At 70.2% G+C, this 111,711-nt stretch carries 101 protein-coding genes and 1 other RNA gene (1 of these 102 only partly in view); 53 read left to right on the forward strand and 49 right to left on the reverse strand.

What is annotated here, in order from left to right; genetic code table 11:
* The 3 genes from ACSQ4M_RS11035 to rnk form a co-directional block, all read left to right on the forward strand.
* Positions 1-656, forward strand: the 3' portion of a protein-coding gene (locus ACSQ4M_RS11035; RefSeq protein ID WP_436189579.1) for an amino acid ABC transporter permease. Its footprint begins 10 nt before the window's first position; 656 of the gene's 666 nt are visible here — the last part of the coding sequence; its start codon lies beyond the left edge, outside the window; it ends in the stop codon at positions 654-656.
* Positions 657-695: 39 nt separating this feature from the next.
* Positions 696-1,433: an amino acid ABC transporter ATP-binding protein gene (locus ACSQ4M_RS11040; RefSeq protein ID WP_056662844.1), complete on the forward strand. Its 738-nt coding sequence runs from the start codon at positions 696-698 to the stop codon at positions 1,431-1,433.
* 212 nt (positions 1,434-1,645) lie between these two features.
* On the forward strand, positions 1,646-2,059 hold the full coding sequence (gene rnk / locus ACSQ4M_RS11045) for a nucleoside diphosphate kinase regulator (protein ID WP_436189580.1): 414 nt from the start codon (positions 1,646-1,648) through the stop codon (positions 2,057-2,059).
* A gap of 58 nt (positions 2,060-2,117) precedes the next feature.
* Here the strand turns inward: rnk and ACSQ4M_RS11050 are convergent, their stop codons facing one another.
* Genes ACSQ4M_RS11050 through ACSQ4M_RS11060 form a run of 3 tightly spaced genes read right to left on the reverse strand, consistent with a single transcriptional unit; the run spans position 2,118 to position 4,994 of the window.
* On the reverse strand, positions 2,118-3,152 hold the full coding sequence (locus ACSQ4M_RS11050; protein ID WP_436189581.1) for a DctP family TRAP transporter solute-binding subunit: 1,035 nt from the start codon (positions 3,150-3,152) through the stop codon (positions 2,118-2,120).
* Positions 3,153-3,177: 25 nt separating this feature from the next.
* Positions 3,178-4,476, reverse strand: coding sequence for a TRAP transporter large permease (locus tag ACSQ4M_RS11055; protein ID WP_436189582.1), 1,299 nt, complete (start codon positions 4,474-4,476; stop codon positions 3,178-3,180).
* Positions 4,473-4,994 (reverse strand): TRAP transporter small permease, encoded by a 522-nt coding sequence (locus ACSQ4M_RS11060; protein WP_436193991.1) that lies wholly within the window; start codon positions 4,992-4,994, stop codon positions 4,473-4,475. Before ACSQ4M_RS11060 ends, ACSQ4M_RS11055 begins: the two co-directional genes overlap by 4 nt.
* 116 nt (positions 4,995-5,110) lie before the next feature.
* On the opposite strand from ACSQ4M_RS11060, the gene ACSQ4M_RS11065 reads away from it, so the two are divergent.
* A complete protein-coding gene (locus ACSQ4M_RS11065; RefSeq protein ID WP_436189583.1) occupies positions 5,111-5,611 on the forward strand; it encodes an ureidoglycolate lyase in 501 nt (166 codons plus the stop codon).
* Here ACSQ4M_RS11065 and ACSQ4M_RS11070 read toward each other — a convergent pair.
* Genes ACSQ4M_RS11070 through ACSQ4M_RS11080 form a run of 3 tightly spaced genes read right to left on the reverse strand, consistent with a single transcriptional unit; the run spans position 5,598 to position 8,289 of the window.
* Entirely contained in the window at positions 5,598-6,581 is a 984-nt protein-coding gene (locus ACSQ4M_RS11070; protein WP_436189584.1) for a tripartite tricarboxylate transporter substrate binding protein, read from the reverse strand. The two genes, ACSQ4M_RS11065 and ACSQ4M_RS11070, sit on opposite strands and share 14 nt — an antisense overlap.
* A 29-nt stretch (positions 6,582-6,610) precedes the next feature.
* Positions 6,611-7,090: a MaoC family dehydratase gene (locus ACSQ4M_RS11075; protein WP_436189585.1), complete on the reverse strand. Its 480-nt coding sequence runs from the start codon at positions 7,088-7,090 to the stop codon at positions 6,611-6,613.
* Complete coding sequence (locus tag ACSQ4M_RS11080) at positions 7,087-8,289, reverse strand: CaiB/BaiF CoA transferase family protein (RefSeq protein ID WP_436189586.1); 1,203 nt, start codon at positions 8,287-8,289, stop codon at positions 7,087-7,089. The genes ACSQ4M_RS11075 and ACSQ4M_RS11080 overlap by 4 nt, the downstream gene beginning before the upstream one ends.
* Before the next feature lie 98 nt (positions 8,290-8,387).
* Between ACSQ4M_RS11080 and ACSQ4M_RS11085 the strand changes: the two genes are divergently transcribed.
* Positions 8,388-9,281, forward strand: coding sequence for a LysR substrate-binding domain-containing protein (locus ACSQ4M_RS11085; RefSeq protein ID WP_436189587.1), 894 nt, complete (start codon positions 8,388-8,390; stop codon positions 9,279-9,281).
* Positions 9,282-9,298: 17 nt separating this feature from the next.
* Here the strand turns inward: ACSQ4M_RS11085 and ACSQ4M_RS11090 are convergent, their stop codons facing one another.
* The 5 genes from ACSQ4M_RS11090 to ACSQ4M_RS11110 form a co-directional block, all read right to left on the reverse strand.
* Entirely contained in the window at positions 9,299-10,864 is a 1,566-nt protein-coding gene (locus tag ACSQ4M_RS11090) for a PepSY-associated TM helix domain-containing protein (protein ID WP_436189588.1), read from the reverse strand.
* Complete coding sequence (locus ACSQ4M_RS11095; protein ID WP_436189589.1) at positions 10,861-11,139, reverse strand: hypothetical protein; 279 nt, start codon at positions 11,137-11,139, stop codon at positions 10,861-10,863. Before ACSQ4M_RS11095 ends, ACSQ4M_RS11090 begins: the two co-directional genes overlap by 4 nt.
* Before the next feature lie 4 nt (positions 11,140-11,143).
* On the reverse strand, positions 11,144-13,510 hold the full coding sequence (locus ACSQ4M_RS11100; protein ID WP_436189590.1) for a TonB-dependent siderophore receptor: 2,367 nt from the start codon (positions 13,508-13,510) through the stop codon (positions 11,144-11,146).
* A 133-nt stretch (positions 13,511-13,643) separates the two neighbouring features.
* Entirely contained in the window at positions 13,644-14,783 is a 1,140-nt protein-coding gene (locus ACSQ4M_RS11105) for a FecR family protein (protein ID WP_436189591.1), read from the reverse strand.
* A 48-nt stretch (positions 14,784-14,831) separates the two neighbouring features.
* Positions 14,832-15,338 (reverse strand): sigma-70 family RNA polymerase sigma factor, encoded by a 507-nt coding sequence (locus tag ACSQ4M_RS11110; protein WP_436189592.1) that lies wholly within the window; start codon positions 15,336-15,338, stop codon positions 14,832-14,834.
* A gap of 173 nt (positions 15,339-15,511) precedes the next feature.
* Here ACSQ4M_RS11110 and ACSQ4M_RS11115 point away from each other — a divergent pair, with 173 nt between their 5' ends.
* From ACSQ4M_RS11115 to ACSQ4M_RS11125, 3 genes are all read left to right on the forward strand, one after another.
* The gene (locus ACSQ4M_RS11115; protein ID WP_436189593.1) at positions 15,512-16,024 is read left to right on the forward strand and encodes a sigma-70 family RNA polymerase sigma factor; all 513 of its coding nucleotides are present in this window, start codon (positions 15,512-15,514) and stop codon (positions 16,022-16,024) included.
* Positions 16,025-16,026: 2 nt separating this feature from the next.
* Positions 16,027-17,007, forward strand: coding sequence for a FecR family protein (locus ACSQ4M_RS11120; RefSeq protein ID WP_436189594.1), 981 nt, complete (start codon positions 16,027-16,029; stop codon positions 17,005-17,007).
* Positions 17,008-17,087: 80 nt separating this feature from the next.
* Positions 17,088-19,601: a TonB-dependent siderophore receptor gene (locus ACSQ4M_RS11125; protein ID WP_436189595.1), complete on the forward strand. Its 2,514-nt coding sequence runs from the start codon at positions 17,088-17,090 to the stop codon at positions 19,599-19,601.
* Positions 19,602-19,603: 2 nt separating this feature from the next.
* Here ACSQ4M_RS11125 and ACSQ4M_RS11130 read toward each other — a convergent pair whose 3' ends face one another.
* The 6 genes from ACSQ4M_RS11130 to ACSQ4M_RS11155 all read right to left on the reverse strand — a co-directional run bounded on the left by ACSQ4M_RS11130 (position 19,604) and on the right by ACSQ4M_RS11155 (position 26,481).
* Positions 19,604-20,782, reverse strand: a complete 1,179-nt coding sequence (locus ACSQ4M_RS11130; protein WP_436189596.1) for an amidase — start codon at positions 20,780-20,782, stop codon at positions 19,604-19,606.
* A gap of 27 nt (positions 20,783-20,809) precedes the next feature.
* Positions 20,810-21,820: an ABC transporter ATP-binding protein gene (locus ACSQ4M_RS11135; protein ID WP_436189597.1), complete on the reverse strand. Its 1,011-nt coding sequence runs from the start codon at positions 21,818-21,820 to the stop codon at positions 20,810-20,812.
* Positions 21,817-22,875 carry an ABC transporter ATP-binding protein gene (locus ACSQ4M_RS11140; RefSeq protein WP_436189598.1) on the reverse strand — a complete coding sequence of 353 codons (1,059 nt, stop codon included), beginning with the start codon at positions 22,873-22,875 and terminating at the stop codon, positions 21,817-21,819. Before ACSQ4M_RS11140 ends, ACSQ4M_RS11135 begins: the two co-directional genes overlap by 4 nt.
* A gap of 3 nt (positions 22,876-22,878) precedes the next feature.
* Positions 22,879-23,775, reverse strand: a complete 897-nt coding sequence (locus tag ACSQ4M_RS11145) for an ABC transporter permease (RefSeq protein ID WP_436189599.1) — start codon at positions 23,773-23,775, stop codon at positions 22,879-22,881.
* A gap of 14 nt (positions 23,776-23,789) precedes the next feature.
* Positions 23,790-24,743 (reverse strand): ABC transporter permease, encoded by a 954-nt coding sequence (locus tag ACSQ4M_RS11150; RefSeq protein ID WP_436189600.1) that lies wholly within the window; start codon positions 24,741-24,743, stop codon positions 23,790-23,792.
* A gap of 187 nt (positions 24,744-24,930) precedes the next feature.
* The gene (locus ACSQ4M_RS11155; RefSeq protein ID WP_436193992.1) at positions 24,931-26,481 is read right to left on the reverse strand and encodes an ABC transporter substrate-binding protein; all 1,551 of its coding nucleotides are present in this window, start codon (positions 26,479-26,481) and stop codon (positions 24,931-24,933) included.
* 356 nt (positions 26,482-26,837) lie between these two features.
* Here ACSQ4M_RS11155 and ACSQ4M_RS11160 point away from each other — a divergent pair, with 356 nt between their 5' ends.
* Entirely contained in the window at positions 26,838-28,118 is a 1,281-nt protein-coding gene (locus ACSQ4M_RS11160; RefSeq protein ID WP_436189601.1) for a Zn-dependent hydrolase, read from the forward strand.
* Positions 28,119-28,140: 22 nt separating this feature from the next.
* On the opposite strand, the gene ACSQ4M_RS11165 is transcribed toward ACSQ4M_RS11160, so the two are convergent.
* Complete coding sequence (locus ACSQ4M_RS11165; protein ID WP_436189602.1) at positions 28,141-29,091, reverse strand: GlxA family transcriptional regulator; 951 nt, start codon at positions 29,089-29,091, stop codon at positions 28,141-28,143.
* Between ACSQ4M_RS11165 and ACSQ4M_RS11170 the strand changes: the two genes are divergently transcribed.
* Positions 29,090-29,773 carry a DJ-1/PfpI family protein gene (locus ACSQ4M_RS11170; protein ID WP_436189603.1) on the forward strand — a complete coding sequence of 228 codons (684 nt, stop codon included), beginning with the start codon at positions 29,090-29,092 and terminating at the stop codon, positions 29,771-29,773. The two genes, ACSQ4M_RS11165 and ACSQ4M_RS11170, sit on opposite strands and share 2 nt — an antisense overlap.
* Positions 29,774-29,889: 116 nt before the next feature.
* Positions 29,890-30,744, forward strand: a complete 855-nt coding sequence (locus ACSQ4M_RS11175) for a tripartite tricarboxylate transporter substrate-binding protein (RefSeq protein WP_436189604.1) — start codon at positions 29,890-29,892, stop codon at positions 30,742-30,744.
* A 129-nt stretch (positions 30,745-30,873) separates the two neighbouring features.
* Here the strand turns inward: ACSQ4M_RS11175 and ACSQ4M_RS11180 are convergent, their stop codons facing one another.
* Complete coding sequence (locus ACSQ4M_RS11180) at positions 30,874-32,118, reverse strand: NAD(P)/FAD-dependent oxidoreductase (protein WP_436189605.1); 1,245 nt, start codon at positions 32,116-32,118, stop codon at positions 30,874-30,876.
* 219 nt (positions 32,119-32,337) lie between these two features.
* Positions 32,338-33,291: a LysR family transcriptional regulator gene (locus ACSQ4M_RS11185; RefSeq protein WP_436189606.1), complete on the reverse strand. Its 954-nt coding sequence runs from the start codon at positions 33,289-33,291 to the stop codon at positions 32,338-32,340.
* Positions 33,292-33,408: 117 nt separating this feature from the next.
* Between ACSQ4M_RS11185 and ACSQ4M_RS11190 the strand changes: the two genes are divergently transcribed.
* Together ACSQ4M_RS11190 and ACSQ4M_RS11195 are read left to right on the forward strand one after the other, a co-directional pair.
* Positions 33,409-34,398, forward strand: a complete 990-nt coding sequence (locus ACSQ4M_RS11190; protein ID WP_436189607.1) for a Bug family tripartite tricarboxylate transporter substrate binding protein — start codon at positions 33,409-33,411, stop codon at positions 34,396-34,398.
* Between the two features lie 4 nt (positions 34,399-34,402).
* Positions 34,403-35,920: an amidase gene (locus ACSQ4M_RS11195; RefSeq protein WP_436189608.1), complete on the forward strand. Its 1,518-nt coding sequence runs from the start codon at positions 34,403-34,405 to the stop codon at positions 35,918-35,920.
* 56 nt (positions 35,921-35,976) lie between these two features.
* Here the strand turns inward: ACSQ4M_RS11195 and ACSQ4M_RS11200 are convergent, their stop codons facing one another.
* The 5 genes from ACSQ4M_RS11200 to ACSQ4M_RS11220 all read right to left on the reverse strand — a co-directional run bounded on the left by ACSQ4M_RS11200 (position 35,977) and on the right by ACSQ4M_RS11220 (position 42,532).
* Positions 35,977-37,023, reverse strand: coding sequence for a YeiH family protein (locus tag ACSQ4M_RS11200; RefSeq protein WP_436189609.1), 1,047 nt, complete (start codon positions 37,021-37,023; stop codon positions 35,977-35,979).
* 69 nt (positions 37,024-37,092) lie between these two features.
* Entirely contained in the window at positions 37,093-39,420 is a 2,328-nt protein-coding gene (locus tag ACSQ4M_RS11205) for a molybdopterin-dependent oxidoreductase (RefSeq protein WP_436193993.1), read from the reverse strand.
* Positions 39,378-40,403, reverse strand: a complete 1,026-nt coding sequence (locus ACSQ4M_RS11210) for a Bug family tripartite tricarboxylate transporter substrate binding protein (protein ID WP_436189610.1) — start codon at positions 40,401-40,403, stop codon at positions 39,378-39,380. The genes ACSQ4M_RS11205 and ACSQ4M_RS11210 overlap by 43 nt, the downstream gene beginning before the upstream one ends.
* A 41-nt stretch (positions 40,404-40,444) precedes the next feature.
* Positions 40,445-41,461, reverse strand: coding sequence for a M14 family metallopeptidase (locus ACSQ4M_RS11215; RefSeq protein WP_436189611.1), 1,017 nt, complete (start codon positions 41,459-41,461; stop codon positions 40,445-40,447).
* Between the two features lie 198 nt (positions 41,462-41,659).
* On the reverse strand, positions 41,660-42,532 hold the full coding sequence (locus ACSQ4M_RS11220) for a LysR substrate-binding domain-containing protein (RefSeq protein ID WP_436189612.1): 873 nt from the start codon (positions 42,530-42,532) through the stop codon (positions 41,660-41,662).
* 121 nt (positions 42,533-42,653) lie between these two features.
* On the opposite strand from ACSQ4M_RS11220, the gene ACSQ4M_RS11225 reads away from it, so the two are divergent.
* The 3 genes from ACSQ4M_RS11225 (at position 42,654) to metC (ending at position 46,102) form a co-directional block, all read left to right on the forward strand.
* A complete protein-coding gene (locus ACSQ4M_RS11225) occupies positions 42,654-43,244 on the forward strand; it encodes a hypothetical protein (protein ID WP_436189613.1) in 591 nt (196 codons plus the stop codon).
* A gap of 69 nt (positions 43,245-43,313) precedes the next feature.
* Positions 43,314-44,894 carry a rhodanese-like domain-containing protein gene (locus ACSQ4M_RS11230; protein ID WP_436189614.1) on the forward strand — a complete coding sequence of 527 codons (1,581 nt, stop codon included), beginning with the start codon at positions 43,314-43,316 and terminating at the stop codon, positions 44,892-44,894.
* 35 nt (positions 44,895-44,929) lie between these two features.
* Positions 44,930-46,102, forward strand: a complete 1,173-nt coding sequence (metC, locus tag ACSQ4M_RS11235) for a cystathionine beta-lyase (protein WP_436189615.1) — start codon at positions 44,930-44,932, stop codon at positions 46,100-46,102.
* A 105-nt stretch (positions 46,103-46,207) separates the two neighbouring features.
* On the opposite strand, the gene ACSQ4M_RS11240 is transcribed toward metC, so the two are convergent.
* Positions 46,208-47,029 (reverse strand): IclR family transcriptional regulator, encoded by an 822-nt coding sequence (locus ACSQ4M_RS11240; RefSeq protein ID WP_436189616.1) that lies wholly within the window; start codon positions 47,027-47,029, stop codon positions 46,208-46,210.
* Positions 47,030-47,164: 135 nt separating this feature from the next.
* On the opposite strand from ACSQ4M_RS11240, the gene pyrC reads away from it, so the two are divergent.
* From pyrC to ACSQ4M_RS11265, 5 genes are all read left to right on the forward strand, one after another.
* The gene (pyrC, locus tag ACSQ4M_RS11245) at positions 47,165-48,208 is read left to right on the forward strand and encodes a dihydroorotase (protein ID WP_436189617.1); all 1,044 of its coding nucleotides are present in this window, start codon (positions 47,165-47,167) and stop codon (positions 48,206-48,208) included.
* A 103-nt stretch (positions 48,209-48,311) separates the two neighbouring features.
* Complete coding sequence (locus tag ACSQ4M_RS11250) at positions 48,312-49,475, forward strand: NYN domain-containing protein (RefSeq protein ID WP_436189618.1); 1,164 nt, start codon at positions 48,312-48,314, stop codon at positions 49,473-49,475.
* Complete coding sequence (locus ACSQ4M_RS11255) at positions 49,405-50,001, forward strand: DUF3025 domain-containing protein (RefSeq protein WP_436189619.1); 597 nt, start codon at positions 49,405-49,407, stop codon at positions 49,999-50,001. Before ACSQ4M_RS11250 ends, ACSQ4M_RS11255 begins: the two co-directional genes overlap by 71 nt.
* Before the next feature lie 66 nt (positions 50,002-50,067).
* Positions 50,068-50,940: a protease HtpX gene (gene htpX / locus ACSQ4M_RS11260; RefSeq protein ID WP_056662915.1), complete on the forward strand. Its 873-nt coding sequence runs from the start codon at positions 50,068-50,070 to the stop codon at positions 50,938-50,940.
* A 230-nt stretch (positions 50,941-51,170) separates the two neighbouring features.
* Positions 51,171-51,482: a DUF4148 domain-containing protein gene (locus ACSQ4M_RS11265; protein WP_056662919.1), complete on the forward strand. Its 312-nt coding sequence runs from the start codon at positions 51,171-51,173 to the stop codon at positions 51,480-51,482.
* Between the two features lie 61 nt (positions 51,483-51,543).
* On the opposite strand, the gene ACSQ4M_RS11270 is transcribed toward ACSQ4M_RS11265, so the two are convergent.
* The 8 genes from ACSQ4M_RS11270 to ACSQ4M_RS11305 all read right to left on the reverse strand — a co-directional run bounded on the left by ACSQ4M_RS11270 (position 51,544) and on the right by ACSQ4M_RS11305 (position 62,085).
* Positions 51,544-52,161, reverse strand: coding sequence for a flavin reductase family protein (locus tag ACSQ4M_RS11270; RefSeq protein WP_436189620.1), 618 nt, complete (start codon positions 52,159-52,161; stop codon positions 51,544-51,546).
* The gene (locus ACSQ4M_RS11275) at positions 52,158-53,183 is read right to left on the reverse strand and encodes an MBL fold metallo-hydrolase (protein ID WP_436189621.1); all 1,026 of its coding nucleotides are present in this window, start codon (positions 53,181-53,183) and stop codon (positions 52,158-52,160) included. Before ACSQ4M_RS11275 ends, ACSQ4M_RS11270 begins: the two co-directional genes overlap by 4 nt.
* A gap of 73 nt (positions 53,184-53,256) precedes the next feature.
* Entirely contained in the window at positions 53,257-54,942 is a 1,686-nt protein-coding gene (locus ACSQ4M_RS11280) for an NAD(P)/FAD-dependent oxidoreductase (RefSeq protein WP_436189622.1), read from the reverse strand.
* Between the two features lie 123 nt (positions 54,943-55,065).
* Positions 55,066-56,097 (reverse strand): J domain-containing protein, encoded by a 1,032-nt coding sequence (locus ACSQ4M_RS11285; protein WP_436189623.1) that lies wholly within the window; start codon positions 56,095-56,097, stop codon positions 55,066-55,068.
* 14 nt (positions 56,098-56,111) lie between these two features.
* Positions 56,112-57,323, reverse strand: a complete 1,212-nt coding sequence (locus ACSQ4M_RS11290; RefSeq protein ID WP_436189624.1) for a J domain-containing protein — start codon at positions 57,321-57,323, stop codon at positions 56,112-56,114.
* On the reverse strand, positions 57,320-58,237 hold the full coding sequence (cysK, locus tag ACSQ4M_RS11295; RefSeq protein ID WP_436189625.1) for a cysteine synthase A: 918 nt from the start codon (positions 58,235-58,237) through the stop codon (positions 57,320-57,322). The genes ACSQ4M_RS11290 and cysK overlap by 4 nt, the downstream gene beginning before the upstream one ends.
* A gap of 72 nt (positions 58,238-58,309) precedes the next feature.
* Positions 58,310-60,694 carry a TonB-dependent siderophore receptor gene (locus tag ACSQ4M_RS11300; protein WP_436189626.1) on the reverse strand — a complete coding sequence of 795 codons (2,385 nt, stop codon included), beginning with the start codon at positions 60,692-60,694 and terminating at the stop codon, positions 58,310-58,312.
* A gap of 116 nt (positions 60,695-60,810) precedes the next feature.
* Positions 60,811-62,085 carry a sigma-70 family RNA polymerase sigma factor gene (locus ACSQ4M_RS11305; protein WP_436189627.1) on the reverse strand — a complete coding sequence of 425 codons (1,275 nt, stop codon included), beginning with the start codon at positions 62,083-62,085 and terminating at the stop codon, positions 60,811-60,813.
* A 74-nt stretch (positions 62,086-62,159) separates the two neighbouring features.
* Between ACSQ4M_RS11305 and rnpB the strand changes: the two genes are divergently transcribed.
* Positions 62,160-62,498, forward strand: an RNA gene (gene rnpB / locus ACSQ4M_RS11310) — RNase P RNA component class A.
* A 31-nt stretch (positions 62,499-62,529) separates the two neighbouring features.
* Here rnpB and ACSQ4M_RS11315 read toward each other — a convergent pair.
* Genes ACSQ4M_RS11315 through ACSQ4M_RS11330 form a run of 4 tightly spaced genes read right to left on the reverse strand, consistent with a single transcriptional unit; the run spans position 62,530 to position 65,554 of the window.
* Positions 62,530-63,249 carry an RNA pseudouridine synthase gene (locus ACSQ4M_RS11315; RefSeq protein WP_436189628.1) on the reverse strand — a complete coding sequence of 240 codons (720 nt, stop codon included), beginning with the start codon at positions 63,247-63,249 and terminating at the stop codon, positions 62,530-62,532.
* Positions 63,239-63,874, reverse strand: coding sequence for a flavin reductase family protein (locus ACSQ4M_RS11320; RefSeq protein WP_436189629.1), 636 nt, complete (start codon positions 63,872-63,874; stop codon positions 63,239-63,241). The genes ACSQ4M_RS11315 and ACSQ4M_RS11320 overlap by 11 nt, the downstream gene beginning before the upstream one ends.
* An 8-nt stretch (positions 63,875-63,882) precedes the next feature.
* A complete protein-coding gene (locus ACSQ4M_RS11325) occupies positions 63,883-64,614 on the reverse strand; it encodes a GntR family transcriptional regulator (protein WP_436189630.1) in 732 nt (243 codons plus the stop codon).
* Positions 64,601-65,554: a polysaccharide deacetylase family protein gene (locus tag ACSQ4M_RS11330; RefSeq protein WP_436189631.1), complete on the reverse strand. Its 954-nt coding sequence runs from the start codon at positions 65,552-65,554 to the stop codon at positions 64,601-64,603. The genes ACSQ4M_RS11325 and ACSQ4M_RS11330 overlap by 14 nt, the downstream gene beginning before the upstream one ends.
* A 178-nt stretch (positions 65,555-65,732) precedes the next feature.
* Here ACSQ4M_RS11330 and ACSQ4M_RS11335 point away from each other — a divergent pair, with 178 nt between their 5' ends.
* The 3 genes from ACSQ4M_RS11335 to ACSQ4M_RS11345 all read left to right on the forward strand — a co-directional run bounded on the left by ACSQ4M_RS11335 (position 65,733) and on the right by ACSQ4M_RS11345 (position 70,442).
* Complete coding sequence (locus ACSQ4M_RS11335) at positions 65,733-66,908, forward strand: ABC transporter substrate-binding protein (protein ID WP_436189632.1); 1,176 nt, start codon at positions 65,733-65,735, stop codon at positions 66,906-66,908.
* A 25-nt stretch (positions 66,909-66,933) separates the two neighbouring features.
* Positions 66,934-67,812: a branched-chain amino acid ABC transporter permease gene (locus ACSQ4M_RS11340; RefSeq protein ID WP_436189633.1), complete on the forward strand. Its 879-nt coding sequence runs from the start codon at positions 66,934-66,936 to the stop codon at positions 67,810-67,812.
* Positions 67,813-67,943: 131 nt separating this feature from the next.
* Positions 67,944-70,442, forward strand: coding sequence for a branched-chain amino acid ABC transporter ATP-binding protein/permease (locus tag ACSQ4M_RS11345; RefSeq protein WP_436193994.1), 2,499 nt, complete (start codon positions 67,944-67,946; stop codon positions 70,440-70,442).
* A gap of 3 nt (positions 70,443-70,445) precedes the next feature.
* Here ACSQ4M_RS11345 and ACSQ4M_RS11350 read toward each other — a convergent pair whose 3' ends face one another.
* A complete protein-coding gene (locus ACSQ4M_RS11350; RefSeq protein ID WP_436189634.1) occupies positions 70,446-72,089 on the reverse strand; it encodes an MBL fold metallo-hydrolase in 1,644 nt (547 codons plus the stop codon).
* Between the two features lie 91 nt (positions 72,090-72,180).
* On the opposite strand from ACSQ4M_RS11350, the gene dapF reads away from it, so the two are divergent.
* The 3 genes from dapF to ACSQ4M_RS11365 all read left to right on the forward strand — a co-directional run bounded on the left by dapF (position 72,181) and on the right by ACSQ4M_RS11365 (position 74,859).
* Positions 72,181-73,050 carry a diaminopimelate epimerase gene (dapF, locus tag ACSQ4M_RS11355; RefSeq protein WP_436189635.1) on the forward strand — a complete coding sequence of 290 codons (870 nt, stop codon included), beginning with the start codon at positions 72,181-72,183 and terminating at the stop codon, positions 73,048-73,050.
* Between the two features lie 184 nt (positions 73,051-73,234).
* The gene (locus ACSQ4M_RS11360; RefSeq protein WP_436189636.1) at positions 73,235-73,921 is read left to right on the forward strand and encodes a DUF484 family protein; all 687 of its coding nucleotides are present in this window, start codon (positions 73,235-73,237) and stop codon (positions 73,919-73,921) included.
* A gap of 11 nt (positions 73,922-73,932) precedes the next feature.
* Positions 73,933-74,859, forward strand: a complete 927-nt coding sequence (locus ACSQ4M_RS11365) for a tyrosine recombinase XerC (RefSeq protein ID WP_436189637.1) — start codon at positions 73,933-73,935, stop codon at positions 74,857-74,859.
* Between the two features lie 3 nt (positions 74,860-74,862).
* Here ACSQ4M_RS11365 and ACSQ4M_RS11370 read toward each other — a convergent pair whose 3' ends face one another.
* Positions 74,863-75,393, reverse strand: a complete 531-nt coding sequence (locus tag ACSQ4M_RS11370) for a hypothetical protein (RefSeq protein WP_436189638.1) — start codon at positions 75,391-75,393, stop codon at positions 74,863-74,865.
* A 41-nt stretch (positions 75,394-75,434) separates the two neighbouring features.
* Between ACSQ4M_RS11370 and ACSQ4M_RS11375 the strand changes: the two genes are divergently transcribed.
* From ACSQ4M_RS11375 to ACSQ4M_RS11485, 23 genes are all read left to right on the forward strand, one after another.
* Entirely contained in the window at positions 75,435-76,631 is a 1,197-nt protein-coding gene (locus tag ACSQ4M_RS11375) for a class I SAM-dependent rRNA methyltransferase (protein WP_436189639.1), read from the forward strand.
* A gap of 59 nt (positions 76,632-76,690) precedes the next feature.
* Complete coding sequence (locus tag ACSQ4M_RS11380; RefSeq protein ID WP_436189640.1) at positions 76,691-77,746, forward strand: CobW family GTP-binding protein; 1,056 nt, start codon at positions 76,691-76,693, stop codon at positions 77,744-77,746.
* Between the two features lie 273 nt (positions 77,747-78,019).
* A complete protein-coding gene (gene dksA / locus ACSQ4M_RS11385) occupies positions 78,020-78,622 on the forward strand; it encodes an RNA polymerase-binding protein DksA (protein WP_436193995.1) in 603 nt (200 codons plus the stop codon).
* A 32-nt stretch (positions 78,623-78,654) separates the two neighbouring features.
* Positions 78,655-80,220, forward strand: coding sequence for an STAS domain-containing protein (locus ACSQ4M_RS11390; protein ID WP_436189641.1), 1,566 nt, complete (start codon positions 78,655-78,657; stop codon positions 80,218-80,220).
* 70 nt (positions 80,221-80,290) lie between these two features.
* Entirely contained in the window at positions 80,291-80,836 is a 546-nt protein-coding gene (gene hslV, locus ACSQ4M_RS11395; RefSeq protein ID WP_436189642.1) for an ATP-dependent protease subunit HslV, read from the forward strand.
* A 4-nt stretch (positions 80,837-80,840) separates the two neighbouring features.
* Complete coding sequence (hslU, locus tag ACSQ4M_RS11400) at positions 80,841-82,199, forward strand: ATP-dependent protease ATPase subunit HslU (RefSeq protein ID WP_436189643.1); 1,359 nt, start codon at positions 80,841-80,843, stop codon at positions 82,197-82,199.
* 282 nt (positions 82,200-82,481) lie between these two features.
* Positions 82,482-82,916 (forward strand): division/cell wall cluster transcriptional repressor MraZ, encoded by a 435-nt coding sequence (gene mraZ / locus ACSQ4M_RS11405; RefSeq protein ID WP_056662994.1) that lies wholly within the window; start codon positions 82,482-82,484, stop codon positions 82,914-82,916.
* 9 nt (positions 82,917-82,925) lie between these two features.
* A complete protein-coding gene (rsmH, locus tag ACSQ4M_RS11410; RefSeq protein WP_436189644.1) occupies positions 82,926-83,867 on the forward strand; it encodes a 16S rRNA (cytosine(1402)-N(4))-methyltransferase RsmH in 942 nt (313 codons plus the stop codon).
* A complete protein-coding gene (gene ftsL, locus ACSQ4M_RS11415; RefSeq protein WP_436189645.1) occupies positions 83,864-84,205 on the forward strand; it encodes a cell division protein FtsL in 342 nt (113 codons plus the stop codon). Before rsmH ends, ftsL begins: the two co-directional genes overlap by 4 nt.
* Positions 84,202-85,944 carry a peptidoglycan D,D-transpeptidase FtsI family protein gene (locus ACSQ4M_RS11420; RefSeq protein WP_436189646.1) on the forward strand — a complete coding sequence of 581 codons (1,743 nt, stop codon included), beginning with the start codon at positions 84,202-84,204 and terminating at the stop codon, positions 85,942-85,944. The genes ftsL and ACSQ4M_RS11420 overlap by 4 nt, the downstream gene beginning before the upstream one ends.
* On the forward strand, positions 85,944-87,455 hold the full coding sequence (locus ACSQ4M_RS11425; RefSeq protein ID WP_436189647.1) for a UDP-N-acetylmuramoyl-L-alanyl-D-glutamate--2,6-diaminopimelate ligase: 1,512 nt from the start codon (positions 85,944-85,946) through the stop codon (positions 87,453-87,455). Before ACSQ4M_RS11420 ends, ACSQ4M_RS11425 begins: the two co-directional genes overlap by 1 nt.
* Complete coding sequence (locus ACSQ4M_RS11430; protein ID WP_436189648.1) at positions 87,449-88,831, forward strand: UDP-N-acetylmuramoyl-tripeptide--D-alanyl-D-alanine ligase; 1,383 nt, start codon at positions 87,449-87,451, stop codon at positions 88,829-88,831. Before ACSQ4M_RS11425 ends, ACSQ4M_RS11430 begins: the two co-directional genes overlap by 7 nt.
* On the forward strand, positions 88,821-89,999 hold the full coding sequence (gene mraY, locus ACSQ4M_RS11435) for a phospho-N-acetylmuramoyl-pentapeptide-transferase (RefSeq protein WP_436189649.1): 1,179 nt from the start codon (positions 88,821-88,823) through the stop codon (positions 89,997-89,999). The genes ACSQ4M_RS11430 and mraY overlap by 11 nt, the downstream gene beginning before the upstream one ends.
* 10 nt (positions 90,000-90,009) lie before the next feature.
* Positions 90,010-91,722, forward strand: coding sequence for a UDP-N-acetylmuramoyl-L-alanine--D-glutamate ligase (murD, locus tag ACSQ4M_RS11440; RefSeq protein WP_436189650.1), 1,713 nt, complete (start codon positions 90,010-90,012; stop codon positions 91,720-91,722).
* The gene (gene ftsW / locus ACSQ4M_RS11445) at positions 91,719-92,978 is read left to right on the forward strand and encodes a putative lipid II flippase FtsW (RefSeq protein ID WP_436189651.1); all 1,260 of its coding nucleotides are present in this window, start codon (positions 91,719-91,721) and stop codon (positions 92,976-92,978) included. The genes murD and ftsW overlap by 4 nt, the downstream gene beginning before the upstream one ends.
* Positions 92,975-94,048 (forward strand): undecaprenyldiphospho-muramoylpentapeptide beta-N-acetylglucosaminyltransferase, encoded by a 1,074-nt coding sequence (murG, locus tag ACSQ4M_RS11450; RefSeq protein ID WP_436189652.1) that lies wholly within the window; start codon positions 92,975-92,977, stop codon positions 94,046-94,048. Before ftsW ends, murG begins: the two co-directional genes overlap by 4 nt.
* Positions 94,045-95,451: a UDP-N-acetylmuramate--L-alanine ligase gene (gene murC / locus ACSQ4M_RS11455; protein WP_436189653.1), complete on the forward strand. Its 1,407-nt coding sequence runs from the start codon at positions 94,045-94,047 to the stop codon at positions 95,449-95,451. Before murG ends, murC begins: the two co-directional genes overlap by 4 nt.
* Entirely contained in the window at positions 95,448-96,422 is a 975-nt protein-coding gene (locus ACSQ4M_RS11460; RefSeq protein ID WP_436189654.1) for a D-alanine--D-alanine ligase, read from the forward strand. Before murC ends, ACSQ4M_RS11460 begins: the two co-directional genes overlap by 4 nt.
* A complete protein-coding gene (locus ACSQ4M_RS11465) occupies positions 96,419-97,207 on the forward strand; it encodes a cell division protein FtsQ/DivIB (protein ID WP_436189655.1) in 789 nt (262 codons plus the stop codon). The genes ACSQ4M_RS11460 and ACSQ4M_RS11465 overlap by 4 nt, the downstream gene beginning before the upstream one ends.
* A 21-nt stretch (positions 97,208-97,228) precedes the next feature.
* Positions 97,229-98,458 carry a cell division protein FtsA gene (gene ftsA / locus ACSQ4M_RS11470; protein WP_056901155.1) on the forward strand — a complete coding sequence of 410 codons (1,230 nt, stop codon included), beginning with the start codon at positions 97,229-97,231 and terminating at the stop codon, positions 98,456-98,458.
* Between the two features lie 193 nt (positions 98,459-98,651).
* The gene (gene ftsZ, locus ACSQ4M_RS11475) at positions 98,652-99,869 is read left to right on the forward strand and encodes a cell division protein FtsZ (protein WP_436189656.1); all 1,218 of its coding nucleotides are present in this window, start codon (positions 98,652-98,654) and stop codon (positions 99,867-99,869) included.
* A gap of 236 nt (positions 99,870-100,105) precedes the next feature.
* Entirely contained in the window at positions 100,106-101,029 is a 924-nt protein-coding gene (gene lpxC, locus ACSQ4M_RS11480; RefSeq protein WP_436189657.1) for a UDP-3-O-acyl-N-acetylglucosamine deacetylase, read from the forward strand.
* Between the two features lie 12 nt (positions 101,030-101,041).
* Positions 101,042-101,218 carry a hypothetical protein gene (locus ACSQ4M_RS11485; RefSeq protein WP_170168133.1) on the forward strand — a complete coding sequence of 59 codons (177 nt, stop codon included), beginning with the start codon at positions 101,042-101,044 and terminating at the stop codon, positions 101,216-101,218.
* 9 nt (positions 101,219-101,227) lie between these two features.
* On the opposite strand, the gene ruvC is transcribed toward ACSQ4M_RS11485, so the two are convergent.
* The 8 genes from ruvC to ACSQ4M_RS11525 are packed head-to-tail and all read right to left on the reverse strand — an operon-like array spanning position 101,228 to position 108,549.
* Entirely contained in the window at positions 101,228-101,779 is a 552-nt protein-coding gene (ruvC, locus tag ACSQ4M_RS11490; RefSeq protein ID WP_436189658.1) for a crossover junction endodeoxyribonuclease RuvC, read from the reverse strand.
* An 18-nt stretch (positions 101,780-101,797) separates the two neighbouring features.
* Positions 101,798-102,781 carry a phosphatidate cytidylyltransferase gene (locus ACSQ4M_RS11495; RefSeq protein ID WP_436189659.1) on the reverse strand — a complete coding sequence of 328 codons (984 nt, stop codon included), beginning with the start codon at positions 102,779-102,781 and terminating at the stop codon, positions 101,798-101,800.
* Between the two features lie 49 nt (positions 102,782-102,830).
* Positions 102,831-103,454, reverse strand: coding sequence for a lysophospholipid acyltransferase family protein (locus tag ACSQ4M_RS11500; RefSeq protein WP_436189660.1), 624 nt, complete (start codon positions 103,452-103,454; stop codon positions 102,831-102,833).
* Positions 103,454-104,170, reverse strand: a complete 717-nt coding sequence (mtgA, locus tag ACSQ4M_RS11505; RefSeq protein ID WP_436189661.1) for a monofunctional biosynthetic peptidoglycan transglycosylase — start codon at positions 104,168-104,170, stop codon at positions 103,454-103,456. Before mtgA ends, ACSQ4M_RS11500 begins: the two co-directional genes overlap by 1 nt.
* Before the next feature lie 4 nt (positions 104,171-104,174).
* Complete coding sequence (aroE, locus tag ACSQ4M_RS11510; RefSeq protein WP_436189662.1) at positions 104,175-105,008, reverse strand: shikimate dehydrogenase; 834 nt, start codon at positions 105,006-105,008, stop codon at positions 104,175-104,177.
* A complete protein-coding gene (locus tag ACSQ4M_RS11515; protein WP_436189663.1) occupies positions 105,005-105,874 on the reverse strand; it encodes an energy transducer TonB in 870 nt (289 codons plus the stop codon). The genes aroE and ACSQ4M_RS11515 overlap by 4 nt, the downstream gene beginning before the upstream one ends.
* Positions 105,871-107,931, reverse strand: a complete 2,061-nt coding sequence (locus tag ACSQ4M_RS11520) for a ribonuclease catalytic domain-containing protein (protein ID WP_436189664.1) — start codon at positions 107,929-107,931, stop codon at positions 105,871-105,873. Before ACSQ4M_RS11520 ends, ACSQ4M_RS11515 begins: the two co-directional genes overlap by 4 nt.
* 30 nt (positions 107,932-107,961) lie before the next feature.
* Positions 107,962-108,549 (reverse strand): YqiA/YcfP family alpha/beta fold hydrolase, encoded by a 588-nt coding sequence (locus tag ACSQ4M_RS11525; protein WP_436189665.1) that lies wholly within the window; start codon positions 108,547-108,549, stop codon positions 107,962-107,964.
* Positions 108,550-108,636: 87 nt separating this feature from the next.
* Between ACSQ4M_RS11525 and ACSQ4M_RS11530 the strand changes: the two genes are divergently transcribed.
* Positions 108,637-109,560 (forward strand): LysR family transcriptional regulator, encoded by a 924-nt coding sequence (locus tag ACSQ4M_RS11530; RefSeq protein ID WP_436189666.1) that lies wholly within the window; start codon positions 108,637-108,639, stop codon positions 109,558-109,560.
* Here ACSQ4M_RS11530 and ACSQ4M_RS11535 read toward each other — a convergent pair whose 3' ends face one another.
* Positions 109,561-110,376, reverse strand: a complete 816-nt coding sequence (locus ACSQ4M_RS11535; RefSeq protein ID WP_436189667.1) for an acyl-CoA dehydrogenase — start codon at positions 110,374-110,376, stop codon at positions 109,561-109,563. It abuts the gene before it with no gap.
* 229 nt (positions 110,377-110,605) lie between these two features.
* Here ACSQ4M_RS11535 and ACSQ4M_RS11540 point away from each other — a divergent pair, with 229 nt between their 5' ends.
* Positions 110,606-111,565, forward strand: coding sequence for a cyclase family protein (locus ACSQ4M_RS11540; RefSeq protein ID WP_436189668.1), 960 nt, complete (start codon positions 110,606-110,608; stop codon positions 111,563-111,565).
* The last annotated feature ends 146 nt before the right edge of the window (positions 111,566-111,711 follow it).

The following is a 111,711-nucleotide window of genomic DNA, read 5'->3' on the forward strand; positions in this document are numbered from 1 at the left end:
ATTTCGGCTTCTACAACTGGAGCGTCATCACCGACTTCGTGCTGAAGGGCTTTTACTTCAGCGTGTTCCTGACGGTCGTGGCCACGCTGGGTGGCATCTTCTTCGGCACCCTGCTGGCGCTGATGCGCCTGTCGGGCAAGAAGTGGCTGGACACACCGGCCGCCATCTACGTCAACGGCATGCGCAGCATCCCGCTGGTGATGGTGATCTTGTGGTTCTTCCTGATCGTCCCGTTCATCATCGGGCGGCCCATCGGCGCGGAGATGTCGGCCATCATCACCTTCATCGCGTTCGAGGCGGCGTACTTCTCGGAGATCATGCGCGCTGGCATCCAGTCCATTCCGCGTGGTCAGGTTTTCGCGGGCATGGCGGTGGGCATGAGCTACAGGCAGAACATGACCCTGGTGATCCTGCCGCAGGCCTTCCGCAACATGCTGCCCGTGCTGCTGACGCAGACCATCATCCTGTTCCAGGACACTTCGCTGGTCTACGCCATCGGCGCCTACGACATGCTCAAGGGCTTCGAAACGGCCGGCAAGAATTTCGGCCGCCCGATCGAGTCCTACCTGCTCGCTGCGGTTGTCTACTTCGTGCTGTGCTACGCGCTGTCCTGGCTGGTCAAGCGCCTGCACAAGAAAATCGCCATCATCCGCTGAACAAGCACCTGTCTGGAAAGAAATCAAATGGCTGAACAAATGATCCAAATCAAGGACGTGTCCAAGTGGTACGGCCCGGTGCAGGTGCTGAACAACTGCAACGTCAGCATCAACAAGGGCGACGTGGTCGTGGTCTGCGGCCCCTCGGGCTCGGGCAAGTCCACGCTGATCAAGACCGTCAATGCGCTGGAGCCGATCCAGAAGGGCGAGATCATCGTCAACGGCGTCAAGGTCAGCGATCCCAAGACCGACCTGCCCAAGTTGCGTTCCAAGGTCGGCATGGTGTTCCAGCACTTCGAGCTGTTCCCGCACCTGTCGGTGACCGAGAACCTCACGATCGCGCAGATCAAGGTGCTGGGCCGCAGCGCTGACGAGGCCAAGACGCGCGGCCTCAAGATGCTGGACCGCGTGGGCCTGATGGCGCACAAGGACAAGTTCCCGGGCCAGCTGTCGGGCGGCCAGCAGCAGCGCGTGGCGATCGCGCGCGCGTTGTCGATGGACCCCATCGTGATGCTGTTCGACGAACCCACCTCGGCGCTGGACCCCGAGATGGTCGGCGAGGTGCTGGACGTGATGGTCAGCCTGGCCAAGGAAGGCATGACCATGATGTGCGTGACCCACGAGATGGGCTTCGCGCGCAAGGTGGCCAGCCGTGTGATCTTCATCGACGTCGGTGGGCGTATCCTTGAGGACTGTTCCAAGGAAGACTTCTTCGGAAACCCCGAGGCCCGCCAGCCGCGGACCAAGGACTTCCTGAACAAGATCCTGCAGCACTGAGCACGCCATGCTGACTGCACTGCGCCCCCTGTACCGCTGCTGCGCAGCGCGTACGGGCGCGTGCGCGTGCCAGGAGCCGGCCGCCCGCCCGCTGGTGGTGGGCCGAAAGCCCACCGCACCCTCCTGAGCCCGGCGAACTTCTTCCTCCTCTTCGCCACATCGGATCGCCGGGCTCGCACCCGGCGTTTCTTTTTCTGCGACAGGAGTGTGCAATGAATGTTCCGATCCCCACCGCCACGGTCCGTACCCTGAACGAGCTCGACCATGTGCGCATCGCCAAGCTCGTCGATGCCGGCAACCCCGCCCATGCCCACGTGCAGGCCCTGCTTGACAACGCCGACCTCGTCGCACCGTCCGACATGGCGCCCGACGTGGTGACCATGCGTTCGCGCGTGCGTGTGGCCGACGAGGCCGGTGCAACGGCGCGCGAGCTGACGCTGGCCTACCCGTCCGAGGCCGATGCCGCGCAAGGCCAGGTCTCGGTGCTCTCGCCGATCGGCACGGCGCTGTTGGGTGCCAGGGTGGGTGAGGTCGCGCACTGGGCGCTGCCCGACGGGCGGGCCGCGGCGCTGCGGGTGGAAGCCCTGCTGTTCCAGCCCGAGGCCAGCGGCGAATACCTGCGCTGAAGGCGCGCAGGGCGGCGGCAGGCTCTGCGTCGGAGCACTGCCGCCAAGGGGCGGCGAACTACTTCGGCCGCGCCGCGATCGCCTTCTCGGCCTTGTCGACGAGCCCGCTGCCGATCTGCGCCTTCCACTTGGTGTAGACCGGCCGCGTGGCCTTGACGAAGGCGTCGCGCTCGGCCGCGCTGAGCTGCGTCACTGTCACGCCGAAGCCGGCGATGTCCTTGAGCAGCGGCTTGTCGGCCTCGACCAGACCCTTTCGTGCCAGCACGATCTCTTCCTTGCCGGCGTCCAGCGCGGCCTTGCGCACGATCTCGCGGTCGGCCGGCGTCCAGGACTCCCAGATCTCCTTGTTGACCACGAACACCAGCGGATCGGCCATGTAGCCCCAGGTGGTCACGAACTTCTGGCCCATGTTGTGCAGCTTGAGCACGGGGAACATGAACAGCGGGTTCTCCTGGCCGTCCACGGCGCCGCTGGCCAGCGCGGGCTGGGCGTCGGCCCAGCTCATCTGCGTGGGGTTGGCGCCCAGCGCCGTGAAGGTGTCGGCGAACAGCGGCGAACCGACCACGCGCAGCTTCATGCCCTTCAAATCTTCCGGCGACTTGATCGGCCGCTTGGAGTTGGTGATCTCGCGGTAGCCGTTCTCGCCCCAGGCCAGCGGCACCACGCCGGCTTTCTCCAGCCGCGCGAACAGGTCCTTGCCGACCTCGCCCTGGGTCAGCGCGTCCACGGCTGCGTAGTCGGGCATCAGGAAGGGCAGCGAGAACAGGTTCAGCTCCTTGACCTGCGGCGACCAGTTGATCGTGGAGCCCACGGCCATGTCGATCACGCCCTGGCGCAGCGCGCTGAACTCGCGCGTCTGGTCGCCCTGGATCAGCGAGACGCCGGGGTACAGCTTGATGTTGATGCGGCCCTGGGTGCGCTCCTTGACCATGTCGGCCCAGATCTTGCCGGCCATGCCCCAGGGCGTAGGCGGGCCCAGCACCAGCGACAGCTTGTACTCGGCCTTGTAGTTCTGCGCGGTGGCGGACACCGAGAAGGTGCCGAGGGCGGTGGCGACGGCGGCCAGCGCGAGCAGCGAGCGGCGCAATTTCATGGACAGACTCCTTTCGTTGGGAATATCAATAGCCGAGCTTGGCCGGCAGCCACAGCGCGAGTTGCGGCCAGGCGATCACCGCCACCATGACCAGGAACATGGCAAACAGCATCCACCCGACCCAGCGCACGGTCTCTTCCATGCGCACCTTGGCGATGCGGCAGGACACCATCAGATTGACCGCCAGCGGCGGCGTGAACTGGCCCAGTGCGACCTTGAGCGTGAGGATCACGCCGAACCACACCGGGTCCCAGTGGTAGTGCTGCACGATGGGCCACAGCAGCGGCACGAAGATCAGGAAGATCGAGACACCGTCCAGGAACATGCCCACGGTGATCAGCAGCAGGATCAAGAGCGCCAGCACGCCGTATTCGCCCAGGCCCGAGTTCACGATGGCCTGGGCCACCGGGTCGATCACGCCCAGCGTGGACAGCGAGTAGGCAAAGATGCCGGCCAGCGAGACCACGAGCAGGATCACCGCCGAGAGCTCGCCCGACTCGCGCAGGATGGGGAACAGGTCGCGCACAGTGATCGTGCGGTGCACCACCATGCCCACGAACAGGCCGTAGAACACCGCCACCACGGCCGCTTCGGTCGGTGTGAACCAGCCCATGCGCATGCCGCCCAGGATCAGCACGGGTGCAGCCAGACCCCAGATGGCCTCGCGCAGGCTCTGCCAGAAGGCCGGGCGCGGCAGGCTGGATTCGAGCTGGCCCATGTTGTGGCGCCGTGCCATCCACACCGCCGGCACGATCAGCGCGATGCCGGCCAGCAGGCCCGGGATCATGCCGGCCGCGAACAGCGCCGGCACCGAAGCGCCCGGCACCAGCACCGAGTAGACGATGAAGGCCACCGAGGGCGGGATCAGGATGTCGGTGGCCGCAGCGGCGCCGACCACGCTGGCCGAGAACGCCGGCGGGTAGCCGGCGCGCGACATGGCCGCGATCATCACCGCGCCCACGGCCGCCGCGTTGGCAGGCCCCGAGCCGGAGATGCCGCCCAGGAACATCGCGACCACGATGGCCACCAGCGGCAACATGCCCGATCCACGGCCGACCATGGCGATGGCGAAATTCACCAGCCGCAGCGCCACGCCGGAACGATCGAAGATCGAGCCGACCAGCACGAACATCGGGATCGCGAGCAGCGGGTACTTGCCCAGACCCGCGTAGAAGTTCTGCGGCACGGCCAGGAGGCCGAACCATTGCGCGTCGGCATTGGCCAGTGCGATGCAGGCCGCACCGGCCAGGCCCAGGGCCGCGCCGATGGGCACGCCCGCGAGCATCATGAGCACGAAGCCCGTGAACAGCAGCGTGGCGATCATGGCTTGTCGGCCCGGCCGCGGCGGACGAGGAGGCCGACGGCGCGCAGCCCGATCGCCGTGCAGACGATGGGGAGCCAGACCGAATACCACCATTGCGGCACGCCGATGCCGGGCGAGGTTTCCTCGAAGCGGAAGTCGTCCCAGACCACGCGCACCGACAGCGCCGCGATCAGGAAGAACAGCAGCGCCACCATCAGCGCGCCGAACTGCGCCAGGCGCTTGCGCCGCGCCATCGAGCCAGCCTCGCTGAAGTACTCGATGCGGATGTGCCGGTCGCGCGCCACGGCGGCCGAGCCGGCCACCATGGCCAGGAGAATCATGAGGAAGACCGAGAACTCCTCGGTCCAGGCGAAGGACTGGTCGGTGAAGTAGCGCACCAGCACGTTGGCGAAGGTGATCAGTGCCAGCGCGGCCATGATCAGCACGGTCAGCCAATCCTCGATCTTCAGGGGCACACGGGTCGGTTCGTCGGCAGGGGATTGACCGTCGGGCAGGCCCGGGTCGTTCTCAGGAGGCATGGCGGCGAAGAAGGTCGAAAAACAAAAGCCGCCGGCCACGAGGCCCGGCGGCATGGGCGCGGATCATAGCTGCGCGTGTTGCACCGCCGCACGGGGACTTTCCTTAGGATCGGCGCATGCACAACACCCTGTCCGTCCAGCCGCTGACCGCGGCCGCCTTCGCCCCCTTCGGCACCGTCATCGCCGTGCCGGCCGGCACCGCGGGACGCCCCATCAACGGTGGCACCTCGCAACGCTTTGACCTGCTGGCCGACATGGCGCTGTCGGCCGAGGGCGGGCGCCCCATGCTGGCGCTGTTCCGCGCGCAGGCGCGCCGCTTTCCGCATGCCGTGGGCGAGCTCGAGCGCCACGCGCTGGGCAGCCAGACCTTCGTGCCGCTGGGGCAGCGGCGCTTCGTGCTGGTCGTGGCACCGGCGGCACCCGAACCCGACCTGGGCGCGCTGGCGGCCTTCATGACCGATGGCGCGCAGGGGGTGGTGCTCGCGCCGGGCACCTGGCACCACGCGCTGCTGGCCGTGGACGCGGGCGACTTCGTCGTCGTCGAGCGCGCCGCTCAGGCGGTGGACTGCGATGTGGTGCGCTGGGAGCAGGGCGTTTCCGTCGTCATTCCAGCGTGACGCCCGTGGCCTTGACCACCCCGGCCCAGCGCTCCGTTTCCTTGCGCAGGTAGGCGCCGTACTCCTCGGGACTGGAACCCAGCGGCTCGGCGCCCTGCAGGGCCAGCTTCTCGCGCACGTCGGCGCTCCTGAGCGCCTTGGCCACCTCGGCGTTGAGCCGCTGCACCACGGCGGCCGGCGTGCCGGCCGGCACCATCAGGCCCTGCCAGGCGCCGGCTTCGAAGCCCGGCATCACGCTCTCGGCCAGTGTGGGCACCTCGGGGAACAGCGACATGCGCTTGGCCGTGGTCACGGCCAGCAGCTTGATGCGCTTGTCCTTCACGAAGGACATGACCGAGTTGATGGTGTCGGTCATGAACTGGATCTGCCCGGCCGCCAGGTCCACGTCGGCCGGTGCGCTGCCCTTGTAGGGCACGTGCGTAGCCACGATGCCCTGGGCGCGCACGAACTGGTAGGCCGCCAGGTGCGTCACGTTGCCGTTGCCTGCCGAGCCGTAGGACAGCTTGTCGGGGTTGGCCTTGGCGTAGGCCACGAACTCGGCCACGGTGTTGGCCGGCACGCTGGGGTGCACGACCAGCGCCAGCGGCACCACCGCCGTGAGCGCCACGGGCGCCAGGTCGCGCTGCGCGTCGTAGGGCAGGCTCTTGTACAGCGAGGGGCTCAGCGTGATGGATGAGGTGTTGTAGAGCAGCGTGTAGCCGTCGGCCGCGGCCTTGGTGACCGCCACCGCGCCGATGTTGCCGTTGGCGCCACCGCGGTTGTCGACCACGATGGCCTGGCCCATCTGCTCGGACAGTTTCTGCGCGAGCACGCGCGCCACCAGGTCGGTCGGCCCGCCGGGCGGGAAGGGCACGACCATGGTGATGGGCTTGGCCGGGTAGGCGGCCTGGGCTTGCGTGGCGCCCCAGGGCGCCAGCGTGGCGGCGAGGGCGAGGGCGAGCGCCGCGCGGCGGGTGGATGGCAGGTTCATGGTGTCTCCTTCGATGGTGGTGTGTTGTCTCAGGGGCGGCCGGCCAGCAGCCGCGTGGCGGTGTAGGTCATGACCAGCACGCCGCGCTGGTTGAACACGTCGATGCGCGAGTCGACGACGGCACGGCCGCTCTTGGACGTGGGCTTGATGCCGGTGACCTCGATCTGCGCCTCGATGGTGTCGCCCACGAGCACGGGCGCGAGGATCTTCTGGTGCAGCTCCAGCATGGCCAGGCCCGTGCCCTGGATCATGGTCTGCAGGATGAAGCCCTCGATCAGCGCATAGGTCAGCGCGCCCGGCACGGGCCGCCCGGCCATGGCGGCGCCTTCGTAGCCGTCCTCGATGAAGATGGCCTCCAGCATGCCGGTCACGCCGATGAAGTTCACGAGGTCGGTCTCGGTCACGGTGCGCGCGAAGGTGCGCAGGCGCTGGCCGACGGTGAGGTCCTGCCAGACATAGCCCTGGCCGAGGCGGGGCAGGCTGCGGTCGATGGCGGCGGGGCTGTTCATGCGGTGTCTCCGGTGGGGTGGCTGCGGGCGGCGCCCTGGTCGATCAGGGCCTGGATGTGCTGTGGCGCGAGACCGGCGGCGGCCAGCTGCGTGCGCGTGTGCTGGCCCAGCCGCGGCGGCATCGCCACGGGCTGGCGCTGGCTGTCGAAGCGCACGGGCGTGCCCGGAAAGCGCAGCATGCCGCGCGCGCCATCGTCCAAGGTCTCGAAGAAGCCGGTGGCGACCAGGTGCGGGTCCTGCGGCAGGTCTTCCAGGCGCGCGACCGGCGCGGCCGGGATCTCCAGCCGTTCGCAGGTGGCAAGCCAGTGCGCGGTGCTCTCGCGCGCCACGTAGGCCCCGGCCAGCTCCAGCAGCTCGGCGATGTGCTGCGTGCGGTTGGCGATGCCGGTGAAGCGCGGATCGGCCGCGTGCTGCGGCGCGCCGACCTCGGCGAAGAAGCGCTGCCAGTGCAGATCGGTGTACGGCATCATGGCCACGTGCCCGTCCGCCGTGCGGTAGGGCCGGCGCCAGGGCGCCAGCACGCGTGGGTACCCAGGGGCAGACAGGGGCGGCTCGAAATGCTGGCCGTAGAAGTGCTCGACCAGGTTGAAGCCCACCATGGACTCGAACATCGGCACCTCCACATGCGCGCCTTCGCCCGTGCGCTCGCGCTGCCACAGCGCGGCCAGGATGGCATGGGCCGCCACATGGGCACAGGTCTTGTCCGCGGCGATGGTCGGCAGGTAGCGCACCTCGCCGTTCTGGCGCGCCATGAGGTCGGCCAGGCCCGACATGCCCTGGATCACGTCGTCATAGGCCGGGCGGCCTGCATACGGCCCGGGCAGGAAGCCGAGCAGGCTGGCGTAGACCAGGCGCGGAAAGCGCTGGCGCAGCGTCTCCGGGTCCACGCCCAGCGCGGCGAGCTTCTGCGGCCGCATGCTGTGCATGAACACATCGGCCGTCGCCAGCAGGGCCTGCAGGGCCTCTTGCGCGGCCGGCTGCTTCAGGTCCAGCACCACGCTCTGCTTGCTGCGGTTGGCGCCCAGGAACATCGCGGCCATGCCGTCCTCGCGCGCGGGCCCGGTGTGGCGCGTGGAGTCGCCCTCGGGCGGCTCGATCTTCACGACCTCGGCGCCGTAGTCGGCCAGCAGCTGGCTGGCCAGCGGGCCGAAGATCACGCTGGACAGGTCCAGCACGCGCAGGCCCTTGAGCGGTGCCATCGTCTCGTCTCCATGGATGGAATGGGGGCGCATTGTTCGGCGCGAGCTGCTTCGCGTCTAATATTTCTTTCCCTGCCTGTGATAGCCCCCCTATATCAATGGACTCCCGACAACTGCGCCACTTCGTCGCCGTGGCCGAAACCCTGAATTACCACCGCGCGGCGGAGCAGCTGCACATGTCGCAGCCGCCGCTGTCGGCCTCGATCCGCAAGCTGGAGGAGCAGCTCGGCGTGCAGCTGTTCGAGCGCACGCGCCGCGGCACGGCGCTGACAGCGGCCGGCACGGCCGCGCTGGAAGACGCACGGCGCGCGCTGTTCCACACCGATCAGTTCGGCCGCGTGGCCGCCGCCACCGCACGCGGCGAGGCCGGCAGTCTGCGCATCGGCTTCGTCGGCTCGGCCACCTACGCGCTGATGCCGCAGGTGATGCCGGTGTTCCGCGCGCGCTATCCAGAGGTGCAGCTGGTGCTGGCCGAGTCGACCACGCGCCGCTTGCTGGACGACGTGCAGCAAGGCCTGCTGGACGCTGCGTTGCTGCGCTTTCCGCTGGTGCGTGCCCATGGTGCGCAGCTGTTGCCGGTCGAGCGCGACCGCTTCGTCGCCGCCCTGCCGGTGACGCACCGCCTGGCCCGGCGGCGGCGCATCGCGCTGGAGGAACTGCGCGACGAACCCTTCGTGATCTTCGGCGCCGAAGCCGTGCCGGGCCTGCACGCCATGGCGCTGCTGGCCTGCCAGCGGGCTGGCTTCGTGCCGCGCGTGCAGCAGGAGGCCGTGCAGGTCCAGACCGTGGTCAGCCTGGTCGAGAGCGGGCTGGGCGTGGCACTGGTGCCTTCGGTGGCCGCGCGGCACGCCACGCGCAGCCTGGCGTTCCGGCCGTTGCACGGCCCGGGGGCAGACACCGAGATCGGCATCGCGCTGGCCTGGCGCGAGGAGCGCGAAACGCCGGCGGCGCGGCGTTTCCGCGAAACCTTGCAGGGGCTTGCGGTCGCTTGAAACCTTGCCGACCCGGGTCAACGCCCGGTGCAGCGGCGCCGACGCGAGAGCCGCATGGCCACGCCGAGGAAGGCGAGGCCCAGGGCCAGCACCGTGAGGTCGAAGCCGGCGAGTGCCCAGTCGCCCTGCGGCAGCGAAACACCCAGGTGCCGCGGCGTCGTCAGCGCATTGAGCACGGGCAGCAGCGCAAACGCCCCTGCGGCCAGCCAGGACTGTTCCTGCCAGCCCCTGGCGGTGGCGCGCAGCGCCGCATGCAGCAGCAGTGCGGCCCAGGCGATGAACAGCGCGTGCATCTCCCAATCGCCGCGCCGGGCCAGGTCGGTCGGTAGCAGGCGGTTGGCCCAGAAGCAGGTGGCGATGGCGATGGGCAATCCGACGATGGTGCCCACGTTCAGACGCTCGATCAGGCGCAGGCCAGGGTGCGCCCGCGCGCTTTCCTGCTCGACGCGTTGGCGGCGCTTCACCGTCCACAGCACCAGGCCCGTCGCGACCATCGCGGTGCCGAGCAGGGCGGCCACGAGGTACAGCGCGCGCAGCGCCGGGCCGGCGAACAGGCCTTCGTGCAAACCGAGCAGGAGATCGCGCAATGCCTTGGGGCCGGACGTCCACCGCGGGCGCGACGCCAGCAGCACACCGCTGGCAGCGTCGTAGGTGAACAGGTCGGCGGCACGCAGCGGGCCAGCCGCGAAGTCGCCCACCACCGTGATGCGCGCGGCCGCGTCTCCGGGGTGGTCGAATTCCAGCAGTGTGACGGCCGCACCCGCGAGCCGGGGACGCGCGTCGGCAAGCAAGCCGTCCAGCGCCACCATCGGGACGGGCCGGCCCACAGCACCCGTGCTTGCCGGCGAAGGGAACACCTCTTCGAGGAAAGCCTGACTGCCTTGCGCACCAGGCCCGTACCAGCCGACGACGGCCAGCGGCATGAACGAGAACATCAGGAAGACCAGGCCCGAGTACGTGATCATGAGCTGGTAGGGCAGTGAGACGACGCTGGCGAGGTTGTGCGCGTCCAGCCACGACCGCTGGCCCCTGCCCGGGCGGAAGGTGAAGAAGTCCGCGAAGATGCGCCGGTGCACCACCACGCCGGTGACGATGGCCACGAGCATGCACATCGTCGCGATGCCGACGGTCCATTCCGCGGCTGCGATCGGCAGGTAGTGCAGCGCCCAATGCATCTGGTACAGCGCCTGGCCGCCGCCGGTCTGGCGCGCCGCGAACGCCGCGCCGGTGGCCGGGTCGAGGAAGGCCGCCCCGGCCGGGGCGCCGGACCCCTGTGCGCCGCGCCAGGTGACGCGCAGGTAGGGCTCGTTGCGGTCGACCGGAACGGAGATGGTCCAGCGCCGCGCACCGGGCGCGTGCGCGGCGAGGTAGGCGAGCCCTGTGCGGGCGGCATCTTCGGCGCGCAGGGGGACGCTGGCGGGCGGCAGTTCCGGCCGCATCCACCGGTCGATCTCGGTGTCGACATAGCCCAGCGTGCCGGTGACGAACATGAAGTACAGCAGCCAGCCGCTCAGCAGGCCCATCCAGGTGTGGAGCCAGGCCATGGCCTGGCGCAAGGCCGGCTGCAGCAGCGCCTGGCTCACAGCACGACCCAGGCGGCCAGTGCAGACAAGGCCAGCGCGCCGGCGAGGCCGGCCCACGCCACGCCGGCGCTGCGTGCGGCGAAGGCCCACAACACCGCGGCGGCGTAGACCACGAAGCCCGCAGTCATGGCCGCCAGCACGGCATCCACGCGCGCCATCGGCCACAGCGCGACGAACGGCACCGGCAGCACGCTGGCCAGCAGGTAGCCGCCCACGGCCGCGGCCACTGCGCGCGAAGCGACCCCCCAGGGGCCGCAGGCTGGCGCCTTGCCCACGGGGTCAGAAGTCGGCCGTCATCGACACCAGCAAGGTGCGCGGCGCGCCCACCGTCAGCCCTTCGCGTGCAGCGGACAGCCAGTAGTTCTTGTCGGCCACGTTCTCCACGGTCGCGCGCAGGGTGATCGGCACCGGGCCGGTCGAGAACCGGTAGCGGGCGCCCAGGTCCAGGCGCGTCCACCCAGGCAGCCGCTGCGTGTTCGCCGTGTCGACGTACTGCGAACTGGTGCGCACGGCACGCGCCGTGAGGGTCAGGCCTTCGAGGAAGCCGACGTCCCATTCGCCGGCGGCGTTGAGCTGCAGCTTCGGCGTCGCGGGGGCGGTGCGGCCGTCGTTCGCGCCGCCCTCGGTCTTGTCGAGCTTGCCGTCGGTGTACGCGGCGCCCGCGAGCAAGCGCAGTCCCGCCATGGCCTGGCCCTGCGTGAGCAGTTCCACGCCGCGGTTGCGCTGCAGGCCGTCCATGCCGAAGAGATTGGTGGCCGGGTTCAAGAAGCCGTTCGGGCGCTCGATCTGGAACACGCTCAGCGTCGTGACGAAGTTTCCAGTGTCGTACTTGGCGCCGACTTCGTGCTGCTTCGATTTGCCTGGCGGGAACGTCTCGCCGGGGTTGGAGGCACCCTCGGGCGCTGTCGGGCCCTGGCTCAGGCCTTCGATGTAGTTGCCGTAGAAGGACAGCGCCGGGCTGGCTTTGAAGAGGATCGTGGCGACCGGCGTGACGGCGGATTCGTCGTAGCGTGGCGGGATGCTGGTGAACGAGACCGTCTCCACATTCTGCTTGCGCGCGCCCAGCGTCACCTGCCAGCGGCCGCCGTCGAAGGAGACCGTGTCGACCAGCGCCACGCTGCGCAGACGCGTTTCGCCGACCTTGGGGATCGGGCCGGCCAGCGCGATGTCGGGGCGCGGGTTGGGCGTCGGCAGGTAGATGTTCGAGCGGATCAGCGCGCCCGTGGCGCGCAGCGTGCCCTGGTCGAGGCGGTAGGTGCTCAGGCCGAGCACCGCTTCATGGCGGAGTGTGCCGGTGCTGAACTTGCCGCGGATGCCGGCCTCGGCCGTCGTCGTGTCGACGTACTCGTCCAGCCGCGCCGGGCGCGACACGATGTCGCCTTCGGTGCTCAGCAGCAACGAGCTGGTCTGCAGGCTGCTGAAGTCATAGGTCTGCCGGCCCACGGCGCCGTAGACCTTGACATCGGCGGCCACGTCCACTTCCGCACGCACCAGGGCCGAGGTCTCCCTGGCCTTCCAGAAGGTCCATTCCTCGAGGAAGTTGCGCTTCGCGTCGGGCGCCGGGCCGATCGCCGTGCCGGACTCCGGCGGGAACAGCAGGCTGCTGCGCGCGCGTGTGGTGCGGTTCTGGTGGTTCAGGTCGGCCTCGACACGCACGCGCTCGCCCTGGAAATCCAGGCCCACCGTGAGCGCGTCGAGCCGTTCGCTGGCGTGGTCCACCGGCATGTCGCCCGAGCGGCGCAGCGCGTTCACGCGCACGCCGAACTGCTGGTCGGCGCCGAAGCGGCGGCCCAGGTCGAGGTGGGTGCCGAACTGGCCATCGCCGATGTACGAGAGCGTGACGCGGTTGAGCGGCACGGCGCCGGCACGCTTGGGCACGAGGTTGACGGCGCCGCCCACCGAGCCGGCCGGCGCCATGCCGTTGAGCAAGGCGTTCGGACCGCGCAGCACTTCCACGCGTTCCACGCCGATCAGCGAACTGGCGTTGCGGGGCGACAGGCCGTACAGGCCGTTGAAGGACACGTCGTAGTTGAACAGCGTGAAGCCGCGGATGTTGAACTCGTCGCGGCCGGCACCGCGTGCATAGGTGTTGCGCACAGAGGGGTCGTTCACCAGGATGTCGCCGATGTTCTGGGCCTGCTGGTCCTCGATCAACTGCGCGGTGTACTGCGTGACGCTGAACGGCGTGTCCATGGTGTCGCGGTTGCCCAGCAGGCCGGCGCGGCCACCGCGGGCGGTCTGGCCGCCCGCATAGATGGGGGGCGGGGCGGCGGCATCGGCGGCGGCTTTCACCTCCACCGTGGGCAGGGCCGTGCCGGTGGTGGCCGCCCGGACGATGGCCGTGCCCTGTTCGACCACGCCCACCAGGCCGCTGCCGGCGAGCAGGCGATCCAGCGCTGCGCGCGGCGTGAGCTGGCCGGAGACGGCCGGTGCCGTCTTGCCGGCCACCAGCGCGGCCGGAAAGCTCATCTGCAGGTTGGTCTGGCGTGCCAGTTCGTTCAGGGCCTGGGCCAGCGGCTGCGAGGGGATGGCGATGGCGACGGGCGCGGCAGCCTGCGCAGCGGCTGGCGGGGTGGTGGCCGCCAAGGCTGCGGCGACAGCCGCGGCCAGTGCCAGGGGAACAAGACGGAAACGCGCAGTGCGCATGGTGCAGACTCCTCGACGGTGTTGGAATGCCGGGCGGCTGCGCCGTGCGCCCGCCCTGGTCCCCGTTGAAGACGCGCCGCCGGCCGAAATCCTCAGGTCACCGAAGAATTTTTTTGAAGTTGCGTTGCAAGCCTCAGCGCGCCACGATTTCCGTGAGCTCGCCGGCCGGCACCAGGCGCACCGGCAGGATCTCCGGCAGCGCACGCGCGAAGTGCTGGAACTGCCGCAGGTTGTAGCTGCCGCCCACCGGCAGCGCGGCGACGGCGGGGTCGCGCACCACCAGCCCTGTGCGGCCATAGCGCTCGAACTCGGCGAGCGCGTCGCGCAGTGGCGTGTGCTCGAAGCTGATGCGGCCGCTGCGCCAGGGCGCGATGGCGGCGGTGGCGACCGGCGTGGCAGGCCCGATGCGGCCGTCCTGGCCGGCCACGACCATGAGGCCGGCGCTCAGTTCGACCGGCGCCAGTGCATCCCCCGCACCGTCCGGCGCGCTGGGCGACACCCGCACATGGCCCTCCTCGACCGACACCACCGTCTTGCCGGCGTCGATGCCCGAGGCCGTGTGCCGCACCGAGAAGCGCGTGCCCACCACCGTGATGCGCAGCTGGCCAGCCAGCACATGGAAGGGCCGTGCGGGATCGGCGTGCACGCTGAACATGGCCTGGCCGTCGGCCAGGCGCACCTCGCGGTGGCCGCGGTACAGGCGGGCCTCCAGGCGCGTGGCGGTGTCCAGTTGCAGCGTGCTGCCGCCCCCCGCGGCGTCGGGCAGCGTAACGCTGCGCTGTTGCCCGCGCTCCGTTGCGAAGGCCTGCGCGAAGGTCGGCTGGCGCTGCCAGCGGTCCCAGCCGAGCCAGCCGGCGCCGAGGGCCAGCGCCAGCACCAGGGCGATGGTGGTTTGCGGGACCATGCGGGGCCAGCCGGTCCACCAGGGCGTGCCGTCGCGCACGGCACGCCGTGGCGGCGCGGGGGCGGGCCGTGCGGGCAGCGCGGTGCGCAGGGACGCGACCTCGCCGTGGGGCAGCTCGCCCACTTCGCCGAAGGTCTCGTCCATGTCGGCCAGCGCGTCCGCGTGGCGCGGGTCGGCGGCGAGCCATTCCTGCAGCTCCGCGTTGCTCTGGGCGTCGAGCCCGTTGCGGCGGCGCGTGGCCCAGGTCGCGGCCGCGACATCCAGCGGATCCTGTTGCTGCGCGAAGGCCTCGAACGCGCGCGCATCGGCATCCTCATCGACCGCTGCGCGGTGCTGAGGGGGGCGGGAGGCGGCGGAGTTCAGGGACATGGCAACTGGTGCAGGGGCTTGCCACTGTAGACGCAGCAGCCGGGGCGATCACCCACTCTGGCGGCCGCCCTGCAGTTGCCGCGCGCAGAGTTTGCAGGCCACCATGGCCCGCACGATGTGCTTTTCCACCATGCTGGCGGAGATGCCCATGTGCTGGCCCACCTGCGCATGGCTGAGCCCGTCGAACACGTGCAGCACGAAGGCCTCGCGGCAGCGCGGGGGCAGGGCTTCGATGGTGACCACGTAGGCGCGCACCACCTGCATCGCGGCCAGCGCCTCGTCGGGTTGCAGGTGCGCGGGGGCCTGGGGCTGCGCGTGCTCGGGCAGCGCAGCCAAGTCTTCGTGCCGCTTCACGGCGGTACGGCGGTGGCGGTCGACGAGCAGGTTGCGCGCCGTGCGGTAAAGCAGGGCGCGCAGGTCGACGATGGGCTGCCCGGCGTGCTGCACCGCCAGCACGCGCACGTAGCTTTCCTGCACCAGGTCGGCCGCGGCGTCGCGGTCGCTCACCCGGCGGGTCAGGAAATTCAGCAGCTCGCGGTGGTAGCGCTCCAGCAAGGCTCGGCCCGTGACGTTTGCCCATTCCCGCAGCGGAGCGACTGGCCGCGGCCGGATGGTGTTGATAAGAATTGTTCTTATTGTCGCCGAACTGCGGGCGGCCGGTCGCCTGGCTCGGCATTCCTATAATTGAAAACAGTTCTCATTGATCGATGGCCTCCGTGGCCGCTGCCATGCCCCAGCCCCCGCTTTCCGATGCCGATGCCGCCCTGGCGGACAGCCTGTTCCGCGCGCACCACGGCTGGCTGCTGGGCCGCTTGTTCCGCCGCGTGCGCGACCGCGCCGAGGCGCAGGACGTGGCTTCGGAGACCTTCACCCGGCTCATGGGCTACCGGCGGCTGGCCGGCCTGCAGGAGCCGCGCGCCTACCTCAGTACCGTGGCCAAGAGCGTGCTCGTGCAGCTGTGGCGGCACCGCGAGATCGAGCGCGCCTGGACCGACAGCCTGGCCGCGCAGCCCGAGGACTTCATGCCCTCGCCCGAGGAGCGCGCCCTGTGGCTGGAAGCGCTGGAGCGCATCGCCCGGGCCCTGGACGGTCTGCCGCCCAAGGCCTGCCAGGCCTTCCTGCTGAGCCAGCTGGATGGGTTGACCTATGCCGAGATCGCCGAGCGGCTCGGCGTGTCGGCCAGCATGGTGCGCAAGTACATGGCGCAAGGCCTGCAGCGCTGTCTGCAGGCCATCGTCTGAACATGGTGGCCGACCGCACGCCCGCGGCCCAGGCCGCCATCGCCTGGATGGTCGAGCTGCGGTCGGGCGAGGCCGGCGCAGCCGAGCGTGCGGCCTTCGACCTCTGGCTCGCCGCCGACCCCGCGCATGCCCAGGCCTGGCAGCGCCTCACCTGCGCCGTGGGCCAGGCCTTCGCCGACGTGCCTGCGCGCGCGAGCGGCGCCGCCGATGCCGTGGGCCATGCGCTGGCGCTGTCCGCACAGCGCGTCGCACGCCGGCGCCGCGTGCTGCGGGGCGCGCTGGGCGTGGCGGGCGTCAGCCTGGCCGCGGGCTGGGCCGGCCGCGAGGCGGGCCTGCTGCCGGATTGGCAGGCCGACCTGCACACCGCCACCGGCGAGCGCCGCCGCCATGTGCTGGCCGATGGCAGTCAACTGCTGCTGGACGCGCGTTCGTCGGTGGACCTGCGCTTCTCGGCCGCCGAGCGCGCCATCCATCTGCGCCGGGGCCAGTTGATCGCCAGCGTGCAGCCCGGCCCCGCGCCCTTCGTCGTGCACACGGCCCAGGGCCGGGTGCAGGCACTGGGCACGCGCTTCATGGTGCGCCAGGCCGAGGGCCGCAGCCTGGCCGTGGTGCTGGAGCACAGCGTCGAACTCGCCACGCGCGACGGCCAGCAACGCCAGCTGCTGCGCGCGGGCGAGGCCGCCTGGATCGCGGCGGACGGCATCGCGCCCCTGCCCGCGGACGCCTGGGCCGAAGGGGCGGCCGACTGGCAACGCGGCCGCCTGGTCGCGCAGGACCAGCCGCTGTCCGAGGTCGTCCTGGCCCTGCGCGCCTACCGGCGCGGCCTGCTCCAGGTGTCGGCCGAGGCCGCGCGGCTGCGCGTGTCGGGCCACTACCCGCTGGACGACACCGACGCCAGCCTGCAACTGCTGGCCGAGACGCTGCCCATCGACGTGCGCGTGTACCGCGGCGGCTGGCTGGTGCGCATCGCCATGCGCGCCTGACACCTGCGCCGGCGCGGCCCGGTGTCACTTTTTCGCGCTCGCGGCTCAAGCCAGGGAGAGCACTTCCTGGAGCCACCACCATGCATTCGTCCATGACCCTGCGGCCGCGCCTGACGGCGCTGGCCCTTTCCCTGGCGCTGGCCGCCGCCACGGCTGCGGCGCAAGGCGACGCACCGCGGCGCTACGACCTGCCGGCCCAACCGCTCAACGCCACGCTGGCCCGCATCGCCGGCGAGAGCGGTGCCCGCGTGTCGGTCGATGCCGAACTGGCGCGTGGCGTCACGGCCGCTGCCGTGCAGGGCGCGTTCACGCCCGAGCAGGCCTTGCGCCAGGCCTTGGCCGGCACCGCGCTGGAACTGGTGCGCACCGGCGGCGGCGGGCTGACGGTCCGCCGCGCCGCGGCCGAGGCACCGGCGCCGGCCGCCAGCCCGGCGGACACGGTGCGCCTGCGCGAAGTCACGGTCACGGCCGAGGCCGACCGCAGCGGCACCACCGAAGGCACGGGCGCGTACACCGCCCAGTCGTCGAGCGTGGGCAGCAAGACCGGCCAGTCCCTGCGCGAGGTGCCGCAATCCGTCTCGGTGGTCGCGCGCCAGCAGATCGAGGACATGGCCCTGACAACGCTGCCCGATGTGCTCAAGGCCATGCCGGGCGTGACGAGCTTCCAGGGCTCCATGCTGGCCGACCGGTCGCTTTCGCGCGGCTTCGAAATGGGTGAACTCAACATGCGCGTGGACGGCGGCGCGGCACTGTCGCGCGGCTTCGGCATCGACAACGACATGGCCTTCTACGACCGCGTGGAAGTGCTGCGTGGCGCCGACGGTCTGTTCGGCGGCAATGGCGAGCCGGGCGGCGTGACCAACCTCGTGCGCAAGCGGCCCACGCGCGAGAAGCAGGTCATCGTTCAGGGCCAGTACGGCAGCGACAACTTCAAGCGCGGCGACATCGACGTGAGCGGGCCGTTGAACGACGCGGGCAGCCTGCGCGGCCGTGCCGTGTTGGCCCATGAAGACAAGGATTTCTTCTTTGACGTTGCCAAGAGCCGACGCACCCTGGCCTACGGCATCCTGGAGGCAGACCTCGCACGCGGCACCACCGTGGCCCTGGGCGGCAGCTACAGCCGACGCGATTCGTCCTACCAAGGCTACGGCTTGCCCCGCGCCCGCACGGGCGAAGACCTGGGTCTGCCGCGCACCCTGTATCTGAGCGGCGCAGACGACCGGGCCAACAAGGACATCACGTCGGTGTTCGCCCAGCTTGCCCACCGTTTTGGCAGCGACTGGCGCCTGGATGTCCATCTGAACCACGACCGTGCGGAGCAGGACCGCTACGACCACTACTTCAACGGCGCTGCCGACCTCGCAACCGGCGCCGGCACCGTCGGTGGCTCCAACCTCCAGCACGAGAGCTGGCGCAACACCGCCATCGACGCCGCGCTCAAGGGCAGCTTCGGCCTGATGGGGCGCCGGCACGACGTGATGGTGGGGGCTGACTGGTCCCGGTTCGACAATCGTTCCACGCTTGCCCGACCCGTGCCCTACGTGATGGTCGCCGTTCCGGACATCTACGCGTTCGACCCGTATGCCTACCGGCAATCCTCGGCGGCCATGGTGCCCTGGCAGCGCCAGAGGCCACTCACCCAACAGTCCGGCGTCTATGGCTCGGTCCGGTTCCAGGTGAGCGATCCGCTGCACATCATCGCGGGCGGCCGTCTGAGCCGTTACCACTACAGCTTCCAGTCGTCGCGGCTCGACACCAGCGGCGCGGCGACGTCGAACGCCACCACGGAGTACCGCGACAACAGCGTCTTCACGCCCTACCTGGCCGCCACCTACAAGCTGGACGAAACCTGGACAACGTATGCCAGCGTGGCCGAGACCTTCAAGTCCCAGGCCAGCAACATGGCTGGACCTGCACCCGGCACACCGCTGGACCCGGTGACGGGACGCAACGTCGAACTGGGCGTCAAGGGCGAGCATCTGAACGGCCGCCTGCACAGCGCCTTTGCGCTCTACCGCATCGAGCGCAGCGGCGCTGCGGTGCGCGACACGACCTACCCGGCCAGCAGCGGCAGCCTGGGCAGCAGCTGCTGCTACGTGGGCATGGGCGAGATCGTCAGCAAGGGCTTCGAGGCCGAGCTCAGCGGCGAAGTGCTGCCCGACCTGCAGCTGTCGGCGAGCTACAGCTACAACGACAACCGCAACAAGAACGCCAACAACGTGCGCTACAACGGCGTGAACCCGCGCAACCTGTTCAAGTTCTTCGGCGCCTACCGTTTGCCGGGCGAGCACAGCCGCTGGAAATTCGGCGGTGGCGCCACCGTGCAGAGCAAGACCTTCGTCGACGACTACGCCTATGTGCGCAACGCCGATGGCACGGTCGGCAGCACCACCACCAACTACCGCATCGGGCAGGGCGGCTACGCGATTGCCAGCGCCTTCGTCGAGTACCGCATCGATGCGCACTGGACGGCCGCGCTCAACGTCAACAACCTGTTCGACAAGACCTACTACAGCACCATCGGCTACCTGGACTACGGCAGCTTCTACGGTGCGCCGCGCAACGCCATGCTGACGCTGCGCGGCAAGTTCTAGGCTCAGCCGGCCAGCCGCTCGGCCAGCGCGATCAGCGAACGGTCCGAGCCCGCCGGCCCCAGCAGCGACAGCCCCAGCGGCGCACCCGCGCGCTGCGCCAGCGGCAGCGAGATCTGCGCAAAGCCCGACAGCCCGGCGATGCACAGCATTTGGATCGCGCGGTTGCGGTAGCTTTCCAGGCCGGCCTCGCCCTCGCTGCGCAGCGGTGCGATGTCGGGCATGGTCGGCATGAGCAGCACGCCATCCTGGCCCAGCAGCGTGGCCAGCAGGCCGCGGAACTGTTCGCGGAAGCTGCGTGCGGCCTGCACCTGGGCATCGGTCACCGCGCGCGACCAGGCGAAGCGCTCGGCCACGCCCGGGCCCAGCGGCGGCGCGAAGCGCTCGATCAGCGGTCCGTCGGTCAGCCAGGCCTCGCGCGCCTGGATGTAGCGGAAGTTCCAGTACATCGCGTCCCAGGACTCCAGCGCCACGCGGCAGTCGGCCGTCTGGCCGAAGGCCTGCTCGGCACGCGCCACGGCGGCGGACAGCGCGTCGGCCACGGGCGCTTCGACCAGTGCCCAGACATCGGTGGGACGCAGGAGCCGGACCTTGGCGGGCAGCGGCGCCGGATCGTCGCCCAGCAGCACGGCGCCCACGCGCGCGAAGGTCTGCACATCGCGCGCGAACCAGCCGCAGGTGTCCAGGCTGGGCGCCAGGTCCAGCGTCGCCTCCAGGCTGATGCGGCCGTGCGTGGGGCGGATGCCGTACAGATTGCAGTGGTTGGCCGGGGCGCGCACCGAGCCGCCGGTGTCGCTGCCCAGCGCGAAGTCGCACAGCTGCGACGACACGGCCGAGGCCGAGCCCGACGACGATCCGCCCGTGATGCGCTCGGGCGCCGCGCCGTTGATGGGCGCGCCGAAGTGCGCGTTGTTGCCGTTCATCGAGAAGGCCAGCTCGTCGGTCACGGTCTTGCCGACGAAGCGCGCGCCGGCGTCCAGCAGCTGCTGCACCACGGGCGCGCTGCGCGTCTTGATGCCCGACATGGCCAGCACGAAGGGGCTGCCGCCGCCGGTGGGGTAGCCGGCCACGTCGTACAGGTCCTTGACCGCGAAGTGCAGGCCGCTCAAGGGGCCGGTGGGCGCCGCGGGCACGGGCACGTCAGGGTAGGGAACGAAGGCGTGGGCGGGGTCGTGCAAGGGCATCGTTGTGGTCTCCGGTGTTGAGGGGGGTCAGCCGACCGCCACGGGCGCCAGTGCGGCCACGGCGTCGGTGCGCAGGCAGCGGGCGCGGTGGCCCGGCGCCAGTGTCACGGGTTCGGGGCGGGTCTGCAGGCAGGCCGCCTCCGCCAGGCCGCAGCGCGCCGCGAAGGCGCAGCCGGGCGGCAGCGCGGCCAGGTCGGGCGGCGCGCCGCCGATGGTCTCCAGCCGCGCGCCCTTGGCCAGCGCGCCATGGGCGCGGCTCTTGAGCAGGGCGACAGTGTAGGGATGGCGCGGCGCGCGGATCAGCTCGCGCGCCGTGCCTTCCTCGACGATGCGCCCGGCATACATCACGGCGATGCGGTCGGCCACCTCGACGGCCGCGCCGATGTCGTGCGTGACGAACAGCACCGACAGGTTGAGATCGCGCTGCAGCTCGCGCAGCAACAAGAGGATCTGGATCTGCACCGTCGCATCCAGCGCCGTGGTGGGCTCGTCGGCCAGCAGCACCTGCGGCTTGCAGGCCAGGGCCAGCGCGATCATGGCGCGCTGGCGCATGCCGCCCGACATCTCGTGCGGGTAGGCCGCCAGGCGCCGCTCGGGGCTCGGGATGCGCACGCGCTCGAACAGCGCCAGCGCGCGGGCATGCGCTTCGGCCCTGGACACGTTCTCGTGCCGGCGGATCGACTCGACGATCTGCGCGCCGACAGGGTAGACCGGGTCCAGCGCCAGCAGCGGCTCCTGGAAGATCATCGAGACCATCTTGCCGCGGTAGTCCGCCAGCTCGCGCTCGGACATGGCCAGCACGTCGCGGCCGGCCACGCGCACCTCGCCCGTGACCTGGCTGCGCCGCGGCGGGTGCAGGCGCAGCAGCGTGCGCATGGTCACGCTCTTGCCGGAGCCGGACTCTCCGATCAGCGCGACGACCTCGCCCTGGTGCAGGTCCAGGCTCACGCCGTTGACGGACTGCACGGGCTTGCGGCCACCCGTGAAGGTCACGTGCAGGTCGCGCAGGCGGACGAAGGGTTCTGCGGTGGTGTTCATGCCAGGCTCGCGAGGGGGTGGCCGCTGCCACGTTGGTGGATCAGGCAGGCGACGGACTGTGTGCTGCGCACGACGCGCTGCGGCTCCGTGCGCGAGCAGGCCGTGGCAGCCTGCGGGCAGCGCGGGTGGAAGCGGCAGCCGCTCGGCGGGTCGATCGGGTTCGGCGGGTCGCCGGCCAGCGGCACTTCCATGGTGCGGTTGTCCGGGTCCATCGACGGCATGGACGACAGCAGCGCGCGCGTGTAGGGATGGGCCGGGTCGTCGAACAGCGCGTCCGAGGGGCCGACCTCGGCCACCTTGCCCAGGTACATCACCATCACACGGTCGCTGATGAAGCGCACCACGTTGAGGTCGTGGCTGATGAACACGTAGGTCAGGCCGAATTCGGCCTTGAGGTCCATGAGCAGGTTCAGCACCTGGGCCTCGACCGACTTGTCCAGCGCCGAGACGGCCTCGTCCAGGATCACCATGCGCGGCTGCAAGGCCAGTGCACGCGCGATGTTCACGCGCTGGCGCTGGCCGCCCGAGAGTTCGTGCGGATAGCGCTCGGCGAAGCGGCCGGGCTCCAGGCCCACGCGGGCCAGCAGGTCGCGTGCGCGGGCCACGGATTCGCGCGTCGACACACCGTGCACCTGCGGGCCGAAAGCGATGGAGTCCTCGATGGTCAGGCGCGGGTTCAGCGAGGCGTAGCTGTCCTGGAACACCATCTGCACCTGGCGCCGGAATTCCTTGAGCGGCAGCTCGCGGCTGCCCACGGTGCGGCCGTCGAACACGACCTCGCCCGCGCTCGGGTCGATGAGCTGCATCAGCAGCCGCGCCGTGGTCGACTTGCCGCAGCCGGACTCGCCGACCACACCCAGCGTCTCGCCCTTCAGCACCTCGAAGTCCACGCCGTCGACGGCGCGCACCACCTTGCGCGGCGCGCCGGGCAGCGCGCCACCCTTGAGCGCAAAGTGCTTCGTGAGCCCGCGGACCGTCAGCAGCGGCTGGGCCGGCCCGCCAACGTCCTCGGCATGTTGCAGTTCGGCCGCGGCGGCCAGCAATTCGGTCGTCATGGCTTAACCCTTGTTGTCCATGGCGGTCCGCAACCCGTCGGACAGCAGGTTGAACGAGATCGAGGTGATGAAGATCATCACGCCCGGCAGCGCGGCGATCCACGGCTGCACGTAGATGGCGGTGCGCAGCGTGTTGAGCATCAGGCCCCATTCGGGCTCCGGCGGCTTCACGCCCAGGCCCAGGAACGACAGGCCGGAAGCTAGGATCATGGAGACGGCGATCAGGCTGGTGGCGTACACGAAGATCGGCCCCAGCACATTGCCCAGCACATGCACGCGCACGATGGTGAAGGCGCTGGCGCCCGAGGCGCGCGCCGCTTCCACGTAGTCGCGCCCGCGCACCTGGGTGGTCACGGCCTCGGCCACGCGTGCGATCTGCGGGATGAACACGATGGTCAGCGAGATCAGCGAGTTCAGGATGCCCGCGCCCAGGGCGCCCGACAGCGCAATCGCCAGCAGCACCGAGGGGAAGGCGTAGAACACGTCGATGGTGCGCATGATCACGCTGTTGACGGCGCCCCCGGCGTAGCCGGCCACGATGCCGATGACCGCGCCGAACACGAACGCGAACAGCACCGGCGTGATGCCGATGAAGAGGGACAGCCGCGCGCCCACGATCAGGCGCGACAGCATGTCGCGGCCCAGCTCGTCGCTGCCCAGCGGGTAGCCGCTGGTGGCGATGGGCTTGAGCCGGTTCAGCATCGAGGCCTGGTAGGGGTCGGCTGGCGCGAGCCAGGGGCCGAAGATGCCGATGGCGATCAGCAGCAGCACCACGCAGGCGGCGCCCACGGCCACCGGGTCGCGCCGAAAGCGCAGCCAGACCGAGGCCCAGTAGCCGCGCGCGCGTTGCGCGGGCAGCGGCTCGACGGCGGCAGCAGTGGGGGAGAGGACAGCGGACATGGTTGTTCTTCCTTTCAGCCGCGGGCGATGCGCGGATCCAGCAGCGTCTGCACGATGTCCACGACGAGGTTCAGCACCACGAAGAACATGGCCAGCACCAGGATGGAGCCTTGCAGCAGCGGCAGGTCGCGCTGGAAGATGGCCGAGTTCAGCAGGAAGCCGGTGCCGGGCCAGGAGAACACGGTCTCGATCAGGATGGAGCCGCCCAGCAGGTAGCCCAGTTGCAGGCCCATGACCGCGAGTGCCGTGGGTGCCGTGTTCTTGACGATGTGGCAGAACACACCGAAATGCGTGAGTCCCTTGGCGCGCAGGCCCAGCACGAACTCCTGCTCCAGGATGTCGGCCACCAGCGCGCGCACCGTGCGCGCGATGATGCCCATGGGGATCACCGACATGGTGATGGCCGGCAGGATCAGGAACTGCAGCTGCTCCCAGTTCCAGTTCCAGTCGCCCGAGCCGGTGGGCCCCGCGCCGGTGGCCGGCAGCCAGCCCAGGATGGACGAGAACACGATCACCATGACCATGCCCAGCCAGTAGTGCGGCACCGACACGCCCAGCACCGAGATGACCGAGGCCGCGCGGTCGACCCACGAGCCGCGGAAGTAGCCCGCCACGAAGCCGAACAGGCAGCCGAAGACGAAGCCGATGGCGGTGGCCACCACCGCCAGGCGCAGCGTGTTGCCGACCGCCTTGATCACCTCGCCGGCGACCGGGCGGCTGGTGGCGATGGAGGTGCCGAGGTCGCCCTGCAGCGCGCGCCAGACCCAGCTGGCGAACTGCTCCGGCAGGCTGCGGTTGAAGCCGTAGAGCTCGCGCAGCTGGGCCTGCAGGTCGGCCGAGGCGTCGGGCGGCAGGATGGAGACGAGCGGATCGCCCGGCGCGAGATGCACCAGCGCGAAGCAGACCAGGGCCACGCCCAGCATGATGGGAATGGCGTAGACGATGCGGCGCAGGATGTAGGCGAGCATGGGTGTGGCTGGCTTGGTGGCTGGCGGGATGGACTTGCCCCATCGGCGTGTCCGCATTCGCACCGGTGTGTGAATGCAGCGAGCCCATCCCAGGGCACCCGCGGAACCGGCTCTGCCGGGCTGCTGGGTGCGCCCCCTTGAGGGGGGATTCGGCTACACGCAGTGAGCAAGAAACGAGGGTGGGTCGTTACTCCATCGTCATCGTGGCGATGTCGATGAACCAGCTCTTGGGCTGCACCACGTTCTTGACCTTGGCCGACATGGCGCGCGGGCCCACGTCGTGCGCGATCCAGATGAAGGCCGCGTCATCGACCAGGTGGGCATGCAGCTTGGCCAGCGCGGCGTCGCGGCCCTTGTCGTCGAAGGTGGTGCGCGCATCGGCGATCAGCTTGTCGACCTCGGCATTGCCGTAGTAACCCCAGTTGTTGGAGACCGGCGGAAAGGTCTTGGTCGACGCGAAGCGCACCATGGCGAAGAACGGGTCCATCGCCGCGAAGCTCACGTTGATCGCGTTGGCGCCGTTGGCGGTCGCGTCCTTCACGCCGCGGCGCCAGTTGGTGAACAGCGTGTTCCACTCGATCACGTCGAACTGCACGTCGAAGAAGCATTGCTTGAGCGACTGCTGCACGAACTCGTTCATGGGCAGCGGCTGCATCTGGCCCGAGCCCGAGGCCGAGATCTGCACCTTGACCTTGAGCGGCTTGGCCGCCGTGTGGCCGGCCTGCGTCATCAGCGCCTGGGCCGCCTTCACGTCGTACTTGATGTCGAACTTGGGGTTGCCCCACCAGGGGTGGCCGGGCGGCACCGTGCCCTTGGGCTCGGCCATCATGCCGCCCAGGAACTGCTTCAGGCCGGCGCGGTCCACGCACAGGTTGGCGGCCTGGCGCACGCGCTTGTCCAGCCAGGGCGAGCCTTCGGCGAACGACAGCTGCCAGGGCCACACGTGCGGCTGGGCGTTGGAATAGATCTTGTAGCCGCGCTGGGTGATCTGCGGCATGGCGTCGGGCGAGGGTGCCTCGATCCAGTCGACCTGGTTGCCCAGCAGCGCGGCGGTGCGCGCGTTGGCCTCGGGCATGGGCAGCAGCACCACCTTGTCGATCTTGGGCGTGCGCTTGGGGTCCCAGTAGGCCTTGTTGGCGGCCAGCTCCAGCCGCTCGCGCGGCACGAAGCGCGTCATCTTGAACGGGCCGGTGCCCGAGGCGTCGGCGGCGAAGGCCGTCCAGGCCTGCTTGGCGCGCTCGGCCGCGTCGGTCACGCTGGCCGGCACGGCCTTGAGCTTGGCGTCCCAGTGCGCGGGCGAGGCCATGAACAGGTTGGTGAGGTTCAGCGGCAGGAAGGAGTCGGGCTCGCTGGTGGTCAGCTCCACCGTCATGTCGTCGATCTTGCGTGCCGAGACCAGCGTGGGCATGCGCGAGGCCGTCACGCCGACCTGGCTGGCGTCGAAGTGCGGGGCCGCCTTGTCGAGCACCTTGCGCACGTTCCAGACCACGCTGTCGGCGTTGAAGGCCGAGCCGTCGTGGAACTTCACGCCGGGGCGCAGCTTGAACACCCACTTGGTCTTGTCCTTGGCGTCCACGGCCCACTCGGTGGCCAGGCCCGGGATCAGCACGCTGGGCGCATCGGCCTTGGACAGGTCCCATTGCGTCAGCGAGTCGTACATCGGGATGCCGGTGAAGCGGTTGCCCTCGAAGCCCTGGTCGGGCTGGCCCAGCGTGCGCGGGATGTCGGCGGCGGTCATCGCGATGCGCAGCGTCTTGTCCTGCGCCTGGGCGGTGCCGGCCAGCGCGAGCAGGCACAGGGCGGCGCCGGCGGCCACGGACTTCAGTGCGAAGGTGGGGGAGGCAAGGTTCACGGGGATCTCCTGTGGGGCAAAGGGTGGACGGGGAACGATGGTTCTGTTTAGCAAGCGGTGTGCCAGCCGTGCAATGTGAAATCGATAGTCGATATTAATGATCGAGAAGTTTTTGACTATGGATCGAATTTCGGTCGATTGCTATTGATTGAAGACTCGTTCGGTCCGTTTATTGCTTCGCGAAGCCGGATTACCAATTCACGCTTTCCCTAGCGTTCTTTCCCACACAGGAGCCCTGCCCCATGGAATCGTCCGTTTCGTCCCCCGCCGCGACAGCGGCCCGCACCGACACCCTGCGCATCGACGGTGCGCGCCTGTGGCGTTCGCTGATGGACCTGGCCCGCATCGGCGCCACGCCCAAGGGCGGCGTGTGCCGCATCGCGCTGACCGACGAGGACCGCGCCGGCCGCGACCAGGTGGCCGACTGGTGCCGCGCGGCCGGCCTGGAGGTGCGCGTGGACGAGGTCGGCAACATGTTTGCGCGCCGCGCCGGCACCGATCCACAGGCCCGCGCCGTGGCCACGGGCAGCCACATCGACACCCAGCCCTCGGGCGGCAAGTTCGACGGCAACTTCGGCGTGCTGGCCGGGCTGGAGGTCATGCGCACGCTGAACGACCACGGCATCGCCACACGCGCGCCGCTGGAGGTGGTGGTCTGGACCAACGAGGAGGGCACGCGCTTCACGCCCGTGATGATGGGTTCCGGTGCATTCGCGGGCGTGTTTGCGCCCGATTTCGTGCGCGCGCAGGTCGATGGTGCGGGCCTGTCGGTCGGCGACGAACTGCGCCGCATCGGCTACCTGGGCGCGCAGCCCTGCGGCCAGGTGCCCGGCGGCGGCTATGCGGCCTACTTCGAGGCCCACATCGAGCAGGGGCCGGTGCTCGAAGATGCGGGCCTGCCCATCGGTGTGGTCAGCGGCGCGCTGGGCCAGCGCTGGTTCGACGTGACTGTGACCGGCATGGACGCCCACGCCGGCCCCACGCCCATGGCGCTGCGGCGCGACGCCATGCTGGGCGCGGCGCGCATGGTCGAGGCCGTGAACCGCATCGCGCTGGGCGAGGCCCCGCACGGCCGCGGCACGGTCGGCCACCTGCAGGTGCTGCCCAACTCACGCAACGTGATCCCAGGCGAGGTGCGCTTCTCGGTCGACCTGCGCAACCTGAGCGACGAGGGCCTGGACCGCATGGAGGCCGCGCTGCGCACGGAACTGGTGCGCATCGCTGGCGACACCCGCGTCGCCGTGGACCTGCGCCAGGTCGTGCAGTTCGACGCCTGCCATTTCGACGCGGACTGCGTGGCCAGCGTGCGCGGCGCGGCCGCGCAGCTGGGGCTGCCGCACATGGACGTGGTCAGCGGCGCGGGGCACGACGCTGTCTACGTGGCCCAGGTCGCGCCCACCGGCATGGTCTTCGTGCCGTGCAAGGACGGCATCAGCCACAACGAGATCGAGGACGCGCTGCCCGAGCACATCGAGGCCGGGGCCAACGTGCTGCTGCTGGCGATGCTGGAGCGCGCGGGCTGACGCGTGCGGCTGGCGCGACGGCTCAGGCCGCGACGGCACGCTTGATCTGTTTGCGCGACATGCCGCCTGACGCCGCCAGTGTCGCGTGGCGCTCGGCTCTGAGGTTCTTGAGCACGCCGAGCGGCGAGACGCCGAACGTCTCCTTGAACTTCCGCTGGAAACTGCGTCGCGACATGAGACAGATCTCGGCCATCTCGTCCACCGACCAGGGATGGCCCAGCCGCGCCTGCATTTGTTCGATGAGGTCGGCGAAGGGCGCGCTTGCCCGGTCCTGCACCCGCAGCGTCTGGCTGTACTGGCGCTGATCGCCGCCGCGACGCAGGTACAGCACCAAGCGGCGTGCCACCTTCTGGGCGACGTGGGTGCCGCAGTCCCGCTCGATGAGCGTGAGCGCCAGGTCGATGCCGGCACTGACACCCGCTGTCGTCCAGTACTTGCCGCTCTCGCAGAAGAGGAGCTCGTCGCTCACCTGGATCGCGGGATACCGCCGCTGCAGCAGTTGCGCCGAGCGCCAGTGGGTGGTCACCTTCTGGCCGTCGAGCAGGCCGGCGGCAGCCAGCAAAAACGCGCCGGTGCAGACGCTGCAGGTGCGTTGCGAGCGGACGTCATGGGAACGCAGCCAGGCGATCGTCTCCGGGTCCGAACAGATCCGGTGGATGCCTTCGCCGCCGGGGACGATGACGGTGTGCGCGGCCAGCGCGAGCGATTGCGCAAGCGTCTGCCCGGCCTGCAGACGAAACCCGCCGTCCCGTGTCGAGGCCAGTTCTGACGCGGCACAGGTCAACAGCTGGTACCGAACGTGGCCGAGTTCGTCGTTGGCCGTGGCGAATGCCTGCCATGGGCCCGCGATGTCGATCGGCTGAAACCCTTCGAAGACGAGAAACGCCACGCAGATTGGCGCGATCGATGCCGCTTTTGGCGCGGGTGCACGCCGCGTGCCTTCTACCGTCGATGCTCTTTGGAGGTCATTCATGCACGTCAACTTTCTGCTGTTTCCGGCGCTCACGCAACTCGACCTGACGGGGCCCTTCGAGGTGCTTGCCCGTGTGCCGGGGTTCACGATCGATTTCGTTTCCGAGACGATGGAACCGGTCCGCTCGGACCGGGGCCTTGTCATGTTGCCGACGGCCACCTTCGACACCGCGACGGCCTGCGATCTGCTCGTCGTGCCAGGCGGGCCGGGGACCGACGATGTCCTGTCGGACGCGCGGTGGGTTGGCTTCACCGCCAGTCAGGCGAGCACGGCCCGGTACATCTTGGGCATCTGCACAGGATCTCTGCTGTTGGGTGCCGCCGGGCTGCTGCGCGGCAAGCATGCGGCATGCCATTGGCAGGCCCGCGAGTTCCTGCCCATGTTCGGCGCGATTCCGGACGAAGCGCGGATGTGCGTGGACGGCAACATCTACACGTCCGGGGGCGTCACGTCCGGCATCGACATGGCGCTGAAGGCTGTGGGCCTGATGGTCGACGAAGACACCGCGCGGCAGATCCAGCTGCAGATCGAGTACGACCCCGAACCGCCGTTCGAAGGCGGAACGCCATCCACCTCCTCCCCGGCCATCGTGCAGCGCTGCCTGCAGGCGACGCGGGCGCGGTATGCGATCCGTGCCGCGGCTGTGGCGCGCGCCGCAGCGACCTTGGAGTCCGCAGCGTGAGAGCCGCGGCACGCTGGTTCCTGGTGGCGATGTGTGCCAGCGTGGTGGCCTGTGCGCACGCTGCCTATCCCGACCGCTCCATTCAGCTGGTTGTTCCCTATGCGGCCGGCGGGCCGATGGACAAGCTGGCCCGCCAGCTCGGCACGCAGATGCAGGCGGTGCTCGGGCAGCCGGTGGTCGTTCTCAACCAGGGTGGGGCGGGCGGCAACATCGGGGCCGGGCTGGCAAAGCAGGCCGTGCCCAATGGCTACACCCTGCTGCTGGACCACGTCCACATGGCCACTGCGCCGACGCTGTACCGCAAGCTCGCGTTCGATCCGGTGTCCGACTTCGAGCCGCTGGGCATCGTCGCGGAGTCGCCTCTGGTGTTGATCGCGCGGCCCGGCGTGGCGACGGACAGCCTGGGTGATCTGCTGCGCTGGATGGCGCGGCAGCCGCAGGTGACGCTGGCCAACGCGGGCATCGGGTCCGCATCGCACCTGTGCGGCCTGCTGCTGCAGTCGGCGCTCAAGCTGCAGATGACCACCGTGCCTTACCGTGGCACGGGTCCGGCCATGTTGGATCTGCTCGGCGGGCAGGTCGACCTCATGTGCGACCTCACGGCCAATGCACTCCCGCAGATCCACGCGCAGAAGGTCATGCCGGTCGCTGTCACGGTCGGGCAAGCGCTGAAGGGCACGCCGCTGGCGTCGGTGCCCACCATGGCTGCCTTCGGCATGGCGCTGGAGCCTTTGACGATCTGGTATGGCCTCTATGCACCGCGCGACACGCCCCAGGACGTGGTACGGGTGGTTTCGGCGGCGCTGGCCACTGTCGCGAGAAGTCCGGCTTATCGTCGGCAACTTGTCGAGGCCGGCATGCAGCCGGTGACGGATGAGCGGCTGGGCGCCGAGGGCCATCGCCACTTCCTCGCGCGCGAAATCCGGCGCTGGGCGCCTGTCATCAAGGCGGCTGGCGCCTACGCCGACTAGCTGGCACAGGCCGCGGCGGCGCGGGGTCGGGCCGATTGCGGGCAGCATGTCGCTCGTGCAGGCTGCGGGCGCCGTGCGGCCTGAGCCCTCGGTCCATCAGACCGCTTCGCCGCCCGCTGCGCGCAATCGTCACGCGTCGCCAAAGCGCGCCGGCGCGTAGGGCGCCGGCTCGACGAACGGCGCCTCGCCGTCGATCAGTTCGGCCAGCAGCCGCCCGCTGGCCGGCCCCAGCGTGAAGCCCTGGTGCGCGTGGCCGAAGTTGAACCACAGGCCGCGGTGGCGCGGGGCCGGGCCGACCACGGGGAGCATGTCGCCTGTGCAGGGGCGGGCGCCGCGCCAGGGTTGCTCTTCCACCGGGTTCGGCAGGTCCAGCAGCTCCCGCGCCGCAGCTTCTGCGCCAGCCATCTGGCGCGGCGTGGACGCAGCGTCGCGCGGCGCGAATTCCGCGCCCGTGGTCACGCGCACGCCGCGCCGCATGGGCGCGATCACCAGGCCGCGGTCGGCGTCCAGCCAGGGCATGGTGGGGGCCGGCCCGCCGGCGTAATGGCGGTGGTAGCCGCGCTTGACGAACAGCGGCAAGCGGTAGCCCAGCGGGCGCAGCACGGTGTCGGCCCAGGGGCCGAGCGCCAGCACCGCATGCTGTGCCGACAGCGCGCCTTCGGCCGATTGCAGCGACCAGCCCGCACCGCTGGCGCGCAGCGTGCTGGCGTCGGCCTGCACGATGCGCCCGCCCAGGCGCACGAAGTGCTCTGCGTAGCACGCCACCAAGGCGCCCGGGTCGGAGACGGCCCAAGGCGCGGTCCAGTGGATGGCGCCGGCCAGCCGTGCCTTCAGCGCCGGCTCTGCGGCGGACAGGGCCGCGGCGTCCATGGCGAGATGCTGCACGCCGTAGTCGGCTTGCAGGCGCCGGGCGCGGGTCAGGGCTTCGTCCATGGTGGCCGGCTCGCGGAACACCCAGCGGTAGCCGGTGCGCTGCACCAGGTCCTGGGCACCGGCCGCGGCGATCAGCGGCGCGTGTTCCGGGATGGCCTGGGCGATGAGCCGGCTGTAGGCCTGCGCGATGGCCGGGTACTGCGCCGGCCCGGAGGCCTGCCAGTAACGTCCCAGCGGGCTGGCCAGGCCGGGCAGCGCCGTGGCGTGGTAGTTCACGTCGATGCCGCGCTTGAAGGCCACGCGCAACAGCTTGGCCGCCTCGCGCGGGAAGGCATAGGGCTCGACCGCTTCCTGCTGGATCAGGCCGGCGTTGCCATACGAGGTTTCCTCGCCGGGCGCGCGCCGGTCAGCCAGCACCACGCTGTGGCCGCGCATGGCCAGGTGGATGGCGGTGCAGGTGCCGACCATGCCGGCGCCCAGGACCAGGACGCTGGCCGTCATGCTGGCAAGTCCCCGGCCGCGGCGGACGCCAGCCGCGCACCAAGGCATACCGGTTCGGCGCGCGCGTGGCGCGGGGGCTGGGCGGGAGGCGGTGCCAGGGGCGTGGGCATGGTGGGGTGGTGTGTGCAGGAAGGGGCCGCCCATTGTGTCGTCTGGCGCAGTGCGCACCAAGATGGCAGCGGGCAAGCCTGCGTTGCCGTCACCGCAACGCTGCGCTGCTCAGGGCGCGAGCGCCAGTGTCTCGCGCAGGTGCTCGACGAAGGCCCGGGCGGCGTCCGGCAGGTGCCGCCCGGCCATGGCCTGCACCTCGAAGTGGCGCTCGTTCATCTCGCGGTCGCGCAGCGGCACGGCGGCGATGCTGCCGGCCAGCAATTGCTGGCGCAGCGCCAGTTCGCCGCAGAAGGTCACGGCCTGGGTGTGGGCCACGTACTGGATCAGCGGGTAGAGGTGGTCGCTGGTGATGGCCGCGTCCAGCGCCAGGCCCTGGCGGCTGGCGCTGATGTCCAGCAGTTGGCGCAGCGTGGAACTGGCCGCCGGCAGTGCCAGCGGGTGGGCCACCAGCTGCGACAGCGCCAGCTGGCTGCGCGCCGCCAGGGGATGCCCGGCGCCGACGATGGCCAGGATGGGCGCCGGGTGCCGCAGCACCACGTCGATGCCACGCTCCGAGCGCAGCGACACCGTGACGCCCAGATCCGCCAGGCCCTCGCGCACGCGCCGGCTCACCTCGCTCTGCACCGACATGTCCAGCGTGAAGCGGATGCCCGGGTTGCGCTGCTGGAATTCGGCTACCAGCCGCGGCAGGAACTCGTAGGCGAAGCCCTCGGTGGCGACGATGCGCACCTCGCCCTGGCGCAGGCCGCGCAGGCCCAGGATGTCGTCGGCCACGCGCTCGATGTCCAGCCAGGCCCGGCGCGCGTGCGCGGCCAGCAGCTCGCCAGCGCTGTTGAGCACCATGCCGCGCGCGCGGCGTTCGAACAGCAGCGTGTCCAGCTCCTGTTCGAGTCGGCCGATCTGGCGGCTGACGGCCGAAGGCGCCACCTCCAGCCGGGCCGCAGCCTCAGTGACCGAGCCGGCCCGCGCGACCTCCAGGAAGTGGCGCAGCGCCACCTCCTGCAGCACGCGCTGGTTCAGGCCGCGGCGCGCGCGCGGGCGGCGGGTGGTGGTCGGAGGCATGGTGCTGGCCTTTTCTGTGCGTTGCGACATGGGCAATGAAGCTTTCACATCATTGTGCTTGCTGCACTGCTGCGGCGTTCCTACGATGCAGCCACTTCCTCACCCAAGGTCTGCCCCATGCCCCTCGCCCCTGTCTCCCGCCGTCTGGCCCTGGCCGCTGCCGGCCTGGCCACGGCCCTGGCCGCGCTGCCGGTTCTGGCCGAGGGCGCCTACCCCAGCAAACCCATCACGCTGGTCGTGCCGTTTCCGCCCGGCGGCAGCGCCGACACCGTGGGCCGGCTCATGGGCCAGCAACTGTCCGAGGTGCTGGGCCAGCCCGTCATCATCGACAACCGTCCCGGCGCCGGCACGGCCATCGCCGCCGGCCTGGTGGCCAAGGCGCAGCCCGACGGCCACACGCTGTTGATCAGCTCGGGCTCCACCTTCACGGCCAACCCGGCGATCCGCACGAACCTGCCCTACGACGCGGTCAAGAGCTTCGACCCCATCGCCGTGGTCGCGCGCATTCCGCTCATCGTGCTGGCCAACACCAGCGTGCCCGTCAACAACGTCAAGGAGTTCGTGGCGGCGCTGCGTGCCACGCCCGACAAGTACGCCTACGCCTCGTTCGGCTCGGGCTCGACCTCGCACTTCATGGGCGAGATCGTGCTGCGCGCGGTCGGTGCCAGGATCCTGCACGTGCCCTACAAGGGCAGCGCGCCGGCCATGACCGACCTGATCGGCGGCCAGGTGCCGTTCTCGGTGGACACGGTCACGGCCGCGCTGCCGCAGCTCAAGGCCGGCAAGGTCAAGGCCATCGCCGTGACCACGGCCAAGCGCTCCTCGCAGCTGCCCGACGTGCCCACCTTTGCAGAGGCCGGTTACGCCGATGTCGATGCGGACACCTGGATCATGGTCGTCGCGCCCAAGGGCCTGCCTGCGCCCGTGCGCCAGAAGCTCGAAAGCGCGCTGGCCCGCATCGTGGCCATGCCGGCGGTCGCGGCCCAGCTGCGCGCCAACGGCGCCGAGCCGTTGTTTTCGGGCTCCGCCGCGTCGGCCACGCTGATCGAGAAGGAGCTGCCCTTGATGCGGGCCGTGGCCCAACGTGCCGACATCCGACCCGATTGACACCATGCTCGTCGAAACCTCTGCCGTCGAACTGCGCCGCCTGATCGGGGCCCGCCAACTCTCGCCCGTCGAACTGCTGGAAGCCTGCATCGCGCGCATCGAGCAGCTCAACCCCTTCGTCAACGCCGTCACCGCCACCTGCTACGAACGTGCGCGCGCCGAGGCACGCGCCGCCGAACAGGCCGTGCTGCGCGGCGAGCCGCTGGGCCTGCTGCACGGCCTGCCGCTGGGCGTGAAGGACCTGGAGCCGACGGAGGGCCTGCTGTCCACCGCCGGCACGCCCAGCCTGCGCAACCACGTGCCGGCGGCCGACATCGAGCTGGTGCGCCGGCTGCGCGCGGCCGGCGCCATCGTGGTCGGCAAGACCAACGTGCCCGAGATGGGCGCCGGCGCCAACAGCCGCAACCCGGTCTGGGGCGCCACCGGCAACCCCTTCGACCCCAACCTCAACGCGGGCGGCTCCTCGGGCGGTTCGGCCGCCGCGCTGGCGCTGGACATGCTGCCGGTGTGCACCGGCTCGGACACCGGCGGCTCGCTGCGCATCCCGGCCGCCAAGTGCGGCGTGGTGGGCCTGCGGCCCTCGCCCGGCATCGTGCCCAGCGTGCGCAAGCCGCTCGGCTGGTCGCCGATCTCGGTGGTCGGCCCCATGGGCCGCGACGTGGCCGACTGCCGGCTGCAGCTGGCCGCCTCGGCCGGCCCGCACCCGGGCGATCCGCTGAGCCATCCGCTGGATCCGCTGGCCTTCCTGCACGCCGCGCCGTTGGACCTGTCGCGCCTGCGCGTGGCCTGGACCGAGGACTTCGATGCCTGCGACGTGGACCCGCTGGTGCGCAGTGCCATGCGCGAGCGCATGGCCGCCATGCGCGGCCTGTTCGCCGCCTGCGACGAGGTGCGCTTCGACCTGGGCGAGGTGCACCGCTGCTTCGACGTGCTGCGCGCCGAGGCCTTCGTCGCCGGCATGCGCGCCACCTACGAGCGCGACCCCGCCAGCCTGGGCCCCAACCCGCGCGCCAACTACGAGATGGGCGTGCGCATGAGCCTGCTCGACGCGGCCTGGGCGCAGACCGAGCAGACGCGCATCATCCAGCGCTTCCAGCAGGTCTTCGCGGGCTACGACCTGGTGCTGTCGCCGACCACACCGGTCTCGCCCTTCCCGTGGACGCAGCTCTACGCCGCCGAGGTCGACGGCAAGCCGCAGGAGAACTACTACCGCTGGCTGGCGCTGACCTACGTGGTCACGCTCGCGACCAACCCGGCCATCACCCTGCCTTGCGGCGTGGACGCGCGCGGCATGCCGTTCGGCCTGCAGGTGGTGGGGCCGTTCCGCGGCGACCTGCGGCTGCTGGATGCGGCGCAGGCGCTGGAGCAGGCTTTCGCGGCCGATCCGCGGCTGCGCCGCCCGCGGCCCGATCTGGCGCGGCTGCGCATGCCCGAACCGGCGCTGACCTCCATCGTCACGGCGCCGCCGCGCGACCCGCGTGCCTCGGTGCCGACGGAGGCGGGCGCGGCCTCGGTGGTCTGACGCGCCGTGCACGTGCCCCGGCCCGCGCGCAGCACGGCGCCAACGCTACCGGCGGCTCAGCGCATCGCCAGCACGCACGCCAGCACCAGCAGGGCCAGCCACAGGGTCTCCGCCGCGATCAGCAGCATCGGCCGCCAGCCGGCCTGTGCCAATTGGCCGAACGAGGTCTTGAGGCCCAGTGCGGCAATGGCCACGACCAGGCAGGCGCGCGACGTCTGGTTGGCCAGTTCCTGCGCCGCAGGGGCGATCCAGTCGAGCGAGTTGACTGCCACCAGTGCGATGAACAGCCAGAGAAACCATGGGACCAGCCCGGCGGACCCGGCCGGGCTGCCCGCACCGTCCTGCGTGCCGGCTCGGCGCGCGTGGCGGAAGGCCGCGGACGCGACCACCACCACCAGCGTGAGCAGCGCCACCCGCAGCAGCTTGACCACGACGGCAATGTCCCCGGTCGCATGGTCCAGCATGTAACCCGCGCCGACCACCTGTGCAACGTCATGGATGGTGCCGCCGAGAAACAGTCCGGCCAGCTCCGGTGGCAGGCGCAGCAGCCGTGCGACCAGGGGGTACAGCACCATCGCCAAGGTCGATAGCAGCGTGACGGTGACCACCACCATCAGGGTGAAGCGGTCGCTGTTCTTGTCGCGCGGCAGCACGGCCGAAATGGCCAGCGCGGCAGAGGCCCCGCAGATCGCGACGGCGCCGCCCGACAGTGTCGCTTCGGCGCGCGTCAAGCCTAGCCGCCGGCCCAGCCATTGGGCCAGCAGCATCGTGGTCAGCACGCCGGCCACCACCACCGCGGCCGTGGTCCAGCCCAGCGCGGCGATCTGGGCCGCCGTGATGCGCGCGCCCAGCAGTCCAACGCCCAGGCGCAGCACGGCGCGACCCGAGAACTCGATGCCAGGGCGGCTGCGTTCATCGGCGTACAGGTGGTGCAGCGCCATGCCGAAGAACAGCGCGTACAGCAGTTGCGGACCACCGTGCACGGTGGCCACGAAGGTGGCCGCCATCGCCAGCAGGATCGACAGGCCGAGGCCGGGCCACAACGCGGCGAGCTTGCCGCAATGGGCCATCAACGGATGGGGTTGGGGAGATGCGTGGGGCATGGAGGGCAGGGTGGGACGTGACGATCGGAGCGTCCGCGGGAAGCGGCTGCTCGCCGCCATCCCCATCGGCTACTTGGGCGGGTCGAACGCCCGGATCGGTGGCAGCGGTCCGTCGAAGCGCTCGACCTGCACGGTGCTGAGCTGCCCGGCACAGCCCTGCGCCAGCGCCGAGGTGCCGAGGTCGCGCGTCAGCACATTGGGATTGCCGTGCACGCACAGCGGCAAGCCGCGCCCGTCCGTCACCGGGTCGTACCAGGCGCCGGTGGGCAGTTGCACCACGTCCTCGCGCATGCCGGTGTCCAGGTGGGCGCTGGCGAGGCAGGCGCCGACCTCGTTGAACAGGCGCACGATGTCGCCCTCGGCGATGCCGCGGGCGGCCGCCGCGCCAGGGTGCAGGGTGCAGACCTCGCGTCCGCGCCGTTTGCTGGCCTGGCTGTGGCCGCCGAAGTCGAGCTGGCTGTGCAGCTTGTTGTGCGGCTGGTTGGCCACGAGCCACAGCGGGTGCTCGGGCGTGGGCGCGTGGCGAAACGGCAGCCAGGCCGGATGCCCTGGGCAGTCGGCATAACCGAAACTCGCCACGGTGGGAGAGCTGATCTGCACCTTGCCACTCGGCGTAGGCAGTGGCGTGGCTTGTGGGTCCGCGCGGAACGCGCGCAACAGGCCGCCGTCATCGGGCAGTTGCGGCAGCGTGATCTCGCCACGCTCCCAGAAGGCGTCGAAGTCGGGCGCCTCCAGGCCGGCCTCGGCCAGGCCGGTGCGGGTGCGTTCGTACAGGTGTGCCAGCCACTGCCGTGCTGTGCGGTCTTCGCTGAAGGCGCTGCGGCAGCCCATGCGCTCGGCCAGGTCGCAGAAGATGTCGTAGTCGTCGCGCGCCATCGCATGGGGTTCGGCGATGCGGTGCATGGCCACCATCAACGGGTCGGTCGAGGTGGCGCCGATGTCCTCGCGCTCCAGCGTCATGGTGCAGGGCAGCACGATGTCGGCATGGCGGGCGGTCGCGGTCCATGCGCTTTCGTGCACGACGAAGGTGTCCAGGGTGCGGAACGCCGATGCCAGGCGCCGCAGGTCCTGGTGGTGGTGGAAGGGGTTGCCGCCGGCCCAGTACGCCAGGCGGATGTGCGGATAGTGGTGGCGCGTACCGTTGTAGTCGAAGGGCTGGCCCGGCTGCAGCAGCATGTCGGCGATGCGTGCGCAGGGAATGAAGTCGCGCACCGCGTTGCGCCCTTGCGGCAGCGCCGACGCGCCGATGGCGTTGTTGCGCTTGCCGTAGTGCGCCAGGGTGCCCAGTGCGTAGTTGTAGCCGCCCCCCGGCAGGCCAAGCTGGCCCAGTGCGGCGGCCAGTACGGCGCCCATCCACACGGGCTGCTCGCCATGTTCCGAGCGCTGCAGCGAATGCGAGACGACGACCAGCACGCGCTTGCCAGGCAAGTCGGCGGCCAGCGTGCGGATGCACGCGGCCTCGATGCCGCACAGCGGTGCGGCCCAGTCTGCGGATTTGGGACAGCCGTCGCTGCGGCCCATCAGGTAGTCCTCGAACAGCGCCCAGCCATCGCAGTAGCGGGCGATGAAATCGCGGTCGTGCCAGCCCTGGCGGACGAGCTCGTGCACCAGGGCCAGCATCAGCGCGGTGTCCGAGCCCGGCACCGCAGGCCACCAGTCGAAGGCAGCCTCGTCGGGCAGGTCGCTGCGCAGCGGGCTGATCGAGACGAAGCGGCAGCCGCGCGCGGCGGCGGCGTGCATGGATGCGCGCTCCACATGGCGGCTGATGCCGCCGGAGGCCACGCGCGAGTTCTTCAGCGCCATGCCGCCGAAGCACAGCACCATGTCGCTGTGTTCGACGATCTGCTCCCAGGTCACGTTGCGCCGCGCCACTTCTTCCATGCTGGCGATCACGTGCGGCAGCATGGGCATGGCAGCGCCGGCGCTGTAGTTGTTGACCGAGCGCACATAGCCGCCCAGCGCCGTGTTCAGGAAGCGGTGGACCTGGCTTTGCGCGTGGTGGAAGCGGCCGGCACTGGACCAGCCGTAGCTGCCGCCGAACACGGCTTGCGGGCCATGCTGCGCGTTCACGCGCCCCAGCTCCGCGGCCAGGCGGTCCAGCACTTCGGGCCAGTCCATCGGCACGAAGCGGTCGTTGCCGCGGCGCACATCGGGGCCGGGGCCGTTCTTCAGCCAGCCTGCGCGCACCATGGGCCTGGCCACGCGTGCCCGGTGGCGCAGCGCCTGGGGCAGGTTCTCGATGAGCGGGTTGGGATCGGGGTCGCCCGCGTGCGGGCGCACGCTCAGGCGCTGGCCATCCCAGGCCGCCGAGAACACACCCCAGTGGGCGCTGTGCGGCTTGAAGGCGGGGGAGCTCACTCGGGGCGGATGTTGGCCTTGGCGATCAGGTCGGCCCAGCGCGCGCGCTCGGTCGCCATGTGCTTGCCGAATTCGGCGGGCGTGCTGGAGATGGCCTCCATGCCGGCGCCCGCCAGTTGCTTCTGCACTTCCGGCAGCGCCATCACCTTCACCATCGCGCCGTTCAGCTTGTCGACGATGGCCTTGGGCGTGGCCGCCGGCGCCACCATGCCGTACCAGTTGGACAGGTCGTAGCCTGGCACCCCGGCTTCGGCCATGGTCGGCGTGTCCGGGAACAGGCGCGAGCGCTTGGCGCTGGTCTGGGCCAGCAGGCGCAGCTTGCCGCCTTCGATCAGCGACATGGCGGAGGGGTCGGAGAAGGTCACCGGCACCACGCCGCCGATCACGTCGGTCAGCAGCGGGGCTGTGCCCTTGTACGGCACGTGCATCATCTTCGTGCCGGCCAGCATGTTGAGCTGTTCGGCGGCAATCTGGCCGATGGTGCCGACGCCGCCGGAGGCGTAGTCGATCTTCGTGTCCGGCGCCTTGGCCGCGGCCAGCAGGCTGGCGACGTCCTTGTAGGGTGTCTGCGTGCCGGTCACCAGAAGGTTGGGCATGGTGACCATCAGGCTGACCGGTGCGAAATCCTTGGCCGGCTCGTAGTTGAGCTTGCGCAGCGAGGGCCAGATCGTGAACGAGCCGGGCGTGGCCAGGTACACGGTGTAGCCATCGGCCGGTTGCTTGGCGGCCCATTCGGTGGCCAGCAGGCCGCCGGCGCCAGGGCGGTTCTCGACGATCACGGTGCCGCCCAACTCCTTGGCCAATGGCACGGAGACGGCACGGGCCAGCACGTCCACCCCGCCGCCGGCCGGAAAGCCGACGACGATGCGCACGGGTTTGCCGGCTTCGGGCCAGGACTCGGCATGTGCGGCGCCGCCCAGCGCCAGCGTGCAGGCGGCGGCAAGGACGGCCACGCCGTGGACCATGCAGCGGCGGCGATCGGTGCGGGGCGAGGAGGATGGGGAGTACGGGGCGTGGGTCATGGCGTTGCGGACAGGACGAAGTTGACGAATCGGAAGAAGGTTCAGGTGCTGGCGAGCGGGCGGTCGGCCCATTCCCAGGCGACGAAGGCCAGGCGCTCGCCGGTGTGCACGACGGGGTCGCTGCGCAGGCCGATCAGCACGCCATCGCGCTGGAACGGCGGCACGGGCGTGAGGCTGCCGTCCAGGCCGAGCAGGTCGCCGATGGACTCGCCCGCGGCCACGCGGTCGCCGGCCTGGCAGCGCGGCACGAACAGCCCGCCGTCGTCGGCCGTGATCCAGCCGCGCCGGCTGACGGTGCGCAGATGCGCCGTGCGTTCGCCTGCGGGGCCGGGCAGGATGCCCATCTGCCGGGCCAGCGTGGCGAAGCCGGTCTCCGCCAGGGCGACGTTGGCGGGCTGCAGGCGGCTGCCGCTGCCCAGCTCCAGCATGAAGGCCAGCGTGCCGGCGGCCAGGCATTGGTAGTCGAGCGCACCGGCGATGTTGCCGGGCAGTTCGCCCTTGCCGCCCACGTCCTGCCGGCAGGCCAGGCGCGGGTGGAAGCAGGCCATCGCAGCCAGCAGCGCTTCCTCGGCGATGCCGCTGTCGGGATGGTGCTTGTAGACGGTGTAGGGCGGCGCGTCGAACAGCGGGTTCATGGTGTGCAGGTTGATGAGCACGGTGGCCACGCCCCGCACCTCCTGCATCAGCGCGTGCGCCACGCGTTCGGTGACCAGGCCCTGGGCGTTGCCGGGGTAGCTCTGGTCCAGGTCCAGCTCGTCGTAGGGGTTGCGCTTGCGCCGCGCGTCCAGCGCCTGCGGGTTGCCGGTGGGTGTCACCACCAGGTGGCCCGACATGGCCTGCGGATCGAGTGCGCGGGCGAAGCGCAGCGCCGCCACCATGCCGTTGATCTCGTCGCCGTGCACCTGACCGTGCAGCCACAGCGTGGGGCCGGGCCGCGCGCCGCGCACGCCGACCCAGGGCAGTGCCACCGGCGCGCCGGATGCCATCGAACCCACACGCAAGCTGCCGCTGGTGCGCGCCGCGCCGCCTGCTGCCAGCCAATCACCGATCAATCCCATGTGCTTCTCTTCCGTCGACGGCGCGGGCCGTCGTTGTGTTGCGGATGAGCTCATGCTAGGTCGCGGTGGGGCGACTGACCAATTAGTTCATTGGCAAAAAATATAAGCAATGCTGAACCGTTTCAGGTCGAGCACTGGCCTGGTGCGGGCTTGCACCAATGCGGTTGCGCGAAGCGCGTGGATGGTGCGGGCCTGGGCTCAGCGGACGTGTTCGACCGGCGGCAGGCGCAGGCGGTCGCGCAGGTTCTGGAACACCTTGCGCGTGACCGGGTTGACGACATTGCTGCGGATGTAGAGCCAGTAGACGAGGTCCGGCAGGCTCGGCATGCCGTCGGCCAGACCGAGCACGCGCAGACCCCCGTCGACCTGTTCCACGCCGCGCGCGGCGACGCCCAGGCCGGCGCGCAGCGCGGCGCGGATGCCCATCACGCTGGAGGTGGTGGTGCGCGGCGTCCAGGCGATGCCGACGGCATCCAGCGCCTCCTGGCTCATGCGGCGGAAGATGCTGGGCCCGTCGGTGGTGATCAGTGGAACGGGCTTGGACAGGTCGTGCACGTACGAGGAGGCGCACAGCCACACCGTCGGCGAGCTGCGCAGCACCACGGCCTCGACGCCGTCCTCGGCCCGGTTGCTGATGGTCATGTCGATCTCGCCGCGCTGCAGCTGCTCCATGAGGAAGGGGCTGCGGCCGAGCCGGATGTCCAGCTGCAGCATCGGCGAGTGCCGCGCGATCTCGGCCAGCACCGGCGGCAGCAGCGTGTCCGCCACGTCGTTGGAGGCGCCGATGCGCAGCACGCCCTGGAGCTGGTCCTCCTGCAGGTTGCGCATGGCCTCGTCGTTGACCGACAGCAGGTGCCGTGCGTAGACCAGCAGACGCTGGCCGTGTGCGGTCAGACGCTTCTGCCGGCCCTGCTTCTCGAACAGCGGGTGGCCGACCTGCTCCTCCAGCCGTTGCATCTGCTGTGTGACGGCCGATTGCGTGCGGCCGAGCTGGATGGCTGCCGCCGCGAAGCTCTCGAGCGTGGCGATGGCCGATAAGGTGCGCAGCAATTCCAGGTCGAAGGTCCGCATTGCTTCAATTTTATTGATGGATTTTCTGGCTGCGCTAAAGATTTGGGCGGGTGGCGGGGGCCTACAGTGCGGGCAGGGCGATCGGCAAGGCCGACGCGCCAACCACCCCAAGGAGATGTGCATGACCCCCGTGAACGAACAACGCGACCAGGCCGTGGCCGACGCCATCGGCCAGATGAAGCAGACGCTGGGCGGCGACGCGCCCTCGCGCGAACGGCTGGAACAGGTGCTGGCCGCCCTGAAGGTCCTGGCGGCGCAGACCGCGCTGTGGCAGGGCGATACCTATGCCGCGCCGGAGCCTGGCACGCACCAGGCCCGCTACATGATCCAGGAAGACCCCGACCAGAGCTTTGCGCTGTACCTGAACGTGATGCGGCCCGGCAACCGCATCGTGCCGCACAACCACACCACCTGGGCCTGCATCGCCGCCGTCGAGGGCACCGAGCTGAACCGTGTCTACGAGCGCACCGACGATGGTTCGGTGCCGGGCGTGGGCACGCTGCGCGAGACCGCGCAGGTGATGGTGGCGCCGGGCGCAGGCATCGCGTTGATGCCCGAGGACATCCACTCGGTGGAGATCCCCGGTGAGCAGGTGATCCGCCACCTGCACATGTACGGGCGCGCGCTCGAGACGCTGACCAGCCGCACGGGCTATGACCTGCAGGCCGGCACCTGCAAGACCATGGGCATCGGCGTCCAGACGCGCCGCTGATCCGCAGGCGGGCCCGGCCCGCTCCCTTTTTGCACCACCGCCAGGCCTGGCCGCCCGGCGCGTACTTCCATGACCCGCTTGATTTCCGCAGAGACCCTCAAAGCCTGGCTGCACGACGGCCAGGAGATCGCCGTGCTCGACGTGCGCGAACACGGCCAGTACGGCGAATCGCACCTGTTCTACGGCACCTCCGTGCCGTTCAGCCGGCTGGAGCTGGAGATCTTCCGCCTGGTGCCGCGCCGCGGCGTGCGTGTCGTGGTGTACGACAGCGGCGAGCCCGACACCGAAGGTGTCGCCGCGCGCGCAGCTGCACAGCTGCGGCGGCTGGGCTACACCGCCGTGCACCAGCTCGACGGTGGCACGCGGGCCTGGAGCGCGGCTGGCTACGTGCTGTTCGCCGGCGTGAACCTGCCTTCCAAGACCTTCGGCGAACTGGCCGAGCACACCTACAACACGCCGCGCGTGAGCGCCGACCGGCTGGCCGGCATGCTGGCCAGCGGCGAACCTGTGGTGGTGCTGGACGGCCGGCCGATCGGCGAGTTCCGCAAGATGAGCATCCCCACTGCGACCTGCTGTCCGAACGGCGAGCTGGCCTACCGCGTGCATGCGCTGGTGCCCGACGAGAGCACGCCCATCGTCGTCAACTGCGCCGGCCGCACACGCAGCATCATCGGCGCGCAGACGCTGATCAACCTGGGCCTGCGCAACCCCATCTATGCGCTGGAGAACGGGACCCAGGGCTGGTTCCTGGGTGACCACCGGCTCGAGCACGGTGGCACGCGCCAGTATGGCGCGGGCTCCGGCAGTGCCGTGCTCCAGGACGCGGCCGAACGCCTGGCGCAGCGCTTCGCGGTGCCGGTGGTCGATGCCGACCAGGTGCGCGCCTGGACACAGGAGACGCAGCGCAGCCTGTTCTTGTGCGACGTGCGCACGCCCGAGGAGTTCGCGGCCGGCACGCTGCCCGGCGCGCAGCACACGCCGGGAGGCCAGTTGATGCAGGCAGCCGACCAGTACGTGGGCGTGCGTGGCGCACGGCTGGTGCTGTTCGACGACGATGGCGTGCGCGCGCCCACCGTGGCCAGCTGGCTGGTGCAGATGGGTCATGACGCCTGCGTGCTGCGGGGAGGCCTGGCCAGCGGCCTGGTCCTGCCCACCCCGGCCGTGCCCGCCGTGGCCGCGCTGGACACCATCGATGCCAGCGAGCTGCATGCGCTGGTGGAGCGCGAGGCAGTCGCGGTGTGGGATGTGCGCGCGAGCGCGGCGTTCCGTGCCGCGCACCTGCCCGGCGCGCGCTGGTCGATCCGGCCACGCCTGTCCGCCCAACTGGCCGCGGCCGCGCGCCCGGTCGTGCTGGTGGCCGACGACGCCGGACAGGCCGCCTGGGCGGTGGCGACGGAATGGCCTGCGGGCCTGGCGCTGCCGCGCCTGCTGCGCGGCGGCATGACCGCCTGGCGCGAAGCCGGCCTGCCCGTCGAGGCGTCGCCGAACCTGCCCCAGGATGCCGAGTGCATCGACTTCCTGTTCTTCGTGCACGACCGGCACGACGGCAACAAGGAGGCGGCGCGCCGCTACCTGGCCTGGGAAACCGGCCTGGTGGCGCAACTGGACGCGCAGGAGCGCGCTGCGTTCCGCCTGCCGCAGGCGCAGTAAGCTGCCGCGGCCCCTTCACCTGTCGGACCCTGCCCATGCACACCCACACCCGATTGCTCCACGCCGGCAGGTCGCCCGCCTGGGAAGGCGGCGCGGCCGTGAACCCGCCGCTGGTGCGCGCCAGCACCGTGCTGTTCGAGGACACGGCGCACCAGCGCGACATGCGCGAGCGGCGCGGCCGCGAGCGCATCTTCAGCTATGGCGCGCGCGGCACGCCCACCACCTTCGCGCTGGAAGACATCGTCAGCGAACTCGAAGGCGCCTACCGTACCAAGCTGTTCCCCACCGGCCTGGCCGCGATCGGCATGACCTTGCTGGCCTACCTGAAGCCCGGCGACCATGTGCTGATGTCCGACAGCGTCTACGAGCCGGCGCGTGCGCTGGTGTCCAGCTTTCTCGATCCTTATGGCATCGCCTGCAGCTTCTTCGCCGCCGATGGCAGCGACATCGACGCCGGGTTCAGGCCCGAGACCCGGCTGGTGTACGCCGAATGTCCGGGTTCACTGGTCTACGAGCTCTGCGACCTGCCACGCATCGTGGCATTGGCGCATGCACGCGGTGCGCTGGTGGCGGTGGACAACACCTGGGGCTCGGGCCTGCAGTACCGGCCCCTGGCGCTGGGTGCCGACATCTCGGTCATGGCCGCCACCAAGTACCTTTCGGGCCACTCGGACGTGATGATGGGCACGGTGGCCACCACGCAGGGCGCCTGGGCGCCGCTGGCAGCGCGCAGCGACGCCTTCGGCATGACCGTGAGCCCCGACGATGCCTGGCTCGTCATGCGCGGCACGCGCACGCTGGCCGCGCGGCTGCGCTTGCACGAGGCGCATGCGCTTACGGTTGCGCGTTGGCTGCAGCAGCGGCCCGAGGTGGCCACCGTGTTCTGCCCCGCGCTGCCCGAGCATCCGGGCCATGCCCTGTGGCAGCGCGATTGCAAGGGCACCAACGGCCTGGTGTCGTTCGAATGGCAGCCAGGCACCGACGGTGCGGCCGTCGACGCCTTCATCGACAGCCTGCAGCTGTTCGGTCTCGGTGCGTCCTGGGGCGGCTACGAGAGTCTGGTGACGGCGGCCAACATGCAGAAGGCGCGCAGCGTGACCGACTGGCGTGCGCGCGGTCCGGTGCTGCGCCTGCACATCGGCCTGGAGGAGCCGGCCGACCTGATTGCCGATCTGGGGCAGGGTTTCGCGCGGATGGCGGGCGACTGAGGTTCTCGCGGGCTCGGGCCTGCTGCGGCCAGGGCCTGGCACGCGCGCATCGCCCATTTCACTGCCGGCGCCGATGCCGTTCGGACGAGGCCCGGCAGCACAGGCTCAGAACGCGATCGTGCTCGAGATCGCCCGTGCGCACTCGATCAGCATGGGCGCCAGCTTCTTGCGTGCATCCTCCATGGTCCAGCGGCTGGTCGGCGGCGACAGGTGCAGCGCGCCGACCGGCTGGCCCTGGCGGTCCACCAGCGGCGCGGCCAGGCCCATGTCGCCCAGGAACAGCTCCTCGCAGTTGGTCGCGTAGCCGACCTGGCGGCACTGGCGCACCTGCTCGAGGATGGCGTCCACGTCGGTCAGCGTGTACTGCGTGCGCGCGGCGCGCTGCGAGGCCTCCAGGATCCGGCGCACCTCGTCGTCGGGCAGCATGCTCAGGTAGGCCCGGCCGCAGCTGCTGCAGTACATCGGGATGCGCATGCCCACGGGCGTGAACACCGGGATGTGCTTGGAGGTGGTCAGCTGCGCGAGGTACAGCATGTCCTGGCCCACGGGCTCGGTCACGTTGGCGGTCTCGCCGCTGGCATGGGTCAGCTGCGCCAGGTAGGGGTGCGAGACCTGCACCAGCGGATGGCCCACCAGGTAGTTGGCGCCGATCTCCATGGCACGCGGCAGCAGCTGGAAGCGCCGCGTGCGCGGGTGCTTGCCCACGTAGCCCAGCACCTGCAGCGTGTGCACGGTGCGCTGGGCGGAGCCCTTGGTCATGCCGGTCAGCTCGGCCAGTTCGGCCAGCGTCAGCGTGCGGTGTGAGGCGTCGAAGGCGCGCAGCACTGCCAGGCCTTTTTCCAGCGACTGGTTGAACAGGGGGTCGGCGGGCCTGGCTTCGGCCCGTTCGACGGGCGGAGGGGCCGCTTGCTTGCGTGTTGTTGCCATCGGATGTGTTGCCGCACCAGCGTGCCGCATCGGTGTTCCGACATGGTGCGTGCGATGGAGTTGTGGTGGATATCGATGATCGATTCTATGAATGCAGCAAATTCCGTGCGGGCGGCGATGGGAGAATCCGCCCCCATGCACGCAACCACCGACACCCTGACGCTGACCCGCCCCGACGACTGGCACCTGCATCTGCGCGACGGCGAGGTGCTGCGCACGCTGGTGCCGCACAGCGCGGCGCAGTTCGCGCGCGCCATCGTGATGCCCAACCTGCGCCCGCCCGTCACCACGACCGAGCAGGCGCTGGCCTACCGCGACCGCATCCTCGCGGCCGTGCCGCAGGGCGTGGCCTTCGAGCCGCTCATGACGCTGTACCTCACGGACCAGATCGCGCCCGATGAGATCCGCCGCGCCCGCGCGGCCGGCATCGTGGCCGCCAAGCTGTATCCGGCCGGCGCCACCACCAACAGCGATTCCGGCGTGACCGGCCTGCGCACGGTCTACCCCGTGCTCGAGGCCATGCAGCGCGCCGGCATGCTGCTGCTCGTGCACGGCGAGGTGACCGACCAGACGGTGGACCTGTTCGACCGCGAGGCCGCCTTCATCGACCAGCAACTGATCCCGCTGCGCCGCGACTTCCCCGAACTGAAGATCGTGATGGAACACATCACGACGCGCGAGGCCGCGCAGTACGTGGGCAGCGCCGGCGCGCACACGGCCGCCACCATCACGGCCCACCACCTGCTCTACAACCGCAACGCCATCTTCACGGGGGGCATCCGGCCGCACTACTACTGCCTGCCCGTGCTCAAGCGCGAGACGCACCGCGTGGCGCTGGTCGAGGCAGCCACCAGCGGCAGCAACAAGTTCTTCCTGGGCACCGACAGCGCACCGCACGCAGCGCAGCTCAAGGAGCACGCCACGGGCTGCGCGGGCTGCTACACCGGCCATGCCGCGCTGGAGATGTACGCCGAAGCCTTCGACAAGGCCGGTGCGCTCGACAAGCTGGAAGGCTTCGCCAGCTTGCACGGCGCCGACTTCTACGGCCTGCCGCGCAACCAGGGCACCGTGACCCTGCGGCGCGAGGAATGGACCGTGCCCGACAGCTATGTCTACGGCGAGGCCAACCTCAAGCCGCTGCGGGCCGGCGAGGTGCTGTCCTGGAAGGTTGTCGCGTGAGCGCCCGGACGAGGGGCCCCGCCTGCGGGGATCGGCCCAGCACACGCGACAGGGACGCCGACCACGCGGCGCTGGCGACGACGCAACCGGACGGAGGCGTCGCGTGAGCGCCGTCGTCCCGCCCGGCCCCGTCGCCCTGCTGATCGACGCCGACAACCTGTCGGCCCCCGAGATGGTGGCCCAGGCGCTGCGGCACCTGACCCAGCTGGCCGGCCCCGTCGGCATCCGCCGCGCCTACGGCAGCGCCGAGAACCTCAAGGGCCTGGCCGGCGTGCTGCGCGAGTTCGCGTTCCACCTGTGCGTGAACCTGCCGCTGGCCAAGAACACCACCGACATGGCCCTGGCCGTGGACGCCATGGACCTGTGTGCCCGGTACGCGCCCGGCGTGCTGGCCATCGGCACGGGCGACGCCGACTTCGCGCCGCTGGTGCTGCGCCTGCGCGAGCGCGGCGTGCGCACCGTGTGCTTCTCGCAGGCCAACAAGATGTCGCCCGAGGTGCACGGCTTCTACGACGAGGTGGTGCTGCTCGGTGCACGGCGCAGTGCCTCTGCGAGCGCCGCGCCGGTGCCGGCACCGGCGCCAGCCCGCGCGCCGATCTCCGCACCGGCGCCAGCGCAGGCACCTGAAGCTGCACCTGCACCTGCACCTGCACCGGCCCGCAAGATCGCCGCCCGCAAGACACCGGCGCGCAAGACCGCCGCCAAGACGGTGGTCGAGACAGTGTCTGCACCTGCACCTGCACCTGCACCTGCACCTGCACCTGCACCTGCACCTGCACCTGCACCTGCACCGGCGCCGGCGCCGGTTGCGGTACCAGCTCCCGTACCAGCGCCAGCACCGGCATCGGAACCAGCACCCGTCTCGGCGCGCGCGGCCGCCGCCAAGACGGTGGTCGAGACAGTGCCTGCACCTGCACCTGCACCTGCACCTGCACCTGCACCTGCACCGGCGCCGGTTGCGGCACCAGCCCCCGTACCAGCGCCAGCACCGGCATCGGAACCAGCACCCGTCTCGGCGCGCGCGGCCGCCGCTGCCGCCAAGGAGGCCGAGCTCAGCGCCCGCGTGCAGGCCCTGCTGCGCGAGATGCCGGGCGTGGTCGAAGGCCAGGAGGTCGACTTCGGCGAGGTTGCCAAGCGCCTGCGCGAGTCCAAGCTGCTGGGCCGCCAGGCCGTGATGTCCAAGTTCCTCAAGAAGCATGTGCCGGGCGTGGAACTCACGCCGCAGGCGCAGCCGCGCAAGCTGCGCTGGGCGCCCGGCCAGGCCTGAGCTGCAGCCCCATGCCGCGCAGGGCCGCGCGCGTGCCTGCCCCCACGCGGCCGAGACTGCGCGGCTGGGCGCCGGCCCGCGGCGCGGTCCGCTGCGCGACGCGATGACGCTGTTCGACGAGAACGGTGCCTTGCTGTTGGCCCCACACCGCATGTGGGATGCGCTGCGTGCGCGCGACTGGCGTGGCCTCTTCGTCACGCGCCGCTGGCAGTGGCGGGGCGCCCGCCTGCTGGTCTTCGGCCATGGCCTGCTGGAGCAACTGCAACACCCGCGCAAGCCGCTCACCGCCCATGTGCTGGCGGCTCCGTTTGCTCTTGATTCGATAGCGTACATCGACCGCAGGCTGGCCGCTGCCATCGATGCGCACGCGTGGGCCGCGAAGCCGTTCGTGCCGCTGCCGGTGATCGGCGTGCCAGGCTGGTGCGCAGGGAACGCGCACGAATCCTTCTATGATGATCCGTTTGTTTTTCGCCGCGCCGGCCGTTCAGACACACCACAACAAAGGACATTGCAGGCGGCGGCTTGAGCTTGTGCACACTGCCCCCATGTGCGCAAACGTAGCCACATGAACAGAGGGTCCCCCGGAGAATCCATGAAACGCATCGTCTTGTTTGTCCTCACCAACCTCGCCGTCGTGGTGGTGCTGGGCGTCGTCGCCAGCCTGCTCGGCGTCAACCGCTACCTCACGGCCAACGGCCTGAACCTGGGCGCGCTGCTCGGCTTCGCGCTGATCATGGGCTTTGGCGGCGCGATCATCTCGCTGCTGATCAGCAAGCCCGTGGCCAAGTGGAGTTCGGGCGTGCAGGTCATCGACGGCACGGGCTCGGCCGACGAGCGCTGGATCGTCGAGACCGTGCGCAAGTTCGCCGACAAGGCCGGCATCGGCATGCCCGAGGTCGGCATCTTCCCGGGCGACCCGAACGCCTTCGCCACGGGTGCGTTCAAGAACTCGGCCCTGGTCGCGGTGTCCTCTGGCCTCCTGCAGAACATGACGCGCGAAGAGGTCGAGGCCGTGATCGGCCACGAGGTCGCCCACATCGCCAACGGCGACATGGTCACCATGACGCTGATCCAGGGCGTCATGAACACCTTCGTGGTGTTCCTGTCGCGCGTGATCGGTTACGCGGTGGACAGCTTCCTGCGCAAGGGCGACAGCGAGAACTCGGGCCCTGGCATCGGCTACTGGGTCACGACCATCGTGCTGGACATCGTGCTGGGTTTCGCCGCCGCCATCATCGTGGCGTGGTTCTCGCGCCAGCGCGAGTTCCGTGCCGACGCTGGCGCTGCGCAACTCATGGGCCGCAAGCAGCCCATGATCAACGCGCTGGCCCGCCTGGGCGGCCTGCACACGGCCGAGCTGCCCAAGAGCGTGGCCGCCTTCGGCATCGCCGGTGGCATCGGCCAGCTGTTCTCGACGCACCCGCCGATCGAACAGCGCATCGCCGCGCTGCAGAACGCGCAGTAAGCGCGCCGCGCGCTGGCAAGGGAGCCGCCTTCGGGCGGCTTTTTTTCGGGCGTTTGTTTCTCTCGCAGAAACGATCCATTGCGCAACGCCTGGTTTTTCTTTCGAGCCGCGACTTCCACAATTCAACCCATCGATGAGACGCACACAAGACGACTCATCGAGACGCGGCAGACATGGGGTCTGGCCTCGCCGAATGAGAAGTCGCATCCATCCACCGAAAGGAATCCATCATGAACAAGTTCATCGCCTCCGCTCTGATCGCCGCCGCCGGTTTCGCAGCCGCCCCCAGCTTCGCTGGCGACAACATCAGCGGTGAAGTCGGCTACGTGCCCCAGGTGAGCTCTGCGAAGAGCAGCCTGACCCGCGAAGCCGTGCGTGCCGACTACCTGCAAGCCGAGCGCAACGGCACGCTGCCTGAGTTCGGCGAAGGCGCCGACACCGGTGCCGTGGCCAGCGCCAAGAGCAACCTGACGCGCGACGCCGTGCGCGCCGAAGCCGTCTACGCCGTGCGCCACGGCCAGCAACTGGGCGGCGAAGTCTGAGCTTCCTTGCACCATGACAAGAGCCGCCCTCGGGCGGCTCTTGTCGTTGGGGCGAGCGGTTTCAGCGTGGCCGGCGCATCAGGAATTTTTCACCCAGCGCGAAGTAGTCGGCCGGGCCGCCGCCACGCAGGATGGGCTGGCCGGCGGCCGTGTCGTAGATGCCGTTGACGAGCAATGAACGCGCGATGTGGATCTGCACCACCTCGCCGAGCACCAGCCAGGTGTCCACAGACTGGCCGTTGGCGTCCTGCAAGCGGATCAGCTGCGACAGCTTGCATTCGAAGGCCACCGGGCTCTCGCCCACGCGCGGCGGCGCCACGCGCTGCGAAGCCACCGGTGTCAGTCCCGCCAGTTCGAACTCGTTCACGTCGGGCGGCACGGCGGCGCAGCTGGCGTTCATCTGCTCGGCCAGCGGCCGCGTGGCCAGGTTCCAGACGAACTCGCCGGTTTCCTCGATGTGGTTCAGCGAGTCCTTGCGGCCGATGCTCGCGAAGCCCACGATGGGCGGCACATAGTTGAACGCGTTGAAGAAGCTGTAGGGCGCGAGGTTCACCTGACCGCCTGCGCCGCGGGTGGACACCCAGCCGATGGGCCGCGGGCCGACGATGGCGTTGAAGGGATCGTGCGGCAGGCCGTGGCCTCCGCGCGGTTCGTAGCTGTGCAGGTCGGTGTGGATCATGGTGTTGGCAGGGGAGTGCGCGGCGCAAGCCGCAGGGTTTCGCCGATGGCGGTCACGCAGAAGTCCGCGGTTGTCAGGCCCGCAGCCTGCAGCATCTCGGCCAGCTTGCGCGGCGGCTCGTCCAGCGGTTCGTTGGTCAGCTTGAAGGTGCCCCAGTGGATGCCCAGCGAGCGCTTGGCGCCGAGCTCCTGGTGGATGCGCACGGACTCCTCGGGGTTCACATGCTGCGGCGCCATGAACCAGCGCGGCTCGTAGGCGCCGATGGGCAGCAGCGCGAGGTCGAAGCCGCCGCCGTGCGCGGCACTCTGGCGTTCGGCGAAATGCGCGCGCGTGTCGAGGAAGTTGCTGGGCGAGTAGCCCGTGTCGCCGCCGAAGTACAGGTGCATGTCCGGCGCCAGCACGGCGAAGCCGCCCCACAGCGAGGCCATGCGGTCGCCCAGCGTGCGCGAGGACCAGTGGCGCACCGGCGTCAGCGTGAGCTCCACGCCGCGCAGCCGTTCGGTCTGCCACCAGTCCAGCTCCACCACCTCGGCGATGCCGCGGCGCGCGAACCAGGCCTTGAGGCCCAGCGGCACCACGAACAGCGGCGGGCCGCCGGCCTGGCGCGCGAGCGCCTGCACGGTGGCCACGTCCAGGTGGTCGTAGTGGTTGTGCGAGACCAGCACGAGGTCGATGGGCGGCATCTGCGCGGGCGCGATGGCCGGCGGCTGCGCGCGCTGCGGACCGCTGAACGTGAACGGCGAGGCGCGGTGGCTGCAATGCGGGTCGGTCAGCAGGTTCACGCCGCCGAACTGGGCCAGCACGGTGGCATGGCCCAGCCAGGTCACGGCCGGTGCGATCGCGCCGCCGCGGTTGCGCGCGAGGAAATCCAGGTCCACCGTCTGCGTGGGCGTGGGCTGCGCGGGTGCCTGCTGCTCGCGCCGGGCCTGCCATTGCCAGCGCAGCACATCGGCCAGGCCGCGGGCTTCGAAGGCCTCGGTGTTGCGGAACCGGCCGTCGGCGCCGCGCGGCGCGCCGGTCACTGAAGCCCCCTTCGGCCTGCGGCCTGTCCCCCCGAGGGGGAGCGAGCTTGCTTGGGGCGGCCCGGCGCTGCGCTCATGCGGGTGCCAGTGCGCGGGCCACGGCCTCGGCCACCTTGAGCCCGTCCACGCCGGCCGACAGGATGCCGCCCGCGTAGCCTGCGCCTTCGCCGGCCGGGTACAGGCCCGCCAGTCCCACGCACTGCAGCGTGTCGGCGTCGCGCTCGATGCGCACGGGGGCCGAGGTGCGCGTTTCCGCGCCGGTCAGCACGGCGTCGGCCAGGTCGTAGCCCGGCACCTTGCGCGCGAAGGCCGGGAAGGCTTCGCGCATGGCGGCGATGGCGTAGTCCGGCAGCAGGGGGGCCAGGTCGGTCAGGTGCACGCCGGGTTTGTAGCTGGGCTGCACCTGGCCGAGCTGCGTGGACGGCCGGCCGGCGAGGAAGTCGCCGAGCAGTTGCCCAGGCGCGCTGTAGTCGCTGCCGCCCAGAACGAAGGCCGCCGACTCGAGCCGGCGCTGCAGCTCGATGCCAGCCAGCGGGTGCGGCTTGCCCTGGGCTTCGGCGGGCACGTCCAGGTGCTGGTAGTCGGTCGGGAAATCGGCTGGCGTGATGCCCACCACGATGCCCGAGTTCGCATTGCGCTCGGCGCGCGAATACTGACTCATGCCGTTGGTGACCACGCGGCCGGGCTCGCTGGTGGCCGCGACCACGGTGCCGCCCGGGCACATGCAGAAGCTGTAGACCGAGCGGCCGTTGCTGGCGTGGTGCACCAGCCGGTACTCGGCCGCGCCCAGGGCCGGATGGCCGGCGTGCCGGCCCCAGCGTGCGCGGTCGATCAGGCTTTGTGGATGCTCGGCGCGAAAGCCGATGGAAAACGGCTTGGCCTCCATCGGCGCGCCGCGCTGGTGCAGCATCTCGAAGCTGTCGCGCGCGCTGTGGCCCAGCGCCATGACCACGTGGTCGGCGCGCTGTTCGTAGGTGGCGCCGCTGGCCTGGTTCAGCACCACCAGGCCGCGCAAATGGCGGCCATCGGGGCCGTCCTGCACCGTGAGGTCCACCACCTTGTGCTGGAAGCGGATCTCGCCCCCCAGCGCGATGATGTCCGCACGCATGTTCTCCACCATCTTCACGAGCCGGAAGGTGCCGATGTGCGGGTGCGCTTCCCAGAGGATCTCCTCGGGCGCGCCGGCCTTGACGAACTCCTGCAGCACCTTGCGGCCGAGGAAGCGCGGGTCCTTGATCTGGCTGTAGAGCTTGCCGTCGGAGAAGGTGCCGGCGCCGCCCTCGCCGAACTGCACGTTGGACTCGGGGTGCAGCTCGCGCCGGCGCCACAGGTCCCAGGTGTCCTGCGTGCGTTCGCGCACGGCCTTGCCGCGCTCCAGCACGATGGGCGCCAGACCCATCTGCGCCAGCGCCAGCGCCACGAAGATGCCACAGGGGCCGAAGCCCACGACCACGGGGCGCAGCGTCGGCGGCTGGGCCAGCTGCACGGGCAGGTGCCAGGTCATGTCGGGCGTGGGCGCCACGTGCGGCTTGCCGGCCAGGCGGGCCAGCACGGCGGCTTCGTCGTGGCCGGGGGCCAGGGTGACATCGACGATGTAGACCAGGTGCAGGTCGGCCTGGCGCGCGTCGATGCTGCGCTTGAAGACCGTGTGCGCGGCGATGGCGTCCAGCGGCAGCGCCAGCTTGCCGGCGAGGGCTTCGCGCAGGGCGGCGTCCGCGTGGTCCAGCGGCAGCTTGAGTTCGGAGATACGGATGGGCATGTCCTTGTGGCCCGTGGTGATCGGGCATGGGTCAGGGAGGACGCGGATGATACGGGGCCCCTGCAGTGCCCGCAGGGGCCGGCGCGCGGTCGACTGCTCCAGCGTGGGGTTTTGGGCCGGGGTCTATGCGCGCTGCTCGCGCAGCCACTGCTTGAAGAAGCGAGGGTCTTCCAGCTCGCCGCGCTCCCATTGCCAGTAGGCGATGTTCTGCTGCAGCGCGCGCGCCTGCTCGCGGATGGCGCGGGTGATGCGCGTGGCGGTCGGCTCGGCGCCATGGCCCAGGCCGAGTTGCGTGCGCAAGCCGCGTTCCGTGTCGGCGGTTTCCTGGCGCAGCTCGTCGAGCTGCTCGGCCAGCACCATGTTGTAGCGGCGCAGCGCGGCCTCGCCCATGGCCGCGATGCTGCGGGTGTCGATCTGCTCGACTTCCAGCTGCAGCTGCAGCTGCAGCAGCTCGAGCAGATTGCGCGCGCCGTAGGCCACGTTGACACGCTGCATCAGCGCGGTCTTGCGCGCGCGCTGGGCATCGTCGGGCGCGCGGTCGGGGTGCAGCGCGCTGGCCAGCTTGCGGTAGACGGCGCGGAGGGTCTGGCTGGCGTCCTCGGGCTGCGGTGCGGCCGTCATGCGCTGGCGGCGGCTGGCGGCCTTGTGCTGGGCGCGGTGGCGCTCGCGCTGCCGGGCGGCGTCGGACTGGGCGGCTTCCATGCGTTCCCACTCGGCTTCCCAGTCGTCGGCGGCGGGCGCTGCGGCAGATGCGCTGGCAGACGCTGGCTCGCCGTCGTCCTCATCGGGCAAGTCTGTGTCGTCTTCTGCGTCCTGGTGCCGGGCGTGGATGGCGCGCAGCTCCGGCTCGTCGCCCTGGCGCAGCAGGCTGGCGGCCAGGTCGCGCACCAGCGCGTGCAGGATGTGCAGGTCGCTGCGGCCCAGCTCGCCGGCATGGGCGGCCTGGTCCAGAAAGCGCAGCAGGTCCAGGTCGATGGCGCGCTGGCTGGCCAGGTGCGGCGCGAGCGCCGCAGCCTGCTGCTGGTGAAAGTCCGCGCTGGCCTGCTGCCAGCGCTGCAGCAGCGCACGCTGCGCGGCGATGGCGTCGGTCAGGCGGTGGAATTCCAGCAACTGCGGCGCCTGGCCGGGGTCGGCGGTGGTGATGAGATCGGCCACGGGCTTGTGCGCGGTCAACGCCCGAACAGGCTCAGAAAATCGTCATCCTCCCGCTGCGCCTGCTGCGCCTGCTGCGCCTGCAGCGCCTCGCGCTGCATCCTGAGCCAGCGCTTGAAGGTGGGCAGATCGTCCAGCAGCGTCAATTGCTGGCGCAGTTGGTGCGTGTCCATGGTGAGCTGGGCGATCTGGTGGCGCAGCATGTCCGCCAGCCGCGTGGGCTTGAGGCTTTGCAGCGCGTGCACGTTGAACTCCAGCACGAACCGGCCTTCGATCTCCGCCACCTCGTGCTCCAGCTCGTCCAGCTGTTCGGCCAGCACGTGGTTGTAGTGCTTCAGCCGCTCGGCGCTCAGGCTGGCGAGTTGTCCGGGATCGATCTGCTCGGCCTCCAGCTGCAGTTGCAGCAGGTCCAGCAGCCGGTTGTTGGCATAGGCCTCGTTGACGCGCTGCATCAGCGCCGTCTTGCGCATGCGCTCGGCCGGGTCGGTTTCGCGGTCGGGGTGCAGCGCACTGGCCAGCTTGCGGTAGACCTCGCGCAGCGACTGGCTGGCCTGCTGGGCCTGTTCGGCGGCCTGCTGTTCGCGCTTGCTGGGCTTTTTGGGCGCGCGCTGCGACGGGTCGGCCGAGGCCTCGGCGTCGGCGCGCTGCGCCTCGGCCTGCAGCTTCTGCTCCAGGTGGCGCATCAAGTCGTCGGGCGAGTTCAGGTCCACGTCCTCGGGAATGTCGATGCCGAACATCTCGCGTGCCATCTCGCGCGCCATGGCTTCGCCCTCGGCGCCGTCGTCGTCGTAGTCGCTGCCGGCGTGGTCGTTGTAGCGCTGCTTCATCTCGGCGCGCAGGGCTTCGTCGGGCGCGCTCTCGGCCAGCGGGCCGGCCAGATCGGTGATCAGCTCGGCGATGGTGGCGCGTTCGGTCTTGTTCAGGCCCTTGCGGCTGGACGCCGCATGCAGCACGCGCACCATCTCCACGCTGAGCACGCGGTAGTCGGCCAGCAGTGGCGTGAACTCGCGCTCCCGCCGCTCGCGGTACAGCGGCAACGCCAGCTCCCACTCGGCCAGCAGCTCGCGCTGCTGGGCGATGCGCTTGACGAGGTTGTTGAACTTCTTCTGGGCCGGCGACAGCTTGGCCGCCGCCGGCTGGGCGATGGCCAGCGAGCGGGCCGTCAGCACTTTTTGACCTTCGCCTGCGGCTGCGGCGCGAGCGTCTTCGGGCGGCCGGGCGACGCTCATGCCGGCAGGAAGCCTTCGATCGACAGGTAGCGCTCGCCCGTGTCGTAGTTGAAGCCCAGCACCTTGGCGCCGGCCGGCAGCTCGGGCAGCTTCTGCGCGACGGCGGCCAGCGTGGCGCCCGACGAGATGCCGACCAAGAGGCCTTCTTCGCGCGCGCAGCGGCGCGCCATCTCGCGCGCGGGTTCGGCGTCGACCTGGATCACGCCGTCGAGCAGGGCGGTGTCCAGGTTCTTGGGGATGAAGCCCGCGCCGATGCCCTGGATCGGGTGCGGCGCAGGCGCGCCGCCGGAGATCACGGGCGAGGCCACGGGTTCGACCGCGAACACCTTCAGCTGCGGCCACTTTGCTTTCAGCACGCGCGCGCAGCCCGACAGGTGGCCGCCCGTGCCCACGCCCGTGATCAGCGCGTCCAGGCCGTCGGGGAAGTCGGCCAGGATCTCCTGCGCCGTGGTGCGCACGTGCACGTCCACGTTGGCCGGGTTCTCGAACTGCTGCGGCATCCAGGCGCCGGGCGTGCTGGCCACGATCTCCTGGGCGCGCGCGATCGAGCCCTTCATGCCCTTCTCGCGCGGCGTGAGTTCGAAGCTGGCGCCATAGGCCAGCATCAGGCGGCGGCGCTCGACCGACATGGAATCGGGCATCACCAGCACCAGCTTGTAGCCCTTGACGGCCGCCACCATGGCCAGGCCCACGCCGGTGTTGCCCGAGGTCGGCTCGACGATGGTGCCGCCGGCCTGCAGCTGGCCGGACTTCTCGGCGTCCTCGACCATGGCGAGGGCGATGCGGTCCTTGATCGAGCCGCCCGGGTTGCTGCGCTCGGACTTGACCCAGACCTGGGCCTGGTCGCCGAACAGGCGGTTGATGCGGATGTGCGGCGTGTTGCCGATGGTGTGCAGGACGTTGGCGGCTTTCATGGCAATGGCTCCTGGTTGGTGTGCGTTGCAGCAGGGCATTTTCTGCCGAAACGCCCACCGCCCGGGAGAGGCCTACCAGCGGTAGCTCGCGCTCACGATGGCCTTGCGTGCCTCGCCGTAGAAGCAGCCATAGGTGCAGTTGGCGATGTAGGTCCTGTCGGCCAGGTTGCTCACGTTCAGCGCCAGCTTCCAGGGGCCGGTGGCGTAGCTCACCATGGCATCGAACACGGTGTAGGCCGGCACGGAAGCGTTGAGGAACGCGAAGCCCGTGGAGCTGCCGACGTAGCGCACGCCCCCGCCGACCGTGAGGCCCGGCAGGCCCAGTTCGCCGAGCCCATAGTCAGCCCAGACCGAGGCCTGGTGCCGCGGCGTGAAGGGGCTGCGCGCGCCGATCTCCGAGGCAGTGTTGCTTTTCGTGGTCTTGGCGCTCGTGAACGCATAGGCCGCCAGCACCGACAGGTTGCGCGCCACGCGCGCCTTGGCCTCGAACTCGAAACCGCGGGCGCGCTTCTCGCCGGTCTGCACCTGGTAGGCGATGTTGACCGGGTCCAACGTCAGCACGTTCTGCTGCGTGAGCTGGTAGACGGTGGCGCTGACCAGCGTCTCCGAGCCCGGCGGCTGCCAGCGCAGGCCCAGCTCGAACTGCTCGCCTTCGGTGGGCTTGAAGCGCTCGCCGGTGCGGCCCAGGCCCGCGGCCGGTTCGAAGGACTGGCTGAAGCTCGCGAACGGCGCCAGGCCGTTGTCGGCCAGGTAGACCAGGCCGGCGCGGGCCGTAAAGGCGTTGTTCTTTTCGGATGTCCAGACGTCGTCTCCGACGATGGGCGAGGTGGCGTTCTCGGTCCAGTCGTAGCGGCCGCCCAGCAGCGCGACCCAGCGGTCGGCGACCTTGACCTGGTCCTGCACGTAGATGCCCGTGCGCTTGAGCTTGCGGTGTGCGGCGTAGAGGCTCTCCTGCGGGTCGACCGGCGTCGCGCCATAGGTCGGCGCGAAGATGTCGAAGGCCGGCAGGGCCAGGTCATGGCGCGCCACGCGCTCCTTCTGGCGCGTGTGGTCCAGGCCCACCAGCGTGGTGTGGCGCAGCGCGCCGGAGCCCCACTTGAGCTCCAGGCTGGTGTCGGCTGTGAACGCGCGGGCCCGCGAGGCACTCTGGTCGAAGCCGCGGCTGGTGATGCGCTGGTCTGCGTCGGCCAGGTCGTAGTGGTAGGTGTAGTCGTAGACCACGTGGGCGTTGTCCAGCCGCACGTTCTGGCGCAGCTTGACCTGGTCGGAGAACGCATGCTCCAGCAGGTAGCCGATGGAGCGGGCCTGGTCCTGGTAGCGGTCGGCGCCGGGTTCGCCGATGAACGTACTGCGCGAGAGCCGGCCATGGTTGCTGGGCTTGACGGTGCCGATGGCCGGCAGCGCGTAGATGTACTTGCTCTCGGTCTCCTTGTACTGGGCCAGCACGGTCAGTGAGGTTGTGGCCGAGGGGCGCCAGGTCAGTGCCGGGGCGAGGAAGGTCCGGTTGTCCTGCACGTGGTCGACGAAGCTGTCGCTGTCGCGCAGCAGGCCGGTGAGCCGGTACGACCAGTCGCCGTCTTCGCTGAGCCTGCCGCCGAAGTCGGCCGAGACCTGCTTGCGGTGGAAGCTGCCCAGTTCGAGGTTCAGTTCGCGCAGCGTCTCCTGCGTCGGGCGCTTGCTCACGGTGTTGATGATGCCGCCCGGCGCCGCATTGCCGTACAGCACCGAGGCCGCGCCGCGCAGCAGTTCGATGCGCTCCATGCCGTAGGGCTCCTGCTGGCCCTGGTAGAGGTTGCTGCTGTACTTGGTGCCGTCGCGGTAGAGGCTGCCGCTCTGGCCGTCGGCCTGGAAGCCGCGCAGCACGAAGCTCTCGGTGGCGCGGCTGGACTCGCGCACGGCCACGCCGGCCGTGTAGGCCAGCGTGTCGGCCAGGCTCTGCGCCTTCTGCGCTTCGACCTGGACGGCGGTGACGATGGAGATGGACTGCGGGGTCTCGATGAGTGGCGTGTCGGTCTTGGTGCCGGTGGCGTTGCGCCGGGCCAGGTAGCCGTCGACCGGCCCCGTGGCGGTCTCGCGGGCGGCATCGGCCGTCACGGTCACGGTGGGCAGGGCGGTGCTGGAACTGGCAGGCGTTTTCTCCACCACCAGCGTGCCACCGACCACGCGCGCGGCCAGGCCGGTGCCCTGGAGCAACTGGGCCGCAGCCGCAGCCACGCCCAGGCGCCCCTGCACGGCACGGCCCGGCACGCCTTGCACGAGCGCGGGCGGTGCCAGCAGTTGCAGGCCGGCGTGGCGCGCCAACAGGTTCAGCGCCTGGTCCAGGGGCTGGGCCGGGATGGCGAAGGTGGTGGCTGGCGTTGGGGCGTCCTGGGCCTGGGCCAGCGGCGCGCACAGGGCGGCACAGGCCAGTGCGGCGGCGCGCAGCCGAACAGGAAGGCGGATGGTGCGTGAAGGCATGCGGTGCTCTCGTCGGGTGTCTCGGTCACGAACGGCCCGGCGCGTCCACGTGGGACATGTCCGGGTTCCTGGTGGTTGAGACGAACGGGGGACGCAAATCCCTCAGCGCCATCGCGTCAGGGGCGGCGCGTGATGACGATGGGGCCGTCTGGACGGTCGACGCCATCCACGCGCACGGGCAGGCTGCCGGGCAGGAGGCGCAGCCAGCCGCTCGCATCGGCGACGCGCACGCGGCCGACCACGGGCAGGTCGGCCGCGTCGGGTGCCACGCTGAGCGGGCGCGGGCTGTAGCGTGCCAGGCGGGCCACGGCTTCGCCCAGCGGTGCATGGTGGAAGTCGAGCCAGCCGGTACGCCAGGGCGCGACCTCGTCGACGCTGGACGTGGTGCTGATGTCTTGCGCCGCATTGACGTGGGCGATGTCGCCAGCGCCCAGCACCCGCGTGGCGCCGCTGGCGCTGCGCAGTTGCACGCGGCCGGACTCCACGGCCACGCGCAGGCCGTCGGCGCCCAGGTCCACCGCGAAGCGCGTGCCCAGCACCGTGATCTGGTGTCCCAGCGCCCCGACCGTGAAGGGCCGGGCCGCGTCGTGCGCCACGTCGAAGAACGCGCTGCCGGCCAGCAGCCGCACGCTGCGGCGGCTGGCGAAGAACGCTACCTCGGCGCGGCTCGCGGCGTCCAGCGTGAGCCGGCTGCCGTCAGGCAGGGTGTGGACCTGGATACGGCCTACGGCCGTGGCCAGCACTGCTTCGAAGATCGGCAGCGTGCGCCGCCAGGCCTGCCACAGCCCCGTGCCGGCTGTCAGTCCAGCCACGCCCAGCAGAGCCGACAACGCGCGCCGCCGGCCGCGGCGCGCGGGCACGGCGGCGTCTCCGCGCCAGCGGTGCAGCGCGGCCTCGACACCGTCCATGGCGCGCATGACTTCGCGCTCCACGGTCTTGACCGAGATGCCATGCTGCGCCGCGAGTTCGGCATGGCTGGCGCCTTCCAGCCGGTCGGCCAGAAAGATGGCCTGGCTGCGCGCCGGCAGCTGCTGCAGGGCGTTCGCCACGGCGTCGAGTGCCTGCCGGTGGCTGAGCCGCTCGGCCACATCGACCGTGCGGGGCTCGGGCGGCGGGCCGTCCGTGGCGGCGAAGCGCTCGGCACCGCGCTGGCGGCGGCGCAGGTGGTCGATGGCGATGCTCTCCGCCACGGCGTAGACATAGGCGCGCGCCACCGGTGGTGCGTCAATGCCGGGGCTGCCCGTGCGCTCGGCCAGCCGCAGCCAGGCGTCGTGCGCGAGTTCGCGTGCGTCCTGCGCGTTGCCCGTGCGCCGCGCGATGAAGCGCACCAGATCCTGGTAGCTCTCCTGGAAAGCCTTCAGCAGCGGGGCGGGGGACAGTTCGGCGGTCATGGCGGCGCGCGATTATTATCGAGAATTGTTCTCATCTTCTGGCGCTGCATGCGTGCGGCGATAATCCGCGCCGTGAAGCCCGCCAGGCCGTCGCTGGTGCAATCGCCGAAAGGCCGCACTGGAGGAACGTCCGGACTGCACAGGGCAGCGTAGGAGCTAACGGCTCTCCACCGTGAGGTGAGGATCAGAGCAACAGAGACGAGTCCCGGGGGAGTGCCGCAAGGCAGACCACTGGGGGTGAAACGGGCAATCTCTACGCGCAGCAATACCAAATAGGCCAGCGTTGATGTGGCTCCGCGGAGCTGGCGGGTAGGTAGCACCGAGCCGTCTGGTGACAGACGGCCCAGATGAATGGCGGTCACACCGGGGGCAACCCCGGTGCACAGAATCCGGCGTATCGGCGGGCTTCACACTTTTCATGCGCGGCGCCGCCGCGGCGGCGCTTCAGAAACGTTCGTCGGGATGCAGGTAGCGCCATTCGCCCGGCGCCATGCCGGCCAGCGGCACGCGGCCCAGGCGGATGCGGCGCACACCCAGGATCTTGAGCCCCGCACGCTCGCACATGGCACTGACCTGGCCCGGCTGCGGGCCCTTGATGGCGAAGCGCAGCACCGTGCGGCCTTCGCGCTGCGAGCCGACGCTCACGCGCGCCGGCCGCATGCCTTGCAACGCCTCGGGCGTGACCTCGCCCTGCACCTCGACCTGCAGCTCGTGCTCCAGGATGCCGGCGTCCTCGATGAGCTTGCGCTCGATGCCGTGCACTTGCGTGAACACCACCAGGCCGCTGTCGCGCGTGCCGAGCGGGGCCACGTAGTGCTGGTCCAGCAGATGCCGGGGCAGCGGCCGCAGGCCGGAGCGGTCGGTGTCGCTGCGGCGTGCGCCGGCCAGCGGCGCGGCCGGGTCGATGTCCATGCCGGCGGGCTTGTGCAGCACCACGGTGACGGGCGGCACCGGTTCCGGCCTGGCGTTCTTCTCGATCTCCACGCGCTGCGCGGGCAGCACCCGCATCTGCGGGGACAGCGCGACCGTGCCGTCGACGCGCACCACGCCGTTGTCGATCAGCAGTTCGGCGTCGCGGCGCGACCAGCCGCCCTGGGCGGCCACGCGCTTGGCCAGGCGCACGCCCTGGGTCTCGTCGTCGGGAAGATCGGAATCAGATTTCATCGATGGGTGTGGTCGTGGCCGGCGCGCTGGCGCTACCCTCCAGCGAAAACCGCTCGCGCGTGTTCACGTAAAAGCTGGCACCGAAGCGCGCGACCGGGAAGTAATCCTGCAATCGTACGCGCCATGTGGCGGTGTCGATCAGCCCTTCGCGCGCATGCAGCCAGCGCACCTGGCCGATGAAGATCTGCCGGCTGGCCGTCTCCAGCAGTTCGTGCAGCGTGCATTCGAAGGCCACGGGCGCCTCCACGATGCGCGGCGGCTTCACGCGCTTGCAGGGCGCGGCCGTCAATCCCACGGCCGCTAGCTCGCTCACGTCGGCCGCAAAGGTCTCGCCGCAGCGGTGCATCTGCTGGGCCATGGCCTCGTCGGCGATGTGCACCACGAACTCCTTGTTGGCCACGATGTTCTGCGCCGTGTGCTTGAGCTCGCCGTCCTGCAGCCGGTTGATGCTGACCATCACGATGGGCGGCTCCTCGCCCAGCATGTTGAACATGCTGAACGGTGCGGCATTGACCACGCCCTCGGCGTTCACGGTGGTGATCAGCGCGATCGGCCGCGGCACGATCAGGCTGGCCATGAGCTTGTAGCGCTGGTATTCGGTGATGGCGGAGAAATCGATGTCCATGGTGTTTCCTAGCCCAGGCCCAGCATCTGGCCCAGCGATTTTTCGGACTGCGGCCGGTCCAGGTGCAGGCGCTGCTCCAGGTCGAGCAGGTGCTCGTCCATGAGCTTGACCGCCTTGGCGACCTCGCCCTTCTCGAGGTGGTCGACGATGCGCGCATGCTCGTCGTGCTCGCAGGCGGCGTTGCCGGGCGGCTCGTACAGCGCCACGATCAGCGAGCAGCGCGAGATCAGCTCGTGCAGGTAGCGCTGCAGCACCTCGTTGCCGGCGATCTCGGCCAGCCGCATGTGGAAGGCGCTGGCCAGCCGTGCCCAGGCTGGCTGGTTGTGCTGGTGCAGCGTGGCGTGCTCCTCGCGCAGCTGGCGGCGCAGCGCGGCCAGTTCGGCCTTGGTGATGCGGGCGGCCGCCAGCGGCAGGATGGCGGCCTCCAGCAAGCGCCTGGCCTCGAAGATCTGGCGCGTCTCCTGCACCGTGGGCTCGGCCACCACGGCGCCGCGGTTGGGCCGCAGGTCGACGATGCGGTCGTGCGCGAGGCGCTGCAGCACCTTGCGCACCACGGCGCGGTGCACGCCGAACAGGTCCGACAGGCCTTGCTCGGGCAGCTTGGTGCCGGGCGCCAGGCGCTGGCTCATGACGCTCTCGAACACCGCGTGGAAGATGCGGCTCTCGGCTTCGTTGAGGCCGGTCACGGGGGCCGGCGTGGCGGGGGCAGCGGTTGCGGCGGTGCGGCTACGCGTGGCCATGGGGACGGTGCTCCTGCATGTGGGAGGCGATGGCGCCGGGCGTGGTCCACCAGATGTCGCCCGCGTCGCGCGCCCGTGCGATGTGCTCCAGCGCGCGGCGCAGGTGGCGCAGCCGGTACGGCTGGCCGACGATGTAGGGGTGCAGCGCGATGCCCATCACGAGCGGCTGCGCGCGCGACTGCGCCAGCATCTCGTCGAAGTTGTCGATGACCATCTGCGCGAAGTCCTTGGCGTCCATCTGGCGCGCCATGATCATGGGGATGTCGTTGAGCTCCTGCGGGTAGGGCACGGACCACAGCGGCCCGTCCTGCGTGGCCATGCGCACGGGCTGGTCGTCGTGGCACCAGTTCAGCGTGTAGCCGTAGCCGGTGGCGGCCAGCAGGTGCGGCGTGGCCGGGCTCTCGGAAATCCAGGGCGACAGCCAGCCCTGCGGCGCCACGCCGCTCTCGCGTGCGATGCGGGCGCGGCAGTCCGCCAGCAGACGGCGTTCCGCGGCCGGGTCCATGGCGGCCTGCTGCTCGGCGTTGGTGTGGCCGTGGGCGATGAGTTCGTCGCCGCGCGCCACGCAGGCCGCCACGAGTTCGGGGCAGTGGTCGTACAGCGCGGTGTTGAGGATGGCGCCGGTGGCCAGGCCCAGCTGGTCGAACAACTCCTGGCAGCGCCAGGCGCCCACGCGGTTGCCGTACTCACGCCAGGAGTAGTTCAGCACGTCGGGGTGCGGCGTCGCCGGCCCCAGGCAGGCGCCCAGGCCGTCTCCGAACGCGAAATGCTCCAGGTTGAAGCCGATGTAGCAGGCCAGGCGCCGGCCGCCGGGCCAGGCGTAGTCGCTGCGCTGCGTGATCGGGCGGTAGTCGAACAGCCCATGGTGGGGCAGGGCACGTTCGGCCAGCGGGCCTGCACTGTCGAGGTGCGAAAAAGAAAGCTTTTGGTGCAAGGGCATGGTGCGTGGCGCGGTGGGCTGCGCCTGGCAAGGCCGAGCAATTATGGTGCCTATCTGCGCATTGAATTGTCGACAATATGGTTTTGGCTTTGGCGTCAATGTTTTGATGGGTTTGCTGCCATCAATGGCATGGAGCTTGCGAAAGGCGTCCGTCCTTGTTCATCTGACGGAGAAACACATGCCCTTGCTTCGCCGCTCCCTGCTCTCGTTGGCCGCCACCGCGCTCGCCACACTCGCCAGCCCCGACGTGTTCGCCCAGGAGACGATCAAGATCGGCCTGGTGACCGCGCTCTCGGGCCAGTCGGCCCGCGCCGGCGAGGCCATCACGCGCGGCATGTCGGTGGCCATCGACGAGATCAACGCCAAGGGCGGGTTGCTCAATGGCCGCAAGCTCGAACTGGTGCGCCGCGACGACGAGGGCAACCCCGCCAAGGGCGTGATGGCCGCGCGCGAGCTGATCTACAAGGAAAAGGTGGCAGTGCTGTTCGGCGGGCTGGACACGCCGGTCTCCCTGGCCATCGTGCCGATCGCCAACCAGGAGAAGGTGCCGTTCATGGGCCCCTGGGCGGCAGGCACGCCCATCACCAAGAACGGCGCCAACCCCAACTTCGCGTTCCGCGTGTCGGCCGTGGACGAGATCGTCAACAAGGCCATGCTGCAGTACGCGCAGAAGACCTTCAAGGCCGCCAAGCCGGCCATGATCCTGGTCGACAACCCCTGGGGCGAGTCCAACGAGAAGGGCCTGGTGGCCGCGCTGGCGGCCAAGAACATGCAGGCCGCAGGCATCGAGAAGTTCGACGGCAATGCGGTCGACGTGGTGCCGCAGCTGGCCAAGCTCAAGGCGGCCGGGGCCGACACGCTGTTCCTGGTCGGCAACGTGGGCCCCTCGGCCCAGGTCGTCAAGTCGCTGGACCGCATGGGCTGGAAGGTGCCCGTGGTCTCGCACTGGGGCCCCGCGGGCGGGCGCTTCACCGAGCTGGCCGGCCCCAACGCCAAGAGCGTGCACTTCGTGCAGACCTACAGCTTCTTCGGCAAGCAGACGCCGGTGGGCGAGAAGGTGCTGGCGGCGCTGAAGGCCAAGTACCCGGACATCAAGGGCCCGGACGACGTGACGCCCGCCGTCGGCGTGGCCAACGCCTACGACGCGGTGCAGCTCAGCGCGCTGGCCATCGCCCAGGCCGGCAGCACGCAGGGCGATGCCGTGCGCCAGGGCTTCTACAAGATCGGGCGCTACGAAGGCCTGATCAAGACCTACGACCGGCCGTTCACGGCCGAGGTGCACGACGCGGTGAGCGAGAACGACTACGTCTGGGCGCAGTTCATCGACAACAAAATTCTCCCGGTCGCGCAGTGACGGGGCGTTGCTGGGAGGGCGCGCCATGCTGCTGATCTCTGCCCTGGTCAGCGGCCTGGGCCTGGGCGCCATGTACGGGCTGATCGCGCTGGGCTTTCACATCACCTACGCGGTGTCGGGCACGGTCAACTTCGCGCAGGGCAGCTCGATGATGCTGGGCGCGGTGCTGACCTGGGTGTTCTCGCAGTCCATGGGCTGGCCCATGCCGCTGGCGCTTGCCGTGGCGCTGGCCGCCTGTGCGGTCTACGGCATGCTGGTCGAGTTCGTGGCCGTGCGGCCCTTCGTGCGGCGCGGCTCCAACGCCTGGCTGATGTCCACCGTGGCGCTGGGCATCGTCTTGGACAACCTGGTCATGCACGGCTTCGGCAAGGAGCCGCGCAGCCTGCCATCGCCCTGGGCGCAGACACCGATGACGCTGGGCGACACGTCCCTGGGCGTCTACCCGCTGCAGCTCGTGATTCCGGTGGTGGGCCTGGCGCTGGCCGGCCTGCTGCACTTCGTGGCGCGCCGTACGCGCTGGGGCGTGGCCGTGCTGGCCGTGCAGCAGAACCGCGATGCCGCGCGGCTCATGGGCATCCCGGTCAAGCATGTGGTGCTGCTGGCCTTCGCGCTGTCGACGTTGCTGGCCGGTGTGGCCGGCGCGCTGGTGGCGCCGCTGTTCAACGTGCATGCCGACATGGGCACGCTGTTCGGGCTCAAGGCCTTCGCGGTCGCCATCCTGGGCGGCATCGCCAGCGCCTGGGGCGTGATGCTGGCCGGGCTGGTGTTCGGCGCCGGCGAGGCGCTGGTCACGGCCACGCTGGGCTCGGGCTACACCCAGATCATGATGTTTTCGCTGGTGATCGTGGCGCTGGCGCTGCGGCCCGATGGCCTGTTCGGCCGTGCCGAGGTGAAGAAGGTATGAAGTCAGAAGGTGTGAATGGATTCGGCGTGGCCGAGCAGACCGTCCGGGCGCGTCCCATCGAGGCGCAAAGCGCAGACATAGCGCCCGCTATGGCGAGCATTTGCAACGACGAGGGGGCGTGTTCGGGCGGGATGAGCGGGCATGGCGGATTCGTTCGCACCTTCTCCGTGGTCTCACCCACGGGCTGGGCCGCGTGGGTGCTGTTGCTGGCCGGGGCGCTGGCGCTGGCCGCCACGCTCAATGGCTACTACGTCTATGTGCTGGCCAACGTGGCGCTGCTGGCCATCGTGGGCATCGGCATGAACGTGCTGCTGGGCCTGGCGGGCCAGGTGTCGTTCGGGCATGTGGGTTTCTATGCACTGGGGGCCTACGCGGTGGCGGTGCTGACGACCAAGGCCGGGCTGTCGTTCTGGCTGGCCTGGCCCATCGGCGTGCTGCTGGCCGGCGCGGTCGGCCTGCTGCTGGCGGTGCCGGCGCTGCGCGTGAAGGGGCCGTACCTGGCCATGGTCACGATTGCCTTCGGCTTCATCGTCGAGCATGGCGCGGTGGAGTGGCGCGGGCTCACGGGCGGGCAGAACGGCATCATGGGCATCGGCGCTCCTGCCCTGTTCGGCCTGGCGGGCGAGCGCGCCGTGGCCGCGCTGGCGGTGCTGGCCTGCGCCGTGCTGGTGCTGCTCTACGCCTGGCTCGACCGCAGCGCCTGGGGCGCGGCGCTGCGCGCGGTGCGCGACAGCGAGGTGGCCAGCGAATCGATTGCCATCGCGCCGGTGCGCGTGAAGGCCGTGGCCTTCGCGCTGTCGGCCGCGCTGGCGGGGCTGGCGGGCGGCCTGTTCGCGCCGCTGTCGGGCTTCGTCACGCCGCAGACCTTCGGCATGCTGCAGTCCATCCTGTTCGTGCTGGTGGTCATGGTGGGCGGCGCCGGTGCGGTGGCCGGGCCGCTGATCGGTGCGGTCATCGTGAGCCTGCTGCCCGAGCTGCTGGCTGGCATGGAGGACTGGCGGCTGCTGTTCTTCGGCGCGCTGCTGCTGGTGGTGCTGTGGGCCGCGCCACTGGGTGTGGCGGGGCTGTTCGCGCGCTGGGGGCGCAAGTCTGCCGGGGCCGCCGTGCCGATGGCGGCCCAGCCGCTGCCGCGCGGCCCCGCGCGCGGCGTGCTGCGCGTGCAGGGCCTGGGCCGGCAGTTCGGTGGGGTGCGCGCCGTGCACGACCTCGCTTTCGAGACCGTGGGTGGTGGCGTGACCAGCCTGATCGGCCCCAACGGCGCCGGCAAGACCACGGTGCTGAACATGCTGAGCGGCTTCTACAAGCCGAGCGCGGGCGGTTTCAGCCTGGCGGGCCAGGATCTGCAGGGCCGCGCGGCCCACCAGCTGGCGCGGGCCGGCATCGCGCGCAGTTACCAGACCTCGCAGCTGTTCGGCAGCCTCAGCGTGGAGGACAACGTGGCGCTGGCCATGTGCCGCGGCCGTCTGGGCTCGCCGCTGGCGGTGCGGCGTTTCCACGCGCCGGCGCTGCGGGCCAAGGCCCGCGCGCTGCTCGCGCAATGCGGCTACGCCGGTCCGGCGGACGCAGCGGCGGCCGACCTCGCGCACGTGGACAAGCGCCTCGTGGAGATCGCGCGCGCGCTGGCCGCCGACCCGCAGGTGCTGCTGCTCGACGAGCCGGCCGCCGGCCTCTCGCGCGAGGACAAGGCGCGGCTGGCCACGCTGCTGCGCGCGATCGCCGACAGCGGCATCGGCGTGGTGATCGTGGAGCACGACATGGCGCTCGTGATGGACCTGTCGGACCGCATCGTCGTGCTCGACGCCGGCCAGCGCCTGGCCGACGGCACGCCCGCCATGGTGCGGGCCGACCCGGCCGTGCGCCGCGCCTACCTGGGCGAGGCGGGGCTGCAGGGCGCCGTGGTGGCGCGCCCGCCTGCGCCGGCCGGTGCGGAGGTGCTGGGCATCGGCGCGCTGCAGACCGGCTATGGCGCCGAGCCCGTGCTGCACGGCGTCGCACTCAGCGTGCGCGCGGGCCAGATGGCGGCGCTGCTGGGCGCCAACGGGGCAGGAAAGTCCACGCTGATGCGTTCGCTGGCCGGGTTGCACCGGCCGGTGGCGGGCGGCATCCACCTGAATGGCCGGGAACTGGCGGGACTGGGGGCCGAGCAGATCGCGGCCCTGGGCCTGGTGCTGGTGCCCGAGGGCCGCCAGGTGTTCCCCGAACTCAGCGTGCTGGACAACCTGCGCCTGGGCGCCTTCCTGAAGCCCGAGGGCCGCGAGGCCCGTGTGGAGGACATGCTGCAGCGCTTTCCGCGCCTGCGCGAACGCCTGCACCAGCGCGCCGGCCTGCTGTCGGGCGGCGAGCAGCAGATGCTGGCCATCGCGCGCGGCCTGATGGCCCAGCCGCAGGTGCTGCTGCTCGACGAGCCCTCGCTGGGCCTGGCGCCCAAGGTCATCGAAGACCTGTTCGCCGCGCTCTCGCGCCTGCGCGACGAACGCATGACGCTGTTGCTGGTGGACCAGATGGCCGGCCTGGCGCTGTCGCTGGCCGACCACGCCTATGTGCTGGAGTCGGGGCGCATCGTTGCCCAGGGGAGTGCGGCGGAGCTGCTGGCCGACGGGGCGCTGATGCGGGCGTACCTGGGGGACTGAGCGTCAGAGCGCCTGGGTGGCGCGGATGTGCTCCACATGCGCGAGCATGGAGCGCTCGGCCACCGGCCACATCTTCTGCGGCACGTCGTCGTAGGCGATGGCCACCCAGTCGCGCATGCTGCCGGCCGGGATCGCGCGCATGGCCTTGAGCACCTTGGCCTCGCGCGCGAGCCGGTGCGCCTTGAGCCTGGCGATGGCGCCCGGCGCGTCGCCCAGCACGTAGCCGTGGGCCGGCAGGATAAAGGCGATGCCGAACTCGGCACAGGCCGCGGACAGCTTGTCCAGCGACGCTAGGTAGTGGCCCATGTCGCCGTCCGGCGGGTCCACCACGGTGGTGCTGCCGTTCAGCACATGGTCGCCGCTGAAGAGCAGGGCGTCTTCCTCCAGCACCAGGCAGACATGGTTGGCGGCGTGGCCGGGCGTGAAGACGGCCTTCAGCGTGTGGGTCACGCCATCGCCCTGCAGCACCAGGCGTTCGCCGTCTTCCATCTCGCGGTCGGGCGTGAACTGGCTGGCCGGGCGCGCCGTCGGCCGCGAGGCCAGTCCCAGCACGGGCGGGCGCGGGCGGCCAGCGCGTTCCACGCGCTCGGCCAGCGGGCGCGCGCCGGGCGAATGGTCGGCGTGGGAATGCGTGCAAACGATGCTGCGGATGTCGCCACCGGCGGCTGCGAACAGCCGGTCCAGGTGGGCTTCGTCCAGCGGGCCGGGGTCGATCGCGATGTAGCCGCTGGCGGCATCGCCGACCAGATAGCTGTTGGTGCCGGGGCCGGTCATCACGCCCGGGTTGCCGCAGGTCAGGCGTTGCAGGTTGCGCAGCAGGGCCGTGGGCTGTTCATGGCGCCAGTCCAGCGCGTGCAGCAGTTGCCCGTCGGGGCAGACCATGGCCAGTTCGCCAAAGGCCGTCTCGTGCTCCATGTAGCGGGCCTCGGCGCCATCCAGGAAGCCGGCGCGCGGGCACGAGGTCCACAGCGGTTGCTCGCTGGCGCAGGCGGCGAGCACGGCGTCCACCGTGGCATAGGCCTGCAGGCGCTGCAAGGTGCGGATGGTCGGGAAGATGATCTCGAAGCTGCCGGCCGCATGCCGCGCCAGCGCATCGGCGGGGCGCACCCAGCAGGGCTCGAACTGCTCGGTCTCGTCGGCCACGGGATGCTGGCCCTCGGGCATGCGTGCGACGAGGAAGGGCACGTCGAAGCGCTTGGGCAGGTCGCGGTCGGTGGTCCAGTGGGCCAGCACGAAGACCTGGTCGGCCGCGAGCCGCAGGCCCTGGGCCGCGCACTGCGGCAGCAGCGGTGCGTGGCGGTGGAGCCGGGCGGCGTCGGCGGCATCCGCCGAGCGGCCGTCGGCGCGGCGGGCCAGCAGCACGCCGAGTTCCTCGAAGCTCTCGCGCACGGCCGCGATGGCCTGCGTGAGCCGCGCGTCGTCCTGCCCGGGCCGGCGGCTGGCCTGGGCGTGGGCCGCGTGGTCGGCCGCGTCGACGGCGCCGCCCGGGAACACGAAGGCACCGGGCGCGAAGCTGGCCGTCAGCGAGCGTCGTGTCATGAGCACCTCGATGCCGGCTGGCGTGTCGCGCAGCAACAGCACGGTGGCGGCGGGGCGCGGCACGACCGGGTCGCGCTGCGGGTGGAGCAGTTGGCTGGAGCGTGGCATGGCGGGGATTCTGCCGGCTGCCCCGGTTTGGCGCTCGGTGTGCTGTCCCGCAGGCTACAAGGTGACCGCCCGCCCGCGATAATCCGCGCCCATGCGAATCCGATTCACCAAGATGCACGGGGCCGGCAACGACTTCGTGGTGCTGGACGAGACGCGCGGCCGGCTCGGCCTGCGCGAGGACCAGTACCGCTTTCTCGCCGACCGGCACTTCGGCGTGGGCGCCGACCAGATCCTGACCGTACGGCCTTCCACCGGCCCTGGCGTGGACTTCGAGTACGTGATCCACAACGCCGACGGCGGCGAGGTCGAGCAGTGCGGCAACGGTGCGCGCTGTTTCTTCCAGTACGTGCGCGAGCACGGCCTGACCGACAAGGCCGCGCTGCGCGTGCACACGGCGGCCGGCGTGATCGCACCGTCCATGGGGACCGATGGCCGCGTGACGGTGGACATGGGCCCGCCCGTGTTCGAAGCCGCACAGGTGCCTTTCGACGCCGCCGGCCTGTCGCCGCAAGGCGCCAGTGCCGTCGGTCCCTGGAAATTGGCGCTGGGCACGGAGGCCGACAGCCCGACCGTGGAACTGGCCGTGCTGTCCATGGGCAACCCGCACGCCGTGCAGCGCGTGGACGACGTGGACACGGCGCCCGTCGCAGAGCAGGGCCCGCTGGTCGAGCACCACCCGCGCTTTCCGAACCGCGTGAACGCCGGCTTCCTGCAGGTGCTGAGCCGGCGCAACGTGAAGCTGCGCGTCCACGAGCGCGGTGCTGGCGAGACGCTGGCCTGCGGCACCGGCGCCTGCGCAGCCGTGGTCGGTGGCATCGCGCAGGGCTGGCTCGACAGCCCGGTCGACGTGCAGACGCGCGGCGGCGTGCTGACCATCGCCTGGGAGGGCGTGGGCCAGTCCGTGCGCATGACCGGCCCGGCGCAAACCGTTTTCGAAGGCGAGATCGAGATCCCCGCATGAGAACACCCCCAGTTTCCGCGCTGCGCGCTTCGCCAACCCCCTCGAGGGGGCACATCCAGCGGTCTGGCAGAGCCAGCCCCGCGGATGTCGTTGGCATGGCCTGCTCCGCGGCCTTCGGTACCGGCTGCCTGCGTGTCGCAGCTGCACGGTGCCGCATCCTGATCGCACCCATTTGCGGAAAAGCATGAGCATGAATTCCAACAACCCGATCACCGAAGACGACATCGCCAACTTCCTGATCCACACCCCGGCTTTCTTCGAGCGCCACGCCGAGGTGCTGACGGCCGTGCAGATGACCAGCCCGCACGGCAACCGCGCCGTGAGCCTGCAGGAACGCCAGGCCGAGATGCTGCGCGAGAAGATCAAGGGCCTGGAACACCGGATCATGGACATGATCCGCCACGGCAACGAGAACGTGCTGATCGCCGACAAGCTGCAGCGCTGGGCGCGCAGCCTGCTGCGCACACGCGCGCCGGCGGAGCTGCCACAGCGCATCGTGGCCGAGGTGCAGGCGCAGTTCGGCGTGCCGCAGGCGGCCCTCAAGGTCTGGGGCGTGACGGCGGACTACGCCGGCCACGGCTTCGCGCAGGGTGTCAGCGACGATGCCAAGAGCTTCGCCTCCTCGTTGACGGCGCCGTTCTGCGGCGTCAACCCCGGCTTCGACGCCGTGCAGTGGCTGCCCGAGCCGGCCCAGGCCATGTCGGTGGTGCTGATGCCGCTGCGCGTGGGCGAGCTCAACAGCACCGAGCCGGCCTTTGGCATGCTGGTGCTGGCCTCGCCCGATCCGCAGCGCTTCGAGTCCGGCATGGGCACGGACTTCCTGGAGCGCATCGCCGAACTGGCCAGCGCCGCGCTGTCGCGCCTGCAGTAAGCCGAGCGTCCATGGACGATGCCGCGCTGGTCGAGCGCTACCTCGAGCACCAGCGCGTCGAGCGCCGCCTGGCCGCGCGCACGCTGGCGCTGTACCAGGCCGACCTGGCCAAGCTCCGGGCCCACGCCGAGGCCGTGCCCGTGGCGCTGGTGGCCGTGCACAACGCCCACATCCGCCGCTGGGTCGCCCAGATGCACAGCGGGGGCCGCAGCGGGCGCGGCATCGCGCTGATCCTGTCGGGCTGGCGCGGCTTCTACACCTGGCTGGGCCGCGAAGGCCTGGTCGCGGCCAACCCGGTGCAGGACGTGCGCGCGCCCAAGTCCGGCAAGCCGCTGCCCAAGGCGTTGGGCGTGGACGAGGCCGTGCAGCTGGCCGAATTCAGCAGCGAGGCGGACGATCCCTGGCTGGAGGCGCGCGACGCGGCCATGGTCGAGCTGCTCTACGGCGCCGGCCTGCGCGTGGCCGAACTGACCGGGCTGGACGTGCGCGCCAGCGGCCAGGCGCGCGGCTGGATCGACCTGGACGCTGGCGAAGCCCATGTGCTGGGCAAGGGCAGCAAGCGGCGCAGTGTGCCCATCGGTGCGTCCGCCACCAGTGCCCTCAAGGCCTGGCTGGCCCTGCGCGGTGATGGCGCCACGCTGAACCCGGCCCTCTTCGTGGGCCGCCACGGCACCCGGTTGACCTCGCAATCGATCTGGCAGCGCCTGCGCCGGCGCAGCCAACTGGCCGGGCTGGCCACACCCGTGCACCCCCACATGCTGCGGCACTCCTTCGCCAGCCATGTGCTGCAGTCCAGCGGCGACCTGCGTGCCGTGCAGGAACTGCTGGGCCACGCCAACATCAGCACCACCCAGGTCTACACGCGGCTGGACTTCCAGCACCTGGCCAAGGCCTACGACGCGGCGCATCCGCGCGCGCGCCGCAAGCCGGGTGGCTGACGCCTACCGCGTGCTGGCCTGCAGCACGCGGCCATCGCCGACGAAGGCGTCGCCCACCATCATGCGAAAGGCCGTGCCCTGCGGCAGCAGCGGCAAGGCCTTGTGCGGCGCGAGGAACTCGACCTCCGCCTGCCGGGCCTGGCCGCGGCGGAAGGTTTCGCCGGGCGGCATCTGCCAGCGCATCTGGAAGCCCTGGTTGCCGACCACCAGCACGCAGCGGTGCTCGCCGGCTTTCACCGGGATGTCTTGCGCAGGGATCGAGGCCGGGCGCAGTGTGAATTCGACCAGCGCCTGCGGCTGGAAAGCCTGTCCCGGCGCGAAGCTTGCGGGCGGCGGTGGCGGCTTGCGCAGCAGCTTGCCGTAGGCCCAGCCCAGGATGCTGCCGAGCACGGGCAGCCACAGCAGCATCATGACGGTGGCGACATCGTGCACGGTCGAGTCCGGGTCGGCCCGGTGGCGGACCACGGCCGCGACCGCGGCCACGCACAGCAGCAGCACGACGATCAGCCGGCGCCGGAATTGGATGGTGCTCATGCTGGCAGTATCGGTGGGAGCAGCGGCGACAATCCCGGCCAATGAAAGTCATCCGTCTCCGCGAGGGCAAGGAAAAGTCCCTGCTGCGCCGCCACCCCTGGGTGTTCGAATCGGCCATCGCCCGCGGCGGCGCCGATGCCGGCGAAACCGTGCGCGTGGAGGCGGCCGACGGCCGCTTCCTGGCCTGGGCCGCGTTCAGCCCGGCTTCGCGCATCCGCGCCCGGGCCTGGAGCTTCGACGCAGGCCAGCGCATCGATGCCGCTTTCCTGCGCGAACGTCTGGCGCAGGCCATCGCGGCGCGCCGGCGCTTCGATGTCCGCAGCGACGGCGTGCGCCTGGTCCATGGTGAGGCCGATGGCCTGCCAGGCCTGGTGGTGGACCGCTACGGCGACACGCTGGTGGCGCAGTTCGGCGCCGCCGGCACCGAGCGCTGGAAGCAGCCGCTGGCCGACGCACTGTGTGAACTGACCGGCCTCACGCGCCTGTACGAGCGCTCGGACGCCAGCGTGCGCGGCCTCGAAGGCCTGCCCGAGGCCACCGGCTGGCTGCGCGGCGAGGGCGCGACCGAGCTGACCATCGCCGAGCACGACTGGAAGCTCACGCTGGACATCGCCACCGGCCACAAGACCGGCTTCTACCTGGACCAGCGCGACAGCCGCAAGCTGTTCGCCGACACCGTGGCCCGGCTCGGCAGCCAGCGCGTGCTGAACTGCTTTTGCTACACGGGCGGCTTCACGGTCGCGGCGCTGGCCGGCATGCGCGCGGCAGGTGTGGACGGGCACGTGACCTCCATCGATTCGTCCGGCCCGGCGCTGGCGCGCGTGCAGGCCCATGTGGCGCTGAACGGCTTTGCGGCCGACCAGTCCGAATGCCTGGACGCCGACGTGAACGCCTCGCTGCGCCGCTTCAAGGACGAGGGCCGGCGCTTCGACGCCATCGTGCTCGACCCACCCAAGTTCGCGCCCACGGTGGCCCATGCCGAGCGCGCGGCGCGCGCCTACAAGGACATCAACCGCCTCGCGCTCGGCCTGCTGGAGCCCGGTGGCGTGCTGTTCACCTATTCCTGCTCGGGCGGCATCGCGCCCGATTTGTTCCACAAGATCGTGGCCGGCGCCGGCATCGACGCCGGCGTGGACGGCTACATCGTGCAGCGCACGGGCGCCGCGCCCGACCACCCCATGACCATCGAATTCCCCGAGGGCGACTACCTCAAGGGCCTGGTGGTCATGCGCCGCTGAGCTGCAGCCGCCACGCAAGCTCTTTAAACTCCCCGCCTTTCGTCGTTAGCGAGACCGCCATGGCCCTGATCCCCGCCACCATCCTGACCGGCTTCCTCGGCTCGGGCAAGACCACGCTGCTCAAGCGCGTGCTGACCGAGGCCCACGGGCAGAAGATCGCCGTCGTCGAGAACGAGTTCGGCGAAGAGAACATCGACAACGACATCCTGGTCTCCGAGCCCGGCGAGCAGATCATCCAGCTCAACAACGGCTGCGTGTGCTGCTCGATCCGCGAGGACCTGCGCTCGACGCTGGCCATGCTGGCCGAGAAGAAGCGCAAGGGCGAGCTCGACTTCGAGCGCGTGGTCATCGAGACCACCGGCCTGGCCGATCCCGGTCCGGTGGCGCAGACCTTCTTCATGGACGACGAGATCGCCGAGAGCTACCTGCTGGACTCGATCCTGACACTGGTGGACGCCAAGCACGCCGCCGAGCAGCTCAACGAACGCCAGGAGGCGCGCCGCCAGGTCGGTTTCGCCGACCAGATCTTCATCAGCAAGACCGACCTCGTGGCCCAGGACGAGGTCGACGCGCTGGTCCATCGCCTGAAGCACATGAACCCGCGCGCGCCGCACAAGGCCGTGCATTTCGGCGAGGTGGCGCTGTCCGAGGTGTTCGACCTGCGCGGCTTCAACCTCAACGCCAAGCTGGACATCGACCCCGACTTCCTCAAGGAAGACGACCACGGGCACGACTACCACGACCACGAACACGGCGAGCACTGCGACCACCCCTCGCACGCCCACGACCATGGCCATGGGCACCACCACCACACGGACGACGACGTCAAGAGCTTCGTGTTCCGTGCGGACCGCGCCTTCGACCCTGCCAAGCTGGAGGATTTCCTGGGCGCCGTGGTGAACATCTACGGCGCGCGCATGCTGCGCTACAAGGGCGTGCTGCACATGCAGGGCACCGAGCGCAAGGTCATCTTCCAGGGCGTGCACCAGCTCATGGGCAGCGACCTGGGCCCGGCCTGGGCCGAGGGCGAGGCGCGCACCAGCAAGATGGTGTTCATCGGCATCGATCTGCCCAAGGACATCTTCCTGCAGGGACTGGAGCAGTGCCTGGTTTGAGGCCGGCGCCACAAAGTTTCGCGCTGGTGCGGAAATGGCCCCTATTGCGGGTATAAACCGTGCCGACGTTGCGGGCGGTAGCTGGACCTGCCTGGTGCTGGAATCGCTGGCACCGGGTTCCGCCAACCCGCAAGGAGGCGCCGAGTGAAAGAACCATCCGCAAAGACCAAGGCTGCGGCCAAGCCGCAGGAGGCGCCTGCACCGGCCGCGACCACCGCTGCCAAGAAGGCAGTGAAGGCATCTGCGCCCTCTGCGGAGCCGACGGCTGCACCCATGCCCGCCCGTGCCGGCAGGGTTTCGCGGCTCTCGCAAATCACCGTACCATCCATGGCCCAGGCGGTGGCCTCCACCGCCGCCAAAGCAAGTTTTCTGCAAGATATGTCGTCTCCCATCGCTCCGCCGCCCTCCGCCGGTGTGTCCAAGAAGGACCCCAAGCTGGCCAACAACTGGAAGACCAAGTCGGCTGAGGAACTCACCGACGCCGAAGTCCTGTCCATGCCGGATTCGGAGTACATGAACGAGAAGCAGCAGGCCTTCTTCCGCCTCAAGCTGGTCACGCTCAAGCAGGACATGCTCAACAACGCCGGTGAGACCACCGAGCACCTGCGCGAGGACACCGTGGTCGTACCCGATCCGGCCGACCGCGCCACCATCGAGGAAGAGCACGCGCTGGAACTGCGCACGCGCGACCGCGAGCGCAAGCTGCTCAAGAAGATCGAGCAGTCCATCGCCCGCATCGACGCTGGCGACTACGGCTACTGCGACGAGACCGGCGAGCCCATCGGCGTCGGCCGCCTGCTGGCCCGCCCCACGGCCACGCTGTCGCTGGAAGCGCAGCAGCGCCGCGAGCTCAAGCAGAAGATGTTCGGCGACTGAGGTCCCGTTCCGCCTTTCATTCCGCCACGCCCATGGCCCAAGACGCGCCACCGCCCGGCGGACTGCTGTCCAAGGTCGTCAAGTTCGTTCGCAACCCGACAGTCAACTGGTCCGAGCTGGACCAGCTGGACGAACGCGACAGCCAGTACAACAAGCATGTGCTCAAGGAGATGATCGAGCGCAAGCGCGCGAACGACTTCGTGCGCAAGCGCGAGTTCGACCAGCTGCGCAAGCTGCGCCAGCGCAGCGCCGTGGGCGTGTCCGCCACGCCGATGGCGCTGGACGATTCCGGTTTCTTCGACAGCAGCCGGCCATCATCCGCCCCCGGCCAGCGCGAAGGCACGCTCAAGAAGATCGACGAGATCGAGGCGCAGATGGTGCGGCAGCCGTGGCAACCGCCACGCGACGCCGCCGCCGCCGCCGTGCCCCGGTTCTCGCCCACCGTCAACGCCGAGCCGCAGCCGGCCGAGGCCCGCGTCACCGACTTCGCGGCCACCGACATCCAGCCGCGCGAGGCCTTGCTGGCCGAGGCGCCGCCCGAAGACATGCTGCCGGATGTGGACTGGTCGCTGGGCGCTGGCGCCCAGGGCGGCGAACTCGTGGCCGACCCCGGGCTGGAGGAGGCCGCGATCCGCTTCGCCAATGGCGACGACGCCGGTTGCGAGGCGGCGCTGCTCGCGCTGGCCGAGGCGCAGACGCCGGTGCCCGTGGCCCTGCGCGCCTGGGCGGCCTTGTTCGACTTCTACCGTGCCACGGCGCAGCAGGGCCGCTTCGAGGCCATGGCCATCGACTTCACTGTGCGCCACCAGCGCCAGGCGCCGGCCTGGGTGGTGATCGGCGCGCCGGACCGCGCGGTGCCAGCCGTCGGCGCCGCGCTCGCCTGGACGGCGCCGGCCTTGCTCGATGCGGCCCAGGTCACGGCGCTGGCCGTGCAGCTCGCCGAGTTCCGCGGCGACACCGTGCAGCTGGACTGGGGCGCTCTCGACGCGGTGCCGCCGCCCGCGCTCGGTCCGCTGGCCGACCTGTTGTCCCGGCTGGCCGACCAGCCGCTGCGCCTGTCGGCGCGGGGCAGCCCGCGGCTGGAGCAACTGCTGCGCCACCACACCGTGTCGGGGCAGCGCGCCCAGCCCGCCGCGTGGTGGCGGCTGCGCCTGGCCTGGTTGCGGCTGACGCAGCGGCCCGAGGAATTCGACCTTGTCGCGCTCGACTACTGCATCACCTACGAGGTGGCGCCGCCGCCCTGGGAGGATGCGCGTTGCAGCCTGGCCGCGTCGGATGCTGCCGGCGCTCGCGGCCAGGCTGCAGCCAACAATGGGTCTGGGCCTGCCGTGCGGCTCGCTGGCGTGGTGACCGGCGACGCACTGGGCGCACTGGCTTCCATGGGGGCACCGCCCGCTGCCGGCCAGCCGCTGGTGGTGGATTGCGCGGATCTGGTGCGCATCGACTTCGCCGCCGCCGGTTCGGTGCTGAACTGGGCCGCGGCCCAACAGGCCGCCGGGCAGCGGCTGGAGTTCCGCGGACTGCACCGGCTCGTGGCCGTCTTCTTCCATGTGATCGGCCTGGCCGACCACGCCACCCTCGTGCCGCGCAGCCACTGAAACGGTCGCGCCCGGCCGGCGCTGCGCGCCAGCCGCTTGTTTTTCACGCATCCGACCCCAGGTCCATCCGATGGAGCAATTTCACGGTACCACCATCGTCAGCGTGCGCCGGTCCACACCCCAGGGCGTCCAGGTCGCCATCGGTGGTGACGGCCAGGTCACGCTGGGCAACATCGTCGTCAAGGGCTCGGCCCGCAAGGTGCGCAAGCTGCACCAGGGCAAGGTGCTCGCGGGCTTCGCCGGCGCCACCGCCGACGCCTTCACGCTGTTCGAGCGCTTCGAGGCCAAACTGGAGAAGCACCAGGGCCAGCTGACGCGCGCGGCCATCGAGCTGACCAAGGACTGGCGCACGGACCGCGTGCTGCGCCGGCTCGAAGCCATGCTGGCCGTGGCCGACCACACGGCCTCGCTGATCATCACCGGCAACGGCGACGTGCTCGAACCCGAGCACGGCATCGTGGCCATCGGCTCGGGCGGCGCCTATGCGCAGTCGGCCGCCATCGCACTGCTGCAGAACACCGAACTGTCGGCCGAGGACATCGTGCGCAAGTCGCTCGGCATCGCCGGCGAGATCTGCATCTACACCAACATGAACCACACGGTCGAGGTCCTGTAAGCCCATGTCATCGATGACCCCGCAGGAGATCGTCTCCGAGCTCGACCGCCACATCGTCGGCCAGAAGGACGCCAAGCGCGCCGTGGCCATTGCGCTGCGCAACCGCTGGCGCCGCCAGCAGGTCGAGGAAAAGCTGCGCGTGGAGATCACGCCCAAGAACATCCTCATGATCGGCCCCACGGGCGTGGGCAAGACCGAGATCGCGCGCCGCCTGGCCAGGCTGGCCGATGCACCCTTCATCAAGGTCGAGGCCACCAAGTTCACCGAGGTCGGCTATGTCGGCAAGGACGTGGATTCCATCATCCGCGACCTTGTCGACTCGGCCGTCAAGCAAACGCGCGAGCAGGCCATGCGCAAGATGCGCACGCGCGCAGAGGACGCCGCCGAAGAGCGCGTGCTCGACGTGTTGCTGCCGCCCGCGCGCCTGCCGGCCGCCGATGCCTCCTTCGGCCTTTCCACGAGCAGCCCGGTCGAGAAGCCGGCCGACAGCACGGCGCGTCAGGCCTTCCGCAAGAAGCTGCGCGAGCACCAGCTGGACGACAAGGAGATCGAGATCGACGTGGCCGACGCCAAGCAGGCCCTGGAGATCATGGGCCCCCCCGGCATGGAAGAGATGACCGAGCAACTGCGCGGCATGTTCAGCCAGATGGGCCAGCAAAAGCGCAAGACGCGCAAGCTGCGCATCGGCGAGGCCATGAAGCTCTTGACCGAGGAGGAGGCCGCCAAGCTCGTCAACGAGGAAGAGATCAAGCTGGAGGCCGTGCACAACGCCGAGCAGAACGGCATCGTCTTCATCGACGAGATCGACAAGGTCACCTCGCGCAGCGAAGGCCAGGCCGGCGAGGTCTCGCGCCAGGGTGTGCAGCGCGACCTGCTGCCGCTGGTCGAGGGCACGGCCGTGACGACCAAGTACGGCGTGGTGCGCACCGACCACATCCTGTTCATCGCCTCGGGCGCCTTCCACCTGTCCAAGCCCAGCGACCTGATCCCCGAGCTGCAGGGGCGCTTCCCGATCCGCGTCGAATTGCAGTCGCTGTCGGTGCAGGATTTCGAGGCCATCCTCACCCAGACCCACGCGTCGCTGGTGCGCCAGTACCAGGCGCTGCTGGCGACCGAGAATGTCACGCTGGAGTTCACGCCCGAGGGGGTCACGCGCTTGGCCCACATCGCCTACGAGGTCAATGAGCGCACCGAGAACATCGGCGCCCGGCGCCTGTCCACGGTGCTGGAGCGGCTGCTGGACGAGGTCAGCTTCGAGGCCACCAGGCTGGGCGGACAAACCGTGGTGGTCGACGCCGCGTATGTGAACGCGCGGCTCGACGCGCTCAGCCGGGACGAGGATCTGTCGCGTTATATTCTGTGAACCGCGTACCAGGCGCCACCTGTGTATGCAGCCAGTGGGTCGAAATCGCGAAGCTCAACACGCACATTGAATATTCGTGCTAAGTGCTTCATTTTTAACGATTTTTACTCTTTTGCGGCGCTGCGTTTCTGCTAGCTAAGTCGTTGATTTGATTACAAAAAGACGGGCCACCCATCGGGTGGCCCGCGCGTTTGGTGCTACAGTGGGAAAAGGTGCAGTTTTGTGGGGTGTTTGGGCTATTTCAGCCCATTTTTCCCCAGCACGAACCCAAGGTGGTGCGCGGTGTTTCAAGGGCCTTCGTCGCTCAGTCTCGATGCAAAGGGTCGGCTATCCATGCCGACCCGGTATCGGCCTGCGCTCGAATCGGAGGCTGGCGGCAAGGGCGCGCTGACCATCACCAGGCATCCGCACGGCTGCCTGATGGTCTATCCGCGGCCCGAGTGGGAACTGTTCCGCGCCCAGATCGTCGCGTTGCCGGCCGAAGCCCACTGGTGGAAGCGCCTCTTTCTGGGCAACGCCATGGACGTCGACATGGATGCCAGTGGCCGCGTGTTGGTCGCACCCGAACTGCGCGAGGCGGTCGGCATCACCAAGGACACGGTGTTGCTGGGCATGGGCAACCACCTGGAGCTGTGGGACAAGGCGACCTACCAGGCCAAGGAAGCCGAGGCGCTGAAGGCGCCGCCGCCCGAAGCGTTCAAGGGCATCAACTTCTAAGGGCCGGCGGTGGAAACCTCATGGATTCACACCACCGTCTTGTTGAACGAAGCAGTCGAGGCTCTTTTCAACAAGCAGGCGCAGCCGGCACCGGGTGCGGCACGCACCTTCGTGGACGCGACCTTCGGCCGCGGCGGCCACAGCCGCCTCCTGCTGTCGCGGCTGGGTCCGGACGACCGGCTGGTCGCGTTCGACCGCGACCCGCAGGCCGTGGCGGCCGCGGCGCAGATCGCCGACCCGCGCTTTTCCATCCGGCACCAGGCCTTCCACGCCCTGGGCGAGCTGCCCGAGGCCAGTGTGGCCGGCGTGCTGATGGATCTGGGCGTGAGCTCGCCCCAGATCGACGATCCGGCGCGGGGCTTCAGCTTCCGTGCCGATGGACCGCTGGACATGCGCATGGACACGACGCGCGGCGCTAGCGTGGCCGAGTGGCTTGCCACGGCCGACACCACAACCATCGCGGAGGTGATTCGTGACTATGGCGAAGAACGGTTTGCTGTTCCGATTGCAAAGGCGATTGTTGCTCGCCGACAAGAACGGGGCCCTGTTTCAACCACCGCCGAGCTGGCCCAGCTCGTGGCTGGCGCGGTCAAAACCCGCGAGCCGGGCAAGGACCCTGCAACGCGCACATTTCAGGCTCTTCGGATTCACATCAACGCCGAGCTTGAAGAGCTGCAACAGGCGCTGAGCGCGGCCCTGCGCGTGCTCGCGCCGGGCGGCCGGCTGGCGGTGATCAGCTTCCATTCGCTGGAAGACCGCATCGTCAAGCAGTTCATCGCACGCCACGCAAAGGAGACCGTGGACCGCCGCTCGCCCGACTGGATGCTGGGCAAGAGCGCGGCCATGCCGCTCAAGGCGCTGGGCCGTGTGATGCCTTCGGCGGCCGAGGTCGCCGCCAACCCGCGTGCGCGCAGTGCGGTCATGCGCGTGGCCGAGAGGACGGCCGCATGACCCGGCTCAACCTCGTGCTGCTGCTGGCCGTGATGGCCAGCGCCATGTACCTCGTGCGCACGCAGTACGAGTCGCGCAACCTCACGGTGCAGCTGGACCGCGAGACCCGGCTCGCGCGCCGGCTCGACGTGGAGTTCGACCGCTTGCAGGTCGAGCGACGCGGCCAGGCCACGCCGCTGCGCGTGGAAAAGCTCGCCAAGGAGCAGCTGCAGATGCGCACCACCACGCCGGCCATCACGCAATACGTCAGTGCCAGCACCGGCGCCCTGATCCCGCTGCCCGCGGCTCCTGCGGCCTCGGCGGCAGTGGCGCCACAACGTCCGGGAGCCCGGCGATGAGCCGCAACAGCCGTAGCGTGCGCTACACCTCCAGCCCGCTGCTCGCAGGCAAGACGCCGGTCTGGCGCAGCAAGTTCGTCGTCGCCGCGCTGGCGCTGGGCTTCGTCGGCCTGACCGCGCGCGCCGCCTACATCCAGGTCATCGAGAACGACTTCTTCCAGCGCCAAGGCAAGGTGCGCTTCATGCGCACGCTGGAGCTGCCGGCCAGCCGCGGCCGCGTGCTGGACCGCAACGGCCTGCTGCTCGCAGGCAGCGTGGTGGCCGCCAGCATCTGGGCGATTCCCGAAGAGGTGGACCGCGACCCGGCCAAACTGCGCCAGCTCGCCAAGCTGCTGGACATGCCCATCGCCGACCTCAACAAGCGCCTGGAGGACGAGGACAAGAGCTTCGTCTGGCTGCGCCGCCAGGTCGATGCGCCGATCGCCCAGCAGATCATGGCGCTCAAGATCAAGGGCGTGCACGAGCGGCCCGAATACAAGCGCCACTACCCCGAGGGCGAGTCCGCCGCGCACGTGGTCGGCTTCACCAACGTGGAAGACCAGGGCCAGGAGGGCGTGGAGCTGGCCTTCCAGCACGAACTGCTGGGCAAGGCCGGCTCGCGCCGCGTGATCAAGGACCGGCTCGGCCGCGTGGTCGAGGACATCGGCGACGAGGTGCCGCCTTCGGACGGGCGCGACATCCAGCTGTCCATCGACAGCAAGGTGCAGTTCTTCGCCTACCAGAAGCTGCGCGACGCCGTGGCCCAGCACAAGGCCAAGGCCGGCAGCGTGGTGGTGCTCGATGCCGTCACGGGCGAGGTGCTGGCACTGGCCAACTACCCCAGCTACGTGCCCGACCAGCGCCGCAACCTGACCGGCGAGCAGCTGCGCAACCGCGCCATCACCGACACCTTCGAGCCTGGCTCGACCATGAAGCCCATCACGGTCGCCATGGCGCTGGAGGCCGGCCGCGTCACGCCGCAGACCATCATCGAGACCAACCCGGGCCGCTTCCAGCTCGGTGGCTTCACGATCAGCGACACGCACAACTACGGCACGCTGACGGTCGAGGGCGTGATCCAGAAGTCGTCGAACGTCGGCGCGCTCAAGATCGCCCAGAAGATGACGCCGCACGAGATGTGGGACACCTTCACGGCGCTGGGCTATGGCCAGAAGCCGCAGGTGCAGTTCCCCGGCGCCGTCACGGGCCGGCTGCGCCCGTGGAAGACTTGGAAGCCGGTCGAACAGGCCACCATGGCCTATGGCTACGGCCTGTCGGCCTCGCTGTTCCAGATGGTGCAGTCGTACACGGCCTTCGCGCACGACGGCTCCATCATCCCCGTGACCATGCTCAAGCACAGCGAGCCGGCGGTCGGCACGCAGGTGTTCTCGGCCAAGAACGCGGCCGCCGTGCGCCACATGCTGCAGATGGCGGCCGGCCCCGGCGGCACCGGCCAGCTGGCGCAGACCGTGGGCTACTCGGTCGGCGGCAAGTCGGGCACGGCGCGCAAGCAGGCCGGCAAGGGCTATGCGGTGGGCAAGTACCGCGCCTGGTTCACGGGCATGGCGCCCATCGACAAGCCGCGCATCATCGTCGGCGTGATGGTGGACGAGCCCAGCAACGGCACCTTCTACGGTGGCACCGTGGCCGCCCCGGTGTTCAGCGAGGTGGTGCAGCAGACGCTGCGCATGATGGGCGTGCAGCCCGACATGGCCGTCAAGCCCCAGGTGGTCGCGACCACCGTGGAGGAGTCGTTCTGATGCCTGCACCGGCCAGCATCGCCACCGTGCAGGACTGCGCAGCCTGGCTGCGCGGCCGCGTCACGGGCGTGCTGCACACCGACAGCCGCCAGGTCGGCCCCGGCGACGGCTTCATCGCCTGGCCCGGCGCGGCCACCGATGGCCGGCGCTTCGTGCCGCAGGCGCTGGCCCAGGGCGCGGTGGCCTGCCTGGTCGAGCACGAGGGCAGCGAGGCCTATGGCTTCGGCGGCGAGGCCGTGGCCGCGTTCGCCGGCCTGAAGGCAGGCTCCGGCCCGATCGCCGCGGCCTACTACGAACAACCTTCGCAGGCGCTGGACCTGCTGGCCGTGACCGGCACCAACGGCAAGACCTCCACCGCCTGGTGGCTGGCGCAGGCACTCACGCAGGCGCAGCAGGCCGCCGGTGTGGAGCCGCGCGGCTGCGCCGTGGTCGGCACGCTGGGCACGGGCGTGCCGCCGGCCGTGGTGTCCACCGGCATGACCACGCCCGACCCGGTGCTGCTGCAGGCGCGGCTGCGCCAGTTCGTGGACACGGGCCTGGCAGCCTGTGCCATCGAGGCCTCGTCCATCGGCATCGCCGAGCGGCGCCTGGACGGCACGCGCATCCGCCTGGCCATCTTCACCAACTTCACGCAGGACCACCTGGACTACCACGGTTCCATGGCCGCCTACTGGCAGGCCAAGGCCGAACTGTTCGACTGGCCGGGCCTGCAGGCCGCCGTCGTCAACGTGGACGACGCCCATGGCCGCGGCCTGGCCGACCGGCTGGCCGCCGGTGCGCTGGACCTGTGGACGGTCTCGGCCCAGGGCGCCGCGCGCCTGGCGGCCACCGACATCGGCTACGCCGATGGTGGGCTGGCCTTCACGGTGCGCGAAGGCGTTGAAGCCGCCCACCTGGCCACGCCGCTGATCGGCCAGTACAACGTCAACAACCTGCTGGGCGTCATCGGCGCCCTGCGCGCGCTGGGCTTCGCGCTGGCCGATGCCGTCGCGGCCTGCACCGCGTTGCTGCCCGTGCCGGGCCGCATGGAGCGCATCGCGCTGGACGGCCAGCCCCTCGTGGCCATCGACTACGCCCACACGCCCGATGCGCTGGAGCAGGCGCTGCGCGCCCTGCGCCCGCTGGCCGAGGCGAGAGGCGGCCGGCTCTGGTGCCTGTTCGGCTGCGGCGGCAACCGCGACGCGGGCAAGCGCCCGCTGATGGGCGCCGTGGCCGAGCGCGCCGCAGACCACGTGGTCGTGACCAGCGACAACCCCCGGCAGGAAACCCCGGAGAGCATCATCGAGCAGATTCTTGCGGGCCTCACCGAGCGCGCCCGCGCACAGGTGCAGGCCGACCGCGCGCGCGCCATCGCCGAGACCCTGGCCCAGGCGGCAGCACCGGACGTGGTGCTGCTGGCCGGCAAGGGCCATGAGACCACCCAGGAAATCGCCGGCGCCAAGCTGCCGTTCTCCGACCGCGAACAGGCCGAGGCCGCACTCGCAGCCCGCTCCGGAGGTGCCGCATGCTGAGCCTGCACCAGGCCCTGGCCTGGATCCCCGGTGGCACGTTGCAGGGCGACGGCGCCGTGCGCTGCGCCCGGGTGCACAGCGACACGCGCACGCTGGCCGCTGGCGACCTGTTCGTCGCGATCCGCGGCGAGCGCTTCGACGCCAACGACATGCTGGCGCAGGCCAAGGCCTCCGGTGCCACGGCCGCGCTGTGCCTGCGTGGCGCCAGCGGCGGCTTTGCCGTGCACGGCCTGCCCTGCATCGAGGTCGACGACACCATCGCCGCGCTGGGTCAGCTCGCGCGCGGCTGGCGCGCCCAGTTCACGCTGCCGCTGGTGGCCGTGACGGGCAGCAACGGCAAGACCACGGTCACGCAGATGGTCGCCGCCATCCTGCGCGCGGCCGCCGGAGAGGCCGCCTTCGCCACCCAGGGCAACCTCAACAACGATATCGGCCTGCCGCTCACGCTGCTGCGCCTGCGCGCGGGCCACCGCCTGGGCGTGGTCGAGCTCGGCATGAACCATCCGGGCGAGATCGCCCAGCTGGCCACCATCGCCCAGCCCACGGTGGCCGTGGTCAACAACGCGCAGCGCGAGCACATGGAGTTCATGGCCACCATCGAGGCCGTGGCGCGCGAGAACGGGTCCGTCATCGCCGCGCTGCCGCCGAGCGGCACCGTGGTGCTGCCGGCCGGCGACACCTACCTGCCGCTGTGGCGCGGGATGGCCGGCCAGCGCCGCGTCATCACTTTCGGCCTGGACGCGCCTACCGCCGAGGTCCGTGCCGACGAACCGCGCTGGTCCGATGGTGCCTGGCAGCTGCGCGTGCACACGCCGCAGGGCGGCTTCGCGCTGCGGCTGCGCATCGCGGGCCGCCACAACGTGCAGAACGCGCTGGCGGCCACGGCCTGCGCACTGGCGGCCGGCGTGCCCATCGCCTCCATCGCCGCGGGCCTGGCGGCCTTCGAGCCGGTCAAGGGCCGTTCGCGTGCGCTGGCGCTGCCCAAAGGCCGCACGCTCGTGGACGACAGCTACAACGCCAACCCCGATTCCGTGGCCGCCGCCATCGCCGTGCTGGCCGCGCTGCCGGGCCCGCGCCTGCTGGTGCTGGGCGACATGGGCGAGGTCGGCGACGCCGGCCCGCGCTTCCACGCCGAGGCCGGCGCGCAGGCGCGTGCGGCCGGCATCGAGCACCTGCTCGCCCTGGGCGTGCAGAGCGCCGGCACGGTCGCGGCCTTCGGTGCCGGCGCCCGGCATTTCGACGATGCCCAGGCGCTGGTCGAGGCCGCGTGCGCGCTCGCGCCGCAGGTGGCCAGCGTGCTGGTCAAGGGCTCGCGCTTCATGAAGATGGAGCGTGTGGTCGAAGCCTTGCAGCAGGAGGGTGCCCATGCTGCTTAGCCTGGCCCAATGGCTGCAGACGCTGTCGCCCGAACTGGGCTTCCTGCGCCTGTTCCAATACATCACCTTCCGCGCCGTGATGGCCGCCATGACCGCGCTGGTCATCGGCATCGGCATGGGCCCGTTCGTGATCCGCAAGCTGCGCGAGCTCAAGATCGGCCAGCCGATCCGCGGCTACGGCATCGAGGCGCACCTGGCCAAGAGCGGCACGCCGACCATGGGTGGCGTACTGATCCTCTTGTCCATTGCGCTGTCCACGCTGCTCTGGTTCGACCTGTCCAACCGCTTCGTCTGGATCGTGATGCTGGTCACCTTCGGCTTCGGCGCGATCGGCTGGGTCGACGACTGGCGCAAGGTGGTCCGCAAGGATCCCGAGGGCATGCGCTCGCGCGAGAAATACCTGTGGCAGTCGCTGATCGGCCTGGTGGCCGCGGTCTACCTGGTGTTCTCGATCTCGGAGAACTCCAACCAGCGCGTGTTCGAGCTGTTCATGGCCTGGGTGCAGTCCGGCTTCGACCTGAGCCTGCCGCCCAAGGCCGGCCTGCAGGTGCCGTTCTTCAAGGAAGTGAGCTACCCGCTGGGCGTGCTGGGCTTCGTGGTCATGACCTACTTGGTCATCGTCGGCGCGTCCAACGCCGTGAACCTGACCGACGGGCTGGACGGCCTGGCCATCATGCCCGTCATCCTGGTCGGCGCAGCGCTGGGCCTGTTCTGCTACGTGACCGGCAACGCCGTGTTCGCCAAGTACCTGCTGCTGCCCAACATCCCGGGCGCGGGCGAACTCATGATCTTCTGCGCCGCCATGTCCGGCGCGGGCCTGGCCTTCCTGTGGTTCAACGCGCACCCGGCCCAGGTCTTCATGGGCGACGTGGGCGCGCTGGCGCTGGGCGGGGCGCTCGGCACCATCGCGGTCATCGTGCGCCAGGAGATCGTGCTGGCCATCATGGGCGGCATCTTCGTGGTCGAGGCGCTGTCCGTGATCATCCAGGTCAGCTGGTTCAAGTACACCAGGAAGAAGTACGGCCAGGGCCGGCGCATCCTCAAGATGGCGCCGCTGCACCACCACTTCGAGAAGAGCGGCTGGAAGGAGACGCAGGTCGTCGTGCGCTTCTGGATCGTGACCATGCTCTTGTGCCTGATCGGCCTGTCCACCCTGAAGCTGCGATAGGGCCGGCACGATGAAACACCTCCAAGACCTCTCCGTGCTGATCCTGGGCCTGGGCGCGTCCGGCCTGGCGATGGCGCGCTGGTGCGCCGCGCATGGTGCGCGCGTGACCGTGGCCGACACGCGCGAGGCGCCGCCGCAACTGGCCCAGTTGCAGGCCGAGCTGCCGCAGGTGCGTTTCGTCGCCGGCGCGTTCGGCGCGGCCCTGGTCGAAGGCCAGGACGTGCGTGCCGTCTACCGCTCGCCCGGCCTGTCGCCCGCGCAGCTGGCACCGGTGCTGGACGCCGCGCGCGCCATCGGCCTGTTCGTCGGCGGCGAACTCGACCTGTTCGCACAGGCGATCAAGGACCTGCGCGACGCAGAACTGCCCGCCGAGGCCGAAGATGCGCCGGAGCAGGAAGCGCAGGAGCCCGGGCAGGCAGAAGAACCCATCCACGCCGAGCTGTCCGACGACACCGCGCCTTCCGAATCGGCCCCGCCGTCGGCCGCGCCCGTGCTGGCCGATGACGACGACACCAGCCTGCCGCCCATCGCGCCGCCGCCCATCGAGACGGGTTACCGCCCGGCCGTGCTGGCCATCACCGGCACCAACGGCAAGACCACCGTGACCTCGCTGACGGGCCAGCTCGTCGAGCGCGCCGGCAAGAGCGTGGCCGTGGCCGGCAACATCGGTCCCACGCTGCTGGACACGCTGGCCGCGCGCATCGCGGCCGAGGACCTGCCCGAGGTCTGGGTGCTGGAGCTGTCCAGCTTCCAGCTCGACGCCTCCAGCCAGTTCGAGCCCACGGCCGCGACCGTGCTCAACCTCACGCAGGACCACCTGGACTGGCACGGCAGCATGGCCGCCTACGCCCAGGCCAAGGCCCGCATCTTCGGCGCGCGCACGCTGATGCTGCTCAACCGCGACGACGCCGAAGTCATGGCCATGCTGCCTAAGCCTGTGGTGGCCAAGGGCTCCAAGGCCAAGCCCGTGCAGCGCGACCACCAGAGCTTCGGCGCCGAACTGCCGCAGCGCCCGGGCGACTGGGGGCTGGAAGTCGTCAATGGCATCGCCTGGCTGGTGCGCGCACGCGAGAGCGATGGCTTGAAGCGCAAGCGCTCCGAGGCGCCCGAGGAACTGACGCTGCAACGCCTGATGCCGGCCGACGCGCTGCGCATCCGCGGCCGCCACAACGCCGTCAATGCGCTGGCCGCGCTGGCACTGGCCCAGTCCGCCGGTTGCGCGCTGGCGCCCATGCTCTACGGCCTGCGCGAGTACCGCGGCGAGCCGCACCGCGTGGAGCCCATCGCCCTCGTCGAGGAGATCGAGTACTTCGACGACAGCAAGGGCACCAACGTGGGCGCCACCGTGGCCGCGCTGAACGGCCTGGGCGCCGAGCGCCGCGTGGTCGTGATCCTGGGCGGCGAGGGCAAGGGCCAGGACTTCGCGCCGCTGGCGCAGCCCGTGGCCGCCTTCGCGCGCGCCGTGGTGTTGATCGGCCGCGACGCGCCGCTGATCCGCGCCGCACTCGCCGATGCCGGCGTCGCGCTGCTCGATGCCGCCAGCATGGAGGAGGCCGTGCGCCTGGCCACCGAGCGGGCCCAGCCGGGCGACGCCGTGCTGATGTCGCCGGCTTGCGCCAGCTTCGACATGTTCCGCAACTACGAACACCGCGCCGAGGTCTTCCGCGCCGCGGTGGGCGTGTTGGCCGACGCCGCTGGCGTGGCCATGGAAGGCTCCCTATGAATCTGCCCTCGCTGCGCCTGCCCAACTGGTTCCGCGGCCTGCCGCAGGCCGCCGCCGACGCGCTTCCCGTGCGCCTGGGCACGGGCGGCTATGCGCAGACGCGCGCCACGCCCGTGCGCGTGCTGGGCTTCGACCAGACCTTGCTGTGGGTCTGCGTGGCACTGATGGCATGGGGCCTGGTCATGGTGTATTCGGCCTCCATCGCGATGCCGGACAACCCGCGCTTCAAGAACTACACGCAGACGCACTTCCTGGTCCGCCACGCGATCGCCATCGGCGTGGCCTTCGTTGCCGCGCTGCTGGCCTTCCAGGTGCCGATGCAGACCTGGGAGAAGTACTCAGGCTGGCTGTTCGTGTTCTCGGTCGCGTTGCTGGTGCTGGTGCTGGTGCCCTTCATCGGCAAGGGCGTGAACGGCGCACGCCGCTGGATCTCCATCGGCATCATGAACTTCCAGCCGTCCGAGCTGGCCAAGCTGGCGGTGGTGTTCTACGCCTCTGCCTACATGGTTCGCAAGATGGAGGTGAAGGAGAACTTCTGGCGTGCCGTGCTGCCCATGGGCGTGGCCATCGCGCTGGTCGGCGTGCTGCTGCTGCTGGAGCCGGACATGGGCGCCTTCATGGTGATTGCCATCGTCGCCATGGGCATCCTGTTCCTGGGCGGCGTCAATGCGCGCATGTTCTTCCTGATCGCGGCCGTGCTGCTGACCGCCTTCAGTCTCATGATCCTGACCTCCGAGTGGCGGCGCGAGCGGATCTTCGCCTACCTCAACCCCTGGGACGAGAAGCACGCGCTGGGCAAGGGCTACCAGCTCTCGCATTCGCTGATCGCCATCGGCCGCGGCGAGATCTTCGGCGTGGGCCTGGGCGGCAGCGTGGAGAAGCTGCACTGGCTGCCCGAAGCCCACACCGACTTCCTGCTGGCCGTGATCGGCGAGGAGTTCGGCCTGGTCGGCGTGGTCTGCGTGATCGTGCTGTTCTTCTGGCTGATCCGCCGCATCATGCACATCGGCCGCCAGGCCATCGCGCTGGACCGCGTGTTCTCCGGCCTCGTGGCCCAGGGCATCGGCGTGTGGATGGGCTTCCAGGCCTTCATCAACATGGGCGTGAACCTGGGCGCGCTGCCCACCAAGGGGCTCACGCTGCCGCTCATGAGCTTCGGCGGCTCGGCCATCCTGCTCAATGTGGTGGCCATCGCGGTGGTGCTGCGCATCGACTACGAGAGCCGGCAACTCATGCACGGGGGCCGCGGCGGATGAGCCACCTGGTCGTCATGGCGGCAGGAACGGGCGGGCACGTGATCCCGGGCCTGGCGGTGGCGCGGGAGCTGCAATCGCGCGGCTGGACCGTCAGCTGGCTGGGCACGCGCACCGGCATGGAAAACCGCCTCGTGCCGCCCTCGGGCATCGCGCTGGACACCATCGGCTTCTCGGGCCTGCGTGGCAAGGGCCTCGTGCACACGCTGACCGGCGGCATGCGCATGCTGGGCGCGTTCTGGTCCTGCCTGCAGATCCTGCGCCGGCGCCGCGCCGACGTGGTGCTGGGCATGGGCGGCTATGTCTGCTTCCCGGGTGGGCTGATGGCGGCCGCGCTCGGCAAGCCGCTGGCGTTGGTCAATGCCGATGCGGCCCTGCTCATGAGCAACAAGGCGCTGCTGCCCGTGGCCGACGCCGTCGCCTTCGGCTTCGACGGGCCGGACGTTGCGCGCGTCAAGAAATCGCAGGTCACGGGCAACCCGGTACGCCGCGAGATCGAGGCCCTGCCGGCGCCCGCCGAACGCTTTGCCGGCCGCAGCGGTCCGTTGCGCGTGCTGGTCGTCGGCGGCAGCCTGGGCGCGCGCGTGCTCAACGAATGCCTGCCCCAGGCGCTGGCTGCCATGGAGCCGGCGCAGCGCCCCCAGGTGCTGCACCAGTGCGGCCAGGGCAACGAGGCCGCCGTGGCCCAGGCCTACGCGCAAGCCGGTGTCACGGCCCAGGCCGTTCCCTTCATCGAGGACATGGCCCAGGCCCTGGCCGATTGCGACGTGGTGGTCTGCCGCGCCGGCGCCATCACCGTCAGCGAACTCTGTGTGGCCGGCGTGGCGGCCGTGCTGGTTCCGCTGATCGTCAGCACCACGTCGCACCAGCGCGACAACGCGCAGTGGCTGGCCGGGCAGGGTGCCGGCATGCACCTGCCCCAAACCGAATTGACCCCGGGCCGGCTGGCACAGCTGCTGGCCGGACTCTCGCGCGACGCACTGCAGGCCATGGCGGCCAAGGCGCGCGCATTGGCAAAACCCCAGGCGGCCGCACGCGTCGCCGACCAGATCGAAGCATTGGCCCGCGCATGAAGCACGCCATCCGTCATATTCACTTTGTAGGCGTGGGCGGCGCCGGCATGAGCGGCATCGCCGAGGTGCTGCGCAACCTGGGCTACCAGATCTCGGGCTCGGACATGTCCGACAGCACCACGCTGCGCCGGCTGGCCGGCCTGGGCATCCAGACCTTCGTCGGCCACGACGCCGCCCACGTGGCCGGCGCCGACGCGGTCGTCACCTCCACCGCCGTGCAGGCCGACAACCCCGAGGTGCAGCAGGCCCGCGCCATGCGCATCCCGGTGGTGCCGCGCGCGCTGATGCTGGCCGAGCTGATGCGCCTGAAGCAGGGCATCGCCATCGCCGGCACGCACGGCAAGACGACAACCACCAGCCTGGTGGCCAGCGTGCTGGCCGAGGCCGGCCTGGACCCGACCTTCGTGATCGGCGGCAAGCTCAACAGCGCGGGCGCCAACGCCAAGCTGGGCGGCGGCGACTACATCGTGGTGGAGGCCGACGAGTCCGATGCCTCGTTCCTGAACCTGCTGCCCGTGATGGCCGTCGTGACCAACATCGACGCCGACCACATGGAGACCTACGGCCACGACTTCGGCCGGCTCAAGGGTGCCTTCGTCGACTTCCTGCACCGCATGCCGTTCTACGGCACGGCCATCCTGTGCACGGACGACGCGGCCGTGCGCGAGATCGTGCCCCAGGTGACCTGCCCGATCACGAGCTACGGCTTCGGCGAGGACGCCCAGGTGCGCGCCGTGGACGTGCGCGCGGTGGGCACGCAGATGCACTTCACGGTGCTGCGCCGCAACGGCGTCACGCTGCCCGACCTGCAGGTGGTGCTGAACCTGGCCGGCCGCCACAACGTGCTCAACGCGCTGTCGGCGATCGCCGTGGCGGTCGAGCTCAACGTGCCGGACGCGGCCCTGCTCAAGGCCCTGGCCGAGTTCCGTGGCGTGGGCCGGCGCTTCCAGAGCTACGGCGAGCAGCCGGCAGCCGATGGCGGCCACTACACCGTGATCGAGGACTATGGCCACCACCCGGTCGAGATGGCCGTGACGCTGGCCGCTGCGCGCGGCGCCTACCCGGGCCGCCGCCTGGTGTTGGCCTTCCAGCCGCACCGCTACACCCGCACGCGCGATTGCTTCGAGGACTTCGTCAAGGTCATCGGCGAGGCCGATGCGGTGCTGCTGGCCGAGGTCTACGCGGCCGGCGAGACGCCCATCGTCGCGGCCGACGGCCGGGCGCTGGCCCGTGCGCTGCGCGTCGCCGGCAAGGTCGAGCCGGTGTTCGTGGACGACATCGGCGCGATGCCGGCCGCGATCCGCAGCAATGCGCGCGACGGCGATGTGGTGCTGTGCATGGGCGCCGGTTCCATCGGCGGCGTGCCGGCGAAGGTGGTGGAACTGGCGGGGGTGAAGGCATGAGCACGGGTTTGGCAGCCAGCATGGGCAAGGTCGCGGTCCTGATGGGCGGCACGTCGGCCGAGCGCGAGATCTCTTTCCTGTCGGGCAACGGCGTGCTGGACGCGCTGCGCCTGGTCGGCGTCAATGCGCACGCCTTCGACCCGGCGGAACGCGGCCTGCACGAACTCAAGAGCGATGGCTTCGCGCGCTGCTTCATCGCGCTGCACGGCCGCCATGGCGAGGACGGCACGGTGCAGGGCGCGCTGGAACTGCTGGGCATCCCCTACACCGGCTCCGGCGTGATGGCCTCCGCCATGGCCATGGACAAGGTCATGACCAAGCGCATCTGGGAGGCCTGTGGCTTGCCCACACCGCGCCACGTGGTGCTGCAACCTGGCAGCCAGGAACTGGTCGACGTGCGCCAAGTGCCCGACGCGCTGGGGCTGCCGCTGATCGTGAAGCCGCCGCGCGAGGGCTCGTCCATCGGCGTGACCAAGGTGCAGGGCTACTCCGAGATGATCGACGCTGTGCGCCTGTCGGCGAAGTACGACCCCGACGTGCTCTGCGAGGAGTTCATCGAAGGCGAGGAAGTGACCTGCGCCGTGCTGGGCACGGGTGCCGGCGCCGAGGCGCTGCCCGTGATCCGCATCCAGGCCCCCGAAGGCGCCTACGACTACCAGAACAAGTACTTCACCGACGAGGTGCGCTACCTGTGCCCGAGCGGCCTGCCGCAGGCCGAGGAGATGGAGATCCGGCGCATCGTGCTGGCCTCTTACCGCGCGCTGGGCTGCCGCGGCTGGGGCCGGGCCGATCTGATGATCCGCGCCAGCGACCGCAAGCCCTTCCTGCTGGAGATGAACACCTCGCCGGGCATGACGGGCCACTCGCTCGTGCCCATGGCCGCACGCGCGTCGGGCATCGCCTACCCCGATCTGTGCCTGCGCGTGCTGGCTTCGGCCACGCTGGACACCCCGGGAGCCGCCGCCGCATGAACGCCACGCTGCCAGCGCCGATGGACGTCAAGCTCATGAACGTCACCGCCTCGGTGCTGTTCCTGATCTTCGCCGGCCTCACGCTGGGCGCGCTGTGCCTGTGGGTGCTGCGCCAGCCGGTCTTCGCGCTGGGCGGCATCGAGGTGCGCGGCGAGGTCACGCACAACAACGTGCTCACGCTCAAGGCCAATGTGGCACCGCATCTGCGCGGCACCTTCTTCACAGTGGACCTGGACGCCACGCGCGGCGCCTTCGAGGCCGTGCCCTGGGTGCGCCGCGCCACCGTGCGCCGCGAGTTCCCGAACCGGCTGGGCGTGACGCTGCAGGAGCACCAGGCCGCCGCCTACTGGGGCCCGGAGAGCGGCTCGCAGCTGCTCAACAGCTTCGGCGAGGTGTTCGAGGCCAACGTGGACGAGGTGCACCGCAGCGACCTGCCGCGCCTGCTCGGGCCCGATGGCGAGTCGGACCAGATCCTGGGCATGTACCGCACGCTGGCCCCGCTGTTCGACCCGCTCGACGCCGAGGTCACGCAGCTGGAACTCACGGGCCGTGGCAGCTGGCGCGTGCAGCTCGGATCGGGCGCCGTGGTGGAACTGGGGCGCGGCACGCCCGAAGAGATCACCGAGCGCATCGAACGGTTCGTGAAAACCGTGCCCACGGTGGCGCGCCAGTACGGACGCGGCGCGGATGCGCTGGAATCGGCCGACCTGCGCTACCCGACCGGGTTCGCCCTGAAGCTGCGCGGCGTGACCACGGTCACGACGGCGGCGCCCAAACGCAAATGACGCCAAACAACAGGAACTGACATGGCGAAGGAATACAAAGATCTGGTGGTGGGGCTGGACATCGGTACGGCCAAGGTGATGGCCGTGGTGGCCGAGGTCATGCCGGGCGGCGAGCTCAAGCTGGCCGGCTTCGGCGTGGCGCCGAGCAACGGGCTCAAGCGCGGCGTGGTCGTCAACATCGACGCCACCGTGCAGAGCATCCAGCAGGCCTTGAAGGAGGCCGAGCTCATGGCCGACTGCAAGATCGCCCATGTCTACACGGGCATCACGGGCAGCCACATCCGCGGCATCAACTCCTCGGGCATGGTGGCCGTGAAGGACCGCGAGGTCACGCAGGCCGACGTGGCGCGCGTGGTCGAGACGGCCAAGGCCATCAACATCTCGACCGACCAGCGCCTGTTGCTGGTGGAGCCGCAGGAGTTCGTGATCGACGGCCAGGACGTGAAGGAGCCGATCGGCATGAGCGGCATCCGGCTGGAGGCCAAGATCCACATCGTCACGGGCGCGCAGAGCGCGGCCGAGAACATCATCAAGTGCGTGCGCCGCTGCGGCCTGGACGTGGACCAGCTCATGCTGAACCCGCTGGCCTCCAGCCTGTCGGTGCTGACCGAAGACGAGCGCGAACTCGGCGTGGCGCTGGTGGACATCGGCGCCGGCACCACCGACGTGGCGATCTTCACGGGTGGTGCGATCCGCCACACGGCGGTGATCCCGATCGCCGGCGACCTGATCACCAGCGACATCGCGATGGCCCTGCGCACGCCGACCAAGGACGCCGAGGACATCAAGGTCGAGAACGGCTGCGCCAAGCAGCTGCTGGCCGATCCCGACACCCAGGTCGAGGTGCCGGGCCTGGGCGACCGCGGCCCGCGCATGCTGAGCCGCCAGGCGCTGGCCGGCGTGATCGAGCCGCGCGTGGAAGAGATCTTCTCGCTCGTGCAGCAGGTCATCCGCGAGTCGGGCTTCGAGGAGGTGCTGTCCTCGGGCATCGTGCTGACGGGCGGCAGCGTGGTCATGCCCGGCATGGTCGAGCTCGGCGAGGACATCTTCCTCAAACCCGTGCGGCGCGGCGTGCCCAAGTACTCGAGCGCGCTGGCCGACATGGTGGCCCAGCCGCGGGCGGCCACCGTCATGGGCCTGCTCGAAGAGGGCCGCGTGGCACGCATGCGCGGCTACAAGGTGGCGCAGAAGGCGGGCTCGATGAAGACCGCCATGGGCCGTGTGAAAGATTGGTTCATCGGCAACTTCTGAGAACCATCCATGTCACACCGACTGATCCAGCAAAGCCGGCCCCCGCGGCCGGCGCGCGCCGGTCCCTGGCATGCCGGGGACGGGGGGCGATGGCGAAGCCCACACCCGCCCCCGCAACGAAGACACAAGAGCATCTAGAACCTCAGAACACACCAGGCAACTGCAACATTTTTAAAGATTGAAGGACAAGAACATGCCCATCGAAATGATCGAAGTCGAAGAGTTCAACCTCGGCACCCAAATCAAGGTCATCGGCGTCGGCGGCGGCGGCGGCAATGCCGTCGAGCACATGATCGGCTGCGGCGTGCAAGGCGTGGAGTTCATCAGCGCCAACACCGACGCGCAGGCCCTCACCCGCACGGCCGCGCACAAGACCATCCAGCTGGGCACCACCGGCCTGGGCGCCGGCAGCAAGCCCGAGAAGGGCCGCGAGTCGGCCGAAGCCGCCATCGACGACATCCGCCAGAGCATCAGCGGCGCGCACATGCTGTTCATCACGGCCGGCATGGGCGGTGGCACCGGCACGGGCGCGGCGCCCGTGATCGCGCGCGTGGCCAAGGAGATGGGCATCCTGACCGTGGGCGTCATCACCAAGCCCTTCGACTTCGAAGGCCCCAAGCGCATGTCCAACGCCGACGCCGGCCTGGCCGAGCTGGAGGCCAACGTCGACTCGCTGATTGTGGTGCTCAACGAGAAGCTGCTCGAAGTGATGGGTGACGACGCCACGCAGGACGAAGCCTTCGCGCACGCCAACGACGTGCTCAAGAACGCAGTCGGCGGCATCGCCGAAATCATCAATGTGCCCGGCCATGTGAACGTCGACTTCGAAGACGTGCGCACCGTGATGGGCGAGCCCGGCAAGGCCATGATGGGCACGGCCCTGGCCGCCGGCCCGGACCGCGCGCGCATCGCCGCCGAGCAGGCCGTGGCCTGCCCGCTGCTGGAAGGCATCGACCTGTCCGGCGCCAAGGGCGTGCTGGTGCTGATCACGGCGGCCAAGGGTTCGCTGAAGCTGTCCGAATCGCGCCTGGCCATGAACACCATCCGCGCCTACGCCTCGGCCGAAGCGCATGTGATCTACGGCACGGCCTACGACGAAAGCCTGGGTGACCAGATCCGCGTGACGGTGGTCGCCACCGGCCTGGCGCGCAACCAACGCCGTGTCGCGCCGCCGCTGCAGGTGGTGCAGCGCACGGGCACCGACAACCAGGGCTTCGCCATCCCCACGCTCAGCGCCGCCAGCGGCATGGGCGGCATGGGCCACGCCCAGCCCGACTACGACGCGATGCAGGTGCCCAAGGTCTGGCGCACGCCCAACCGCACGCAGGCCACGGCGCGCGTGGACGCGCTGTCCTCGGGCGGCATGGACGACTACGAGATCCCGGCCTTCCTGCGCAAGCAGGCCGATTAAAAGGTTCTCCCCCGTCTGGACTTCTCACTTCGTGTAGAAGTCCGATACCCCCAGGGGGCGCCGCCAGCGGCCGGGCAGAGCCCGTTCCGCTGCGGCTGCTGGCAGGGCCTGCTCCGCGGCTGCCGGAACCGTTGCTTGGGCCACCGTCGCTGCATTGATTGTGGCGATGGGAGTGATCGTTATAGCGATGGCCCTGCGGGGCGTAGGCAGGCACCATGCCCTTTAAAATCATGCCCATGCTTGCGCAACGCACCCTCAAATCCATCACCACGGCCGTGGGCGTGGGCCTGCACAGCGGCCAGCGCGTGGAGTTGACGCTGCGCCCGGCCCAGCCCGACACGGGCATCGTGTTCCGCCGCGTCGACCTGCCCGAGCCCGTGGACATCCCGGTCACGGCGCAGTCGGTCAGCGACACACGCATGGCATCGACCATTGCCAACGGCGCCGCCAAGGTGCACACGGTCGAGCACCTGATGTCGGCCTGTGCCGGACTGGGCATCGACAATCTGTACGTGGACATCAGCGCCGAAGAGGTGCCCATCCTCGATGGTTCTGCTGCCTCCTTCGTGTTCCTGCTGCAGAGCGCCGGCATCGAACTGCAGCGCGCGCCGCGCCGCTTCATCCGCGTGACCCAGCCGGTGGAAGTGCGCGAGGGCGAGGGCGCCAACCTCAAGTGGGCGCGCCTTGCGCCCTACCACGGCTTCAAGCTCAGCTTCGAGATCGAGTTCCACCACCCGGCCGTGGACTCCACGGGCCAGCGTGTGGAGTTCGACATGTCGTCGGACTCCTATGCGCGCGACATCGCGCGTGCGCGCACCTTCGGCTTCACCAAGGACGTGGAGATGATGCGCGCCAACGGCCTGGCCCTGGGCGGCGGGCTGGACAACGCCATCGTCATGGACGACTACAAGGTGCTCAACAGCGACGGGCTGCGCTACGACGACGAGTTCGTCAAGCACAAGATCCTGGACGCCATGGGCGACCTCTACATCGTCGGCAAGCCGCTGCTGGCGGCCTACAGCGCCTTCCGTTCGGGCCATGCCATGAACAACCAGCTGTTGCGCGAACTGCTGGCCCACCCCGAGTGCTATGAGATCGTCAGCTTCGACGACGAGCGCAAGGCGCCCAAGGGCTTCGCCCAGCCGCTGCGGGCCTGGTGAGCCGTCCAGCCGATGCTGCTGTTCCGCTGGGCGATCTTCTTCCTGCTGCTGGCCGCGGGCGTGATGTTCGCGTTCTATGCCGGCACCGGGCGGCCACACTACAAGCGCTGGGGCCTGCTCACGCTCAAGTGGACGGTGCTGGCGGCGCTGGGCTTCTTCGCGGTGCTGATCCTCGAACGGATCGCCTGAGCGCTGCGCTCAGCGCGCCCGCCCACCCTTGTACATCCCTGTCGTCGCGCGCTGGAGCGGCGTGGCCTGCGCGATGCGTGCCATGGCCTGGCCCACATGGGCGTGCGTGATCGCGATGCCCAGCGCATCGGCCGCGTCCTTGCCGGGCACACCGGGCAGCTGCAGCAGGCGCTTGACCATCTCCTGCACCTGGCTCTTGTCGGCGCGGCCGCTGCCGACCACGGCCTTCTTCATCTGCAAGGCGGTGTACTCGGCCACGGGCAGATCGCGTGCGACCAGCGCCGTGACGCAGGCACCGCGCGCCTGGCCCAGCAGCAGCGTGGATTGCGGGTTGACGTTGACGAACACGATCTCCACGGCCGCGGTCTGCGGCGCGTAGCGTGCGTTGATCTCGCCGATGCCGTCGAACAGCACCTTCAGCCGGGCCGGCAGGTCGCCCATGGCGGCGCTGGCCATGGTCTTGATCGTGCCGCTGGCCACGTAGTGCAGGTGCGGGCCGTCGGCGTCGATCACACCGAAGCCGGTGCACTGCAGCCCGGGGTCGATGCCCAGGATTCTCATGCGGACCTCATGCAGGGGTCATGCGCCGAAGTACCAGCGCGCGGAGTGGAAGAACACCGGCGCCGCGAAGCACAGCGCATCCACGCGGTCGAGCAGGCCGTTGGCGCCTGTGACCGAGCGGCCTTGCGGCCCCCAGTTGGTGACGCCGCGGTCGCGCTTGAGCGCCTTCATGACCAGATGGCCCATGCTGCCCGCCACGCAGGCGATGGCGCCCATGGCCAGCGCCTCGAGCGGGCGGAACGGCGTGATCGCGTAGAGCAGCACCCCGAGGCTGCTGGCCGCCAGCACGGCGACGGCCCAACTGGTCCAGTTGAAACTGCGGCTCACGTGGGGTGCGGCTGGCGGCCGTGGGAAATGCCGCGCCGCGAGGTGCTGCACCAGCATGCAGGTCTGCACCACGAAGACCAGGAAGAACACCAGGAAGGCGCCACGGCCCTCGTAGTGGCGCAGGTTCAGCAGCAGCAAGGCCGGTACATGGCTCATGCCGTAGACGCAGACCATGATGCCCCACTGCAGCTTGGCGTTGCGCTCGAGGAAGCGCTGCGGGTCGTCCGCCAGCGCGCTGACCACCGGGATGGCCAGGAACACGTAGACCGGGATGAACACCGTGAACAGGTCGAAGTGCTTGCTACCGACGAGCCAGAACTGCACCGGCAGCACGACGAAGAAGGCCAGCACCAGGCTGCGGTGGTCGCCGCGCCGGGTCGGCGACAGCGTGATGAACTCGCGCAGCGCGAGGAAGGCCACCAGCGCGAACAGCACGGTGGCGGCCGTCTCGCCCAGCACCCAGCCGACCCAGAACAGGCTGACCATGATCCAGCTGGTCTTGAGCAGCGCCCACCAGTCGGCCTGCATGGCGCGGCGTGTCTCGTCGGCCTCGCTGCGGCTGCGCACCGACAGCGTGACCAGCGCGCCGGTCACGAGGATCAGCAGGCCGAACACGAGCACGAACAGCGCGCCGACCTGCTCGCTGGAACTCAAGCTGCGCAGCCAACTGCTCATGCGGCCCCCAAGGGGGTGCGAGCTTGCTTGGGGCGGCCCGGCGCGTCGCTCATACTTCTCTCAGCGCGACCACTGCATCGCGCGCGCGGGCCAGGAAGTCCTGGCGGGATTCATCGGCCTGCAGCTGCATGGGCGCACCGAAGGTCACCGAGCACAGGATGGGCACGGGCACGACCTCGCCCTTGGGCATCACGCGCTGCACGTTGTGGATCCAGGCCGGCACCAGCACCACCTGCGGAAAGCGCAGCGCGAGGTTGTACAGCCCAGCCTTGAAGGCCTGCGGCTCCTCGGCGTGGCCGCGCGTGCCTTCAGGGAACAGAATGATGGAGTCGCCGGCGTCCAGCGCCTGCACCAGCGGGGCGAGCGGGTCCTGGCCTTCGGTGCGCTCGCGGTCCACGTAGACGGCGTTGAACACGGCGGTGGTGATCCACTGGCGCAGCGGCGTCTTGGTCCAGTAGTCCTTGGCCGCGATGGGCCGTGTGATGCCGCGCAGCTCGGCCGGCAGCGCGGCCCAGATCATGACCAGGTCGGCATGGCTCTGGTGGTTGGCGAAGTAGATGCGCTGCTCGGCCTTGGGCGGGCAGCCCCACCAGCGCGCCTGCGCGCCGGTGAGCAGGCGCACGAGGCCCAGCAGCAGCCAGCCGACGATCTTGGCGCGGGTGCCTGTTCCCATCACGGCAGTTGCACGTCGCCCATGCGGGCGACGATGGTGCGGCTGCGTCCCGCCAGGTAGGCCGAGTTCGGCAGCTTCTCGAAGTAGCGCGGCCGCGGCAGCATCACGGCCAGCCGCGCGGCCTCGTAGGCCGTCAGCTGCGCCGCGCTCTTCTTGAAGTAGTGGCGCGCGGCGGCCTCGGCGCCGAACACGCCTTCGCCCCATTCCACGCTGTTGAGGTAGATCTCCAGGATGCGGCGCTTGTCCAGCAGGGCTTCGAGCACCAGCGTCAGCACGAACTCCTGGCCCTTGCGCAGCAGCGTGCGCTCACCCGACAGGAACAGGTTCTTGGCCAGTTGCTGCGTGATGGTGGAGCCGCCGACGATCTTGGCCGGTTTGGCGTTGGGCCGTGTCGCAGCGCGTTCCGCAGCCTGCTCGTTCTTCTCCCAGGCCTTCTCCAGCGCCTGCCAGTCCACGCCGTCGTGGTCGGGAAAGCCGGAGTCTTCCGAGGCGATCACGGCGCGCTCGAGGTTGTCCGAGATCTGCGGCGCGTCGACCCACTGTTGGCGCCAGTGGAAACTTGTGCCCGAGGTCGCCAGGCGCCAGGCCTCCGACCGCTGGAACGCGGTGGACTGCGGCGCGAGCACCGCCATCAGCGCGATGCGACCGACGAAGAACAGCTGCAGCGCGAGCGCGGCGACGGCGAGCAACAGCAGCCAGCGGCCGATCTGGCGCATGGGCTCAGGCGTCCACGATGGCGCGCAGCTCCGCCAGCACCTGCGCCGAGGGCGGCCGCACGCCGCGCCACAGCGCGAAGGATTCGGCCGCCTGCTCGACCAGCATGCCCAGGCCGTCGCGCGCGCGTGCGCCGTGGGCACGCGCCCAGGCCAGGAAGGGCGCGGCTGCGGGGCCGTACATCATGTCCACGGCCAGCGCGCCCTCGGCCAGTACGCTGGCGGCCACGGGCACGCCGGCGCCGGCCAGGCTGCTCGCGCTGGCGTTTACGACGATGTCGAAGCGGCCATCCACGCCGTCGAGCCCGCAGGCCTGCAGCGCGCAGCCATGCTGGCGCGCCAGCGCGGCGTGGCGGTCGACCAGGGTCCGGGCCTTGGCCACGGTGCGGTTGGCCACGGCGATGCGCAGGGCACCGGCGGCGATCAGCGGACCCAGCACGCCGGCCGAGGCGCCTCCGGCACCGACCAGCAGCAGCGAGCGGCCGGCGATGGCCTGGCCCGCGTGCTGCGTGATGTCCTGCACCAGGCCGGCGCCGTCGGTGTTGTCGCCGTAGATCCCTTCGGCGGAGAGCTTGAGCGTGTTGCACGCGCCGGCCAGGCGCGCGCGGTCGGAATGCGCCGTGGCCAGTGCCGCGGCCTCGAGCTTGAACGGCACGGTCACGTTGCAGCCCTTGCCGCCGCCTGCCCGAAAGCCCTGCACGGCCGCCGTGAAGCCGTCCAGCGCGACATGCAGCCGGTCGTACACCACGGCTTGTCCCGTCAGTTCGGCGAAGCGGGCGTGGATCCAGGGCGAGCGGCTGTGGGCCACGGGGTTGCCCATCACGCAGTAGTCGAAAGTCATGGCGGTGTGCTGACGTTGGTTTGCAGCGTGGCATCGCGTGCGAAGCGAAAGCGCGAGACCACGAGGATCTGGTCGGCCTGCATGCGCATGGCCGGCGTGAAGCCGCCGTAGGGGCCGGCGGCGCGTGCGATGGCCTGGGCGCGCTGGTCCAGCAGGCGGTTGCCCGAGCTCTCGGCGACCTCGGTGGACAGCACCTGGCCGCCGTGGTCCACCGTGATGATCATGACCAGTTCGCCGTACAGCTTCCTGCCGTTGTGTTCGGGGAAGTTCTGCGTGCCGCGCTCCTCGACCTTGCGGCGCAGCGCGTCGTAGTAGACGGCGTAGACCGCCTCGCGCGTGGAGGGACTCACCACGCGGCGCTTGGGCCGCGCGTTCTCGATCTCGATGCGCCGCTCGATCTCGGCCAGGTGCTGCAGCAGCTGGCGCCGGCGCTCGTCCTGCTCGCGTGCCTCGGCCGATTCGCTGATGTTGCGCGGGTCGGGCGGCGGCAGCGCGGCCAGCATGCGCGTGACCTGGGCCAGCAGCAGGGTCTGCTGCTGGTGCATGGCCTCGACCTGGCGCTGCGCCTCTTCGATGGCGTCGCCGACGTCGGCGCGCGGCGAAGGCGGCAGCGGCGAGGTGGCGCGGCCGGCCGCGGCATCGCCGCCGCCGGCCAGGGAGGCCTGGGCGATGGCCTGGGCCTTGTCGGGCCGCTCGTCGGACTTGGCGTTGACGAGGATGACCTCCAGCGGCGTGTCCTGGAACAGCCGGTCGAACGCGGCCGGGTCGGCAAAGCGCACGGCCAGCAGCGCGGCGTGCGCGGCAACCGAGAACAGCAGCGCCGCCTGCAGCGTGCTGAGTCGGCGCAGCCAGGCCGGCGCCTTCATGGCGTGGGCGCGTCCTCTGCCGGGGCGGCCGGCGCGTCCATGTCCACGGCGATCGCGATGGGGCCGGCTGCGGCCTCCTCGTCGTCCGTCTCTTCCTCGGTGGCGGCCGGCGCATCCAGTGCATCCAGGCGCTCGACCACGGTGCCGGCCACGTCCAGCGTGATGAGGTCGATCGCGCCCAGCTTCACGCGCACATGGGCGTTGCGCGGCAGGCCCTGCGCGCCCATCACGCCCAGCACCAGCGGCAGGCTGTCGGCGCGCACCAGGCCGTCCTTGATGACCTGGCCGTCGATCTCGGTGATGCCGTTCTGCTGCAGGTACATCAGCGTCCAGAAGCGCTCCATGCCGCCCTGGAAGCCGTTGTAGGCGCTGTAGGCGGCATCGAAGCTGGAGATGACCGAGAACAGATCGGCATCCTTGGGCTTGAACGGCGCGGCCAGCGCGGCCGTCTTGCCGTGGCGCGCGCAGGCGATGATCTGCCACTGGTTCACGAGGTCGGTGTAGCGGCGCAGTGGCGAGGTGCTCCAGGCGTAGGCCGGCACGCCGATGCCTGCGTGCGGCAAGGCCTTGGTGCCCATGCGCACCTTGACGCCGGGCGCCAGGCTGGCCTGGCTGCGGTAGATGCCGGGCACGCCGCAGGCCGCGAGCCACTGGCCCCAGCTGCTGTTGGCCAGGATCATGGCTTCGGCCACGATCAGGTCGAGCGGCGCACCGCGTTGGCGCACGCTGATCTCCACGCGCTCGCGGCCGGCCGGCTCCTCGCCCAGCGGGGCCTCGGGGCTCTCGACCAGGCGGAAGTTGTAGTCCGGCCGGTTGAAGGTCTCGGGCTTGCCGCGCACGACTTCGCGCTGGGCCTTGAGGTGGCGCGCCAGCCGGTACAGGAAGGCCAGTTCGGCCGGCTGCACACCCGCCGGAAGATCCGGCAACGCGGGCGGCGTCTCCTGCGCCAGCCATTCCTCGGTGATCAGCGTGTCCAGCTGGTCATGGCGCAGGTTGGCGGCGATCGGCACGCGTTCCAGCCGGGTCTCGGTGCCACGCAATGCCAGCGTCTGGGCGTCGAAGCGCGCGTACAGCGAGACGGCTGGGCAGTCGCGCCCTTCCTGCAGCGTGTAGCTCTGCACCACCTCGTCGGGCAGCATGGTGATCTTGTGGCCCGGCATGTAGACCGTGGACAGGCGCGTGCGCGCCACCTGGTCGATGGCCGTGCCGGGCGCAATCGCCAGGCCCGGTGCGGCGATGTGGATGCCGACCGTGACCTCGTCCGTGCCCAGGCCCTGCAGCGACAGCGCATCGTCGATCTCGGTGGTCTGCGAGTCGTCGATGGAGTAGGCGCGCACGGCGGCCACCGGCAGTTCGTCGGCGATGGCCGGGGCCTGCAGCGCGGCGAAGCCCGTGCCCTTGGGGAACTGGTCGAACAGGAAGCGGCGCCAGTGGAACTCGTAGGGCGAATCGATGGCGCCGGCGCGCTGCAGCAGGTCCAGCGGCGCGGTCTGCGTGGCGCGCGAGGCCTCGACCACGGCCTTGTACTCGGGGCCGTTCTTGTCGGGCTTGAACAGGATGCGGTAGAGCTGGTCGCGGATGGGCGCGGGGCAGCGGCCCTCGGCCAGTTCCTGCGCCCAGTCGTCGATCTGCAGCTGCAGCAGCCGCTTCTTCTCGATGGCCGCCAGTGCCTGCTGGATCTGCTCGGCCGGGGCCTTGCGGAAGCGCCCCTTGCCGGCGCGGCGGAAGTAGTGCGGCGCTTCGAACAGGCGCAGCAGCGCGCCGACCTGCTGGGCCAGCGTGGCGTTGTCGCTGAAATAGACCTTGGCGAGGTCGGCAAAACCGAATTCGTCGTCGCTGGCGAACTCCCAGGCCAACTCGAGCTCGATGGACTCGGCCTGCGAGCGGGCCTCGGCCAGCAACACCTGCGGCGTGGGCTTCTCGAACTTGAGCAGCAGGTTCGCGGCCTTGACCTTGACCCGCTTGCCGCTGTCCAGCTCCACCTGGGCCGAGGCGTCGGCCTCGGACAGCACCCGGCCGGTCATGAACTTGCCGGCTTCTTCGAACAATGCGTACATGGGCGGTATTGTCCCCGAGCCGGGTGAAGCCTAAGCGGCCAGCAGGAAATCGAAGACTTCGTCGATGTGCGCGGGGAATTCGCTGATGGCGTGGTCGCTGCCTTCGAGCAGCCGGAGGCGGGCCCCGGGATAGCGCGCGCACATCTCGCGCCAGTCCAGCACCTCGTCGCCCTTGGCCACGATGGCGAACATGCGCGCGGTGTCGGCCGCGGCGGCCTGCTGCTCCAGCACGCGCAGTTCCGCCACGTGGTCGGCCGTGAAGACGAAGCGCTGCGCCGGATCGTGCCAGCTGCTGTGCTCGCCGATGTGGCGCGACAGGTCGCGCGCCGGGTGCACGGCCGGGTTCAGCAGCACGGCGCGGCAGCCGGTCTGCGCGGCCACGCAGGTGGCGTAGAAGCCGCCCAGCGAGGAGCCGGCCACGGCCATGCGCTCGCGCGGCCAGCTGGCGATGCCGGCCAGCACCTCGTCCATGGCCTGGCGCGGCGAGGGCGGCAACTGCGGGCACCACCAGGTGAGGTCCGGGTGCTGCGCCTGTACACGCGCGGCCATCAGGCGGGCCTTGGTCGACAGCGGCGAGGAGCGAAAGCCATGCAGGTAGAGCAGGTGGGTCAAGGACATGGTGTGAGCAAGTGTTTCGGGGCGCGCCGCAAAGCCTGCGGGCACCACAGAATCCGCGACCGACAAAAACAAGCGGAGGAGAGCCGCATGGCCGTCCATTTCGACCTCGTCGATCTGCGCCTGATGGTACGCATTGCCGAAGCCAACAGCCTCACGCGCGGTGCCGAGGCTTCGCACATCTCGCTGCCCGGCGCCAGCATCCGCGTGAAGAACCTGGAGGAAAGCGTGGGCACCAAGCTGCTCTACCGCACCAGCCAGGGTGTGACGCTGACGCCGCCGGGCCAGGCCATGGTGCAGCACGCGCGCCTGGTGCTGGCGCAGCTGGAGCACCTGCGCGGCGAACTGCAGGAGTACGCCAAGGGCGTGAAGGGCCATCTGCGCGTGTTTGCCAACACCACGGCGCTGGAGTATTTGCCTGACGTGCTCAAGGAGTACCTGGTCGGCCATCCCGACGTGAACGTGGATCTGCGCGAAAAGCTGAGCCCGGACACCGTGCGCGCCGTCAGCGAAGGGCAGACCGACATCGGTCTCGTGGCCGGCACGGTGCGCACCGAGAACCTGGAGGTGATCCCCTACCGCGTAGACCGGCTCGTGCTCGTGGTGGCCACCGGCCATGCCTTCGCGCAGGCGCCCTGCATGGCCTTCGGGGACACGCTGGACTGCGACCACATCGGCTTGTCGGAAGCCAGCGCGCTGCACGGCTTCCTGCGCCGTGTGTGCGACAACCTGCACCGGCCCATGCAGGTGCGCATCCAGGTCGGCAACTTCGAGGCGGCCTGCCGGCTCATCGAGGCCGGTACCGGCATCGGCGTGTTGCCGGCCAGCGCGGCCGCGCGCCACGCGCAAACCATGGCCATCCGCACGGTGCCGCTGTCCGACGACTGGGCCGTGCGCGCCCAGCAGATCTGCGTGCGCAGCCTGAAGGCGCTGCCGCCGTTCGCGCGCGACCTGGTCGACCTGCTGGTGGCCGATGCGGCGGCGGCGCGGGCGCAGCAGCTGGAAACGGCCTGATCAGTCCGCGCACTCGGCATGCGCCTGCAGCGCGAGCCGGCCCGCAGCATCCTGGGCCCACAGCGTGCGATGCCCCGGGCCGTCGTCGCGTCCGGCCAGGCGCAGTGGCTGGCCGGACGGCACCGGGCGCAGCAGCGTGCAATCCAGCGCGCGCAGGGCGGTGGCCGGCCGCTCGCGCCGCAGCAGGTCCACCGCCAGCGTGGCCAGCAGGGCCGGCGGCAGCAGGCCGGTGGCGCCGTCGTGCGCGGCCTGGCTGTCGAAACGCAGGGCCGCATAGCGGAACAGCAGCACGGCACCGGGCGTCAGCAGCCGCGCGAAATGCGCCTCGGCGGGTACCGGCTGGGGCGTGGCGCCGGGCCGGGCGCCGGCCGCGCGGCAGACCAGGTCCTGTTCTTCCTCGAGCGCCAGGCCCTGGGCGTTGGTGATCTCGTGGCGCAGCGTCAGCCGCACGCCGCCTTCGGGCAGAGCCTGCGCCTGCTGCACGCGCGACTGGCGCAGCATCTCGTCGCCCACGCGCAGCGCATGGTGGAAGCGCAGCCGCACGCCGGTCCACTGGCGCTGCGGCCATTCGGGCGGCAGCAGTTCGGCGTGGCGGCCGGTCTCGCCGTCATGCTCCACGCCGCTGGTGGTGCGCAGCGGCCAGAAGAACAGCCAGTGCGCGAGCGGCGGCAGTGCATCGCCCGGCAGCGGCGGCCGCTCGGCATGGTCCAGCGTGGCCGCCAGCGCGGCCAGCGGCGCTGCCGTCACCTCGTCCACGCGCTGTGTGCTGCGGCCCCGCAGCTGGCGCAAAGCGGCCTGCACGTCGTCATCCGTCATGCGGCAAGCTTGGCGGCGCAGGCCCGGCGCGTCCATTTGGTTTTCGGCAAGCGGCCCTTCAAGCGCATTGAAGCGCCGTGCTGAGGCCCCCCTTTGCCATCTTTTAATACCGCGCCGCTGGCCCTTTGGCGATGATGGTCCGGCCCCGTGTGCCGGCCCGTTCACGAGGAGACCCGCGGGGCGCGCGGAGCGTTCAGCATCTGCCGGCCCTCGCCAAGGAGGAGACACCATGGGAAGCCCCTACCGATTCGTTCCACTGCTGCTGGCCGCGGCCAGCCTGGCCGTGTTGCCGGCCTGTGCACAGCAGCCGCAGCAGCCCGACTGGTGCAAGTCCAAGTGGGGCGCGGGCGACGAGATCGGCGCCGGCAACCTGCTCACGCCTGAACTGGCGCTGGCCGCGTCCAAGCTGGTCAAGACCGGCAAGACCTACCGGCTGGGCGTGGAGACCAATGCCAAGACGCCGGCCTATGGGCCGCGCAGCTGGGCATTGGTCATCAACCAGCCCGGCCAGGTGGGCGGCGTCGGCCTGGGCGCCACCAAGACCAACTACAACGACGACATCTACATGGGCTACGTGGGCACCGGCACGCAGATCGACGGCATGGGCCACATCGGCGTGGACAACGTCTACTACAACTGCAACAGGAACAGCGAGTTCGTGCAGGCCAACGGGCTGACCAAGCTGGGCATCGAGAAGGTGCCGGGCTTCGTCACACGCGGCGTGGTGCTGGACATGACGGCCTACTACGGCCAGAACCCTGTCGCCGAGGGCACCGCCTACAACCGCAAGGAGATCGACGAGCAGGCCAGACGCCAGGGCGTGGAGATCAGGAAGGGCGACGTGGTGCTGTTCTACAGCGGCTGGCTGAGCCTGGTGGGCAAGGACGACAAGCGCTACATCGGTGGCGAGCCCGGCGTTGGCAAGGAGGGTGCCGAGTACCTGGCCAGCAAGCAGGTGGTGGCCGTGGGCGCCGACACCTGGGGCGTGGAGGCGATTCCGTTCGAGAAGGGCGTGGGCATCTTCGAGATCCACCAGATCCTGATCCCCAGGAACGGCATCTACATCCTGGAGAACGTGGACACGGCCGAGCTGGTGAAGGACAAGGCCTGGGAGTTCATGTTCGTATTGGGCGCGAGCCGCATGACCGGGGGGGTGCAGGCAATCGTGAATCCGATCGCGATCCGTTAGTCGGGCGTGCGCGCGGTGCCGCGCCGCAGGGCAGCGGCGCGGCCGCTGTGCTGGGAAGACGCCTTCAGGCTGTTGCGTGTACACACAAATTGGATGCTGAGGGCCGAATTCGGTACGATCGCGGACCTCCGTGCACCCTCCGTCAC

It is taken from the genome of Pseudorhodoferax sp. LjRoot39, from assembly GCF_964253035.1.
In the GTDB taxonomy this organism is placed as follows: Bacteria; Pseudomonadota; Gammaproteobacteria; order Burkholderiales; family Burkholderiaceae_C; genus Pseudorhodoferax.

Bases quoted from the DNA above. Each gene is read 5' to 3' on its own strand.
- ACSQ4M_RS11335 (WP_436189632.1), top strand. From the start codon at position 65,733: ATGCCCTTGCTTCGCCGCTCCCTGCTCTCGTTGGCCGCCACCGCGCTC.
- mtgA (WP_436189661.1), bottom strand. From the start codon at position 104,170: ATGCGCCAGATCGGCCGCTGGCTGCTGTTGCTCGCCGTCGCCGCGCTC.
- hslU (WP_436189643.1), top strand. From the start codon at position 80,841: ATGTCATCGATGACCCCGCAGGAGATCGTCTCCGAGCTCGACCGCCAC.
- ACSQ4M_RS11530 (WP_436189666.1), top strand. From the start codon at position 108,637: ATGGCCGTCCATTTCGACCTCGTCGATCTGCGCCTGATGGTACGCATT.
- ACSQ4M_RS11500 (WP_436189660.1), bottom strand. From the start codon at position 103,454: ATGGGAACAGGCACCCGCGCCAAGATCGTCGGCTGGCTGCTGCTGGGC.
- ACSQ4M_RS11075 (WP_436189585.1), bottom strand. From the start codon at position 7,090: ATGAACAGCCCCGCCGCCATCGACCGCAGCCTGCCCCGCCTCGGCCAG.
- ACSQ4M_RS11485 (WP_170168133.1), top strand. From the start codon at position 101,042: ATGCTGCTGTTCCGCTGGGCGATCTTCTTCCTGCTGCTGGCCGCGGGC.
- aroE (WP_436189662.1), bottom strand. From the start codon at position 105,008: ATGACTTTCGACTACTGCGTGATGGGCAACCCCGTGGCCCACAGCCGC.
- ftsA (WP_056901155.1), top strand. From the start codon at position 97,229: ATGGCGAAGGAATACAAAGATCTGGTGGTGGGGCTGGACATCGGTACG.
- ACSQ4M_RS11080 (WP_436189586.1), bottom strand. From the start codon at position 8,289: ATGGCACCGCTCAAGGGCCTGCGCGTGCTGGACCTGTCCAGCGTGATC.
- murD (WP_436189650.1), top strand. From the start codon at position 90,010: ATGAAACACCTCCAAGACCTCTCCGTGCTGATCCTGGGCCTGGGCGCG.
- ACSQ4M_RS11520 (WP_436189664.1), bottom strand. From the start codon at position 107,931: ATGTACGCATTGTTCGAAGAAGCCGGCAAGTTCATGACCGGCCGGGTG.
- ACSQ4M_RS11495 (WP_436189659.1), bottom strand. From the start codon at position 102,781: ATGAGCAGTTGGCTGCGCAGCTTGAGTTCCAGCGAGCAGGTCGGCGCG.
- ACSQ4M_RS11340 (WP_436189633.1), top strand. From the start codon at position 66,934: ATGCTGCTGATCTCTGCCCTGGTCAGCGGCCTGGGCCTGGGCGCCATG.
- ACSQ4M_RS11160 (WP_436189601.1), top strand. From the start codon at position 26,838: ATGGAATCGTCCGTTTCGTCCCCCGCCGCGACAGCGGCCCGCACCGAC.
- ACSQ4M_RS11165 (WP_436189602.1), bottom strand. From the start codon at position 29,091: ATGAATGACCTCCAAAGAGCATCGACGGTAGAAGGCACGCGGCGTGCA.
- murG (WP_436189652.1), top strand. From the start codon at position 92,975: ATGAGCCACCTGGTCGTCATGGCGGCAGGAACGGGCGGGCACGTGATC.
- ACSQ4M_RS11140 (WP_436189598.1), bottom strand. From the start codon at position 22,875: ATGACGACCGAATTGCTGGCCGCCGCGGCCGAACTGCAACATGCCGAG.
- cysK (WP_436189625.1), bottom strand. From the start codon at position 58,237: ATGAAAGCCGCCAACGTCCTGCACACCATCGGCAACACGCCGCACATC.
- ACSQ4M_RS11085 (WP_436189587.1), top strand. From the start codon at position 8,388: ATGGACTCCCGACAACTGCGCCACTTCGTCGCCGTGGCCGAAACCCTG.
- rnk (WP_436189580.1), top strand. From the start codon at position 1,646: ATGAATGTTCCGATCCCCACCGCCACGGTCCGTACCCTGAACGAGCTC.
- ACSQ4M_RS11320 (WP_436189629.1), bottom strand. From the start codon at position 63,874: ATGGACATCGATTTCTCCGCCATCACCGAATACCAGCGCTACAAGCTC.
- ACSQ4M_RS11050 (WP_436189581.1), bottom strand. From the start codon at position 3,152: ATGAAATTGCGCCGCTCGCTGCTCGCGCTGGCCGCCGTCGCCACCGCC.
- ACSQ4M_RS11210 (WP_436189610.1), bottom strand. From the start codon at position 40,403: ATGACCCACGCCCCGTACTCCCCATCCTCCTCGCCCCGCACCGATCGC.
- ACSQ4M_RS11390 (WP_436189641.1), top strand. From the start codon at position 78,655: ATGGCCCAAGACGCGCCACCGCCCGGCGGACTGCTGTCCAAGGTCGTC.
- dapF (WP_436189635.1), top strand. From the start codon at position 72,181: ATGCGAATCCGATTCACCAAGATGCACGGGGCCGGCAACGACTTCGTG.
- ACSQ4M_RS11230 (WP_436189614.1), top strand. From the start codon at position 43,314: ATGACCCGCTTGATTTCCGCAGAGACCCTCAAAGCCTGGCTGCACGAC.
- ACSQ4M_RS11370 (WP_436189638.1), bottom strand. From the start codon at position 75,393: ATGAGCACCATCCAATTCCGGCGCCGGCTGATCGTCGTGCTGCTGCTG.
- ftsZ (WP_436189656.1), top strand. From the start codon at position 98,652: ATGCCCATCGAAATGATCGAAGTCGAAGAGTTCAACCTCGGCACCCAA.
- ACSQ4M_RS11170 (WP_436189603.1), top strand. From the start codon at position 29,090: ATGCACGTCAACTTTCTGCTGTTTCCGGCGCTCACGCAACTCGACCTG.
- ACSQ4M_RS11120 (WP_436189594.1), top strand. From the start codon at position 16,027: ATGGTGGCCGACCGCACGCCCGCGGCCCAGGCCGCCATCGCCTGGATG.
- ACSQ4M_RS11040 (WP_056662844.1), top strand. From the start codon at position 696: ATGATCCAAATCAAGGACGTGTCCAAGTGGTACGGCCCGGTGCAGGTG.
- ACSQ4M_RS11125 (WP_436189595.1), top strand. From the start codon at position 17,088: ATGCATTCGTCCATGACCCTGCGGCCGCGCCTGACGGCGCTGGCCCTT.
- ACSQ4M_RS11100 (WP_436189590.1), bottom strand. From the start codon at position 13,510: ATGCGCACTGCGCGTTTCCGTCTTGTTCCCCTGGCACTGGCCGCGGCT.
- ACSQ4M_RS11430 (WP_436189648.1), top strand. From the start codon at position 87,449: ATGCTGAGCCTGCACCAGGCCCTGGCCTGGATCCCCGGTGGCACGTTG.
- ACSQ4M_RS11305 (WP_436189627.1), bottom strand. From the start codon at position 62,085: ATGACCGCCGAACTGTCCCCCGCCCCGCTGCTGAAGGCTTTCCAGGAG.
- ACSQ4M_RS11515 (WP_436189663.1), bottom strand. From the start codon at position 105,874: ATGAAGGCGCCGGCCTGGCTGCGCCGACTCAGCACGCTGCAGGCGGCG.
- ACSQ4M_RS11135 (WP_436189597.1), bottom strand. From the start codon at position 21,820: ATGAACACCACCGCAGAACCCTTCGTCCGCCTGCGCGACCTGCACGTG.
- ACSQ4M_RS11195 (WP_436189608.1), top strand. From the start codon at position 34,403: ATGCTCGTCGAAACCTCTGCCGTCGAACTGCGCCGCCTGATCGGGGCC.
- ftsW (WP_436189651.1), top strand. From the start codon at position 91,719: ATGAATCTGCCCTCGCTGCGCCTGCCCAACTGGTTCCGCGGCCTGCCG.
- ACSQ4M_RS11270 (WP_436189620.1), bottom strand. From the start codon at position 52,161: ATGATCCACACCGACCTGCACAGCTACGAACCGCGCGGAGGCCACGGC.
- ACSQ4M_RS11190 (WP_436189607.1), top strand. From the start codon at position 33,409: ATGCCCCTCGCCCCTGTCTCCCGCCGTCTGGCCCTGGCCGCTGCCGGC.
- ACSQ4M_RS11185 (WP_436189606.1), bottom strand. From the start codon at position 33,291: ATGCCTCCGACCACCACCCGCCGCCCGCGCGCGCGCCGCGGCCTGAAC.
- ACSQ4M_RS11175 (WP_436189604.1), top strand. From the start codon at position 29,890: ATGGACAAGCTGGCCCGCCAGCTCGGCACGCAGATGCAGGCGGTGCTC.
- ACSQ4M_RS11240 (WP_436189616.1), bottom strand. From the start codon at position 47,029: ATGGCAACAACACGCAAGCAAGCGGCCCCTCCGCCCGTCGAACGGGCC.
- ACSQ4M_RS11345 (WP_436193994.1), top strand. From the start codon at position 67,944: ATGAGCGGGCATGGCGGATTCGTTCGCACCTTCTCCGTGGTCTCACCC.
- ACSQ4M_RS11265 (WP_056662919.1), top strand. From the start codon at position 51,171: ATGAACAAGTTCATCGCCTCCGCTCTGATCGCCGCCGCCGGTTTCGCA.
- ACSQ4M_RS11225 (WP_436189613.1), top strand. From the start codon at position 42,654: ATGACCCCCGTGAACGAACAACGCGACCAGGCCGTGGCCGACGCCATC.
- ACSQ4M_RS11055 (WP_436189582.1), bottom strand. From the start codon at position 4,476: ATGATCGCCACGCTGCTGTTCACGGGCTTCGTGCTCATGATGCTCGCG.
- ACSQ4M_RS11215 (WP_436189611.1), bottom strand. From the start codon at position 41,461: ATGGGATTGATCGGTGATTGGCTGGCAGCAGGCGGCGCGGCGCGCACC.
- metC (WP_436189615.1), top strand. From the start codon at position 44,930: ATGCACACCCACACCCGATTGCTCCACGCCGGCAGGTCGCCCGCCTGG.
- ACSQ4M_RS11155 (WP_436193992.1), bottom strand. From the start codon at position 26,481: ATGACCGCCGCCGACATCCCGCGCACGCTGGGCCAGCCCGACCAGGGC.
- ACSQ4M_RS11465 (WP_436189655.1), top strand. From the start codon at position 96,419: ATGAACGCCACGCTGCCAGCGCCGATGGACGTCAAGCTCATGAACGTC.
- ACSQ4M_RS11070 (WP_436189584.1), bottom strand. From the start codon at position 6,581: ATGAACCTGCCATCCACCCGCCGCGCGGCGCTCGCCCTCGCCCTCGCC.
- ACSQ4M_RS11350 (WP_436189634.1), bottom strand. From the start codon at position 72,089: ATGCCACGCTCCAGCCAACTGCTCCACCCGCAGCGCGACCCGGTCGTG.
- ACSQ4M_RS11065 (WP_436189583.1), top strand. From the start codon at position 5,111: ATGCACAACACCCTGTCCGTCCAGCCGCTGACCGCGGCCGCCTTCGCC.
- ACSQ4M_RS11280 (WP_436189622.1), bottom strand. From the start codon at position 54,942: ATGCCCATCCGTATCTCCGAACTCAAGCTGCCGCTGGACCACGCGGAC.
- ruvC (WP_436189658.1), bottom strand. From the start codon at position 101,779: ATGAGAATCCTGGGCATCGACCCCGGGCTGCAGTGCACCGGCTTCGGT.
- ACSQ4M_RS11255 (WP_436189619.1), top strand. From the start codon at position 49,405: ATGTGCCGGGCGTGGAACTCACGCCGCAGGCGCAGCCGCGCAAGCTGC.
- ACSQ4M_RS11300 (WP_436189626.1), bottom strand. From the start codon at position 60,694: ATGCCTTCACGCACCATCCGCCTTCCTGTTCGGCTGCGCGCCGCCGCA.
- ACSQ4M_RS11325 (WP_436189630.1), bottom strand. From the start codon at position 64,614: ATGGCCACGCGTAGCCGCACCGCCGCAACCGCTGCCCCCGCCACGCCG.
- ACSQ4M_RS11060 (WP_436193991.1), bottom strand. From the start codon at position 4,994: ATGCCTCCTGAGAACGACCCGGGCCTGCCCGACGGTCAATCCCCTGCC.
- ACSQ4M_RS11150 (WP_436189600.1), bottom strand. From the start codon at position 24,743: ATGCTCGCCTACATCCTGCGCCGCATCGTCTACGCCATTCCCATCATG.
- ACSQ4M_RS11380 (WP_436189640.1), top strand. From the start codon at position 76,691: ATGGCCCTGATCCCCGCCACCATCCTGACCGGCTTCCTCGGCTCGGGC.
- ACSQ4M_RS11365 (WP_436189637.1), top strand. From the start codon at position 73,933: ATGGACGATGCCGCGCTGGTCGAGCGCTACCTCGAGCACCAGCGCGTC.
- ACSQ4M_RS11460 (WP_436189654.1), top strand. From the start codon at position 95,448: ATGAGCACGGGTTTGGCAGCCAGCATGGGCAAGGTCGCGGTCCTGATG.
- htpX (WP_056662915.1), top strand. From the start codon at position 50,068: ATGAAACGCATCGTCTTGTTTGTCCTCACCAACCTCGCCGTCGTGGTG.
- murC (WP_436189653.1), top strand. From the start codon at position 94,045: ATGAAGCACGCCATCCGTCATATTCACTTTGTAGGCGTGGGCGGCGCC.
- mraY (WP_436189649.1), top strand. From the start codon at position 88,821: ATGCTGCTTAGCCTGGCCCAATGGCTGCAGACGCTGTCGCCCGAACTG.
- ACSQ4M_RS11115 (WP_436189593.1), top strand. From the start codon at position 15,512: ATGCCCCAGCCCCCGCTTTCCGATGCCGATGCCGCCCTGGCGGACAGC.
- ACSQ4M_RS11535 (WP_436189667.1), bottom strand. From the start codon at position 110,376: ATGACGGATGACGACGTGCAGGCCGCTTTGCGCCAGCTGCGGGGCCGC.
- ACSQ4M_RS11315 (WP_436189628.1), bottom strand. From the start codon at position 63,249: ATGAAATCTGATTCCGATCTTCCCGACGACGAGACCCAGGGCGTGCGC.
- ACSQ4M_RS11375 (WP_436189639.1), top strand. From the start codon at position 75,435: ATGAAAGTCATCCGTCTCCGCGAGGGCAAGGAAAAGTCCCTGCTGCGC.
- ACSQ4M_RS11105 (WP_436189591.1), bottom strand. From the start codon at position 14,783: ATGTCCCTGAACTCCGCCGCCTCCCGCCCCCCTCAGCACCGCGCAGCG.
- ftsL (WP_436189645.1), top strand. From the start codon at position 83,864: ATGACCCGGCTCAACCTCGTGCTGCTGCTGGCCGTGATGGCCAGCGCC.
- ACSQ4M_RS11330 (WP_436189631.1), bottom strand. From the start codon at position 65,554: ATGCCCTTGCACCAAAAGCTTTCTTTTTCGCACCTCGACAGTGCAGGC.
- lpxC (WP_436189657.1), top strand. From the start codon at position 100,106: ATGCTTGCGCAACGCACCCTCAAATCCATCACCACGGCCGTGGGCGTG.
- ACSQ4M_RS11525 (WP_436189665.1), bottom strand. From the start codon at position 108,549: ATGTCCTTGACCCACCTGCTCTACCTGCATGGCTTTCGCTCCTCGCCG.
- ACSQ4M_RS11145 (WP_436189599.1), bottom strand. From the start codon at position 23,775: ATGTCCGCTGTCCTCTCCCCCACTGCTGCCGCCGTCGAGCCGCTGCCC.
- ACSQ4M_RS11360 (WP_436189636.1), top strand. From the start codon at position 73,235: ATGAGCATGAATTCCAACAACCCGATCACCGAAGACGACATCGCCAAC.
- ACSQ4M_RS11220 (WP_436189612.1), bottom strand. From the start codon at position 42,532: ATGCGGACCTTCGACCTGGAATTGCTGCGCACCTTATCGGCCATCGCC.
- ACSQ4M_RS11130 (WP_436189596.1), bottom strand. From the start codon at position 20,782: ATGCCCTTGCACGACCCCGCCCACGCCTTCGTTCCCTACCCTGACGTG.
- ACSQ4M_RS11420 (WP_436189646.1), top strand. From the start codon at position 84,202: ATGAGCCGCAACAGCCGTAGCGTGCGCTACACCTCCAGCCCGCTGCTC.
- ACSQ4M_RS11540 (WP_436189668.1), top strand. From the start codon at position 110,606: ATGGGAAGCCCCTACCGATTCGTTCCACTGCTGCTGGCCGCGGCCAGC.
- ACSQ4M_RS11200 (WP_436189609.1), bottom strand. From the start codon at position 37,023: ATGCCCCACGCATCTCCCCAACCCCATCCGTTGATGGCCCATTGCGGC.
- hslV (WP_436189642.1), top strand. From the start codon at position 80,291: ATGGAGCAATTTCACGGTACCACCATCGTCAGCGTGCGCCGGTCCACA.
- pyrC (WP_436189617.1), top strand. From the start codon at position 47,165: ATGCACGCAACCACCGACACCCTGACGCTGACCCGCCCCGACGACTGG.
- ACSQ4M_RS11290 (WP_436189624.1), bottom strand. From the start codon at position 57,323: ATGAGCGTCGCCCGGCCGCCCGAAGACGCTCGCGCCGCAGCCGCAGGC.
- dksA (WP_436193995.1), top strand. From the start codon at position 78,020: ATGCCCGCCCGTGCCGGCAGGGTTTCGCGGCTCTCGCAAATCACCGTA.
- ACSQ4M_RS11180 (WP_436189605.1), bottom strand. From the start codon at position 32,118: ATGACGGCCAGCGTCCTGGTCCTGGGCGCCGGCATGGTCGGCACCTGC.
- ACSQ4M_RS11425 (WP_436189647.1), top strand. From the start codon at position 85,944: ATGCCTGCACCGGCCAGCATCGCCACCGTGCAGGACTGCGCAGCCTGG.